We start from the raw sequence: 115,343 nt of genomic DNA, 5'->3' as shown, positions 1-115,343 counted from the left end.
ACTTCTTAAATTTTGCTGGATTTTTGGTGGTAATATCAGCTTCACACAAAGTCATTAAATCTTCCACATCTTCGCCGGCATCAAAAACCAAACGACGAACGGCACTATCCGTTACAATATCCTGTGCTAATACAATTGGACGCGAACTCATAACCACCATTTTTTGCACAAATTTCATTTTGTGGTTTAATGGCATATGTAGGCGTTCAAAGATTTTTTTAGCCATTTTTCCACCCAAAAATTCATGACCGTGAAAAGTCCAGCCTTGTTTTTTGTTGAAACGTTTTGTTGGCGCTTTTCCAATATCGTGCAATAAAGCAGACCAGCGTAACCAGACATCATCGGTATTCGGGCAAATATTATCTACAACTTCCAGTGTGTGATAAAAGTTGTTTTTATGGGTATGACCTTCAATTTCTTCAACCTGATTTAGCGCTGTTAATTCAGGAAGAATAATATCTAAAAGTCCTGTTTGATATAAAAGTAAAAATCCGATTGATGGTTTATCAGTTGAAAGAATTTTATTTAATTCATCGACAATTCTTTCTCCCGAAATGATTTTAATTCTCTCCGCGTTTTTAGTAATCGCATCAAGGGAATTTTTCTCAATTTCAAAGCCTAACTGATTCGCAAAACGAATGGCACGCAACATTCGCAATGGATCATCAGAATAGGTAATACTTGGATCCAAAGGTGTTTTAATTGTTTTATTCTCCAAATCAGCCAACCCATCGAAAGGATCAGAAAGATCTCCGAATGTTTTTTCGTTTAATGATAGTGCCAAAGCATTAATCGTAAAATCACGGCGATTTTGATCATCTTCAAGCGTTCCGTTTTCTACAATTGGGTTTCGGCTGTCGAAGTTATAAGACTCTTTTCGGGCACCAACAAATTCTATATCAGTATCTTCAAAACGAAGCATTGCAGTTCCGTATGTTTTAAAAACCTGCACTTTTGGTTTTTTGGGAAGTAATTCTGACACTTTCAAAGCCAATTCGATTCCGCTACCAACAGCAACAACATCGATGTCTTTTTTAGAGCCCCGGTTTAAAAGCAAATCACGAACAAAACCACCAATAACGTAACTGTCAACGTTTAGTTCCTGAGAGGCCTGCGAAATAATTCCGAAGATTTTATGTTGTAAAGCTGTTTTATAGTTTGTTTGTATAGCCACGAATTCACGAATTTTTAAGTATTACATTTCTTTTCCTGAAGAGAATGGAATGTGTGCAAATTTACAACATAGAAAATGCCTTTTATAATCTGCGGCTCACTTTTTTGTAGAAATTCATAGTTTATGATGCCGAATTTTGTCAAAAAAGAAAAGGTTGTCACGAATTTCACGAATTTACACTAATGCTTTGCGAAAGATTTGAAAAAATAATTTGTGTAAATTCGTGCAATTCGTGGCAAAAAACATTTATAGCACTATCAAACAAATCAATTTAGATAGCTCATTTTTAAAAATTCAATTTGTATTTTTGAATCATAGAAAAACGTACAAATGAAAATTGTTATATCGCCAGCGAAGTCACTGAATTTCGAAAAAGAATTGCCAACCACTCAATATACTGAACCTTCATTTTTAAAGGAAGCGCGTCAGGTTCATAAAATTTTAAAGACTAAAAAACCAGCGGAATTATCTGAATTAATGTCGATTTCAGAAAAATTATCCGATTTAAACTGGGAACGCAATCAAAAATGGAAAACACCTTTTTCTCCAGAAAATGCGCGTCCGGCAGTTTATACTTTTGACGGTGATGTGTATACCGGTTTGGATGCTTATACAATTCCGCTGGAAAAATTAGAAGAATTACAAGATAAACTTAGAATTCTATCAGGACTTTATGGTGTGTTAAAACCATTGGATTTAATGCAGGCCTATCGCTTAGAAATGGGAACAAAAATGTCTGTTGGAGAATATAAAAACCTGCATGAGTTTTGGAAACCAACTGTTACAAAAGCGTTGAATAAGGAATTGAAAAAAGGGGAGTTGTTTGTGAATTTAGCCAGTAACGAATATTTTTCAGCCGTTGATGTAAAAGCATTAAAAGTTCCGGTTATTACTCCGGATTTTAAAGATTATAAAGACGGAAAATTAAAGATGATCAGTTTCTTCGCGAAAAAAGCAAGAGGAATGATGGTTCGTTATATCATCGATACGAATGCCAAAACTATTGACGACTTAAAAGGTTTCAATTATGAAGGATATCAGTTTGATGCGAATCTTTCTAAAGGAAATCATTTGGTTTTTACAAGATAATTTTTGAGGTCCTAAGATGCTAAGTTGCTAAGGTTCTAAGATTTTTTGCGAAGGAGTCGGAGACTCTATTCATATTATAGGCCGGTCCCGAGGCTTCGGGATAATCCCTGTAATCTATGCGAGAAGATAAATTAAAATGATATTAATTCCAAAAAATAAAAAAGCCGGGTTAAATAAATTACCCGGCTTTTTCGTATTATAAATTATAAATCAATTATTATATTAACGCTATTAATGCATTGCATCAGCAGGATTAATCTTGTTTTTACCTCTTTTGATAAAGAAGATAATTGGAATACAACATAAGAACATAATTCCTAAATACATAAAGATGTCGATATAGGACATTACAGTACTTTGTTTCAAAATTGAATAATCTATAGCCTGATAGGCTTTTTTAAGGGCAACATCGGCAGTATATCCTTTCGACATAAAAGCTCTTTGCATTCCCTGAATACGTTGCTGTACATCGAATTTTGCAGGATCTAAGTTTGTCAATAGATCTACTCTGTGTTCCTGACTGAAACGAGTAATAAAAGTGGTAATAATCGCAATACCAAATGAACCTCCTAATTGTCTCATCATACCGGTAAAAGCAGCTCCTTCACCAATATGTTTTCCTTTTAAGGTCGAAAGTGAAAGGGTTGTAATAGGTACAAAAAGCAATCCTAAACCAATTCCCCTTAAAATTAAAGGCCAGAACATATGCTCTACACCAGTATCAGGTGTCATACGGGTCTGCATCATAAAGGTAAAGAAGAAGAAGACTAAAAATCCAACTCCAACCATGTAGCCCTGAGGAACTCCTTTCTGAATCATGTTACCCACAAAAGGCATCATGATTGCTGTAGTAATAGAACCAGGAATCAATAACAATCCGGCATCCATTGCAGTCCATCCTAAAATTGACTGCGTGTAAATCGGAATAATTAAAGTCGATCCGTAAAGTCCAAAGCCAAGAATAAAACACATTACAGTTCCTATTCTTAAATTTCCGTCTTTTAAAACACTTAAATTTACAATAGGATGTTTATAGGTGAGTTCTCTCCAAATAAATAATATTAATCCAAGAACCGAAACGACGCTTAAGGTTACAATAAGCGAATCGTTAAACCAATCATCCTGCTGCCCGTGTTCTAAAACGAATTGTAATGAACCAATAAAAGCCGTTAATAATATAATTCCCCACCAGTCAACCTGATTTGCTTTTAATTTCTCTCCATATTTTGGACTTCTCACAAAGCTTATTGCTAAAATAGTGGCAATAATTCCAAGTGGAATATTAATATAAAAGATGTACGGCCAGGAATAAGTATCTACTAAATATCCTCCCAATGGCGGACCTAATGTAGGCCCAACAATTACACCCATTCCGTAAATGGCCTGTGCCATACCTCGTTTTGCTACTGGGTAACTTTCTGTAATAATAGTTTGTGCGGTTACCAAAAGGGCTCCTCCTCCCATACCCTGCACAAATCTAAAAGCTACTAATTCCCATATATTAGTGGCGTTACCGCACAAAAAGGAGCAGACTGTAAAAATTATGATAGAAGCCACAAAATAATTACGTCTTCCAAATTGCTGCGACAGCCAGCTCGTCATTGGTATTACAATAACATTTGCAATTGCATATGCCGTAATAACCCACGCCACATCGGTCAGGGTAGCTCCAAGGCTCCCTCGCATATGCGTCAGTGCTACGTTTACAATCGTGGTATCTACAATTTCCAGCAAGGCACAAAGCACTGCGGTAATGGTAATAATCACACGTCTGAAACCGTATTCTACTAAATCGTCGTCTCCTTGAACTGCTGTTGCCATTTATTTATTTTAAATGTACATCTACATCAACATTCATTCCTGGTCTCAATAATTTTACTTTCTCAGGGTCATTCGATGGATCTAAACTAATTTTTACCGGTAATCTCTGAATTGTTTTTACGAAGTTTCCTGTAGCATTATCAGGAGGTAATAATGAAAAACGAGATCCTGTAGCAGGAGAGAATGAAGTTACAACTCCTTTAAACTCATAGTTAGGGTAAGCATCCACTTTTAAACTTACTTTTTGTCCCACAATCATTTTGTTTAATTGTGTTTCTTTAAAGTTAGCTACAACCCAGGCTTCATTGTTATTGATGATATAAAATAAAGATTGTCCTGGCTGAACCAATTGTCCTGGTTGAATATCAACTTTAGAAACCTGCCCGTCAATTGCAGCTGTTACAACTGTATAAGTAAGGTTTAAGTGAGCAACATCCAGCATTGTTTTAGCTCTTTTGATGTTTGCTGCAGCAACTTCTGTTTGTTTGTCAGAGGCTTTTGATTTAGATTCAATTACCGTTTTTTGGTAAGAACTGGCTCTTTGTTGTTGCTCTAAAACACGTACCTGATTTTCAGCCTCTTCTTTTGCAGTCTGAGCCTGCTCAAATTGTTGTTTTGTAATAGTATGTGTTTTGTATAAATTATTGTAACGGTTAAAATCGTTTGTAAGTTGTCTCAATCTGATTTTTGCACTTTCGATAGAACCACTTGCAGATCTCATATTCGCATCAGAAACTGAGATACTTGCGTATGCACTTCCAATATCCGCTTTAGCAGCTTCGTATTGACCTTCAGCTCCTAATAAAGCAGCCGTAGCTTCATCAATTTTCAATTGGTAATCTCTCTTATCGATAGTAAACAGAGTGTCTCCTTTTTTTACAAAGTCATTATCTTTTACATACACTTTACTAATGTATCCGGATACTCTCGGAATAATTGGATTCATTTTTTTCTCAATCTGAGCATCATCCGTTTCTTCGTGAGCCTGTCCGTGTAAGTATTTTGATATTCCGTAAGTTCCCCCCAATAAAACCAAAACGGTTAGTATAATGATGAATTTAGTATTTGTTTTTTTCTTTTCCATGAGAGCTATCGATTATATTTTAGAAAGATTGAATGATTGTGATAATTGTCCTGATACTGATAATAATTCGTAATATTTTTGAATTATAGTCGCTTTTGATAATGCAGTGTTGATTTTAGCGCTTAAGTGCTCAACATCAGCTTCAACTAAATCATTAGTATCTGATAGGCCGTTGTCGAATTTATCTTTTACAAGTCTGTAATTTTCAGAGGCTTGCTGAAGTGCTTCATCATAAACTACACTTTGATTGATCGCTAAGTCATAATCTTCAATAGATTTCTGAACTTCAATTTTAATACGATCTGTCATGATAGCTTCTGTATTTTTTACTTCTAAAGCTCTGCTTTCAGCTTCTTTAACATGTGCATTGTTTTTGTAGATTCCAGATAAATCATAAGATAAACCAACTCCAAAATTCATAGCATATTTCACCGTAATAAAATCCTTAAGATCTAAAGCAGTATAGCCGCCTAATAAGGCAAGAGAAGGGTAGTAACCCGCTTTTGCAATTTTGATATTGGCTTCACTTGCTTTTTGTTGGAAACGAATAGCCTCTAAATCTTTTCTGTTTTCAAGTGCTAACACATCAGATGTTGGTGCATTGCTTGTTTTTAAATTAAAAAAGTCAGCTTCATTAACGCTCAGTTTTACGCTTGGGTCTAATTTTAGCAAAGTCGTCAGATAATAATTAATATTGTTGATGTTGTTATTGGCTTCATCAATATTTAATTGTGTTTTCGATACTAACAATTGTGCTTTCAATAAATCATTTCTTGGAATGATGCCGTTTTTCTCTAATTCAGTAAAATCAGTAACACGCTGTTTTGCCTGTTTTTGATTCTCATTTAAAAGATCCAACGTTTTTTGGGCTTTGTATAAAGCAGTGTAATAGGTTATCACGCGTAAAGCAACATCTTCTTTTGTTTTAGCTGCATAAGCATTTTCGGCTTCATATAAATTATCTGATGCTTTGATGCTATTTTGGATTTTAAATCCTGCAAATAGAGGCAAGCTAAGACTTGCCTGACCAAACATTGCCTGATCCGGAGATGGCATTGGTTCAGCACTGGCCTCGTCACCGTTATTGTGCATATCAATCGAGGCTTTTGTCAATCTTTGGTATTGGCCGGAAATTTTTAAATCAGGTAACTGATTATTTTTAACGTCTTGTAATTCGTATTTTTTCGTGTTTACCTTAGTGTTGGCAAGTGTAACTTCGTTACTTTTTTCCCAAGCCAGTTTAACGGCTTCGTCTAAGGTTAAACTTGTTTTTTCTTGTGCTTCTATTGATGAGATTCCGATGAAGAAAATACCAAAGAGCAATAATGGATTAATTTTCATAAACAAGTAGCGCTTTTATAGTTTGTTGAATGTGCTTTGTAAGACTGGTTTTAATGTAATTATTATACATTTCTTCGGTTTTTAAATTCAGTAATTCGACAAAAAAAGATTTATTCATGTGAAAGTGAAAAAAGGTTCCGATTATGGTCGGTGTGAGAAGCGGAATTATAACATCTTTTCTGAATACGCCTTTTGCCTGGCCTTGAGCTATAATAGTTTCTACAGATTTTAGATTTCCTTTTTTTAATTCGGTAAAGGCAATCATGCTTTTTTCTCTCTTTTCTGAATTAAGTTCAAAGTGTAAAACTCTGAAAATCCCTTTGTTACAACTAATTCTATTAATGTAAATTTCGATTAATTTATTGACTTTTTCAATCGGTTCCAGATTTTCCTGTAATAAATTTTCGAGTTGTAATTTTAAATCAGAAGTTTTGTAAAGAATTAAAGCTTCCAGTAGTCTTTCTTTTGAACCAAAATAATACGAGACCATTGCAATATTAATTTTTGCATGTTTTGAGATATCCCGTATTGATGTACCCTCAAATCCTTTCTCTGAAAATAGCTTTTCAGCGACCTCCAAAATCTGAATTTTTTTATCGTTTAATTCGATGTTCGACATAGTAGTGTTTCTAATCGAATACAAAATTAAACAAGTGTTTAAATTAAACGACTGTTTAATTTTTGTTTAACAAAATATTAACATAAAACGGTGTAGTGGTTTTTGAGCAAAAAAAAGCTGAAATATAATATTTCAGCTTAGAATTTCCGCAATCTTGTCATTTCTCCCTTTGGGAGAAATGACATACTATGTCTTTTTCTCTTTAATTAAAAAAATGTTTTTATCGAATCCCTCCAACAAACTCCTTAATTTTTCCGGAACCACTTTCACTCAAATGCTTTATAAAGGCACTTCCAATAATTGCACCTTTTGCAAATTTCGTTGCCTGATTAAAAGTTTCTTTATTCGAAATTCCAAAACCTACAATTTGAGGGTTTTTCAAATTCATATTTCCGATTCTTTCGAAATAACTTTCCTGAATATTTCCAAAACCAGATTGAGAACCTGTAACACTCGCCGAACTTACCATATAAATAAACCCGTTTGAAACACTGTCGATAAAACGAATGCGTTCGTCTGAAGTTTGAGGTGTAATCAAGAACACATTTATTAATCCATATTTTTCAAAAATAGCTTTGTATTCGTCTGCATAAACATCAACCGGTAAATCCGGAATAATTAATCCGTCGATACCAATTTCGGCGCATTTTTTACAGAATGCCTCAACTCCGTATTGTAACATCGGATTAAAATAGCCCATGATAATCAAAGGAATTTTTACGCTTTCGCGGATGTTCTTCAGCTGATCAAAAAGGATTTGAGTTGTCATTCCGTTATGAAGAGCCGCTGTTGAACTCGCCTGAATTGTTGGTCCATCTGCCAAAGGATCACTGAAAGGCAAACCAATTTCAATTAAGTCAACGCCATTTTTTTCTAAATCCTGAATAATCTGAACGGTATCGTTTAAGTTAGGATATCCAGCAGAAAAATAAATAGAAAGTATCTTTTTATCTTCTTGTAATTTTTGAGTTATTCTGTTCATTTGTTTCTGTATTTTAATCCTGTAAGGTTTCCAAAACCTTGTAGCTATTTATTAAATTATTTTTTGCCACAGATTTCACAGATTAAAAAAATTTTTAATGATCTGTGAGAATCTGTAAAATCTGTGGCATTATTTTTTAAATTTTTAAAACCCGACTCGTACAATTATCATCTTTATTCTCCACTAATAAAAGTCCAGAATCCGAATCACTCATTTGACCAACCAATTCTCCTTTATTATTCCAAAAAGCACTTTGTCCGGCTGAGGGATAACCCCAAGATTCTCCAACGAAGTTTGACATTAAAACATTCATTTTATGTTTTTCGGCATAATTTTGCAAGTCTCGATACGCATTCGGAATCCCGTTAGGTGTAAAGAAAATACTGGCGATATAAATATCAGTGGCTCTTTTGCAGGCATTTTCCGGATGCAGCGGATTATCAATATCAGCACAAATGGCAAATGAAATCTTTTGATCTTCAATGGTTATCATCGGATTATAATCAAATGACGATTGAAAAAATTCATCTTCGCCTTCATGCAAAAACTGCTTCGTATAAATGGAAACTGAATTATCCGGAGCAATAACAAACTCTCCAATAAACAATTCAGATCCTATTTGAATTGGTGCACCGGCAATAATGATAATATTATTTTCAGAAGCCAGTTGTTTTAAATAATCCAGTCGCGAATCGTCTTTTTTGAAAGCTAATTTTTGAGCATTTTCTCTTTCATAACCTGTAATTGACATTTCGGGAAATGCTATTAATTGTGCTCCATTTTTTACTGCCAATTCGATAAGATGATAATGATCTGCTAAATTAGCATCAATATCTCCTCGCGTTGGTTTTGTTTGTGCTGCTGCTAGAATCATTGCTTACTTTTATTAGTTTTCCATATAAATCCAGGCAACTGTTCCGGAATTCAGGGTAACCTCAACTCTTTTATAGGCATTAGATTCGAATAAATCTACTTTAGCTAAATCTGTTGTAGAAACATCAAAGACTACACCATGTATGATGTCTGACGGATCCGGGCTTGGTATTACTACAACATAGTCTGCCATTCCAAATTCTTCTTCTATTTGCAGGCTTTTTAATTTATGCCCCAAAAGCTGGTCTGGAGTTCCGGTTAAGATTCTATTAAAAACTTGCCTTTGAATTTCTTTCGACCGTAATGTTCCGTAAGAGAATAACTTTTCCATAATTATTATTTTTCTCGTTTTATTTTACAACTTAAAATAATCAATATAATTGTCTAAATCTTTGTCGCCACGTCCAGACAGACTTATTACAACAATATCAGTTGGCTTAAATTTCTTTTGATCTAAAACAGCAAATGCATGCGCGCTCTCGATCGCCGGAATAATTCCTTCTAATTTTGTTAGTTGTAAACCTGCGTTCATCGCATCGTCATCTGTTACCGAGAAAAACTCGCCACGTCCGGTTTGTGCCAAATGCGCGTGCATAGGGCCAACTCCTGGATAATCTAAACCTGCAGAAATCGAATACGGTTCCGTAATTTGTCCGTCTGGTGTTTGCATCAAAAGGGTTTTGCAACCGTGAATGACACCTACCTTTCCTAATTTGCTTGTTGCGGCGCTATGACCACTGTCAACACCTTTTCCGGCTGCTTCAACGGCAATAATTCCAACTTCAGGCTCATGCAAAAAGTGGTAATACGTTCCGGCTGCGTTACTTCCCCCACCGATACAAGCAACAACATAGTCAGGATTTTCACGACCTTCTTTTTCTTTTAACTGCCATTTGATTTCTTCTGAAATAACACTTTGAAAACGCGTCACCATATCCGGATAAGGATGCGGGCCAATTGCAGATCCAATAATATAATGCGTGTCAACCGGATTGTTAATCCAATCTCTAATCGCTTCGTTTGTCGCATCTTTCAACGTTCTTGAACCTGAAAGTGCCGGACGAACCTCAGCTCCTAGCATTTTCATACGAGCCACGTTTGGTGCCTGACGCGCAATGTCGATTTCTCCCATATAAACGATACATTCCAAGCCCATTAATGCACAAACTGTAGCAGTTGCAACACCGTGCTGACCTGCACCGGTTTCGGCAATAATTCGTTTTTTACCTAAACGTTTTGCAACCAAAATTTGTCCGATGGTATTGTTGACTTTGTGAGCTCCGGTATGATTTAAATCTTCTCTTTTTAGATAGATTTTAGTATTGTATTTCTCAGATAAACGTTTTGCAAAATAAAGCGGGCTAGGGCGCCCAACGTAATCTTTCAGCAATTGATCGAATTCAGCCTTAAAATCAGGCTCGCTTGTTATTTTTAAATAATTCTGACGTAATTCTTCTACATTCGGATACAACATTTCGGGAATGTAAGCTCCTCCAAATTCTCCGTAATATCCTTTTTCGTTAACGTTAAAGTTCATTTCGTTTAAAGTTTAAAAGTTGGCAACATCAAATTTTCGTTTGAAATTGCTAAATAGATTTTTGTTTTTCAGCCCCGCTTCGATTTCAAATTTACTATTTACATCGATAGCATAAATAGGTAAATTGCTTTTTGAAATTTCTTCGATAGCTTTTAATTCATTTATTCCAATGCCACCACTCAAAAAGAAGGGTTTATCAGACTTATATTTTTTTAATATAGTCCAGTCAAATGTGGTTCCGTTACCGCCCGGCAGTTTTCCTTTTGTATCAAACATAAAATAATCGCAGACACTTTCATAAGGTTTTAAAATCTCAAAATCAAAGTCATTATCCGCAGAAAATGCTTTTATGATTTCGATCTTTTTTGGTAATTGTTTTTTTAATTCTGATAAAAATTCAACAGACTCATTTCCATGAAGCTGAACGGCTTGTAAATTGTATTTTTGAACTTTTTCCAGAATTTCTTCCTGAGTCTGATTGACAAAAACACCTGTTTTTTTGATCGTTTCTATCAGTTCCGGAATTTCTCCGTTAAAATATCGAGCGGATTTCTCCCAGAAAATAAATCCCATATAATCGGGTAGGAGTGCACCTACTTCGAGTATGTTTTCAGGATATTTCATTCCGCATATTTTGAGTTTCATTTTTTTTGATGCTTTAAGCTTTAAGCAATAAGCTTTAGGCTTTTTTGCTTTGTGCTGATTTTTTTACGCTTTAAGCTTTAGGCAATAGGCTTTAAGCTTTTTATTTTTACTAATTTTTTATTTTAACTTTTTGCTAAAAGCTTACAGCCTATAGCTTATTGCCTACAGCTGACTTATAAAGTCAACCGCTGCTTGTCCTGCGTTATCTGTTTTCATGAAGTTTTCACCAATTAAGAAACCGCTGTAACCGTAGGGTCTTAATTCTGAGATGGCTTCGGTTGATGAGATTCCGCTTTCAGAAACTTTTACAAAATCATTTGGGATTTTTGATGCCAATTGTTTGCTGAAATCTAAACTAACTTCGAAGGTTTTCAGGTTTCTGTTGTTTACGCCAATCATATCTAAACTCGGCATAATTGATTTTTCTAATTCTTCCTGATTGTGAACTTCCAATAGAACTTCCAAACCTAACTTCTTTGCAAATTCTGATAATGATTTGATTTCTTCACGAGTTAAAACCGCAGCGATCAATAAAATTAAATCGGCTCCAAAAGCTTTGGCTTCCAGGATTTGGTATTCGTCAACAATAAATTCTTTTCGAAGAAGCGGAATATTTACACTCGCTCTTGCCAATAGTAAATCGTCTAAAGAACCTCCAAAATATTTTCCATCGGTTAAAACTGAAATCCCACAAGCACCTGCGTTTTCATAACCTTTAACCACTTCTTCAACCGTAAAGTTATGATTGATTACTGATTTTGAAGGCGAACGACGTTTGTGTTCTGCAATTATTCCTGTTGAACTTGTTCTCAATTTTTGAGTTAAAGAAATTGCTTCTCTTCCAAAAAACACAGAACTTTCTAATTGCGAAACCGGAATGATCGATTTTTTAAGAACGACTTCTCGTTGTTTATCGAATATTATTTTATCTAAGATATTCATGGCTATTGTTTTGCCACAAAGACACAAAGGCGCAAATCTATTAGTGCAAATTCGTGAAATTTGTGTTTGTTTTATTTACTTAATTCTTGTAATGTCTGTAATGCCTTTAAGCCTTTTCCTGAAAAAAGACTTTCTTTCGCCAATTCAAATCCTTCTAATGGCGAACATTTTGTAACTGTTGCGATTGCCATTGCGGCGTTTGCAAGAACCACATTATTTTGAGCTTCTGTTCCCTTTCCTGAAATGATGTTAGTGAACATTTCTGCCGATTCTTCGATTGTTTTTCCACCTTCAATTTCAGTTTGAGATAAAAGACGAACGCCAAAATCTTCGGGTTTCAACATACCTTCCATATGATTGGAGATCGTTTTGGTTGGACCAGTTAAAGAGATTTCATCATAGCCGTCCAGCGAATGCAGTATCGTGAAATTCACATCGGTGCTTTGATACAAATAGGCATAAATTCTCGCTAATTCTAAATTGAAAACGCCCACTAATTGATTTTGTGGAAATGACGGATTTACCATTGGTCCCAACATATTAAAGAACGTTTTTACCGCCAATTCTTTTCTGATTGGTCCCACATTTTTCATTGCAGGGTGAAATAGGGGAGCATGTAAAACGCAAATTCCGGCTTTGTCAATGCATTTTTCTAAAAATGAAGGGTCATTGCTGAATTTTATTCCCATTTTTTCCATCACGTTGCTTGATCCTGAAATTGATGAAACCCCGTAATTTCCGTGTTTCGCCACTTTTATTCCGGCTCCGGCTGATATAAATGATGCTAGAGTTGAGATGTTGAAAGTGTCTTTTCCGTCGCCACCTGTTCCGCACAAATCGATCGTGTTATAAGCTGATAAATCAACGCGAACACATAATTCCAATAAAGCTTCACGAAAACCCGAAAGCTCTTCAATAGTAATGCTTCGCATCATAAACACGGTCAAAAATGCCGAAATCTGACTTGGATTATAATTTCCGCTTGAGATATTAATCAAAACGTCTTTGGCTTCTTGTTTAGAAAGCACTTCGTGGTTGATTAATTTATTTAATATATATTTCATCTTTTAAGTTGCTAAGATTCTAAGTTATTGAGGTTCTAAGTTTTTTTGAAAACTGAGACTGTCTACTTTTTAATGTTCATTTCCCTGATAAATCCACATGGGTTCTGTTTTTCCGGCTCTTTCAAATCCGTTTTTTTTATAAAAGTCAACTGCTTTTCCGTCAGCGGTTAACATTTGCATGTGAAAATGACTGTATTTCTCCTGCATTTTATCCACGATCATTTTCCCAATTCCTTTTCCCTGATAATCCGGAAGAACCAATAAATGCGGATAATAAACCGTTAAAAATCCATCAGAAATCGCATTTCCAAGTCCAACTAATTTTTTCCCTTCCCAAGCCGTAATTAAGGTCTCCGAGTTTAAAAGAGCATTATATAATTCATTTGGTTTGTTGGCTGAACTCCATTCGTTGGCTTTGTATAAAATCAAAATGTCTTCAATGTTGATTTCTTTTGTATCTGAAATTTTTATTTCCATTTTTTAAGGTTCTAAGTTGCTAAGGGACTAAGGTTCTGAGTTTTTTGTGTCAAGTTTCAGGTTTCAAGTTTCGCTAACCTGAAACCTGAAACTTGACACAAAAGAAACTAGCTCTTTATCCAGTTCTCTAAAATTAATTTTCCTTTTGGAGTTAAAACACTTTCAGGGTGAAACTGAACGCCTCTTACGTCAAAAGTTTTGTGTCTTAGTGACATAATTTGACCGTTTTCGTCTATTGAAGTAGCTTCTAAAACGTCTGGCAAATTTGCGTCAACAACCCATGAATGGTATCTTCCTACTTCGAATTCGTTTCCTAAACCTTCGAATAGAATTTCATCAGAAACTACCGTTTTTACATTTGTTGCAACACCGTGATATACTTTGTCAAGGTTTGAAAGCGTACCTCCAAAAACTTCTCCAATCGCTTGCTGACCCAAACAAACACCTAAAATGCTTTTTGTTGGTCCGTATTTTTGAATGACTTCTTTTAATAATCCTGCTTCATCCGGAATTCCAGGACCAGGCGATAATAATATTTTATCAAAAGTTGCGATTTCATCAATATCAAATTCGTCGTTTCTGTAAACGGTAACTTCGCAATTTAAATCTTCCAGATAGTGCACTAAATTATAAGTGAAACTATCGTAATTGTCTATAACTAATATTTTTTTCATTTTTTTGAGGTGCTAAGTTGCTAAGGTTCTGTCCCGAAGCTTCGGGACTAAGTTTTTAATCTGTGACCGAAAACTGCGACTGAAAACTTTTTTTATTTTTCCCGAACGTATTTTTCTGTAATAATTCGATTGATTCCTAATTTTTCTACTTTTTCAATTCCTTTTTGAGTCAACGTATCATTTTTAATTTTTACTACGAACTCAAATTTGCCATTTTCCCATTGACGGTTATTGAAATATTCCAGATTTTCGGTGTAAACACTATCATTCAAAGTATATTTTCCGCCTCCGCCAAAGAAGACTGCTGCTGTACTGTCTTTTCCATTATTCAAATCATGATTGAAAAAAGCAAAATGGGTATCATTTATAATTTTAATCATTTTTGTTTTTGGATTGAAAGTCGAGAAAGTCGAATCTTTTTCTGTCGTTTCAGCTGATATAAGACGCCAGGTTCCTTCAATTGGATTCTCTTTTTTTTCCGAATTGCAAGAAGTTATAGTAATGATTAAAAATAAAATTGAAATTGCTTTTTTCATGATTATTTATGGTTTGTTTGTTAATTGTTTCTGGTTTTATCAATCTTTGTCTCCAACGGTTTCAACCTCGGGGAGACATCGCAGATCATTCTATGTCCTTGTGATTCTGACTGGAAAACTGCGACTGAAAACTATATTTTTTCTGCCATTTCCAAGGCTGTATTCAGTGCTCTTAATTTATTATAAACTTCCTGCATTTCACTTTCTTCGTCTGAGCTGGCAACAATTCCGGCTCCGGCCTGACAATGCAGTTGATGATTTTTACTTAAAAAAGTTCGAATCATGATTGCGTGATTAAAGTTTCCTTCAAAATCCATAAAGCCGATCGCGCCTCCGTAGAAATTACGATTTGTTTTTTCGTAATCTTCGATTAATTGCATTGCTCTGTGTTTTGGTGCTCCGCTTAAAGTTCCGGCAGGAAAGGTATCGGCAACTACTTGCATTGTTGTAGCTTTGTCGTGCAAATGTCCCGTAACTTTAGAAACCAGGTGAATTACGTGAGAAAAAAACTGAACTTCTCTGTATTTTTCCACATTTACATCGTGGCCATTTCGGCTCAAATCGTTTCTGGCCAAATCGACAAGCATAACGTGCTCGCTGTTTTCTTTTTTGTCTTCAGAAAGTTGTTTGGCTAAAACGGCATCATGTTCATCATTTCCGGTTCTTTTGAAAGTTCCTGCAATTGGGTGAATTTCAGCTTTTCTGTCTTTTACGATAATTTGTGCTTCGGGCGACGACCCAAAAATTTTGAAATCTCCATAATCAAAAAAGAATAAATAAGGAGATGGATTTATACTGCGTAAAGCTCTGTAAACATTAAACTCGTCGCCTTTGAAACCTTGTGTAAAACGACGCGATAAAACCAATTGAAAAACGTCTCCACGGAAACAATGTTTTTTGGCTAAAGCTACATTGTGTTTGAATTCTTCATCGGTTAAGTTTGAGAAACCTTCACCTTCTTTGGTAAATTTATAAGAAGCAATGTTTCTTGATTGTAATAATTGTTCAATTTCTGAAATGTTGTTTTTCCCATCAACACTATGACAAAAAATGTAAGCTTCATTTTTAAAGTGATTGATCGCAATGATGTTTTGGTAAACTGCATAAAAAACATCCGGAATTAAAGTAGCGTTATCTTTTTTGGCAATCGAAACTTTTTCAAAATAACGAACAGCATCATAAGAAATGTATCCAAATAAACCATTATTAATGAATTTAAAATCATTTTTCTCCGATTTAAACTGGCTTGAAAATTCCTGAATTACTTGTGGAATATTCGTTGAAGCATCAATAGCAATTTGCTCTGTTGATCCGTCAGGGAAAGTTTTTGAAATAATTTCGTTTTCGATTTTAATCGTTGCAATTGGGTTGCAGCAGATGTACGAGAAACTGTTATCATTTCCGTGATAATCACTACTTTCCAATAATAGACTATTTGGGAACTTATCTCTGATTTTAAAATAAATACTTACCGGCGTGATGGTGTCTGCCAGAATTTGTTTGTAGTGTGTGTTGAGTATAAAAGGTTTCAATGTATATAGTTTTTAATTTTTAGAATATTTTCGCTTTAGTTTTGACCAAAAAAAAAGGCTTGTCGTGATGACAAGCCTTTTATATTTATAGTTTTACAATACCATAGGAAGCTTTGTTCACGACATTCGACGTAAATTCTTCCACCACCAAGTATTGTTCATTAATGTTTTCATTTTCTTATTTTGATATGGCAAATATATAAATGTAATTTGGAATTGGAGACATAAAATTTCAAAAAAATCTTTTCTTAATTTATAAATTTGTTAAATTTCAACAGAAATGATCGTTTTTAAATCCTTAATTTCCAATAGCAAGGGTGTTGTTTACATTCATTCTGAAGTCCGGATTCCCTTTGATATTAGGCATTGTGAACAGTTCGCTGTTTTTAAGTCTGGTGTAATCTAAAAAGAATATCGGATTTCCATAAAATTTTTGAATTGATGGATTTCCGCTTCCGGATTCGCTTGTAATTCCTCCATTACAATTGTTAATTACAAGGTTTTTGAATGTTATTTTAGATAAATTAACATCGCCATCTCCAATATTTCCTTCTAATAAAACAAAAGGAGTAAAGCCTGAAATGATACTATTTGATAAATTAAAATAAGTATTCTCTCTAACATAAACAGACTCTCTAACCAATCCCTGATTGTTTTCTTCCAGATTAACCAAAGTAATATTGGTCGCGTCAATTTTAGTTAATTTTTTAGACATATCCGTATTTCCGATTTTATCATACGAATCAACTTCAAAACATCTTGATCCTGAAACGTCAGATGAGAAGGGGTGACGAATGGCAATACTATTACTAATATTGCATTGAACACCTTGCGTAAAATCGAAATCATCATCTGTAGTTCGGTATGAAATCAAGTTATTCATAACTAAATCTCCACCATAACTTTCAAAAGAATCATCATTTGAATAACTAACCTGAATATTGCTCAAAACGGTTTTTCTTCCAACTCCCGCTAACGAGATTCCGTTAAGTTCTTTTAACGAACTTAGTTTTCGACCTGCATATTCAACTCTAACATATTTTAAAATTCCGGAATTGTCTTCAGGATCCTGACCTCCATAATGATTTAACATGGGTTCCAGGTCAAAAGGCAACGTGTGTAAACCGCCAAGTGTGTTTATAGGCGCTTTTCCAAGGATAATAATTCCGCCCCAATCTCCGGGTTTTCTTTCCACTGTTTCTTTGTTTGATGTAAAAACGATAGGATCAGTTTCTAAACCTTCTGCCATAATTTTGGCGCCATTTGTGATCACAAGAGTTCCACAAGTTTTATCGTCGCCGCGAATTACAGTTCCGGGTTCAATGGTTAAAGTAGCATTATTGGTTACATAAACGACACCAACCAATTGATAAGTATTACGTTTTGTTAATCGGGTATCTTTATCAATATTTCCTGCAATAATATTGGTGGCTTCACTATATTCTACATTGGCTGGTTTGAAATTAGTCCAGTTGTTCAGCCAGTTGGTATTGCCAATAATTCCTTTTGGTTGTTGTTGGGCTTGTAGAAAAAAGCTACTCAGAAGAGTTAGAATTGCAATTTGTATTTTTGTTTTCATAACTATGATTTGTATTTCTAGTTTCTTTTTTTTAGTTCCCCAAAATTAGAAGCCGAATGTTAATCAAAGTCTTGCCTGTTGTTATGAAAGTGTTATCTCAATATTAAGAATGTTATCTTTTAGAAATAATGTAAAAAAAACCTCAATAGTTTTGAGCTATTGAGGTTTCCTTATAATATTAAGATTTAAAGTTCTAAAATATTAGAATTTTAAAGCTACTGTTAATTCGAAATCGTCATTAATAGTTTTGTCTCCTAAGTTTTCGAAGAAGTTACCAGAGTTGTATTTGATATCGTATTTAGTTCTGTCAACTTTGAATGCAGTTGTAGCACTGTTTGGGTTTACAGTTAAATCAAAAGTTACCGGTTTAGTAATTCCTTTGATAGTTAAATCTGCAGTAACTGCATAAACATTAGCCGTTTTAGTAGTTCCAATTTTTTTGAAAACTAATTTAGCAGTTGGATATTTGTCAGTTCCAAAGAAATCATCAGCTTTTAAGTGACCGTTTAATTTTCCTTGGTATTCACCAGTTAAATCAGTAGATGTTAATGAAGTCATATCTACTACAAAACTTCCACCAGTTAATTTTTTTCCTTTGAAAATTACAGATCCGTCTTTGAAATTTACAGTTCCTGAATGCTCTCCAGTTACTTTTTTACCTACCCATTTGATAGTACTTGATGATACGTCGATCTTTTTAGTTTGAGCATTTACTGAAATACTAGCCGCTGCTACGAATAATGCTATTGCAATTGTTTTTAAATTTTTCATGTTGTTAAATTGATTTTGGATTAATAATAATTATATAGTGATAAATAATTCCTCGTGAGATTTTCTAACTTTTTTGTAATGTTGAGCGTCGTCCTCATTATGTCTGTAACCAACAGTTGCAATAACTGAAGCATTTAAGCCTAATTTGTCAAAACCTAGGATTTCATTAAATTGGGCTGCATTGAAACCTTCCATTGGAGTTGCATCGATTTTTAATTCAGAAGCAGCACTTAACAAAGTTCCTAAAGCAATATAAGTTTGTTTTGCTGACCAAATATTTTTAGCATCGTCAGATAAGTTTGCAATAGTACCTTTCATCATATCGCTGAAACCACCCAAGGCTTCCACAGGAACACCTCTTGTTTCGCTGATATTTTTGATATAATTATCTACAGAAACCGCGCCAAGATTTAAATCGTTCGCAAAAACAAACAATTGTGAAGCGTCTGTAATTTGAGTTTGCCCGTAAGCAGCTGCTTTCAATTTTTCTCTGATTTCTGGATTTTCTACGATTATAACTTTGTAAGGTTGTAATCCGTATGAAGAAGCGCTTAGTCTAACAGCTTCTTTTAAAGTATTTAAATCTGAAGCAGAGATCTTTTTAGTTGCATCAAATTTTTTGGTTGCGTATCTCCAATTTAGATTTTCTAACAGTGTACTCATAATATTAATTTTGTTGGGTTCGGTATTTTTCTAATAACTGATTTAATAATTCTAATTCTTCCGGACTTATATTTCTGGCAAACAAACGCTCATGTTCATCTACCTTCGGATCTAATTCTTTTAGAACATCTAAGCCTTTTTGAGTTATCGAAACTTCAATTTTTCTTCGATTTCCCGGGCAGACATTTCTTGTTACATAATCTTTCAATAAAAGTTTGTCAACTAATCGGGTTGTATTACTGGTTTTAGCCAACATACGTTCCTGTATGACACACATATTAGCAGGATTTCCTTTTTGTCCTCTTAATATACGTAGCACATTATATTGTTCTCCGGATAAATCATACGGTTTCATTAACTCGCTGAAATGATCCTGAATTACGTTTTGCGTGTACATGATATTCAGAATAACTTTTTTCGCATTATCCATCTTAACTGTACTTTTTATAACCTCTTCAATTGTCATAGTCGTAAGTGTATAATTTGTATATACAAATGTACAGCTTTTAATAGTTGTATATACAAATGTTGTGTTAATTTTTCGTTAATTCGATTAAAGCGAAATTTATAACTATACTTAGTCTATAAAGTTAAAGTAAATGTACTATAAAATTTTAATTTAAAATAGGGTTTATATAATGTTTGCTACTGAATTTTCTGAAATATTTTTCGTTAAGTATCGTAATACACAAGATCTTCTTAAGGATTTTGGTCGCGTGAGGGATAGGAGGAATCCGCCGCGGCGGACTAGATAGCCCGACACTATTTAAAAAAAGGCCTAATGAGCGCAAACTGCATTAGGCCTTTTTTTAAATAGTGGCACGCCCTAACTTAGTATATTTTTCAAGTTTCAGGTTTCAGCATAACGTGAAACCTGAAACATAAACCCGACAGGTTTAGAAAACCTGTCGAGTTTAGAAAATCTAAAATCTAAAATCTAAAATCTAAAATCTAAAATCTATAGGGGCGTGCCACCATCCCGATGAGAGGGCAAATTTACTTTGCGCTTATACGCCCTATCACCGGGATGCTGTCGGGCTATCCATGCTACTTTGGTAGCTTACTCCTATCCCTCACGCGAGCATAGAATACAAGAAACCCGACAGGTTTTCAAAACATGTCGGGTTTAATTTATAATTTGAAATTGTAATTTTTAATTTAACTGTTTCTCGTACGCTCTTCGCGCTCCGCCTCTAAAATAGACTTCTCCACAATAAGTATAATTTAACTTGTCTAAAATTTTTAACATTGGAATGTTATCAAAGTTAGTATCTACTTTAATACTATAAACATTATTTTCAATGCTTAAACCTTCAATGTGTTCAAAAAGTTTGGTAGCAATACCTTTTTCTTTTGCTAATTTTGAAACTGCTACACGATGTACCACAACATAATCGCCGTTAGTCAGCCATTTGCCTTCGATTTCTTCGTAAGCGGGTTCTGTATCGAAAATAATGGCAGCATAACATAAAATAGTTTCGTTTTCTGTAAGCACGTAGCCAAAACCATTATTTATATCGTTTGTGATTGAAAGTTCATTAGGATAACCGTCTTGCCATTGTTTGCTTCCTTCTAATCTTCTTTGTTCAATAGCATCCTGTATAATTTCCCAAATTTGAGGAACTTCTGCAAGAGTTGCTTTTCTTAATTGTAATTCTGATAAACTCATTTTAATCTAACTATATAAGGTATTAGTGAGGCAATTTGTCTTTAATCAAACCATAAAACCAGGTTCCTGCAATCGCACTTAATAAAGTAACGACAATTACAGTAACTCCAGTCCCAATCTGCGCGAACAAAGGTCCTGGACAAGCTCCGGTAATAGCCCAGCCAAATCCGAACATCAATCCGCCATAGATTTGTCCTTTGCTGAAAACCTTTGGCTGAATTTCGATTTTTTCGCCCTGAATCGTTTTGATGTTGAATTTTTTAATGATCTGAACGGAGATTATTCCAACCACAACAGCGCTTCCAATTACACCATACATAAAGAATGATTGCAACTGAAACATTTCCTGAATACGGAACCAGCTAATGATTTCAGCTTTTACGAATACAATTCCGAAAAAGATGCCGACCAAAAGATATTTAAGATTTGATAATCCAGAATCTTTTATTTGACTTGCGTTGATTCCTTCTGTATCTGTATTTTTATTTTCTAAATTATTCATTGTTGAAATTTTAAAGTGAAAGAATATTCTAAAGAGCAAGAATATAAGGTAAAATCAGATTAGCCATAATAAAACCGCCAATCATAAAACAGATTGTCGCTACCAATGAAGGCCATTGCAAATTTGAAATTCCCATAATCGCATGTCCGCTCGTGCATCCGCCGGCGTAACGTGTTCCGAAGCCCACTAAGAATCCGCCAACTACAATCATGATAAAGCCACGAAGCGTAAATAAACTTTCCCACGAAAAAAGCTCTTTTGGCAATAATCCGGAATGATCCGTAATACCGTAAGAAGCCAATTGCTCAGAAAGCTGTGGTGTAATTTCAACTGGATTTGGATTGGCTAAAAGATAAGCGGCGATAATACCGCCAAGGAAAATTCCGAAAACGAAAAATAAATTCCAGCTTTCTTTTTTCCAGTCGTATTTAAAAAAGGAAATATTCGCCGGAATACAAGCCGCGCAAATATGTCGCAAAGACGAACTAATCCCGAAAGATTTATTTCCGATAATTAACAAAATAGGAACAGTCAATCCAATTAGCGGCCCCGCAACGTACCAAGGCCAAGGTTCTTTTATAATTTCTAGTAGATTCATAGTTTATTTTAAAAATTAGAATGGTTTTTTCCACCATATAAGTGATATAAGCAATTATAAATTGGGGTTTAAATCGCACTGAACTTATATGAGCTCATATAAGTTTTACCGGCTCAGAGTTGCAACGCACCGAAATTAAATGAACTTATATAACTTATATGGTGAAAAATTTATGTTTACGCTTTCAAAATCTTGCTTTGGCAAACGAAATCTGATTTTGGAATATTGGTTTTTGCAATAGCTCCAAAACCGCCGTCAATTTCGGTAAAATTTCTGAAACCGCGCGCTTGTAAAATGGACGCTGCAATCATACTTCTGTAACCGCCAGCACAATGCAGATAAAAATGTTCGTTTGGATTAATGTCTTTTACCCAGTCATTAATATAAGCTAAAGGTTTACTATAAGCATCTTCGATGTGTTCTGCTTCGTATTCCGTTTCTTTACGAACATCAACAACTTTATCTTCTTTGATATTAAATTGACCGGCAAATTCTTCTGCTGAAATTCGGTTAACCGTATCCACTTCAAAACCAGCTTTTTGCCAGGCTTCAAAACCGCCATCCAAATGTCCGATAATCGAATCAAAACCTACACGGCTTAAACGTGTTACAGTTTCTTCTTCCAGACCATTTTCGGTTACTAATATGATAGGTTGTTTTACATTGGCAATCAAAGTTCCAACCCACGGCGCAAAATCGCCGTTGATTCCGATATTAATAGACTGCGGAATAAATCCTTTATAAAAATCACCGCTTTTTCTGGTATCTAAAATCAATGCTCCGGTTTCCTCGGCCACAGCTTCAAAATCTTTAACATCAATCGCTTTCATTCCGTTATGCAAAACCGATTCGAAGCTTTCGTAACCGCCTTTATTCATGGCTACGTTCATGCTGAAATAGGCTGGCGGAGGCAATAAGCCGTCGGTAACTTCGGCAATAAATTCGGCTTCGGTCATATCGGTACGCAAAGCATAATTCATTGCTTTTTGATTCCCGATTGTCGAAACGGTTTCTTTACTCATGTTTTTCCCGCAAGCGCTACCCGCACCGTGCGCCGGATACACAATTACGTCATCGGCCAAAGTCATGATTTTATCTCTCAAAGAATGAAATAAAATTCCAGCCAATTGATCCTGCGTCATTCCGGCTGCTTTTTGAGCTAAATCCGGACGGCCAACATCGCCAATAAATAAAGTATCTCCAGAAAAAATTGCGTGATCTTTTCCGTTTTCGTCAATCAATAAATAAGTCGTGCTTTCCATGGTGTGTCCCGGAGTATGCAGCGCTTTGATTGTGATTTTTCCGATTTTAAATTCTTGTCCGTCTTCTGCAGAAATACAATCGAATTCGCAGGCTGCGTTTGGTCCGTAAACGATTGGCGCAGCAGTTTCTTTGCTTAAATCAATATGGCCCGAAACAAAATCGGCGTGGAAATGTGTTTCAAAAATATATTTCAATTTTACCTGATCGCGTTCCAAACGATCCAGGTAAGGCTGAATTTCCCTTAACGGATCAATAATTGCCGCTTCTCCGTTTGACGTTATATAGTATGCACCCTGCGCAAGGCATCCGGTGTAAATTTGTTCAATTTTCATGATATGAAATCTAAAATAAGTTCCACAAAGGTAACTTTGTTTTTTCGGAAAATAAGTGACTAATGTTACAGAAATTCGACTTTTTCTAAAAAAGCTTTGGCGGGTTTTACCATATAAGTCATATAAGCAATTATAAGTTGGATTGTCAATCGTTATGTTTTTTTTACCATATAAGTTATATAAGCAATTATAAGTTGGAGTTTAATTGCGTTGAACTTGTATGAGCTCATATAAGTTTAAACAGTTTTGACTTAAAACGTACCGCATTAAATGAACTTATATAACTTATATGGTGGAAAAAAAATGTTTGGCGGGTTTTACCATATAAGTTTAACCAATTTAGAGTTATAGCGCACCGCATTAAATGAACTTATATGCCTTATATGGTAAAAAAACGTTTGATTGTTTCACCATATAAGGCATATAAGTAAATTAAGTAAGGATTCTAGAGAATTAAACTTATATGATCTAATTATCAGCTGAGATATATGCGCAAAGATTAAAATGAACTTACATCACTTATATGGTGGAAAAAAAAATCTACGTAATTTTACAACTCTACACTAAACATTATGAATACTACAGACTTATTGGATCAAATTGCTTTTATAAAAGAGATTGATAAAGTAAAATACATTCAGCGAAAAACGAAGCTCTTTAACAGCGACCGATGCGAAAATGATGCAGAACACAGCTGGCATTTGGCTTTGATGGCGATCGTTTTAGCAGAACATTCAGATCAGCCGATCGATGTTTTGAAAGTGGTAAAAATGGTGCTGATTCATGATATTGTAGAAATCGACGCCGGCGATATTTTTATTTATGATACAATAAAAAGTCACGATAATACCGATGAAGAACGCTTGGCAGCGAATCGTATTTTTGGTTTGCTTCCAAAAAAACAAGCCGAGGAAATGATCGCTATTTGGGAAGAATTTGAAGCCGGCGAAACCAACGAAGCCAAGTTTGCAAAATCGATGGATAGGTTAGAACCTTTATTACAAAACACATCCAACGACGGAGGAACCTGGAAGGAATTTGATGTGCCCTATAAAAAGGTTTACGAAAAGAAGAGTGTCATAAAAGAAGGCTCAAAAACGTTGTGGAATTACGCTGAAGGTTTAATAAACGAAAGCGTTGAAAATGGTATTTTGAAGAAATAGATTAAAACATAGCCCAAGGTTTCAACCTTGGGAATGGGAGAAACGGATACAAAGATTGTGTTCCCAAGGTTGAAACCTTGGGCTATGTTTTACATAAGCACATTTATGTGCAGAACCCCATTTCTTTGTCTTAAAAGACGTTTTTATGGCAAACTTTGGTAAAGAAGCCACAAACGATAAGTGTAAATTTTACTTTTACAATTGTTGAAAAGTTTAACAAATACCAACGGATAAACTTTTTTTTAAGCAGGGAATTTCGGGTTTTAATGGGTAAATTTGTGGAACTTCATAAAACCAAATACCACTATAATGGAAGAAATGCTTTTTTATGACCGAATGCAATTCGCCTTCACAATTACCTTTCACTATCTTTTTCCGCAACTTACAATGGGTCTCTCTTTGATCATTGTTTATTTCAAATGGAAATATTTAAAAACTCAAAACGAACAATACAATCACGCCACACATTTCTGGATGAAAATTTTCGCCCTGAATTTTGCAATGGGCGTCGTAACCGGAATCCCGATGGAGTTTCAGTTCGGAACCAATTGGGCTAAATTCTCTGAATTAACCGGTGGCATTATCGGTCAGACATTGGCGATGGAAGGGATGTTTTCCTTCTTTTTAGAATCCTCATTTCTCGGCATATTTTTATTTGGAGAAAAACTCCTCGGACATAAATGGCATTTTGTAACTGGAGTGCTAATCATGATTGGTTCCTGGGCCAGCGGTTACTTGATTATTGCTACGCATTCATGGATGCAGAATCCGGTGGGATATGAAATTTTGGAGAACGGAAAATTTGTATTAACGAATTTCAAGGCTTTATTTTTAAATCCGTGGCTATGGCCTTCTTATTTACACAATCAGGCGGCTTCTTTGGTGACGAGTTCTTTTGTCGTAGCTGGAATTGGTGCTTTTTATATTCTGAGTCAGAAGAATGTTTCTTTTGGGAGATTGTTTCTTAAAACGGGCGTTATTTTCGGATTGATTTCGAGTATAATTGTGGCTGTTCCAACGGGAGATTTACTTGCAAAAAACGTTGTAAAATATCAACCCGTAACTTTTGCCGGAATGGAAGGAATTTTTCATACCGAGAAAAAAGGCTCTGAAATTGTTTTAATCGGTCAGCCCGATGTTAAAGACAAAAAGCTGGACAATAAAATCGCGGTTCCTAATATTTTAAGCTTCCTTACCTATGGAAATTGGGACCAGGAAATTAAAGGTTTGGATCAATTTGAAGAAGATTTGCACCCAACCAATATTTCAGGATTGTATTATGCCTATCATATTATGGTAGGACTCGGAACTGTATTTATTGGTTTGATGGTCCTTTCCCTTTTTCAATTAATAAGAGGCAAATTGTTCGAGACCAAATGGATTTTATGGTCGCTCATGTTTATGATGCCGTTTCCGTATATCGCAAACACTACAGGCTGGTATACTGCAGAATTAGGAAGACAACCGTGGCTCGTTTATAATTTAATGCGAACTGCAGCCGGCGCTTCGCCAACGGTTTCTTCCGGAAATACCTTATTTACTTTATTAGGTTTTATAGGATTGTATTTGTTGCTCGGAATGTTGTTTTTGCTTTTGATTGGAAAAATTATCAATAAAGGACCTCATCATGTGGAACTTTCAACAGAAAAAATATAAGTATGGAATTTTTTTGGTACGTCGTTTTAATGGGAATTTTAGCCGTGTATATTGTATTGGACGGTTATGATTTTGGAGCAGGAATTATTCATTTGTTTTTGGCTAAAGATGAACAGCAAAAAAAAGCAATTACAAATTCGATTGGCCCGTTTTGGGATGCCAACGAGGTTTGGATTATCGCTGCAGGAGGTGTTTTGTTTTTTGCTTTCCCAACTTTATATGCTTCTTCTTTCAGCGGCTTCTATTTGCCTTTGATTATGATTTTATGGCTGTTGATTTTCCGTGCCATCGGATTAGAGATGCGTGGGCAAGTACATCATCCAATGTGGGAATCGATTTGGGATAAAGCTTTCGGAATTGCGAGTTTGCTTCTGGCTTTGTTCTTCGGAATTGCTTTGGGGAATATCGTTCGCGGTGTCAATCTCGGAATGGTGCAAAACGGTGTTTCAACGCAGGAACCGCATTTTTTCTTTTTGCCTTTATGGAATCCAACTTTCAGCCCGCAGGCAAATGAATTAGGAATTATAGATTGGTTTACGCTTTTCTTGGGAATTGTGAGTGTTGTCGCTTTAACGATTCATGGTGCCAATTGGATTATCTTTAAAACCAATTCGTCTTTAAATGAACAACTTAAAAATATCGTTTTTAAACTGAATATTGTATTGTTGATATTGGTTTTTATTTCCTTGGGAATCTGGCATTTTATCGAGCCTCAGCCGTTTCATAATTTCATCGAAAACCCAATTCTTTGGTTTTTCCCTATTATGACTTTTGTTGGTCTTTTAGGATTGTTCAAAGTCCGTTCGTTCAAAAAAGACGGTCAGGCATTTATATTCTCCACTTTGTTTTTAGTAGGAGGATTTGCGTCAACAGCGGTTTCGATTTTTCCGAATGTTTTACCTTCGACTAATAATGTGAATCCGTCTTTGACGATTTACAACACTGCTGCAGGAGAATATGGTTTGAACGCTGGTTTGAGCTGGTTTTTTGTTGCTTTGTTTTTAGTGATTGTTTATTTTGTTATTCAGTATCGTGTTTTTAGCGGGAAGATGGATGATGTTGGGTATGGAGAGCATTAATATGTTTTTTATTCGCCACGAATTACACAAATTTTCGCAATCAATTATATGAATAGCCGTTGGTTTTAACCAGCGGTTTTTTGTATAAATAGTACTACTGAGGTTGCTTCGTTCCTCGCAATGACATAGCGTGTGTCTTTGCGAGGAACGAAGCAATCTCATTATGTTATTGATCAAATTTGAAAAAAAGACAAAACGTTAATTTACCCTAGTCTGCGTTAGGGATACGAACGGTATCCTTTTTTTGTAGCTTCTGCCACAAAAAAGATATAAATAATCTTTCTTAATTAGGAATCAGTTGTATTTTCAGAAAAACTTTATTAGAGCCTTAAAAGTAATGGCAGAGCGAATAAAATAGTTCCAATTAAAAAAATAAAAGTTAGAAGATGTATTTGGTAGTAATTTGCTCTTAAGAAAACAAATTGCTGTAGGGTACGAATGAGCCAAAAAAGAGAAGTTCCTGCTAGAAACCAATTTCCTAATGGAGTGTTTACAAGTTCAGTTGGAAAAACAAAGCAAATAACGGCCGTAAAAAGAAAATAATAAATAATTTGAATGTTTAAGATTTGCATGATTGCCTTGTTTGCAAAACTTATTTTTTTCAATTCTTTATCCCAATGAAATATTTTCCAAAAACCGGTGTGGAAAATCGCAAATCCAATGTTATAAACTCCGCATAAAAAGATTATGGTTTTCATTGTGTCTGATTTTACATTTAGCGTTTTTGTAAACTTATTTTTCTTTGCAAAAAAACTCAAATACAAGCGTTTAAAAATACTTAAATATTTCTTCACTTTTAGTTTTCATCTTTGTCAAAGCTCAAAACTTTGACAAAGATTACTCTACAAGTAAAACTAAATTAAAATATTTAAATAAAAATTTGCCAAATCTGCGAGAAACCAAAATCCCTAAAACAAAACCTCCTTAGTAATGATATAAAACCCCATTACCAAAACAAACCAGCCAAAAATAGGTTTCAGTTTAGTTCCGTCGATATTTTTAGAAAGCTGACTTCCTAATAGCATACCTAGAAGAGCCATTGCAGAAATACCTAATAAAAACGGATAATTGATGGGAGTTCCGATGTACAGATCGCCGGCAAAACCTATGGAGGAATTGATTGAGATAATTAATAACGAAGTTCCAACAGCTTGTTTCATGGGTAATTTGGCGAAAAAGAGCAGGGCAGGAATAATTAAAAATCCGCCGCCGGCACCCAGAAATCCAGTTATGATTCCGACAATGAAACCTATAAAACTAAGTTGAATGTAATTTGTTTCGGCACCTTTTATTTCAGGTTGATTTTTTCGAATCATCGAAATCGCTGCCGTAATCATCAGTACTGAAAAGATAATCATAATCAGAAAATCTTTCGAAACAGAATAGGAGGCAATTGAAAAAAGGGTAGAAGCAATCTGCGGAAAAATAACTTCACGAATAATCAAAATCGAAATCACAGACGGAATCGCAAAATATAATGCCGATTTGAGTTTGAGATTTCCCATTTTATAATGGCTGTAACTGCCAGACATTGCAGTTAATCCCACAATAAATAAAGAATAAGAAGTTGCCTGCTCCGGATTTACTTTAAACAAATACACTAAAATTGGAATGGTCAGAATGGATCCGCCCCCGCCAATTAGGCCAAGTGAAATTCCGATAATGATCGAAGCAAAATAACCCAGATATTCCATTGCATTTGTTTTTATGCAAAGGTGGTTTGATAAAAAGAAATCTACAGTAACATTTATCACATAGAAGTTATTAAACACGAATTATCACGAATTTTTTTTATTGTCACATTGAGCGGAGTCGAGATACTTTGCGGGTTCTCGACTCCGCTCGAACTGACAATTCCTTCGTGTTAATTCGTGAAATTCGTGTTCTTATACCTTTTTTAATAATTCAATTTGGTTGCGGTTGAGTTTGACCAAACCTCTTTGTTCCATTTTTTTGAGTAATCTGGAAACAACTTCTCTCGAAGTATTTAATTCGGTTGCGATTTCCTGATGGGAGAGATTTACTTCAGAGCAGCCACAGGCATCCGAATGCCTTTTTAGATAAAACTCCAGACGCTCGTCCATCGAACGGAAAGCGATATTATCAACAACTTCGAGTACTTCTTCAAAACGGCTTCGATAGGTTTCGATTACAAATTCGTACCAGGATCTGTGTTCCATCATCCATTTGTCCATCATTTGCAATGGAATCATCATAACCGAAACATCTTCGACCACTTTGGCCATGATCTGGCTTTTTTCGCTTTTGGCTGTGCAGATCATTGAAATGGCGCAGGCTTGTCCGGGTTGTAAATAATACATTAAAAATTCGCCGCCATCTTCGCCTTCGCGATAGATTTTAATTTTTCCTTTAGTAATTAAAACAGTGTTTTTGATGTATTGTCCGGTTCGCATTAAAATGGTTCCGGCTTTAAAATCCTGCGCGCTTCCGTTTTCTTCGATGGTCGAAAGAAGTTCATTGGAGAAATTCGGGAATATGTCTTTTAATGTATTTTGCATTGGTCTGTTTGTAGAATTAATAGCCCACGGATTTTACCGATTGAACTGGTTTACACAGATTAAGTCTCATCTAATCTGTGACTATATTTTTTACCACAAATTACACAAATTTCCACTAATTACTTTTGTGCCTAACTATTTATAAAAATCATTTTATCCATTAATCTGTGGCTATTTTTTTTCAGCAAGACCAAAGCGAGATGGTAGGGAATTTGTGAAATTTGTGAAATTTGCGGTTGAACTTTAATTGTCAAAATGAAATTAAAACATCTCATTTGATACAAAGATAGCAGATTGAAATGGTATAAATTATCAGAAAACCATATTTGGCTGCATTTTATGAAAATGAAAAAATCCTATTTTCGATCGACTTTATAGACTATATTTTTAAAAATAGTAAGTAAATTTGTGTTTCACTGATTATAATACTTTCTCTAAAACGTTTTCTGAGAATAATAATCGAAATCGCATTTGGTACGTTTTTAATTAATCGAAACGTCGTAATTTTACAAAAACACATTTATTATGAATTTATCACAAGAAGATTGGGTTAATCAGCTTGCTGCTGACGAGAATGCAGTTATACTGGACGTAAGAACTGAGGACGAATTTAATGACGGTTATATCGAGAATGCCGTAAACATTGACATCAATAAAGGACAAGGTTTTATTTATGAAATCGAAGAGTTAGATAAAAACAAAAATTATTACGTGTATTGCCGTTCTGGAGCAAGAAGTGCCAAAGCATGTCAGATTATGAATGAGTTAGGCATAGATAATGCCTATAATCTGCTTGGTGGAATTCTGGACTGGGAAGGTGAAACCGTAAATCCATAAGATAGAAGAAGAGGCACGAAAAGCCTCTTTTTTTCGTTTAAAATGCTATTAATAACCAAACTATAAAGTACCAGATTATGAGTTTAATACCAGAAGAATATCAGATTACAAACCTGATAAATCAAGATACCTATCTTGTAAATGGAGAATTAAAAAAATGGACAGGGCAAACCACACCTGTGTTTTCGACTATTTCTTCTACAGAAAAATATACACCGACATTATTAGGATCGATTCCGTTCATGGCAGAAAAAGAAGCTGCGGAAGTGGTTGAAGCTGCAAATGCCGCTTATAATAAAGGACAAGGTTTATGGCCAACTATGAAAGTGGTTGACCGTATTAAATGCATGGAAAATTTCGTAAGACAGATGAAAGAAACCCGCGAAGAAGTGGTTAAACTTTTGATGTGGGAAATTGGAAAAAACCTTGGCGATTCGCAAAAAGAATTCGACAGAACCGTTGAATATATTCAGGATACTATTGACAGTTATAAGGAATTAAACGGACGCAGTTCACACTTTTCTAAAGTACAGGGTGTAAACGCGATGATTCGCCGTGGACCTCTTGGTGTTGTTTTGTGTCTTGGACCTTACAATTACCCTCTTAACGAGACTTTCTCGTTATTGATTCCAGCTTTGATTATGGGTAACGCTGTAATCTTTAAACCGGCTAAACATGGTGTTTTATGTATTTCGCCATTGTTGGAAGCTTTTAGAAGCAGTTTTCCGAAAGGAGTTATCAATATCGTATACGGAAGAGGCCGTGAAGTTGCTTCCCCGATTATGAAATCTGGAAAAATTGATGTTTTGGCCTTAATTGGAAACAGTAAATCGGCGATTGCTTTGCAGGATCAGCATCCAAACAAAAACAGATTGCGTTTGATTTTAGGTTTGGAAGCTAAAAACCCGGCGATTATTTTACCGGATGCCGATTTAGATTTGGCTATTCAGGAATGTATTGCAGGAAGTTTGTCTTTCAATGGTCAGCGTTGTACTGCTTTAAAAGTATTATATGTTCATGAATCTATTGCAGAAGAATTCAACAGACGTTTTTCTGAAAAAGTAGATGCATTAGGATTTGGAAATCCGTGGGATAAAGGTGCTTCTTTGACACCGCTTCCGGAAACGGACAAACCAGCTTATATTCAGGGATTAATTGATGATGCGGTTCATAAAGGCGCAAAAATTCTGAACGAAAAAGGTGGAAAACATACTGAGAACTTTATTTTTCCGGCTGTTTTATATCCTGTAAATAAAGAAATGAGAGTGTATCATGAAGAACAATTTGGACCAGTTGTGCCAATTATTTCTTTCAAAGATATTAACGAACCTCTTGAAGATATGGCCGAATCAAATTACGGTCAGCAAGTAAGTTTGTTCGGAAAAGATATTAAAACTTTGGCACCGCTTATCGATGCTTTAGTAAATTTAGTTTGCAGGGTAAACCTCAACAGTTCTTGCCAAAGAGGACCGGATGCGTTCCCGTTTACAGGTCGTAAAGATTCTGCTGTAGGAACCTTAAGTATTCCGGATGCTTTGCGTTCGTTCTCAATCCGTACGTTCGTGGCTTCAAAAGATATCGCTTATAATAATGAAATTCTGCAGGAATTGCTAAACAGCAAAGAATCGAATTTTATTAATACCGATTATATTTTGTAGTTATTAAGGTTATATATTAATTGTAGATACCGTCTTTTTTCGCCAGAGAAAGACGGTTTTTTTTTGCCTAAGTTGCTAAGATTCTGAGATACTAAGGTTCTAAGGTTTTGTCACAAAGGCAGGACACTAAGTTTTTCTTTTTAATCTCGCAAAGCCGCCAAGTCGCCAAGTTTTTTTGAAGCTTTTAAATTTTTTAAACTTGGCGGCTTTGCGACTTTGCGTGAAATTCTCGCCAGTGAGTAAATAAAAATAAACTTTGCGACCCTTGCGTAATTCTTAGCGACCTTTGCGGTTAAGTGCCCCCCAACATAACAAAAAGCATAATTTTAAAAAGAAATGTAACATTAAGTTGAAAAAATCCACTAATATTATATCAATATTAAATCATCAAAATCTTAAAACTAGTTATGAGAAAAAATGTACTTCAATTAGTGGTAATTGCATTTATTTTTCTTGCACAAAACAGCTTTGCACAAGAGCTTTATATGCCTAGAAATATAAAAGAAGCTTACGCAAAAGGAACTCGTTCTATGGACGGGAAACCGGGAAAAAATTATTGGCAGAATCATGGTAAATACACCATGGAAATAGCGGTAGATCCTAAAACTAAAATCGTTAGCGGAACTGAATCTATCGTTTACGAAAATAATAGTCAGGATACTTTAAAAAACTTACTTATTAGGTTTGTTAATAATCTTCATAAGCCCTCCTCACCACGAGGCGGTAGTGTAACGGATGATTTTTTAAGTGACGGACTTACGATTACCTCCTTAAAAGTGGAGGGAGATGTTTATAAAGAAGACGCAAGAAAATGGGGAACGGTAGGGAATGTTAAATTGAAAAAAGCAATTCTTCCTCATTCTAAAATTACTATAAATATCGACTGGAATTATCCTTTGTCTAAAGATAGCGGGAGAGAAGGACAAATAGACGAAACGACCTTTTTTGTCGCCTACAGTTATCCGCGTGTAACCGTTTATGATGATTACAATAAATGGGATAGATTAGCTCATACAGATCGTCAGGAGTTTTACAACGACTTTAATGATTATACTTATGCTGTAAAAGCTCCAAAAAATTACGTAGTGTATGCAACAGGAGATTTATTAAATCCGGATGAGGTTTTACAACCTGAATTTTCAACACGTTTAAAAAAATCTTATGTTACCGACGAAGTATTACATATCGCCAATGAACAAGAAATGAAAAGAGGTGTCGTAACCAAACAAAACGATTGGAATATCTGGAAATTTGAGGCGAAACATATTTCAGATGTTTGTTTTGGATTAAGTGATCATTATTTATGGGATGCGAGCAGCGTTTTGGTTGATAAAAAAACAAATCGTCGCGCCAGTGTGCAGGCAGCTTATGACGTAAAAGGAAGTGATTTTACGGTTTCTGTAAAAAATAATCAATATGCTCTGGATTGGTTTTCAAATAATTGGCCGGGAATTCCTTATCCGTTTTCAAAAATGACGGCTTTCCAGGGATTTGCAGATATGGAATATCCAATGATGTGCAACGATTCTCAAATGGGAGATCCTAAATTTGCTCAATTGGTTCAGGATCATGAAGTGGCACACACTTATTTTCCTTTTTATATGGGAATCAATGAAACCCGTTATGCTTTTATGGATGAAGGCTGGGCAACCACTTTCGAATATTTAATCGGAATTGCTGAACATGGTAAAGAAGCTGCAGATAAATTCTATAAGAGCTTTAGAGTTGAGCAATACATCAAAGATGCTTCTACAGAAGAAGATCAGCCTATTATATCGATGTCCTCTCAACTTTCGGGAGCAGGTTATGGAAATAATTCGTATGGAAAAGCTTCTCTTTCTTATATCGCTTTAAAAGATTTGTTGGGGGATGATTTGTTCAAAAAATCATTGCATGCCTATATGGAGAATTGGAATGGAAAACACCCAATTCCGTGGGATTATTTCAACTCTATGAATACGGCTTCAGGAAAAAATTTGAACTGGTTTTTTAACAACTGGTTTTTTACTAATAATTATATTGATATTTCGGTTAAAGAGGTTTCTAAAAATAGTATTTCAGTAGAAAACACGGGAGGTTTTGCAATTCCGTTTGATGTGAAAATTGTTTACTCTGATGATTCAAAAGAAATAGTTCATCAAACTCCGGCAGTTTGGGAAAGCAATCAAAAACTGGCGACCATTATTTTGAACAGCAAAAAGCAAATCAAAAGTATTGCGCTTGATGGAGGTATTTTTATGGACGCCACTCCGGCGAATAATAATTTTATTGTAAAATAAAATAAGCGAATTTCTAAACCGTCTTTTTCATTTAGAAAGGCGGTTTTTTAATAATCAACTTAATAAAATTCAAAATGTCTGGAGAAAAAGATTTGCAAATATTGCTAAAGAGCATGAAGCCGGAACATAACTCTGGAGATTATGTTTTTTGTAAAGTCGAAAAATTAGGAAATCTTAATTTGGATGAAGTTGAAATGTTCTTTAAAGAAAAAGAAGCAACAACATTAATTCTTAAAAGAGAAATTGCGGAGAAATTGAATTTAGACTATTCGATGACAATGTCGTGGATAACGCTTTCGGTACATTCTTCTTTGGAAGCTGTCGGATTAACAGCGGCGTTTTCAAAAGCACTTTCAGATAAGGGAATTAGCTGTAATGTTGTGGCAGGATTTTATCATGATCATATTTTTGTTGGTAAAAGTGACACGGAAAAAGCAATGCAGATTTTAAAAGCATTTTAAAATTCAGTTGACATTGTTGTTCGGCATATGTTCTATTCTACTAATTTATTTAAGATAGATTATGTAACTTTTTAAGAATGATTGCGAATAATTCATTGAAATAATCAATAATAAGCTTATTTTTTTTGTTTTAATATGTTAAAAATTAAGTATTCGCAACATAAATGAGGAAAGACGTAAAATAGTTAGGTGCTAACCGTGTATTTTTGCAAAAAATAAAAAATAATAACACAAATGAAAAAGCCCCTAATTTTTCTTGTTCTACTATTCTCCTGTACAATTATTGCTCAGAATGATCCAAAAGTTGCATTTCAAAAAACAAGATATGAATTGGCGGTTTCCTGCTACAAGAAAGCTGATTTTGTAAAAGCACTTGATTTATTTTCTATCGCTTCTAAAATTAAGCCCGAAAACGAATTAGGAAAAGAGTCTATCAAAAAAGTAGATAGCCTAAAAATCATGTTAAGAAAAAGCATCATGGATAAAGTTATCGGAACCTGGAAAATGAATGGCGACAAACCACTTTGGGCTGTAAATGCTGCTAATAATACCAACTCTAAGACAGTAGAAGAATTGGTAGAAATTAATCAAAAACAGATTTTGTTTTATGAATTAGATACTAAAACAAAAGCGAAAAAATTGATCAAGTCTGAAGATTTAGCCTATTACAACAAAGATCAATCCGATGCTTTATTTTCAGCTATTATTCTATCTGATGGAACTATTTGGAATTGTTCATTAAACGAAGATTCAGATATATTGCATGTAATCAATATTGCCAAACAAACGGAAAATGGTGTTGAGAAAATAAAAGCTGATAATTTGGAACGATTTTACAGCAAGGTAAAATAACAAAAAAGGGAATCAAATTGATTCCCTTTTTTATGCTCTATTTTAAGTTTACAAGAATTTAAATCCTACGGAGAAATTAGAGATCCCTGTTTTGACACTTCGTCCGGAAGGGTCAAGATCAGTAACACCGGCCAGGTAGCGATAGTCTACCGTAAATCTCCATAAATCGACTCCGGCACCACCAAGAAAACTGCTGTTGTTTTTCTCAAATGCAATATAATTAAGGCTATTGCTCGCTTTTATATCAGAATAATTTTTCCAGTTGTAGCCAACAAAAACCCTAATGTTTCCTAGTTTTCCTAAGGGAACAATTTTGAAACCTGCAATTAAGGTCGCGTCTGTTCCTCCTAATGTATATTCGGTTTCTCCAATTCCGGTTTGTGAAACACTAAATTTTGAAGATGCATACCCAAATTCTCCCTGACCATAAAAAAGTAATAAATTCACTCTTACAAAACCTGCAAAACCAATGTCGGTACCAGAGCTTTTGGAACTGAAATCATCCGTAATAACCGAAGTTATATTAGAAGAAAATTGAGGTCCAAATTGTATCAATTGTGCAAAGCCATTTACACTAATACATAATAATGCTGCTAAAATGAATTTTTTCATAATTGGATTTATTTGTATTTACATAGCATAAAAATAATTATTATTAATCAGAATAGTATCATATTTTAGAATTTATTTTAATGTATTATTTTGAATATGAGTAAATTAAGAAAACTCTTTGTTTTGATTAAAATGCTTTTAAAGTCCCGTAAATTTGTTTTATATGATAAACAACAATAGCAAAGTGAAAATTGCATCAATTAAAGCTTCAGAAACCTGGGAAATTAGGCATAAAGTAATGTGGCCAGATCAGCCTTTTGAATTTGTTCAGTTGGAAGAGGATAATTCAGGACTACATTTTGGAGTGTTTGATCAGGATAAATTAGTTTCAATTGTTTCTTGTTTTATTGCTGATGATGAAATGCAGTTTAGAAAATTAGCAACACTGGAAAACTATCAGGGAAAGGGAATAGCTTCATTATTGTTAAATCATATTTTGAAACTTGCAAAAGATAAAGGTTTGCGAAAAGTATGGTGTAATGCAAGAACCAATAAAAAGTCATTTTACGAGAAATTTAGCATGACAGATATTGGTAAAACGTTTGTTAAATCAGGTCAGGAATTTTCAATAATGGAAATTTTGCTTTCCTAGTTAAACTATTTTTACGGAATAAAATTGTAGCCGTCAAATATTTGCGATTTTGATTTTATTTGGAAAATCAACCACTTTTGTTAGTAAGTTTTTGTTTACAAAATGATATTTTTATGAGATTTTGCAAGAAATTATTAAGGTTTTATTATAATTTCTGAGTAAAAAAATAATGAAAACGTTTTCGTGTTTTTTTAAATGTTAAAGCTTATAAAATTTTCTTTTTTTGTATAAATACTTTACTTACTTTCGCACCCAAATGAGAAAGTTAATAGTATTTTTAGTGTTTATGAATTTCCTTCTGCTAGGCGGAGGGCAATATCTTAATGCTGAAACGCACCAAAGTTCTCATCACTATCTGGAGAAAAGACATCGCGTTAAATACACTACTCAGGATCAGGGCAGTTCTATCATAGAAGATGCCGATGTAGATCTTGATGAAGAATGTCTTGGTAATGATAATCTTAAAGATAGTTTAAGTAATAAGTTTTTTGCAACAAATTATAGCTTATTAGATGGCTGGTATCTGACAATCTCACGTCAGATCGTTGTGAATTCATTTAATCGTTTTGAAATTTTCGGCTCATCTTGTGGCCAGTCAAATCCTATTTATATTACTCAACGAGTATTAAGAATATGATTTAGAATATACATCAGTCACCTTTGTTGTGATCGTGCATATCTTTTGATGTATATTTTTTCTACTTCTTCTTATATGAAATTTAAGATCTGACTTAGGCTTGCTGATGCATTTTTTCATCTAAAGGAATCACTGCATTCCAAGCATTCAATCGCTTAAATTTCCATTAAAATCATGAAAAGAATTATCGTGTTAACAGGCATGCTTGCCTTGTTGTGCCTAACCAGTTGTACATCAAAAAAAGAAGAAAAAGAAGAAGTTGAAAAATTTACAGTGACAAACCCTGTAAAAATTGACACTTCATTTACCAAAGAGTATGTTTCGCAGATTAAATCTGTACGGAATATCGAACTCCGCGCCCAGGAAAAAGGGTTTCTACAAAACATTTATGTTGATGAAGGCCAGTTTGTAAAAAAGGGCCAGTTGTTGTTTAAAATTATGCCAAACATGTATCAGGCTGAATTGCTTAAGGCTCAGGCGGAACAAAAATCTGTAGAAATTGAATTGCAAAATTCGAAGTTACTGGCAGATAAAAATATCGTTTCTAAAAACGAATTAAGCGTGGCTCAGGCAAAATTGCAATCTGCAAAAGCCGAGGTTGCATTGGCAAAACTTCATTTATCATTTACTGAAATCAGAGCTCCGTTTGACGGAACAATTGATCGTATTCCATTAAAATTAGGAAGTCTTATTGACGAAGGTGAATTGTTAACCAGTCTTTCAGACAACAGCCAAATGTTTGCTTACTTCAATGTATCTGAGCCGGAATATCTTCAATACCAAACGGATGTAAAAGACCGTGCAGAAACTAAAGTGAATTTGCTTTTAGCTAATGGAGAGTCTTTTAAATACAAAGGAAATGTAGAGGTTATCGAAAGTGAATTTAATAATGAAACCGGAAATATTGCTTTCAGAGCGAGATTCCCTAATTCAGAAAAATTGCTAAGAAACGGAGAAACCGGAAAAGTTCAAATGCTTGTTCCTCTTAAAAACGCTATTGTGATTCCGCAAAAAGCTACTTACGAAATTCAGGATAAAAAATATGTTTTTATTGTAGATAAAAACAATAAAGTAAGTTCAAGAGAAATCACCATTACAGGTGAAGTACCTGATTTATATGTAGTAAAAACGGGACTTGCTGAAAATGACAAAATTTTACTTGAAGGAGTTCAGAAAGTAAAAGAGAACGACAAAATTAAATATGAATTCCAATCTCCTCAAACGGTAATCAATCATTTACGCGTAAAAGCGGAGTAAGCAAGTGTTCAGTCGCAGTTTTCAGTTTTCAGCGGATTGTATTGAAACCTGAAACCTGAAACAATTGTAATTTTCGTTTTGGTTTAATCATTAAAAAATAAATAAATGTTTAATAAATTTATACAAAGACCTGTACTGTCGATAGTAATATCGCTGGTTATTGTCTTTTTAGGAATATTATCGGTGATGAATTTACCTATCACCCAGTTTCCTTCCATCTCTCCGCCGATGGTAAATGTTACCGCAGATTATCCTGGATCTAATGGTGAATTGATGATCAAATCGGTTGTTATTCCGTTAGAAAGAGCTTTAAATGGAGTTCCGGGAATGAAATATATGACTTCTGATGCCGGAAATGATGGTGAAGCAAGTATTCAGGTTGTATTTAACTTAGGTACCGATCCTAACCAGGCTGCGATTAACGTGCAGAACCGTGTGGCTTCGGTGACTAATAAACTACCTCCATTAGTAGTAAGAGAGGGAGTAAAGATTACCCGTGAGGTTCCGAGTATGTTGATGTATGTGAATCTTTACAGTACGGATAAAAATACCGACATGAAGTTCTTATACAATTATGCTGATATCAACGTATTATCAGAATTGAAAAGGGTAAATGGAGTTGGTTCCGGAGATATATTAGGAACACGTGAATATGCGATGCGTATTTGGTTAAAACCAGATCGTATGTTAGCTTATAAAATATCTGCTGATGAGGTAATGGAAGCGTTATCAAGTCAGAGTTTGGAGGCATCTCCAGGTAAAACGGGTGAAAGTTCTGGTAAACGTTCTCAGGCATTTGAATATGTATTGAAATATTCAGGGCGTTTTACAAGCAAAGAGCAATATGAGAACATTATAGTAAAATCAAATAGCAACGGGGAACTTTTGCGTTTGAAAGATATTGCTAAAATTGAATTCGGTAGCTCGATGTATGACATTTACTCTAATTTGAATGGAAGACCATCTGCAGCTATTGTATTGAAACAATCTTTTGGAAGTAACGCGAATCAGGTTATTGAAGACGTCAAAGCCAAACTGGAAAAAATCAAACAAAAATTCCCAAAGGGAATGGATTACGAAATCTCTTATGACGTTTCTAAATTCTTAGATGCTTCTATTGAGAAAGTAATTCACACTTTAATCGAAGCTTTTATTTTGGTTGGTTTAGTTGTGTTTCTTTTCTTAGGAGACTGGAGATCTACGGTTATTCCGGCAATTGCTGTACCGGTTTCGTTGGTGGGAACCTTTGTGTTTATGACCTTCTTTGATATTTCATTGAACTTAATTACGTTGTTTGCTCTGGTTTTGGCGATTGGGGTCGTCGTCGATGATGCGATTGTGGTTATTGAAGCAGTTCACGCCAAGATGGAGGAAGAACATCTTTCGCCATTGAAAGCGACTAAAAAAGCGATGCACGAGATTGCAGGAGCAATTGTGGCGATTACATTCTTAATGGCAGCGGTATTTATTCCGGTTGCGTTTATGTCAGGTCCTGTTGGAGTATTTTACAGACAGTTCTCGATTACGATGGCAACGGCGATTATCCTTTCCGGTATTGTGGCTTTGACTCTGACACCGGCACTTTGTGCGATGATGTTAAAAAATAATCACGGTACGCCTAAAAAGAAAACACCTGTAAACAGATTTATAGATGGTTTTAACAACAAGTTTAACCTTGCTCAGGGCAAATACCAAAATGTATTAGCGAAAATCGTAAACAGAAGAGCCGTTACTATTATCGCACTTCTTGGATTTTGTGCCGGAACATGGTTGATTAGTAGCACTGTGCCTTCAGGGTTTATTCCGAATGAGGATCAGGGAATGTTTTATGCTATTATCCAGACACCTCCGGGTTCATCATTAGAAAGAACAAATAATATTGCGGAGAAACTGCAAAAAATAGCCGAAACGGTAGAGGGAGTTAAATCGGTTTCTTCATTGGCAGGTTACGAAATTTTGACGGAAGGTACCGGATCTAACGCCGGAACTTGTTTGATCAACTTGAAAGACTGGAACGATCGTAAACAATCGGTACAGGAAATTATGATTGAACTGGAAGAAAAATCGAAAGATATTCCCGGTGCAAATATCGAATTTTTCCAACCGCCAGCAGTACCAGGATATGGAGCAGCAGGAGGATTTGAACTTCGTTTGCTGGACAAAACAGGTGCAGGTGATTTCAAAAAAGTAGAAGAAGTCAATAAAGAGTTTGTTGAAGAATTGAATAAACGTCCAGAGCTATCTAACGTGTTTAGTTTCTTTAGTGCGAGCTTCCCTCAATATATGATGAAAGTCGACAATGATTTGGCACAACAAAAAGGAGTTTCTATCGAAAATGCGATGAATACCTTGTCAACTCTTGTGGGTAGTAACTACGAAATCAGTTTCATTAAATACGGAATTAACTATAAAGTAATCGTTCAGGCTGCACCAGAATATCGTGCACAGCCAGATGACATTTTGAAATTGTATGTGAAAAATGACCGTGATGAAATGGTTCCTTTTTCTGCCTTTATGAAATTGGAAAAAGTATACGGTCTTTCAGAGATTACGAGACACAATATGTATACCTCAACCGAGATTAGTGGTGGTCCTGCTCCGGGATATAGTTCCGGAACAGCGATTAAAGTAATTCAGGAAGTTGCGGCTAAAAAATTACCGAGAGGATTTGATATTGACTGGGCAGGTATTTCAGCCGATGAGGTTGCACAAGGAAATCAGGCAATTTGGGTATTCCTTATTTGTTTAGGGTTCGTGTACCTGGTATTAGCGGCACAATACGAAAGTTTTATTCTGCCATTATCTGTAATTCTTTCTTTACCAGCAGGTATTTTTGGAGCTTTCCTTTTATTGAAAGTAACAGGATTAGAAAACAATATTTATGCTCAGGTTGCGATGGTAATGCTTATTGGTTTACTAGGTAAAAATGCCGTGTTGATTGTAGAGTTTGCGATACAGCGACATGCTGCCGGTAAAACAGTTCTTGAAGCTGCAATGGAAGGAGCGAAAGCGAGGTTCCGTCCTATTTTGATGACTTCATTTGCTTTTATTGCGGGATTATTACCGCTTGCTTTTGCTTCTGGTCCGGGTAAAATTGGTAACAGAACCATTGGAACAGCAGCTGCGGGAGGTATGCTTATCGGAACTATTTGCGGAGTATTTGTAATTCCGGGATTGTATTACATTTTCGGAAGAATTGCAGAGAAACACAAATTGGTTAAAAATGAAGAAGAGAATCCATTAACTGAAGAAATTGATAACAATCATGTCTAAATTCAAATTATATCAATATAGTGTTGCGGTAGGTTTATGCCTTGCTGTTGCGGGCTGTAAAGCTCCAGCGGCAGAGACGGCAACGACCAGCACACCTGTTCCTGAAGCATTTGGTATTGCAAAAGCTCAGGATACAACCAATACGTCTACTGTAAAATGGAATGAGTTCTTTAAGGATCAAAACCTTGTTGATTTGATTGATGTGGCCCTGAAAAACAATCAGGAGTTAAACATGACGCTACAGGAAATCGAAATAGCAAAAAATGATATTAGGGTTCGCAAAGGCCTTTTATTACCAACTGTCGGAGTACGCGCCGGAGCTGGAGTAGAGAAAGTAGGTAGGTACACCAGCCAAGGGGCTGGTGATGCCACTACAGAAATAAAACCAGGTATTGAAACGCCTGATCCGCTTGGAGATTTTACCATTGCAGCTTATGCAAATTGGGAAGTAGATATCTGGAAAAAACTGCGTAATTCTAAAAAAGCAGCAGTAAACAGATATTTGGCTACAGTTGAAGGGAAGAACTTTGTAGTGACCAATCTTATTGCTGAAATAGCCGATTCTTACTATGAATTATTGGCTTTAGATACTCAATTGGATATTGTAAAACAAACGATCACATTGCAATCCAATGCATTGGAAATTGTAAAAATTCAAAAACAGGCGGCGAGAGCTACAGAATTGGGCGTTAAGAAATTTGAGGCCGAAGTTTTAACTTCAAAAAGTCTGGAGTTTGACATTTTACAACAAATAAAAGAAAATGAGAACAAAATTAATTTCTTGTTAGGACGTTATCCGCAGGAAATTAAAAGAACAAACAGCAACTTCTTAACGTTATTGCCAGCTTCCGTTAGTGCCGGTATGCCATCTCAATTGTTGATGAACCGTCCTGATGTAAAACAGGCAGAATTAGAATTGGTTGCTGCTAAATTGGATGTGAAAGTAGCCCGTGCCGAATTTTATCCGTCACTTGATATTTCTGCAGCGTTTGGGGTTCAGGCTTTCAAACCTTCTTATTTGTTCACCTTCCCGGAATCTATTTTATATTCTTTGGCAGGAGATCTTGCTGCGCCTTTGATCAATAGAAATGCCATTAAAGCCGAGTTTTCAAGTGCCAATGCGAGACAGCTTCAGGCTTTATATAATTATGATAAAACTATTTTAAACGCTTATTTAGAAGTATCTAATCAGCTTTCTAAAATCGATAACCTTCAAAAGAGTTATGATCTAAAATCACAACAGGTTGATGCGTTAAACACTTCGATTGATGTCTCTAATGATTTATTTAAATCGGCCAGAGTGGATTATTTTGAAGTTTTAATGACACAGCGTGACGCATTAGAATCGAAATTAGAACTGATCGATACTAAAAAAGAACAACTCAACGCGGCAGTTCATGTTTACAGAGACTTAGGCGGGGGTTGGAAGTAGGTTACCATTTTAATTAGTTATTAGTAGAGGCCTCTCAGAAGTAAAATTCTGAGAGGTTTTTTTTGGGGAAAGAAGAAAGAATAAAGAGGAAAGAAAATAGATTGATTCGTTTTATGAGAAGTTAAAAGTTCTTATGGAAATGAGTGTTCTGGCTCGGACAGGAATAGGATTCTTTTGAAATGTTATTGTTAATCTATATTAGTTTGTAATTTGGAAAAAGAAAATAATATATTTGAAAGAAAAATATATGTGATTAACATTATACCTATCTGCCTTGATTCGGGTGGCTTTGTATGATTTCATTATACATATATAGAAGTTACCAACTATATTTAAAAAAAAACTCATGGATAAAAAACGAATATTAGAACTACACAGCAAAATGATAGATGATGGTCAAATACCATCAATACTTTATAAACATACTTCGATTTCTAGCAATCTAAAAAAAACACTTAAAGATGCAGAACTTTACTTTGCAGACCCAACGTCATTCAATGACCCTTTTGATTGTCAAATTAACGACCAAACAAAATGGACAGACGAATTAATAAAAGATTATGTCAGTTACACAACAAAATTAACCGGAGAAAAAATAAAACCAGAAGATGTTGTTAAAGCCAACAGACAAAATCCTGGCAGTTTTTCAAAACATTTTACTACAACCTTTAAAAAGACCCTTGCCAAAATTGGAGTAACTTGTTTCTTGCCAAATCCTAAAAATTTATTGTTATGGGCTCACTACTCTTCTTCACATAAAGGAATTTGCTTAAAATTTGACATTACTAAGGACCCTGATTTTTTTTCTTTAACATTTCCAGTAAAATATTCAACGGAATATCCTGTGTTCGACTACTTGACCGAAAGAGAGAAACTTGTAAATAAGGCAGTATTGACAAAATCAGACCATTGGAAATACGAAGGAGAAATAAGAACTCTTCAAAAGACATTTGGTAAATACTCTTTTAAAAAGGAATGTTTAACTGAAATTATTTTTGGTTGCAAATCTGACCCAAAAGAGATAGCAGAGATTCGTCAAATTATTGAAGAAGCTAAATATCCTAATCTAAAATTTAAACAAGTAAAACTAAAGAATGACAAATATGATATTGACATTGTTGATATCTAAAAAATACGGTTGGTAACAACTAGTACAACGAATTTGGACAATAGGTTAAATGAAAAGTTGGTTTTGTATTTGAGATGATTTGGCAAGTTCGATTAATGAGATTAATTTAGTCTCAAATCTAATGTAGTCTCAGAACATTGCACCTAATTTTAAAAACAAAAAAACGAATGAACATATTTCCAAAAAACGATTATACTTTCAAAATAATTGGAGAACAAACAGAAACTCTTGAACGTTTAAAAAGAAGAACTGAACTGTCTGAAAGTTTGACTTCAAAAATAACCGACAAATCATTTCGTGGCATAATTAAAGACAATACGTTTAGGATAATATCCTCAGAAATTGGAAAAGGGGCATTTTGCGTTTTAACAGGCAAAATTGTTAACAAAAATGGACAAGTTGAAGTGGAAATAAATAAAGCCTTCCGAATTTTGCTAAGTGTTTTATTGTGCTTTCCTTTCATAGGTTTAGTTGCTCAATTTTTTTCTAGCAAAGAAGAGTTTTCAATAATCTTTATACTTGTGGCAATACTACAATTATTACTAATTAGATATGTATTTATTGAATTTGCATTCAGGCGATTCTCAAAATCTAGCTTAAGTAAATTGAGTGACGTATTGGACATAGATTGCCTTGAAAAAAACTAAGTACAACAGCTACTAAAATGGATTATCGTAGTAGGACGTTATAAATCATGGAAGTAATTAGTTATCAGTACAAGCCTCCCAGAAATAAAATTCTGGAAGGTTTTTAAATATACTTGAACTTCGGATAATTGTAAAATCATCTGATGCTATAATTGATTATTCGTTTTAGCTTCGTTTATTAATTGTATAATCTTTAAAGCTACATCGCTTGACGATTGAAAATTTTGCCCAGTGACGATTCTTCCATCGGTTTCTACATGTGAGATGTCACCTTTAGAAAACTTAAAATTACCTCCTCTTTCTTCAATTGTCTTTTGAATCAAGAATGGGAAATGCTTAAAATATTCTCCATCTTGTTTTTCAAATGACTCTGGGTAACCACTGATTTTTTTCCCCGCTACTAAATACTTGCCATCATTTGTTTTTAAGTTTACAATTCCTGCAGTTCCGTGACAAACAGAAGAGATAATACCCTTGTTTTCTTCGTATACTTTTAATGCAATAGTTTGAATTTGCTTATTTTCCGGTACATTATACATAGCAGATCCGCCACCAACGTAATAAACAGCTTTATAATTTTTGGAATCAATTTCTTCGGGTTTTTTAGTATTTTTTATAGCGTACATAAAATCCGGATCAAACAAATATTGTTTTTGCAAAGAGTCAGATGTGTTGATATAGGCTAATGGAATACTTCCTCCTTCCGGACTTACAAAATCGACTGTGTATCCAGATATTTTAAAAGTATTGTAGGCGTTTACTATTTCCGCAAAACTATTGCCAGTGGCTATGGTCGATTTGCCATAATAATGGGCATTCGAAACAATAAACAAGATTTGCTGTCCTGATTTATTACTGCTTAAACTGCTTGCCGATTTACTGATTATTTTCCATTCGCCCTGAATCTTTTTGAGTAAAAACAGATCAATAAATTCCATTTTTTTGTCAGGTATTAGTATTTCTGCCTTAGCCGACGCTATGTTGTTATAGAGATCAATAGAAATAATTCTGCCTATGCGACCATTAAATTGCCCCTGCTTGTCATTTTTAAACCATGTTGTGTATTCGCTAATGGGTACAATCCATAAGTCTTTGTCTTTGTGGCTTAAAAATAGATTGGCTTCGGAATAAAATGCTTTTTCGATGTTGTCAGGGTTGTTGTATGAGGTACCATCTAGGTAATTCTGAATACATTTTTTAACAGCCGCCTCTTCTCCTGTTTGTGCCAATAGACAAGTTGGCAAAATTACTAGTGCGATAAAACAGATCATTTTTTTCATAAGCTTTTAGAATTAAATTTTTCACAAAGCTATGATTGGTGGAATTTGAATCGGAATAAATTTATAATTCAGGACTCCTGATTTATAAATTAGGACAAAGGAAGAAGTTTTTACGGTGTTTACAGGTGTTGTTCTGGTAACTTTTTTATCGTTATGAAATCTGATTTTTGTATGGGAAAATTAGTGGTGAGTTGTCAAATTTGGGATTAAGTTTAAGATTTGGAATTTGGAATTTGAGATTTGGGAATTTTCGTTATTTCGATATGGCTATTTTTGCTTTAAACCCTTTATCAGGTTCTGTATCAAAATCAAAAGTTCCTTTAACAGCCTCAATACGGCTTTCCATGTTTAGAAGACCATTTTTTATCATCTTAGTTTTTTCGCACCCGATACCATTATCAGTATAGTGTATTAAAATAGATTTGTGATCATTTTCAAATTTTATAAGAACTAGACTTGCTTTACTGTGTTTCTTCATATTCACCATTAATTCCTGTAAAATTCGACTAATGGTAATCTTTTTTGTTTCATCAATAATTTCCCAGTTGATATCTTCTAAATTGTTCACAATAATATTTCTTTCGTTGGTATCATAAGCCAAAAGCATTTCTTTTATGCTGTTGGTAAAGTCTACTCCCGTCTCAATTCTATTGTTTTCTTTTGAAATTCCTCTCACACGTCCGTAAATATCATCTAATTTTTGGAGTAGATTTTCTTTGGTACTTTCCGTTGATAAGGGCTGAGATTCGGCAAAGGCAATTACATGATAGACATCGTTTGCTAATTCATCGTGGATTTTTTTAGCAATTCGGGTTTCGGTGTTATATGAAGTTTTAAATTCTATGGTTTTGCTTTTGTTTTTATAGTAACGAATTAAAATGGCTATTAAAATGGTTAAAAAAACAAGAACGATTGCAAATACAATTCGAAGATACTTGGCTCTTTGAAGTGATAATAGGTTTTCTGCTTTTTCTAAACGAAGTTTTGCATTTTCGTCTTTTTCTTTTTTTGCATCGTATTTAATCTTCGCAAACTTATTTTTAAAGTTATTTCTAATCTTAATAATGCTGTCGTTTAGTGTAAAATACTTTTGTACGTATTTGTTATGATCTGCACTGTGATTATTCGAAATTATGATTTGTAGTGCTTCTAATCTTTCGTCAACACTATTTAGTTTTGTAGCAACATTGTATGCTGTAAAAGCATTTTTATCTGATTTTTGAATGTCCTTTTTAGCATAATAATCAGCCAGGTGCAGATAACTTTCAATACTTCCATAAGTATCCTTGATTTCATTTCTTATTTGTAGTGCTTTATTCATTAAAGAGAATCCTTTTTCATGCATTCCATTTTTAAAGTAAGCATAACCCAAATTATCTTGCATTCTCGATAAAGATTCGTCTGACCTCTTTAATTTTTTATTTAAAATAGATTCTAGAAGTATAATGGCTTTATCGTATTTTTTTTGTTGGATATAGATTGGTGCAATATTACATAAGGGAATTTGTTTATCTATAGGATCTGTTACTTGATTTGATGCTTTCTTATAATAAAGAATAGCGTCGTTATAAAGAGAAAGTTCTTTGTCTGCAATCCCTAACCTATTGTTAATATTACTTAAATACTCTTTTTTATTTTTAACATAAGGTAATGCTTCGGTCACTGTTTCCTTACTCCCATAGTAGTCTCCATTGACTTGTTGGATAGCGGCCATTTGAACAAGTATATAGCCAATATTAGCACTGTCTTTTAATGTTTCATAAAGCTGCTTTGATTTATTAAACTGGTAAAAAGCAGTATTAAAGTTTTGTTTATCAATATTTTCAATTGCTTTATTTCGCAAAGTAGACGCCTCTTTTCGGATAGGATCAATATTAATAGTGACAGGCTTTTTTTCCTGACAGGAAAAAAAGAAAAGAAGAATAATAAAATAAAAAAACGGGGGCCGTAACATATAAATTTACTTTCCCCGAAAATAGTAATTAATTAAATACTAAAAATATATATTATTGATCAGTTGGAGGTGGTGGAGGTGGTGGTTTAGGACCGTCATCACCAGGACCATCAGCCTGAGTTGATTTTGAGTGATCAATAATTTTCTCTGTTTTCTTTTTTGGCTGAGTTTCGTATTCGTCAGCAGTACAAGAAAATATGGTAAATATTAACGCAAAGGCGATTAAAAGTAATAGTTTTTTCATTTTAATTTAATTTAGAAATTAGACATGAGTATGGCCGTCCGGAGTATATCTGGAGCTTGTTAATGGCAATACCAAATTGACTTTTTGGGAAGTAAACTGTGTAGAACTATAAGACGTTATTTATACTTCCCGAATAAACCCGGTCTTACGTTTTCCACACTGTTTATTTGAACTAGTTTTATATTTTGTTAAATCTGCAGATAAAACGTGAACTAATTTCTATGGCAAAGTAAAGGCGCTTTGAAGCCTTTGTAGATAAGGGATTCCCGGAATTCCCGCGTTTTCCTGAGATTCCCAGGAAATCCTTAAAACAAAATAGAATGGACAATAAATTTAGGTTTGTTAGAACATGTTACCTGAATGTAAAATCAACCTGGGCTTTATTATAATAGATGCAAAAAATCATAAAAAGGTTGTCGTGGACTATTAAAAAATAGATGAAATTGCTGTCCAGAGTTTATCCGGAGCTTGTTTATGGCAATACCAAATTGATTTTTGGGAAGTAAATTGTGTAGAACTGTAAGAAGTTATTTATACTTCCCGAATAAATTCGTTCTTACGGTTTTCCACACTGTTAATTTGAACTAGTTTTCTATTTTTGTTAAATCTGCAGATAAAACGTGAACTAATTTCTATGGTAAAGTAAAGGCGCTTTTAAGCCATTGTAAATAGGGAATTCCCAGAATTCCCGCGTTTCCTGAGATTCCCAAAAAATGCTAAAACAAAAAAAGATATCATGCACAGTCATACTTTAGAAGAATATAAAAAAGCGATTAAAATTAAATATGAGACAGAAAAAGAAGGAGAGTACTTTGATTACTTGTATAGCCCTTCTCGTGGTAAACTCCGCGATTTGTGCTGGCTTATTTTTGAGAATAACCCAACTCAGGATGATTTAAATGTTTTCAGAAATTTATTTTGTTTAGATTTTGATCATACCAAAAAGAATAAGTTTAAGGAACAAAAAGATAAGTTCAGGCCTATTGAAACCTTTTTTAAAGGTGAAACAGATCCATTGAATATTGATGCAATAAATCTGGCGGCAGTCATAGTTGATTTTCAACCGCGCCCTTTTAAAAAGTTTGATAAAAAATGTAGAATTGAAGAAGCAAAACAGATTGAAATTGCTGATAAAGCAAATGCAGTTGTTGAAATTGAGGAGAAAATCATAGTGGTAGAGCGTTTAGTGAAAAATGAAAATGAAGAGTCGAAAGAACATCCTGAAAAAGGAAATACTTTTTTTAATCTTGCGTCTATATTTTCTAAAAAAATAGGTCAGAAACTATATCCGAGAAAAATAATTACGATAGGAATTGGAGCTGTCGCTTTGGTGTCTTCTGCGCTTTTATATTTTGTGCAGAAAAAAGATTAGAAAGCAAAGTTTCTAAATGGAAGTGGGAAGCATTTCGAAAAATAAAATGCAGGAAAGAATAAATTTTGGAGTAGAAAAAGTTTGTTTTTTGGCATATAGTATCTGTTTATTTATATAATAAAGATAAGCAAAATAAACCAATAAACCTAGTAAATATACGGGAAATGACGTTTTTTTTTGCTCTAAATACGTATTTTTTTGGAATTTTTTGACTGTAGATTAATGATTTTTAAAGACGATAAAAACTCGCTTTTTTATAGATAATTGACTTGTAATAAAATTATTTATATTTATAAAACATTACAATAGATTTTGATGTCTGTTAACTAAAAACATCTTTTATGAAAAAGCTCCTAACACTATTAATTGTTTTCTGTATTTTCGGTTGTAAAAAATATGTTGTCTCGTTTGAACAGCCAACGAATATGAAACTTGATAATTTAAAACTGGAAGTACTTCTGGATAAAAAGAAAGTTCAGGAAATTAACCTTAAAGCAACAAATGCAATGCCTTCGTATGAAACAGTAGCATTGTCAACATCAGGTGAGGGAAAACATCTGCTTCAGGTTAAAGTAAAAGATACGATCTTTAGTTATGATATAAAGTATCCCGAAGAAAGATATATTCTTTTGACAGCGCACTTAAAAGAGAATGGCAAGATTCATATTGGCATTTTAAAACAGCAATATAAATTTAGATTTCAGTGAGAGATGATTTATTTCAAATATAAAGAAACATATAGGTGTTAAACAGTTTAAATAAAAACCAACTTTACATAGTAATATCAATATCTACTGTATTATTCGTTATTTTGAATTTTATAATAGGACCAACTTCTGTTTTTGGACTTGCTGAATTTATACAAAACAAAACAGGATACTTTTTTGTAATTGATATAAATACTCTTGATTATTTTTTAATTTCATCAATTTCATTTATAGGAATACTAATAAAATCTAAAAGAAAAATAAATAGTTTGACAGAAATATTAAAAGTTGACTTTACTATATTATTAAGTTGTATTGGAACTTTTAGTATTGGATTATGCTTATTAATTACGAAAATAGGAAGCCCAAGTGAAAATCCGTTAATTCCAGAATATTTGCGTGTTGAACCATTTAAAGAATACTCTTCATTTTTAATTGCTTTAGGAATTATTTTAACCTTTTTAGTGGTTAAAAATGATGTCAAAGAAACGGAAAACAGAATTGAGGAAATTGGTATGGAAAATGAATAAAACCGAACGTGCAACAACTTCTAGAATACATGACAAGAATAATATTTGACAATAGCTGTTTTGCTTTTCAACTGCGTCACTTTTTCTCAGACGACAAAAAAAGAGAATTATACATTGAAAATCATAAAAGCAAAAGTTGTAAAAGGGGACAAACAAACATTTTTGATAACTCCTTCAACTCTCACCAACAATACTAAAGATACATTAAGATATTACAGTATGTCTTGTTCGTGGCAAGACTTTTATTCGGTTGATAGTAATAAATTGCAAGTTGAAGGAAACGAATGTGACAAAAATATCCCAACAATTTTAACACTTGCACCAGGACAATCAAGAACAGTTGAAATTAAACTATTAATAAGTCAGACAATTGATGCTTCTGAAATAAAATTCAAAATCGGCTTCAACTTAATGAAAGTATCTGGTACTAAAAATGAATTTGATTTTAGAGAACTGCAGAAAAAGGAAAATATAATTTGGTCAAATATAATTCCAAGATAAATCATGAAACAACTCTTTATATATTTTACATTTTTATTACTATTAATTTCCTGCAGCCAAAAAGGAAAAGAAAGTAAAGATTCTTCGGAACAGAAAAATCCCGTTAAGAAAATTGAAAAAGAAGTTATTCAGGAGCAATATATTGAAAACGATACTTTATTAGCCAAAATGGAATCTGATTTAAATGTGCTTGTCAAAGACCCAAAATTCACAATTGAAAAAGAGTTGGTTAATAATAGACATGTAGACAATGTAATAGATACAATTAAAACTTTTAAATTTGATAAAATCAATATTAAATCATACAAAGCGGTAAGTGAAGAATGGATATTTGAAGCAAAAATTCTCAATTCAGAATTTGAACTGGCAAAGTCTATAAAAATTGGAATCCATAAAAAAGATTTTGAAAAAATAGTAAAGACAAAATTGAATTCTAATATAGTAAAAGTTGGAGATTCAGAAGAAACATCAGTATTCATTTTTAAATTTGAGAATTATAGTCTTAAAGAAATAGGTTATGAAGGTTATGTAGATTAGAAAACAATAGGCTTAATTTAGTCCCAAACCCGCTGTGGTGCCAGAACGTTGTTCGACATATTAGAAAAAACTAAACGGAAATAATAGAAATCTAGATTTTAAATGAACAAAATACTATACTTAACATTAGGCTTGTTTCTTGGAATAACCTTTAACTCAAAAGCTCAAAATGTATCACAAACCAAAGCCGACTTGAACAAAGTTTTGTGTAAAACTTGGAAAGCAGATTATGCAATGATGAATGGAATCAGAATAAATCAATTGCCTAATAATATTGCATTTGAATTCGAGTTTAATCCTGATAATTCCTATTTAGTAATCAAAGAAAAAACTAAACAAAAAGGAAAATGGACTTTTAATGAAAAGAAAAAATGCATTGACCTTTCAATTAATAACAAAACAAATTCACGCATAACTAAAATTAATGAAAATGAACTTATTTTGGTTTTAGTTTCTGACGGAAAAAGTAATCCTCCAGGTTTACCAAATATGGAAGTATATTGCAAAACTAAATAGAAAATACGTTGCATAACAGCTACTAAAACGTATTTGGGAATTAGGCTTAATGAAAAGTTGGTTTTGTATTTCGCATGATTTTGAAAATCCGAAGAATGTACTTAGTCCCAAATCCGCTGCAGTGCCAGAACGTTGGCGGTCATTTTAGCAGGCAGTTTCTCTAATTTTAATGTTTATTATTAGTAACTTAAATTATGGACAAGGAAACATCTAAAGACGCTCTATTTATCGAAACCATAATTCATACTTCGGTTGAAAAAGTGTGGGAAGCATGGACCGAACCTAGTGTCATAATGAAGTGGTTTGGATCTGATCCAGAAGGAAAAGTATTAAGTGCAAAACTAGATGTTGGGCCAGGCGGTAGTTTTGAAGTAGTATTTAAAGATACCGACCAGACCGAACATACTTGTCATGGCATTTATATCGAGATTGAAAAATTAAGTAAGCTAACATTTACCTGGCATTGGAAAAGCGAACCCAGTGTAGAATCTTTTATTATTTTGTTGCTAACTGAAGAGGGTAAATCAACGAAAATGCAGTTTGAACATATGAATTTTGGAAACGGTTCAAAACATGACTATGTAAAAGGGTGGCAAAGTACTTTCTTAAAACTTAAACAACTATTAGGGCATAACCCTTAAAAGTATTGAAGGAAAAAGAATAACGAACCGTTAACTGCTACTACAATGGATTTGGACATTAGGTTTAATAGGGAAAAAAACAAAAAATGAACAGGAACTTGCAAACTTCCCTAATATTGGTTTCTGAAAGGTTGACGCTTCGGAGGCTTTCAAAAAAAGATTCTGACGAAATATTGCAATTACGCTCGGACAAAGAAATAAATAAATTCCTTGACCGAAAACCTAGCAAAACAGTAGATGATGCCCTAAATTTCATTAACAATATAATTGAAAATGAAAGCGGGGAACTTTTTTATTGGGCCATTACAAAGACTGGCGAAGATAAACTAATAGGTACAATTTGTCTATTTGACATCTTAGATGATGTAAAGAAATGTGAAATTGGATATGAGCTTCTTTCCGAATACCATGGTGAGGGAATTATGATCGAAGCTGCAAAGAAGGTTATAGAATACGCAATTAAAACTCTTGAGCTAAAAACGATAGATGCACTAACACACAAGAACAATCAAACCTCAACTAAACTTCTTCATAAATTAAATTTTAAGAAATTGGATGATATAGTCGAAGATAATCCAAATCTTATTCTATTTAGATTGACAACAGCTTAATTTAATATAAAACGTGCTGTAGTAACAGGGCGTCAGTGGCAATATTAGAAATCCTCCTATGAAAAACACATTCATCATTATTGTTTCAATTATGTTTATATTGGCTAGCTGTAAAAATCAAACTAACTATTTTAAACCAAAAGGAATAATAGATCGAACAAAAGAACTTAAGGGCAAATTAGAATGGACAGTGCTCGGTAATAAGGAAAGTGTTGATGAATATACTAAAATTGGAGATTCAATTTTTGGAGGAGAAATAGCCTGTAATGTAAAACCTTTGAGTGGCATTGACGTAAAATCATTTAAAGTTTTGGCTGGTACTAAATACGCAAAAGATAATAATCATGTGTATTATCCAATAGAAATTTCATGTATAGATTATGAAGATTGTGAAGTTTGTTACTATCGAAAAACAATAGTGGAAAATGCTAACCCAAAAAGATTCAAATATTTAGGAAAAGATTATGCAACAGACAGTATAAATGTTTTTTTTCGTGGAAAATTAATTAAAAATGCTGATGGAACAAGTTTTAAAGTAATTGATGGACCTGAATATTTCTATTTTGCTGTTGACCAAAATAATGTCTATAAGCATTCCGAAGTTTTTAAATCTGCTGATGCCAACACGTTCTACTACAAAAAAGATGATAAAAGAAATATTGGAGATGTATTTATAATTGGAGATAAAAATAAAGAATGGGAATTTATTCCACCAGACTCAATAAAAGAAATAGAAAAGAAATAAATACTGCCAATAATAGCTACTACAATGGATTTAGGTAATTGACTTTAATGGGAAGTTAGTTTTGTATTAGGTATGTTTGGCAAATCCGAATAATGGGCTTAATTTAGTCCCAAACCCAATGTAGTAACAGAACGTTGGCGTATTTTAACCAATCATTCACTAAATAAGAAACAATGAAAAAAATTCTACTTTTACTTTTATTACTTTCAACTAAAACCTTTTGTCAGACTTTTAAAAACGAAAGTAAACTCAATCAAGCCGAAACTGAAGCTTTTATTTTGAAAGAAACCAAAGAAGGTGGAAAATTAGATTTTTTTACCCCGATAAAAGGTAAAGAATATAATGGCTCACAAATTAAACCTGGTATTTATGCTTCAAATATTGAAATTGCATTGTATAAATGGGGAAAAACAAACTATGAGCTTGGAATTGAAAAACTCGATGATGTCCTTGAAATTTTCGTAAAATATAAAGGCAGAGAATTGAATGAAAAAGAAAAGTCATTAATTAAAATGGGATTTGAAAGAGAATTAGAAAAGTAAAGTAACACCAACAGCTACTAACTAAAATGTATTTGGGCACCCGCTTAATTGAAAGTAAGTTTTGTATTTGGGATGATTTGGATAACTAAAATGTAAGTCAATTTAACGCAAAACCACATGTAGCAATAAACAGTGGATGAGTGATTAGCTCCTAAAAACCCTTATAAATTAAGATCATTATTAATCTCTACTTCTTCAGATTCTTTAGTATAGTTTAACTCTTCTTCGATCTTTTTACGGTCTTTTTTATTTTGTTTGATTAGAAAATAAACTAATACAGCGACTCCGATTACTATTGCTGAAATGATAAGCCAATTGATTTCCATAATGATGGTATTTAAGTTCTAAATCTTTATTTTGGGGATAAGAATTCGCCAAACCATAAACCAGATTGTTTGATGGTTCTTTTTTGTGTTTCAAAATCAACGTGAATTAATCCGAATCGGGCGTTGTAACCTTCGGCCCATTCAAAATTATCAGTAAGGCTCCAGACAAAATAACCATCGACATTCAGGCCTTCTTCTTTGGCTTTCAGAATTTGTTCTAAATGATCCTGAATGAAATGTGTACGTTTGATATCGTAAACTTTTCCATTCGTAACCGTGTCAGGAAAAGCGGCACCATTCTCCGTAATTATAATTTTTCGGATGCCTTCGTAACTATTAAATCTTTTTAGAATATGATACAAGGCAGGAGGATAGACTTCCCAACCCATGTCAGTGGCGATGACATTTCTTTTTTCTGCACTGATTAATTCGGCACCAATGTAGGGAGTCAGTAAAGAAGCTTTTACGACTTCTCGCGTATAACATTGCAATCCGATGAAATCAAAATCGAAAGCCAGATTGTTTAGATCATCTTCTTTAATATAATTATTCAGTTTTTTAAGAACGGGCAAATCTTCCTGCGGATAACCCAAACCTAAAAGCGGTTCTATAAAAGTTCGGTTCAGTAAAGTATCAACACGATTTGCGGCATCAATATCTTTTTGGTTTTGAGAAAAAGGCTCAATATGGGTGCAGGAGAAAGTGGTTCCGATATTAGCATCGGGAACATTATTTCGAAGGATTTTTGCACCGGCAACCGTAGCCAATGTTACATGATGCATGGCTTTTAGATAATTGGTAATCCCCTTTTTTCCGGGAGCGTGAATTCCCAGAAAATAACCAGCTCCGGTAAAAACAGAAGGTTCATTAATGACCATCCAGTTTTTAACGCGATCACCAAAATGTTTGGCGCAAACTTCAACATATTCTGAAAACCAGGAAACTGATTCACGATTGGTCCATCCGCCTTTTACTTCAAGCGCATGCGGTAAATCCCAATGATAAAGTGTTACCCAGGGTTCAATACCTTGCTCGAGCAATGAATCGATGATTTTGTTGTAGTAGTCAATTCCAGCCTGATTTACAGGATGAATTCCGGTTGGCATAATTCGGGGCCAACTAATAGAAAACCTGAAATTCGGAATATTTAATTGGCTTATAAGATCAATATCGTTTTGGTACGAATTATAAAAATCACAAGCTGTTAGGGCATGATGGCCATTTTTGACTCTTCCTTTTTGAGACGTAAAAACATCCCAGATCGAAGAACCTTTTCCGTCGGCATCATGAGCTCCTTCAATTTGGAAAGCGGCGGTAGAAACACCCCACAAGAAATCGTCTCCAAATTGGTTTTTGTGCAAAAATGAGTTCTCAACTTTATTCATTCAATTGACTTTCCTTATTTTAAAACTAAAAATTTATTTAAAACTAATAAATTTATTAGTGAAGGAAAGTAGAATGCATTGCTCTTAGAAAAAGCCATTCTTTGAATGAAACCAGAAAATTTAGATTGAAGAATTTCATGACGTTTAGTTTTATTCAAATTAATAAAACTAATATGAATTGAGTGTAATGTTAAGATTATGAAAATGTTAAGAGATTTAAAAACAGATTAAAAAGATATTAGTCTTCCCAACCGCAGAGTGTTAATCCGTAGCCTTGCGCCTGCGAAAGGGGTACTTTGGTTAAGACGTGACGACATGCGGTGAGTCCGCGGCAGTTTTCGTTATAATGGTATTTTTTTGCACCCGTTGGACCGCAGATATACACTTTGGTCTCAACAGGGTGAAAAGAGGTCAGGAAAATAAATAAAAAGAGTAGGTTATATTTCATTTGGGGAGCTTTATTTATTTGACAATTAATTGGTATTCATTTCCTTTTTTATCAGTCGCTTTTAATTTTCCAAAAGCAATCCATTCGGTATTAATTTCAAGATCAGCAATGGAATCATTTTTCAATATTCCGGCACCATATTTTCCTGAAACGTTTATGTTTCCGAAAACAGAATCATTAGTGCAGTTTATTCCTTTTACATCATAATTATACTCATAATGTCCAGAATTCCCCGTTCTGTATTTGTATTGATAAATATTGTCTACATGGTAGGTTTTGGCTTCTTCCGGAGTAATAGTTTTGCGGTCATCAGCCGTAATCACCTCCTTATAAAATGTGTTTATTTTTTGAGGAGGCGGAGCAGCTGCTTTTTCGCAGGAAACTATAACTAATAGGAAAAATGTGAGTAAGTAGTTTTTTAGCATAGACGTTGTGTAAAGTATTTAATGCCCGATAAAAGTAATTGGAACTGATGTTTTCTAAATGCGTAGTTATACGGGATTATTTACTCCGCTTTCTTTAATATAAAATCCTCGATAATTTTTCCCATGTTAGAAGGCAGGTCAGCATTTTTAATTTCAAAATGTTTTATATTCATTTCGGTAAACCATTTAGTCCAGTATGCTTTAATTACTTTTTCTTCGTAGGGATTGCTTTTACTCGGATTTATTCCTAAAACTAAAACTTCGAGATTAGATAAATCAGTATTTATTTTAATGAATCCAAAATCCTGATCTTTTATTTTCTTTTCCCAATCTTGGGTATTCAATCCATTTTTGCGGATAAGTTCCGGAGTAATATAAGTACTCCTGTTTTTTTCTTTTATCAAAGTGCCATCATAAAATAGATAACCGTCAGTAAGTACAATAAGTATATTTCGATATCCATTTTCAATACATTGGTCTTTTACTTTATTGTCGAAAAAACTCCAAATATCAGATCCTATATAATTATCATCTTTTATGGCAGAGTTATAAATTTTTGAAGTTTGGGCAGCATAATTTGCATTTATAGAATTTAGAAAATCTTTTGATGCATTATTTTTATCAATTGAAATTCTTAGATCTTTTGAGATTGAATTAATTTTTGGATCTAAAGGTTCCGGATTGAAAAACAATTGCATTTTGTCATCAATTTGCCGTATCCTTTTTTCTTTTAAATGCTGTGTAAAAGTTTCAGAAACAGATTTTATATAACCTAAATCTCTTTGATAATATTCCATCGTTGGATTTGGATTCTTTTTAAGGCTAATTCTATCTGATAAATCGATTAGGATGCTGAGGTTAAAATTTTCTGCACCAGGTTTTTTAATGGAAACTTCGTTCTCTTCTTTATCAGATTCTTGTTTGCATGAAAAAACAGAAACTAATAGTATAACCATTAAAATGGTTTTAAAAATGCTTTTCATAATATCAGTTTTTAGAATATACTAAATGTTGAAAATCGGGATCAACTAAATTTAATTTCCCAAGATGTTCTTCGGATAAGTTTTCGCAACCTTCCAACAACTCAACTTTCTCTTTGTGCGGTAAAGCTATTTCCGTATTAATGGCCTGGAACCAACCTTCTTTATATTGGTGGTGATAATGCAGATATTCTTTTACAGGAAAAACAAAGCCATCAATTTTAGATTGCAATTCTGAATTTTTTCCGTTGAGTGTAACTACCTGTTGTTTAAAATCATTGACTTTAGCAATAACATCAACTTTCAATTTATCTAAATCTATTTGTTTTTCTTTTTTGCCTCTGATGAAAGCCCTGATTTTATCAATGTTTTCAAATTCTTTCATTACAAAATCGAAAACAAGTCCCCAAATAATATAAACTACAAATCCTGCGAATATGATCATCCAGAATTCAGCTTCGCCTAATGCAATATTTAAGTTATAAGGAGAAGAATCTGTTGTTTTGTTAAACTCGTAAATCTTCTTTTCAATTTGATAAGCTAAAAGAGCATCAAATAAAAAGGTTGTAATAAATAAGCCTATCATTCTTATGATGTTTTTGATACCTTTTTCTTTTTGAACCATATGAATTACATAACCCAATCCCATAAATACAAACGGAATCGTAATGACCAAAACCCCTTCAAGCCAGCTTGCTTTAAAAGAATTGGTTAAGGCATTTGCATCAAAAATGGCGGCCGTTAAACTATCATTGGCAAACTCTTTGAAAAAAGCAGAGTAAGATGCCGAGATATAAAAGACTAATAGATAAAGTGTTATCGGTAATAAGAGAAATAAACCAATATAAAATTGGGCTTTTAAGCCTTTACCGTCTTCGATTCCGTATTTATCAGGATTGCGTTTGACTTCAATAATATCACTCTTTATTTGATCGATTTCATCATTAATATCCTGTTCCTTCTTTTCAAAGATTCCTATTGCAGCTTCAGATTTTTTAAGCTCCGTTCTGTTTTTTTCCTGTTCTTCCCTGTACGGTTGTTTTAACCTGTCCTGTTCTAGTTTTTGTTTGCGGCATTGATCTTCAAAACTCATATAGAGATTTTGCAGACATGCTTTTAAAACAATAGGTTTTCCGGTTGCTTTTACTGATGCTACAAACCCGCTTTGATAATACGTTATTCTTATTTGCTCTCTGTCTTCTTCATTGTCATCAAAAGTTTTGACAGGAGAATCTTCAGTTTTTTTTATGCTGAATAATTGTGTAAGTGATTTCATAACTTAAGAATTTAGTTGACTAATAATTTCTTCCTTCTGTATGTTTTTCTGAACACAATCAATGAGATAAGAAGAAAGCTCGTTAATGTTTTCATCCAAAAAATTAAATTTCCTGCAATACTTTTTAAGCATATTTAATTCATCATCAGTAATTTTTTCATCCGCCCAAATGATTCTTGTAAAATCATATAAGTATTCGATTCGGGTATTCAAATCTTCAGGAATAATTAGCTCTGTATTAATTGGATTTAGAAAAAGTTTATCCAATTCTTCTCTTGGAATTCCTCTTTCGTCGGCAAAATGATACATCATTTGCAATTCTAATACATCAAATCGATCATCTGATAATGCCATTTGATATAATCTTAGAAAATGACTTTTTAGTTCTAGTGTTATCATTGTTTAAATTGTTTATTTTAAATTTTCGCATGCTTTTCCATCGCCATCAGAATCTAAGTTTTTATAACAGGTTTTATTGCTGTTATAAGCAGATTGTGCTGCAGCTTGAGATGAAAAATCACCGCAAGTTTTGGTTGGACAATTAGAGCTTGGACTATCTGAGGTATCCGATGATTCTGAGCAAGAAATTACAGATCCTATTAAGACTGATAGTAAAAAAATAAGTATGCATCCGCTATTTTTCTTTGTATAAGATTTGGATCTTGTATTAGCGAAATGCCCTTGAACATACGTTCCGTCTTTTTTATAATATCCTTTTCTATATCCCATGATTATAAATGTTTTAGTGTGAAAATTAAAAATGTTATGATTCCTGTAAATGCAATTAATACGATACAGCCACTATTTTGGTATCTCACTCCAGATATACCTGTTTTTACAGAATAACCGTTTCTACTAAATGTTCCCATCTTAGTTCTTAAACTTGGAGAAATTCCGGATTTACTAATGTTTAATCCGAGTCCTCCTCCAAGTCTGATTCTTTTTTGAAATCGAAAGCCCATGAGATAATTATCTTTTATGGCATTCAGAGCAGCAATATGCACATCCATCAGATTGTGGATAAGTTTTTTTTGCTTCGTCAACTGCAGGTTTACAGCTCGAAAAAAGACCTAAGTACTTTTTACTAACAATAACTTTAAAATATGGACATTCATCGGTGTGAACTTCATGATCTCCATTTTTTTGTTCGGTGTTATTTACATAATAATTTTTCATAATTTTTGATTTTAATTGATTAATCTTTCAGCAATTTCTTCCTTTTCAATTATTATTTGAGAAGGAAGAATCATTAGTATTTTGTTATCTATTGGATTTTTGAAAATTTGAAAGTTTCCTCTGCAATTTTGAAATCGAAAACGAAATGCTTTCAATCCGTTGATGAAACCTTCTTTCTGAGTTACTTCAAAAACATAATTGGAACAGGATTTTTTAAAAATGCATTTTTTCCTTTTAGAAGGAGGGATGCAATTCCAATACATTTTAATAGCAAATAATATTAAATGTTTCATCTATTTTTGAAAGACAACCAAATGGGTAAAAAGTGTTTGAGCGGGTCTTGCTCCAATTCCAAAACATCCTAGTTCTGCGTGAACAAAAGTTGTTATGTTTTCTACGCGGACAATATTGCCAGTCTTTTTCAGTATAATGTTTAATCAAACTTTCTAATTGTTCTGCGATTTGTGTTGACGAATTTTTCTTTAGATCGATTGAAGCTGCGAATGGTACTACTTTATATTCCATGATTTTTTGATTTTAGTTAATGTTTAATTAATTTATAATTCAAACTTAAACCTATTTAAAATCAGTATTTTACGGAAATCCATAATCGTAAAATTAGTTTTCAGAAATAAAAAAAGCTCCCGAAGGAGCTTTGAAAATTGTGCAGTAATGAGATTTTAAATAATCCCCATATCTTTTGCAATAGAAATCAATTGTATGGTATTATTTGCCTTGAAAAAATCTTTCAATTTAGAAAGTCTTTTTTCCATGGCACTTTTGCTGTTTGGTTTTATACCCAAGTCCTTAAAGAGTTGTATGATTTCATCTTGTGGAGTTCCGGATGCTAAATGTTTTAAAATTTTAATGTCTAAATCATCTATTTCAAAATTGTTCTTTTCCTGAAGTGCAGAAGCAACTTCAGGTGATATAAATTTTTGATCTGAAGTTGAAGTAATATGAATTGCTTTTTTCAATTCTTCAATACTGTTAAGACCTTTTAATACAAAAGCATCAATTTCAGCATGGTCAAAAAGCGATTTAATACGGTAATTTTTATCTTCAACCGAATAAGCAATAATTTTTATATCAGGTTGTAATTCCCGTACTTTTTGAACCAGTTCGTCACCATTAGTAATTTTTACTTCACGATGATCTGTCTTGAAGGAAAGATCGCTAATTAATAAATCATACGGTTCATTTTTATTTATAGCCGCGCGTATTTTCAGAAAAGCTTCATCACAATATTTTGAATGTTGAAAATCGACAATATCTAAATCTTTTAAGACTTGTTCGATTCCTAAACTGATGGCATCCAGATCTTCGGCTATTATTACTTTTTTAAACATAGGCATTTATTTAGGCATGGATATTTTTACTTTGAATCCTTTTTCTGGTTCAGAGTCAAAAGTAATAGTTCCTTTTATAGCCAGAATACGGTTTTCCATATTTTGTAAGCCATTTTTTATAATTTGATCTTTTTCGCAGCCTTTTCCGTTGTCTGTATAATTGATTTCGATAGCATTTGCAGTACTTTCAAACTTTAAAACCACTACCTGAGCTTCGCTGTGTTTTTTCATATTTACCATCAATTCCTGCAACACTCTATGAGTGGTGATTTTTTTAATATCATCAATGGTGTCCCAATTTACTTTTTCGATACTATTTATAATAACATTTGTATTGTTGCTATTATAGGTCGAAAGCATTTCTTTTAACTGAACTGAATAATTTGTTCCGGTTTCAATAGTATTATTTTCTCTTGAAATGCCACGAACACGTGTATAGATATGATTAAGTTTTTGTAGTAAAGTTTCTTTTATATCTTCTTTTGTTAAGGATTGCGTTTGTGCAAAAGTGATGGCATAAAAAACATCATTAGCGAGTTCGTCATGAATATCCTTTGCAATTCGGGTTTCAGTATCGTACGACGTTTTTATTTTTTCGATTCTGCTTTTGTTTCTGTAATATCTTATCAGAATTACTATTACAATAATCAAAAAGATAATCCCGATTCCAGCCACTATCCTTTGATATTTTGCTTCCTGAAGTGATAATAAATTCTCCGCTTTTTCTAAACGAAGTTTTTGATTCTCATCTTTCTCTTTTTTCGAATCGTATTTAATTTTGGCAAACTTATTTTTGAAGTTGTTCCTGATTTTGATGATACTGTCATTCAAAAAAACATATTTTTGAGCGTATACTGTATTGTTACCAGAATTGTTTGTCATTAAAAACGATAAGGCTTCTAATCGTTCATCAACACTATTAAGTTTTGTAGCATTTTGATAAGCCAATTGGGCATATTCATTCGATTTTTTGGCATCGGTTTTTGAATAGTATTCGGCTAAATGTAAACAACTTTCAATACTTCCGTAAGAATCCCCAAGTTGATTTCTTAGAGTAAGACTTTCTAGCATTAACAAAAGTCCTTTTTGATTCATTGCTTTTTTAAAATAAGCGAACCCGAGATTGTCTAAAATTCTAAGTTTTCTTTTTGTTGGTGATTTAGCGGGTGATGAATTTTTGTTTAGGAGTGATTCTAAGATTTTTATTGCCTTGTCATATTTTTTCTGCTGAATATAAACGACTGCAATATTATTTAAAGGAGCTTGCTTTGATGATTCTTCTTTCACACCTTTTAATGCTTCATTGTAATAATAAATTGCATCGTCATAAAGAGAAAGCTCCTTATCAGCAATGCCGAAAAAATTGTTTACAGCTGCAAGATAATTTTTATCTTTTCGGATATACGGCAAAGCATCAGTCAACGTTTCCTTACTTCCATAATAATCTCCATTCATTTGTTGAATGTATGCCATCTGAATTAGATTAAAAGCAATATTACTACTGTCTTTTAATTTCTCAAAAGCTATTTTTGATTTATTAAAATAAAAAAAAGAAGTATTAAAATTACTTTTTTGGAAATGAGTTATTCCTTTTTCCTGTAAAAGAAAGGCCTCTTTTTTGTTTGGATTTGTGGTAGTGCTTATAGGAGTTTTGTCCTTACAAGAAATAAAGAAGACAAAAATAAGCAAACAAAAAATCGGGGATCGTAACATTTAATTTACTTTCCCCGAAATTACTGATTTATTGTGGACTAAAGATTTTTAATTAATCTTTTTTTGGTGGTTGAATAATGATTGGATCATCTCCAGGGCCATCAGCATAGGATGGCGTTTCTGGATTTAACTCTTTTTTTACCTCAGTTGCAGACTTGTTATCTGATGTTTCTTCATCAGCTGTGCAAGAAAATAATGTAGCACTCAATAGCGCAAATGTTCCCATTAAAAATAATTTTTTCATGTTTTCTATGATTTAAAAATTAGGCATGGGTATGGCCGTTCGGAACTAGAACTTTTCCGAATGTTGTTAAATGGCAATACCAAATTTTGTTTAGGAAGTGAAGTATGTAGAACAGTAAGATTTTATCTATACTTCCCGGATAAACTCCGTCTTACGGTTTTCCATACTTTTTAAGTGAACTAGTTTTGTACATTTGTTCTTATCGCGATATCGAACAATAACTAATTTTGATGTAGCAAAGATCCGACGCTTACAAACCTGTATTGCTAAGTGTTTCCGGTTTTTCGGATCATTCCGATATTTCGAATAATTCCGTATAGCTTATGAGTAACTTTACTATTGAAGATTATAAAACAGCGATTAGAGCTAATTATAAATTGGCAATTGAAGAAGACATGTCTGGTGTTTTATCTGATCCAACACCTGCCCAATTAAGAGATTTTTATCTTAGACTTTTGGAAAAAGGTTTGAGTAAAATTGATGAAGAGATTATAAAAATGTTTTTAAGGGCTAATGAAAATTCATCATTAAAAAAAGCAATTGAAAACTGCAATATTGAGAAGTTAAAACCTATAATTTCTTTTTTACAAGGAGGTAATACAGAAAATAGACAGAGAATTGAAATGGCGGCTATTTTAATTAATTTTCAGTTTCGTCCTTTTAGAAAATTTCAAGACGGAGAAATAGTTGAAGAGAAAAAATCAATTCAAGATTTTAATAAATCTAAAACAGTTATTGTTGAAAATGAAAATGAGATTGAAGTGGAAGAGACTGGAAACAAAAACGAGCTTACTTTTGAAAATGTTCCAACAGATAAAAAACCTTCTGTTGTTAAATTTACAAATCGATTTAATAAAAAATTAAAGTTGACTGCAGCTGGCATTTTAATTGTTTTTTGTTTGGGATTTGGAATCAGTTATTATATTTTTCCAAAAGAACAATGCATGCAATGGACGAATGATCATTATGATAAAGTTGATTGTGATCTAAAAATTGAAGGAATTGGAAAGTTAGGAAAAGTAGAACCCTATGATGAAAGTAAGTTTGGACTTAAAAAAATAAAAGTCTGCGATACGACAACCTGCTTTATAAATGGAGATGCAATTGTTTGGTATGCAAAAACAAGTAGTGATAAAGCAGATTTCTTTAACACACACGGAAGGCATCCTGAAAACAATAAGCCATTAAGACCCGTAACTGATTATATCAAAAAAAAATACGGCGAAAAAAGTGCTTCCAAAAAATAAAAAAACCTCCAAAAATCGTGTTTTTGGAGGTTTCTGTGCTCTTCAATCTTTATTCTATACTCTTTACTCTATTTTCTAAAAAAAAATCTAATTATTCGCTGTCTTAAACCCAGTATCCTGAGGAAAGAGTAAACTATTTAATTTAACATCTCGCTCATAAACATCAGGAAAGAATCCAATGTCACCTTCTTTGCTAACCCAGGCGGTAAAGTAACCAATGTAGATTGGGATCTTTTTTGTTAGTTTGAAGGGCGTTTCTTTAACTCCGCTCATAGCCGAATTAATCTTATCGAGAGTCCAATCCGGATAATCCTTCATCATTGAAATGGCAAGATCTTTTGCTTTTTCAACATTGATGCAACCGTGACTGAAAATACGTTTCTCAAAACCAAACAAACTCTTAGACGGCGAGTCGTGCATATAAATATCGTTTGGATTCGGGAACATAAATTTTACAAGTCCCAAAGCATTATCAGGACCTGGTTTTTGCCTTACGTTTCCGCCATTCCATTCCATATTATGATCGGCCAGATAGTTTTTCTCTTCTGCCATTTTCAATTTTAATTCATTTTTAATGATGCTGCTCGGCACATACCAATACGGACTAAAAACAATACGATCTATCTGTCCGCTAAAAATGACAGTTTGGGTTAAAGGTGTTCCGATAAAAACATTGGAGACAATATCATAATTTCCATTTCGGACAAAATAGAGCCTAAACGACGGAATGTTAACCATCACATATTCTTCCTGATTTTCTAATGTTGGCGGAATCCATCTGCAGCGTTCCATATTCAGCATCAAAGTTTTGATACGGTCACTAATAGGTTCGTTCATTTGAGCGATATGTTCTTTTGTAATAATATAATTTGGAGTCAGCACATGGCGGAGTTTATATTTCATTACACCATCCATTAATTCCCGGTCATAAAAATTGCTTTTAGAATCCTGTGCCAAATCGCCAATCACAAAAAGTCTTGTTCTGACATCCTGAATCGTAACCCCCGTATCATCCGGTCTCAAATCTTTGTATGGATTCGGTAGGGTTATGGTTTTCCAGGTATTATTTTTTTCAATTTCTCTGTATTTTTTTAAAACATCCTGAAGTTTGTAATATTGACTAAACAGAACATGATTATTTCGATCTAATAAATTTGGATTGATAACAAGGGAATCCAGTAAAGTTTGATAAGAAAGTTTTTTCTTTGGTAAATACCATTCAATTTTATTTTGTGTAGCTGCATCCATTCCCTGAAAAACATGTTTTGCATAAAGAATGTACATCGAACTTAATAAAAGTTCAGTATCAGAATCAGAAACTTTATCAGTTGAATCTTCATCAAAAACCTCGTCTATTTTATCTTTATACGGAATCCTGACCTGAACCCCTTCTTCATAAGTGGAATTCAGTTTATGATACATCAAATGGCCAAATTCATTTATGTCATTGCCGTCATACCAAATTGATTTATAAGCCCTCTCTTTGTATAAAGATGAGACATCGTTTTGGTAATCTTTTAATTGAGAATATTTTTTAAAAAAGGCTAATACGGTTGCATCGTTAATAGTAGGAGCGGCATATTTAGCACCAGCACTATTCGGAATAAAAAAAGCAAATTTGTTTTCAGAAAAAAGTTTATCCTTTGAATACCCGAAGGAAGAAATAAGAAAACAAGAAATTAAAAAGATTTTCAGAGTAAAATTTTTCATTTTTTTTCATTTTACGTTACTACTATTTACCAAAAGGTCAATGCAGGTTGAGGTAATAAAAAAAATGATTTGGGGGAAATCGTATTGAATGCCAATTTGTACAATCAAATTTAGAAAAAAAATCTTATTATTTTTTTTATTTTTTAGCAAAAACATTTGATTTTAATTTCTAGTGATAAGAAAAAAAAATAATTGTAATAATTTGAAAATCAGTAGTTTTTGTTTGTGGAATAAAGATTATATTTGATAGTCAGATTTACTATCTAATACGAAAGAACAATGATAAATGTAAGTTTTTTTGAGATTGCAGGAATGTTTATTATTCCTTTCTTCAGCATTTTAATCCCCATTCTTGCCGGTCAGTATTACGGTTTATTTATAAAGAATAAATCCGGAAAAGTAAACGATTCTCCGGTAGGATCGGTAGTTGGAGCTGCACTTGGACTTTTGGCTTTTATGCTGGCGTTTACATTTCAAATTGTAGACAATCGTTATAATAACAGAAAAGAACTTTTGCTTGAAGAAGTTACTACAATCAGAACTGCCTATCTACAATCCGGATTAATACCTGAACCATATCGTTCTTCTTCCCGAAAACTTTTAAAAGAATATACAGATATGCGGGTAAGCCTTTTTAAAGATCTTTCCGTTAAAAAAATAGAAAATCTAAAGGAAAGATCACAAAGTATTCTTGATTCGCTTTGGGGTTATTCTGAAGCTCTGGCAGCGCAAGATCGCAGTTCTGAAGCTTATTCACTTTATACGGGTTCAATAAACGAACTCGTTGATACTTATAACAAACGCGTAACTTTTACATTCGAATATCGACTGCCTGTTACAATTTTATGGGTGCTGTTTATCATAACTTTATTTACGATGCTTATTCTCGGTTATCAATTTGGAATTTCAGGTAAAACAAATCATGTTTTGGCCGTTTTTATTTCCATTATTTTTTCTTCGGTAATGTTTCTTATTTTAGCTTTAGATCGCCCGGAGACAGGAATAATGCAATTAAATCAGGCTCCAATGGAAACGCTTCATAAACAGCTTCATAGTAAAAACTAGTTTTATTTATTGAATCAAAATATTTTTAGCTAAAATGTTACTGTTCGATTTATTAGGTTCGTCCGGCTGATGACCGCCAATGGCAATTTTAACTTCGCCATTGTATTGCTGCGAAACACCTTCGGCAGTAATATGCGATAAATCATCGGGAGAAAGTGTAAAAGAAATAGTTTTGCTTTCGCCCGCTTTAAGGCTAATTCGTTCAAATCCTTTCAAAGTTTTCAAAGGAGCTTTTATAGCTGCATTTTGATTGATTACATACAATTGTGCTACTTCTTCACCGGCCATTTTACCAGTATTGGTGATGCGTACAGAAACGGAAATACTTTTTCCTTTCGCTATTTTTGCCGGCAGTTTTAAGTCGTCATATTTAAAAGTTGTATAACTCAAACCATACCCAAAACCATAAAGTGGCGTTCCCTCAAAATAACGATACGTTCTGTTGTCCATTTTATAATCGACAAATTCAGGTAAGTCCGAATCGCCTTTGTAAAAAGTAATCGGCAATCTTCCGGCCGGATTATAATCTCCAAAAAGAATATCGGCTACGGCTGTTCCTGCTGCTTGTCCGCCATACCACGCATTTACAATGGCAGAAACATTTTGAGCTTCCCACGGAATAGCGATTGCACTTCCGGTCATCATAACGAAAACAACTGGTTTTCCACTTGTTTTTAAAGCTTTCATTAAATCCGTTTGTACTGCTGGCAATAAAATTGAAGTACGGTCTCCGCCTTTAAAGCCCGGAAAATTTACTTTCATTTCTTCGCCTTCCAGTTGAGGTGAAATTCCGCCGGTGAAAACAAAGGCATCCACATCTTTTAAGCGATTAACAAGAGCCGTAAAATCGGTTTTTTTATAATTTCCTGCATTCAGGGCAACGTTGCCTTTTCCTTCTCCCTGCCAATATTCGACTACTAAATTATAAACGGTTCCCTTAGTTGTTTTTAATTCAAAAGTTTGTCCGCCCCATCTGTTTTTTGTCCATGCATTTAGTTCTTCTTTTCCGTTTACCAGAAAACGATAACCATCGTCTGCAGTCAGTTCAAAAGTAACACTTCCATTTTCAGCTGCCGTAAAGTTGGTGGTGTAACGGGCAGAAAAATTATTGGCTTTTATGTTTTGAACCACTGCCTGACCTTCCTGCCAAAAATGATTCAATTCTGTTTCTGTTCGTGTAATCTCCGGCTTCCCCGTAAGATCCTTGTTATTGAAATATTCTGCTTTAAAACCTTGTTTGCCTTCAAAAGCATATTGCTTTTTAAGATCGGCATACACTAATAAAGTATCATTTGTAAAGTTGATGGCCTGCTCATAAATAACTTCGGTATTGCTGCCTAATTTATCTTTAATACCTTGTAAAACCGTTGATAGTTTAGAAGGAGTTCCATTGTAATTTCCCAAAATAGAAATCGAATTGTCTGCATTAGGCCCCAGAACAGCAATCTTTTTTATTTTTTTGCTAAGAGGCAACGTATTGTTTTCGTTTTTAAGTAAAACCATCGATTGATGCGCCATTTTAAGCGCATGTTCCTGATGTGTCGGACTTTCTAGTACAGAAGCAGGAGTTTGAGCATATTTTACCATTTCAACCGGATCAAACATTCCTAATCGGAAACGGATCATGTAAAGACGTTTTACCGAAATATCAATTTGTGATTCTGGTATTTTTCCTGTTTTTACTGCTTCTACCAAAGCTTTATAGGCGTCTGTTCCGCAGTCAATATCAGTTCCGTGAAAAACCGCATCTGCAGAAGCAGAAGCTGCATCCGGATGTGTTTTATGATTTTTAAAAAAATCGTCAATAGCCCAGCAATCAGAAGTTACATAACCATCAAATTTCCATTGCTTGCGCAAAATATCCGTCATCAAAATATCGCTGGCACAACAAGGCTGCGTTCTGAAAGCATTGTATGCACACATTACGCCGGCAACCTTAGATTCTGTTACCAATTTTTGAAAAGCAGGCAAATAAGTATCCCAAAGTTCATAAGGAGTTACATCAACATCAAAAGTATGACGTAAAGGTTCAGGGCCACTGTGCACGGCATAATGTTTGGCACAGGCTGCTGCTTTTAAATATTTTGGATCATCTCCCTGAAGCCCTTTAACAAAGAAATCTCCTAAAACGGCAGTCAGAAACGGATCTTCTCCATACGTTTCCTGTCCGCGTCCCCAACGAGGATCGCGAAAAATATTAATATTGGGAGTCCAGTAGGTAAGTCCCAGATAACGTTCGTTGGTTCGGCCTAATTCAACCGCTTTATTGTAAATCGCCCTTCCTTCCAAAGCGGAATAATCGGCCATTTTAAAAAGCGAATTTTTATCAAAAGTAGCCGCCATAGCAATAGCCTGTGGATATACAGTGGTTTTAAAAGGAGTTCTCGCAACACCATGAAGTGTTTCATTCCACCAGTCGTAGGCTGGAATTTCCAATCTCGGAATTGCCGGTGAGGAATTCAGCATTTGTGACACTTTTTCTTCCAGAGTCAGACGGCTTACAAGATCATTTACCCTTGCTTCAAAACTTAAAGAGGTATTTTGAAATTGGAATTTTTCTTTTTTAAGCTGTGCATTAGAAGAAATGGCAAGAAAAGAAAATAGGATGATTTGATAAAGTGCGATTGATTTTTTCATAGGATATCTTTTTTAATCCATTTCCCATAATTTTTAAAGCCTATTCATACTGCTTAAAAGTTATCGACAATGGAGTGTTTTTTTTTGTAGAACTTTATTGCAACCGATTGTGTAAAGAAAGAAAAAATAATTTAATTTTACTGAAATTTTTTTAGGAATTTATTTCTCGAAAATAATAGAAATATAAAATCAGTCTCATTTTTAGTATTGATTTAAAATGTAAAATACCCATTATTTTTTGATAAAATTTTTATGGAAGAAAGTAGAGATGTTACCATTTATGATATTGCGCAACGAATGAATCTGGCGACTTCGACGATTTCACGTGCCTTAAAAGATCATCATACTATAAGTGATAAAACCATAAAAAAAGTAAAAAAAGTGGCTGAAGAAATGGGTTTTCGTCCCAATATTTTAGCAGCTGGTTTACGTGGTAATTCGACCCGTATAATTGGAGTTCTGGTGACCCGAATCAACAGGCCTTTTATTTCATCGCTTATTAGCGGTATTGAAGAGGTCGCACAAAAGGCAGGTTACAGCGTTATGATTACCCAAAGCCATGATTCTTATGAAGATGAGGTCAATTTATCAAAAGCACTTTACGACAGCCGCGTTTGTGGTTTGATTTGTTCCCTGGCAATGGCAACACGCGATACTGGTCATTTTCAGAAATTTATAGATAAAAACATTCCTTTGGTATTTGTTGACAGGGTACCTAAAGATTTTAGCACCTATCGTGTTATGATCGACAATTATTCTGCAGGTTATAAAGCGACAAAACATTTGATCGAACAAGGCTGTACCAGAATAGCGCACATTACAGGTTCGCAGCACAGAAATACCTACAGTGAACGAAAAAGAGGTTATATTGATGCTTTGTTAGAAGCTGATCTCGTTGTAGATGAGAGTCTTATAACAGAAACCAATTTATCTTTTGAAGAAGGCGAAGCTGTAGCTAATACTTTATTTGACTTACCAAATCCGCCTGATGGCATTTTTGCATCAAATGATACTGCTGCAGTCGGTGCTATTCAGGTAGCAAAAAGAAGAGGCCTTAAAATTCCGCAGGATATTGCAATTATTGGTTTCAATGATGATCCAATCGCATCTATTATTGATCCGGGATTGACCACTATTTCGCATCCTGCTGTAAAGATGGGACAGACATCGGCCAAGAAAATATTAAACCATTTAAAGACGGCTAAAAAGAGTCCCGACGGTCCTAAAAAAGATAGTATTACAGAAGTTACTTTTTTAAATACACAAGTTTTAGTTCGTGCTTCTTCCAACAGAGGTAAATAATTTCTACTACCATCATTGATAATTTCGGATCAGTCCTTTCCTTTTTTTAACAAAAGAATTGTTGTTGTGTGAAAAATTTTGCAGTAAAATTTTTTTCTTAAAACACAATGCTATATTTTTACGCAACCGATTGCAGGTTTTGAAAATTAATCCCAAAAAAAAACAGCTAATGCGTTATCCAAAGAAACATTTGTTTATACTTCCTATTTTTCTGCTTTTATTTTCCTTTAAAACAATGGCGCAAAAAGATTATAAATTATGGCTTCAATATGATAAGAAAACGAATACCGAATTGGTGTCAAAATACCTTTCTGATAGTAATGGAATCGTTTCTTTAGGAAATTCAGAAACGTCAAGAATTGCTTCAAAAGAATTAGAAGCCGGATTAAACGAAATGTTCGGAAAAACAATCTCTGTCCAATCAAAAATTGAAGGCGACAAAAATATTATTATTGGATCTAAGGAAGTATTAAGTTCAGATATTCAAAAAGAAATTGGAAGTTTTGACCCGATTAGTGAAGAAGGTTTTATTATTAAATCAATTTCATTAAAAGGTAAAAATCAAATTATCATTACGGGTAAAAAAGATATTGGCGTTTTGTATGGCGTTTATAGTTTTCTAAGATTGGTGCAGACGAATAAATCCATCAAAAACCTAAATATTGTTGATGCTCCAAAAACAAATATCCGAATCTTAAATCACTGGGATAATTTAGACCGGACTGTTGAACGTGGTTACGCTGGTTTTTCTTTATGGAATTGGCAAAAACTTCCTGATTTTATTGATCAGCGTTATATCGATTATGCAAGAGCAAATGCATCAATCGGAATTAACGGAACGGTTTTGACCAATGTTAATGCAAATGCTTTAATCTTAACGCCTCAATATTTGGAAAAAGTGGAAGCGTTAGCAAACGTATTCAGACCCTACGGAATAAAGGTATATCTAACAGCCCGTTTTTCGGCACCAATTGAAATTGGCGGTTTAAAAACAGCCGATCCAAAAGATGCGGATGTGGCGAATTGGTGGAAAAATAAAGCCAAAGAAATTTATAAAAGAATTCCCGATTTTGGAGGGTTTCTGGTAAAAGCAAACTCTGAAGGGCAACCGGGTCCACAGAACTACGGAAGAGATCATGTGGACGGAGCTAATATGTTAGCTGATGCCGTGGCACCTTTTGGAGGGGTCATTATGTGGCGCGCTTTTGTGTACTCAGAACACGATGCCAATGACAGAGCCAAACAAGCGTATGCCGAATTTGTGCTGTACGATGGAAAATTTAAAGACAATGTAATTGTTCAGGTAAAAAATGGAGCGATCGATTTTCAGCCTCGTGAGCCTTTTCATCCCATGTTTGGTGCCATGCCCAAAACGCCCTTAATGATGGAGTTTCAAATTACTCAGGAATATTTAGGTTTTAGTACCCATTTGGTTTTTCTGCCGAAACTATTTCAGGAAGTTTTAGAATCCGATACCTGGCAAAAAGGAAAAGGTACTACCGTTGCAAAAGTGATCGACGGTTCTATAACGAAAACAAAACTGACCGGAATTGCCGGAGTTTCCAATATCGGAAATGATTTAAACTGGACCGGACACCCTTTTGCGCAGGCAAATTGGTACGGCTTCGGGAGATTGGCGTGGAATCCCAATTTAGATTCAGAAGTGATTGCCGATGAATGGTTGAGATCTACCTTCTCTAATGATGAAAACTTCATTAAGCCAGTAAAAGAAATGCTTTTGGATTCCCGTGAAGCAGTTGTTAATTATATGACGCCTCTTGGTTTACATCATATTATGGATACCGGCCACCATTACGGTCCGGGACCATGGGTCTCCAATTTATCACGACCAGAATGGAATCCGGTATATTACCATAAAGCCGATAAAAACGGAATTGGTTTTGACCGTTCTAAAACCGGTACCAATGCCACAGCGCAATATGCTCCTGAAGTGGAGAAAATTTTTGATAATCTGGAAACCTGTCCGGAAAAAGATTTGTTATGGTTTCATCATGTTGCCTGGGATTATAAATTGAAAAACGGTCAGACGCTTTGGAATGGTTTAGCGTTAAAATACCAGGAAGGCGTGAATCAGGTGAAAAACATGCAGAACGTTTGGAATAAAACCGAGAAATTTGTGGATGCAGAGCGTTTCAAAGAAGTACAAATGTTATTAGAAATTCAGTATAAAGAAGCAAAATGGTGGCGAGATGCGTGTTTGCTTTATTTCCAACAATATTCAGGTAAAGAATTGCCAACTGGAGTAGAGAAACCAACGCAGTCTTTAGATTATTTTCAATCCTTAAAATTCCCATTTGCACCGGGAAATTAAATATTCAAATTAAAAAATATGAGCACAAAAACAGCAATTGTAACCGGAGGAAATTCGGGTTTGGGTTTTGCAACAGCAAAGAAATTATGTGATAACGGAATCAAAACCTATATAATTGGAAGATCAAAAGAGAAAACAGAAGACGCGTGTAAAGAAATAGGACCTAATGCAATTCCGGTGATTTACGATCTAAATGATCTGGCGGGAATTCCGGCCATGATTGAAAATATAACAAAAGAAAATCCGATTGATATTTTGGTAAACAACGCCGGAATTAATCTTAAAAAAGAGTTTTTGGATGTAACCGATGAGGATTTTTTATCAGTAATCCATACTAACCTTTTAAGTGTTTTTGCGGTTAGCAAAGCGGTTGTAAAAAACATGAAAGAAAAGGGGACAGGAAGCATTATCAACATCAGTTCGATGGCATCACAATATGGTATTCCGAAAGTAATAGCATACTCAGCAAGTAAAGGAGCAATCGAATCGATGACCAGAGCAATGGCGGTAGAATTGGCTCCCTTTGGTGTTCGTGTAAACTGTATCGCTCCGGGATTTATCAAAACAAAAATGTCTTCTACGGCGCTTGATAACGATCCGGAAAGAAAAAATAAGGTACTCGGAAGAACGCCAATGGGATTTTTGGGAGAACCATCAGACATTGCAGATGCCGTTTATTATTTTGCTCTAAGCGAATCAAAATATACAACCGGAACCGTTTTGCCAGTTGATGGCGGAAACAGTATTGGGTTTTAAAAAATATATTTTAAACACATAGAAACATAGATTGGTTTGGCGGTAAAGGCGTTTCACTAGTTTTGAAAACACATAGGCTGTGAGTTGAAATCTAGATTTTTAAGTGAAAGCAATATTTCTGTGTTTAAAATTTTATTCGGATAATATATAAAGACATTGAGTTCTTTAAAAGGCACACAAGCCCACATAGCCTGCTAGGTGTTTTTAAACAAATGAAATGCCTTTTTTCAACACAATGTTAAGCTATGTTTTTATGTGTTTAAAAATCAAGGTGTTAAAAATAAAGTTAGTATTATGATAAAAATGCAACAAACCATGCGTTGGTTTGGCCCTCAGGATGGTGTGACGTTAGTAGATATCAGACAGGCTGGCGCAACTGGAATCGTAACAGCTTTGCACCAAATTCCTGTTGGAGAGATCTGGTCAATTGAGGCTATTAAAGAAAGACAGCAAATCATTAAAGAAGCCGGATTAGAATGGTCTGTTGTCGAAAGTCTGCCGGTGCACGAAGAAATAAAACGTGCCTCAGGAAATTATCTGCAATACATCGAAAATTATAAAATCAGTTTAAAAAATCTGGCGGATTGCGGACTTAAAATTATCACGTATAATTTTATGCCGATATTGGACTGGGTACGTACAGAACATAATTTTATCAACGAAGATGGAAGTAAAGCGTTGTTATATAATCAGCTGGCGTTTACTTATTTTGATGTGTTTTTGCTGAAAAGACCCAATGCTGAAAATGATTACTCGGCGGAAGAAAAAGCAAAGGCACTGGAATTCGGAAATAAACTTTCTGAAGACGAGAAAGCTTTACTTTTTAAAAATGTTTTACTAGGATTGCCGGGCAGTAAAATCAATTTTACGGCTGAACAAATTCTTTCGCTTTTAGATAATTACGCTCAAATTGATAATAATAAACTAAGGGAAAATCTGATTTACTTTTTATCAGAAGTAACTCCGGTTGCAGATGAATGTGGTTCAAAATTAGCGATTCATCCAGACGATCCACCGTTTTCGGTTTTAGGTTTACCCCGAATTGTTTCAACAGAAAAAGATATCAAAGCGATTTTCGAAGCCGTTCCTTCCAATGCAAACGGACTTTGTTATTGTACAGGTTCTTTGGGAGCAGATCCAAAAAATAATCTGGAGAAAATTATAGATGATTTCGGGGATAGAATTCACTTTTTACACCTTCGAAATACCATCCGCGAAAGCGAAAACATCTTTAGGGAATCAGAACATTTAAACGGTGATTCAAAAATGGAAGTCATTGTTGAAAAGCTTCTTTTATTAATGAATAAAAGAAAAGTGAGTTTACCCATGCGTCCGGATCACGGCTTTTTGCATGCGGTGGATGAAAAAACAGAAACGTATCCTGGGTACTCTTTAGTAGGTAGATTGAAAGGTTTGGCTGAATTAAGAGGACTGGAAATGGGAATTGCTTATAAACTGAATTTATAATCTAAATATCCTAACAGGTTTTAAAAACCTGTTAGGTATCAGATGAAGCTAAGTTTGTATGCGCATTTTTTTGATCCCTTGTTCCTCGGGATGACAAGATTGTCTTCAAAACTGTTAGAATTAATATCAATAAAAAATATCATGCGTTTACTAAAATCTCCACTACTGCCAATAATCCTACTGCTTTTTCTCTTCGGAATCAGCACAAAATCGTATGCTATAAACGGAGAAAAATATATAGTAAACAAAGCTTCGTCTGAAACTTTCCCTTTGGCATCAAAAGGAAATGTTGCCTCTATCTTAATAAGCAAAAATGATTTTCCAGGAGTTTTAAAAGTTAAAGAACATTTAGAAAATGATCTTTTTAAAGTCACCAATATTCATCCAAAACAAATCAATACAATTTCAGAAGCAACTGAATATGTAGTTATTATTGGGACAATTGGAAAAAGTGAAATCATAGATCAATTGGTGCGTGACGGAAAAATTGATACCGGTCAACTAAAAGGAAAATGGGAAAAATTCACCACTCAAATTGTCGATAATCCATCAAAAGGAATTAAAAAAGCATTGGTTATTGCAGGTTCAGATAAAAGAGGAACGATCTACGGAATGTATGATTTGTCGAATCAGATTGGCATTTCTCCCTGGTATTTCTGGGCTGACGTTCCGGTGAAAAAACAATCAGAATTACATGTTTTACCCGGAATTCATTCTAATGGAGAACCAAAAGTAAAATACCGTGGAATTTTCATCAACGATGAAGCTCCGGCATTATCATGCTGGGCGTTTGAGAACTATGGCGGATTTAATGCGAAGTTCTACGACAAGGTTTTTGAATTGATTTTGAGAATGAAAGGCAATTATTTGTGGCCTTCGATGTGGGGAAGAATGTTTTATGTGGATGATCCTCAGAATGCTGTTTTGGCTGATGAATACGGAATCGTAATGGGAACTTCGCATCACGAACCGTTGACAAGAGCACACGCGGAATGGGCAAAATTAGGCAAAGGAAAATGGGATTTTAGTACCAATTCTGAAAATCTGATTTCGTTTTGGAAAGACGGAATGAAAAGAATGGGCAATACAGAAACGATTGTAACGGTGGGAATGCGTGGCGATGGAGATGAACCGATGACGCAGGGAACGGCAATTGATTTATTAGAAAATATCGTAAAAATCCAACGAGAAATCATAAAAGAAACCACTAAAAAACCAATTGAAGAAACGCCACAAATGTGGGCGCTTTACAAAGAAGTTCAGGATTATTACGACAAAGGAATGCGTGTTCCCGATGATATAACACTTTTATTGTGCGATGACAATTGGGGAAATATCAGGAAGTTACCGGAACTAAACGCCAAACCAAGAAAAGGCGGTTACGGTATTTATTACCATTTTGACTATGTAGGCGGTCCGCGAAATTACAAATGGATCAACACCAATCAAATTGAGCGTACCTGGGAACAAATGGATTTGGCGTACCAACACGGTGTCGATAAAATTTGGATTGTCAATGTGGGAGATATTAAGCCAATGGAGTTTCCAACGGAGTTTTTCCTTGACATGGCCTGGAATCCAGAAAAATGGAACGCAGGGAATTTAGATCAATATTACACAAAATGGGCGAAAGAAAATTTCGATGACCAGCACACAGAAGAAATCGCTCAAATCATAAAATTGTACACTAAATACAATTCCAGAAGAAAACCGGAATTGCTCAATGACAAAACGTATAGTATTACGAATTACAACGAAGCAGAAACCGTTTTAGCCGATTATAAAAAATTGGTTGATAAAGCGAATTCGATTAATGAAAAAATAAAACCGGAGTACAAGGATGCTTTTTATCAGTTGATTTTGTTTCCTGTTTTGGCAAGTGCGAATTTGAATGAATTGTATGTTGCAACCGCTAAAAATAAGCTTTACGCCAATCAGGGAAGGGCATCTGCAAATACGTATGCGAAACAGGTAAAAGAATTATTTCAAAAAGACAGTTTGCTGACAAATTACTATCATACCAAACTGGCAAATGGCAAGTGGAATCATATGATGGCGCAAACCCACATTGGATATACTTCGTGGCAGGAACCAAAAAACAATGTTATTCCGGAAACAAAAACTATTGAATTACCAAATAAATCTGAAGCCGGAATTGCAATTGAAGGTTCTGAAAATTGGTGGCCAAATAGTAAATCTGAAATTGTTTTACCAACTTTCAATTCAGCTGAAAACCAATCTTATTTTGTAGACATCTTCAACAGGGGAACTGTTCCTTTTGACTTCAAAATAACGTCTAAAGAGAACTGGATTAAAATCTCAAAAGTAAAAGGAAAAATTAATTCCGAAGAAAGAGTATTAGTTTCTATTGATTGGGAGAAAGCCCCGAAAAACGATGCCAAAAGTCAGTTTACAATTGTAGCCAATAATCAAAATTTCACGATAATTGTCAATACTAAAAATCTTGATTTAAACGGAAGCAAAGGTTTTGTTGAAAGCAATGGATTTGTATCGATTGAAGCTTCAAATTATGCTAAAGCAATTAATGCAGATGTCAAGTGGACTGTAATCCCGAATATTGGAAAAACCGACTCAGGAGTTACTTTAAAACCTTCTAATGTTAAGCCAATTGAAATTTCTGAGAAATCACCACGATTAGAATATGAGGTGTATTTACAGAGCAAAGGAGAAGTAAAAGTGCACGCTTATTTTTCGCCGACTATTAATTTTACAGTTCGTGATGGTTTGAAATACGGAATTGGTTTCGATGAAGACCTTCCACAAATAATGAACCTGAACGCAGACAGTTCGGATAAAAACTGGAATATGTCGGTTGCCAACAATATTAAAATTATTACCTCTTCACATAGTATTATAAATGCCGGAAATCATACTTTAAAATTTTACGGAATTGATCCCGCTTTAGTGCTTCAGAAGATTGTAATTGAGACAGCGTCAGGTGAAATGGTAAAAACCTATTTAGGACCACCGGAAAGTTTTCAAAAGAAATGATACAGACCAGACCTAACAGAAAGCAATGTATATTTAAAAATTAACTATCAACCACTAAAATATAAATATGAAATTAATTAAACCCTGTTTACTGGCAATAACCACTTTGCTGTTTGTAAATTGTACAGCACAAAAAAAGGTCAGTTCTCTGAAAGACGCTTATAAAAAAGATTTTTATATTGGAACGGCTTTGAGTGCCAGTCAAATTGAAGAAAAAGATGCTAAAGTAGATGCATTAATTCGCAAAGAATATAATGCGATTACGGCAGAAAATCTCATGAAGTCGATGTTTGTACATCCACAAAAAGACAAATACGACTTTGCCATGTCTGATAAATTTGTGTCCTATGGTGAAAAAAATAAAATGTTTATTCACGGTCATACTTTGATATGGCACAGTCAGTTAGCGCCGTGGATGCAGAAAATCAAAGACAGCACAGAAATGAAAGCTTTCATGAAAGATCATATTACGACAATTGTTTCGAAATATAAAGGACGAATTGGTTCCTGGGACGTTGTCAACGAAGCTTTAAATGAAGACGGAACATTGAGAAAATCTGTTTTTTTGAGTACACTTGGTGAACAATACCTTACTGACGCTTTTAAACTGGCAGCAGCAGCTGATCCAAAGGTCGACTTGTATTACAATGATTATAATAATGAAGCCCCAGCTAAAAGACAAGGTACAATTGATTTAATCAAAAAAGTAAAAGCAGGCGGCGGTAAAGTAGATGGTGTTGGTATTCAGGCGCATTGGCGATTGGAAAGTCCTTCTTTACAGGAAATTGAAGAAAGTATTTTGGCTTATTCTGCCTTAGGTCTGAAAGTAGCTTTTACCGAATTAGACATAACAGTATTACCAAATCCTTGGGATTTGCAGGGTGCTGATGTAAATCAGAATTTTGAAGGAAGTGCTAAAATGAATCCGTACCCGGATAAACTTCCGGATGCAGTTCAGACACAGCTCGCACAACGTTATGAGGATATCTTTAAATTATTTCTCAAACACAAAGACAAAATCAGCCGTGTCACTTTTTGGGGTGTGCATGACGGACAATCATGGTTAAATGACTGGCCTATAAAGGGTCGTACCAATTATCCTCTATTATTCGATACACAGCTTCAGCCAAAAAAAGCGTATGATAGTTTAATGAAATTAAAGAATTACAAGAATACCAGTATTGGCAAGGCTTTGAAGAATTAGGACATCAGGTCGTTTCTAAAAAAAAAGGTAATAAAGCAAAGTAAATTTGGACGGTATGTTTTTTTTGCTAATTTTACACAACCGATTGCTTAATGAAAAGCCTTTTGAAATCAGTACAAGAGCTAATAAAATAATCCGATTTTAATGAAATTGGATTATAAAACTAACCCAAAATAACCACAAAAGAAGAATGAATTTTAATACTCAAAAACTATCCATAAAAGAAAAAATTGGATACAGCTTAGGCGACCTTGCAGCCAATTTGGTTTTTCAGACCCTGATGACTTATCTGGCTTATTTTTATACCGATATTTACGGATTATCGCCTACAGATTCTTCTATTATTATGTTGGTTGTTGGTTTGATTGCGGCTTTTATATTTAATCCAATTATTGGCGTTCTGGCAGACAGAACCAGTACAAAATGGGGAAAATTCAGACCCTGGATATTATGGACAGCAGTGCCGTTGGGCGTAATTGCTTTGTTGGCTTTTACAACTCCTAATTTCGCTTATCATGGTAAAGTAATTTACGCTGTTGTAACGTATACTTTTTTGCTTTTGTTTTATGCGAGTAACAATTTACCTTATTCGGCTTTAAGTGGTGTCATTACAGGCGATATGGGCGAGCGCAATAGCTTGTCTTCGTATCGTTTTGTTGCGGTAATGTTTGCACAGTTTTTTGTGCAGGTATTTATGCTCGGAATTATAAAAAGTGCCGGAAATGGTGATAAGGCAATTGGTATCGAAAAAGTTATGACCGTTTTGGCAATTATTGGAACAATCATGCTTTTGATTACTTTTTTTACGACAAAAGAACGTATCGTTCCAAAACCGGAACAAAAGTCAAGTATCAAGGAAGATTTAAGTGACTTAGTAAAAAACAAACCATGGGTAATCATGCTTGTTTTAACTACTTTGGTTTTTGTTACTTTGGCAATGAAAGGTGGTGCGTATGTATATTATTTTGAAAATTATGTAGACAAACAACAACTGGCTATTTTCATTCAGCCTATTCTCGACGGTTTAGCCGGAATTGGACTGAATCAATTTGGGAATGATCCTATTGCGGCAGGTTTTGGTTTGTTTAACGCCGGTGGAATTATTTTCATGATCGTCGGAATCACTTTATCAAAAGGGCTGGCAGATAAATATGGTAAACGAAATATTTTTGGTTCCTTTTTATTTGTATCGACCTTATTTATTTTGGCTTTCTATTTCTTCTCTTCAAAATCAATCAGCCTGATTTTTTTCTCACAAATCCTGCACGGATTCTTTTACGGAATCACAATCCCGATTCTTTGGGCGATGATCGCAGACGTTGCCGATTATTCAGAATGGCTGAATAATCGTCGTGCCACTGCCATTATATTTTCGGCTATGATGGTGGGTTTAAAAGCCGGTTTGAGTATTGGAGGAGCTTTAACAACTTCATTGTTAGGACATTTTGATTATGTTCCGAATTCATTAACCCAATCTGATATTGCGATTAACGGAATAAAACTGCTGGTGAGCGTTTTTCCTGCGATTCCTTTTCTGATTGGTGTTGCCTTATTGTTTTTCTATAAAATAGATAAGAAAATGGAAATCCAGATCGAATCGGATTTAAAAGAAAGAAGAGCCTAGCTTATTTAAAAATTAAAAAAAAACTTAAAAAAAAATGCCTGAAGATAGTATTGAAAATATTGACTTTTTAGAGTTAGATAAACGAGCAATCTCGAATCCATTAGTAAATCATATGTATACTGCTGATCCATCAGCACACGTTTTTAATGGAAAAATATACATTTATCCGTCACACGATATTGATGCCGGTATTCCTTTTAACGATAACGGAGATCATTTCGGAATGGAGGATTATCATGTTATTTCGATGGAAAACGTAAATGCAGAAGCGGTAGACAATGGACTTGCTTTGCATGTCAATGATGTGCCATGGGCAGAGCGACAAATGTGGGCACCGGATGCAGCATGCAAAAACGGAAAATACTATTTGTACTTTCCGGCGAAACGTGCCAACGGAATTTTCCAGATTGGAGTAGCGATCAGTGATTCGCCAACAGGTCCTTTTATACCGGAACCGGAAGCAATCAAAGGAAGTTATACTATTGATCCTGCCGTTTTTGAAGACAAAGACGGAAAATATTATATGTATTTTGGGGGTATTTGGGGAGGTCAGCTTCAAAAGTACCGAAACAATAAATATGATGAAGCAAATGAAGAGCCGTCTTCAAATGAACCTGCATTAGGGCCGATTGTGGCTTTATTGTCGGATGACATGAAAGAGTTTGCTGAAGAGCCAAAAGAAATTAAAATTCTGGATGAGAATGGAGAAGTTTTGTTAGCAGGCGATAATGACCGTCGCTTTTTTGAAGCTTCCTGGGTTCACAAATATGATGGTAAATATTATTTTTCTTATTCAACAGGAGATACTCATTTTATTTGTTATGCAATAGGAGATAGCCCTTACGGACCATTTACCTATAAAGGCAGAATCCTTAATCCGGTAATTGGATGGACTTCGCACCATTCTATTTGTGAGATTGAAAACGAATGGTATTTGTTTTATCATGATTCAAGTTTGTCTAAAGGAGTTACACATTTAAGATCAATAAAAGTCACCAAAATTGAATACAATGCTGATGGTTCGATTGTTACGATTGATCCTTATGATAAAAAAGAAAAATAAACATTAAAAAAATTTCAAAAAAACCACAACCGGTTGCTCCTTAAATTTTTTGATTAAATCACCAATAAAAGCATCAAAATCGGATTTATAGAAAAATAACAATTTCTGTGTAAAAATATTTTTTTTATAAAATCCGATTAGCTACTTTAGCAGACCAGAACAGAACGGAACAGTATGTTAAACGAAGCGCAGGAAAAATTTGTATTTGTAATCAATCACGACAGTGATATTCCGAAATACCAGCAGTTGGTCAACGGAATAAATAATGCCATTGCAGAGAATATTCTGCAAAAAGGAGATTTGCTTCCGTCTGTAAATGCGATTTGTAAAGAAAATCAGTTGTCGAGAGATACTGTTTTTAAAGCGTATTCGATTTTAAAAGAGCAGAATGTAATTGATTCTGTTCCGAATAAAGGCTATTACGTTTCAGGTGAAACCAGAAAAGTACTTTTGGTATTAGATACTTTCAAGGCATATAAAGAGGTTTTGTATCACTCGTTTGTAAACAATTTACCGGACAATGTAATTACCGATGTACAGTTTCATCATTATAATATTGATGTTTTTAAAACAATCATCAATAACAGCGTTGGTAAATATTACAAATATGTAGTAATGAATTTTGATGATAGGGAAGTAGCGCCAACATTATCGGCAATTTCGAATGATAAATTGCTTTTGATTGATTGGAATATACATTCAAAAAAAGAGAATAATTATATTTTTCAGGATTTCGGAAAATCATTTTATAACGCACTGAAGGAAGCTGTTGATTTGTTTAAAAAGTATAAAAGCATTCATTTTATTTATCCCGATTATACGAATCATCCAAAAGAAACAGCAGTGTTTTTTAAGAAATTTTGTACCGATTTTAATTTTAAAAATGAAATTATTACCGATGCAAAAAAGTTCAATATTGAAAAAGGAATTGCTTACATCAGTATCAGTGATAGGATTTTAGGGCATTTTTTAGAGCAATGTAAGGAGAAGGATTTAGAACCCGGAGAAGATGTTGGCTTTTTGTCTTATAATGAAACGCCAATGAAGAAATTTATATACAAGGGAATTTCAGTTGTTTCGACTGATTTTAAGGAACTAGGAACAAAAGCTGCGGCATTTATCACGCATGATGAAGTTATGCAGTGTTATATACCAACAAATTTAATTTTAAGAGAATCATTATAGTTATGTATTATATAGGATATGATATTGGAAGCTCGTCTGTAAAAGTGGCTATCGTAGAGGCTGAAACAGGCAAAAAAATAATTGTTTTGAATGAGCCGCAAAACGAAATGGAAATTGTGTCTTTGCACTCCGATTGGGCAGAACAAGATCCTGAAATGTGGTGGGAACATATTTGTACCGCTACCAAAAGAGCTATTCGTGAAGCTAATATAGATGCCTCTAAAATTCAGGGCGTTGGTATCTCCTATCAGATGCACGGATTGGTTATTGTGGATAAGGAATGCAACCCTTTGCGTAACTCTATTATCTGGTGCGACAGCCGAGCGGTGGAAATTGGAAATAAGGCTTACGCCGAAATCGGGGCAGAAAAATGTTCAGAACATTTATTGAATTCTCCGGGAAATTTCACGGCTTCAAAATTAAAATGGGTGAAAGAAAATGAACCTGAAATCTATAGTAAGGTTTATAAATATATGTTGCCGGGCGATTATATTGCTTACAAACTGACCGGAAAAGTAACCACGACAAAAAATGGTTTGTCTGAAGGAATGCTTTGGGATTATAAAGAAAACAAAGTGGCTAATTGGTTATTAGATTATTACGGAATCGATCAGTCACTGACTCCGGATATCGTTGAAAATTTTACCAATCAGGGAACCTTAAACGAAAAAGCTTCAAAAGAAGCAGGACTTCCTGTTGGAATTCCGGTGGTTTACAGAGCAGGAGATCAGCCGAATAATGCCTTGGCATTAAATGTTTTAAATCCGGGTGAAGTAGCGGCTACAGGAGGAACTTCGGGAGTTTTTTATGCTGTAAGCGAAATGGCTACGGGAAATAAAACAAACAGAGTTAACAATTTTGTGCACGTTAATTACGAAGTAGAAACACCCCGAATTGGTAAATTATTGAACATAAATGGTGCCGGAATTCAGTATCGCTGGCTGCGCAATAATATGGGAGATGAAACTTACGAATCGATGAACCGAAAAGCTTCTAAAATCGCGATTGGTTCTGATGGCGTTGTCGTAATTCCGTTTGGAAATGGTGCCGAGCGTATGTTCAACAACAAAAACATCGGAACGCACTTTTTAAATCTGAATTTAAATATTCACAATAGCGCGCATTTATTCAGAGCTTCTCTGGAAGGAATTGCATTTTCATTTGTATATGGAATGGAATGTCTAAAAGACGATAATGCTACCATTAATGTGATCAGAGCCGGAAATGACAATTTATTCCGTTCAGAGATTTTCTCTAATACCGTTGCTACCTTAATTGGTCACGAAATCGAAATTTACAATACAACGGGAGCAGTTGGGGCAGCAAGAGCAGTGGGTTTAAAAGATGGTGATTACAATAAATTTGGTTCAAGTATTACAACTAACGATCACGTAATGACTTTTTTACCGTTGAAAAATAAAGAACCATATGAAAAGGCGTATCAAAAATGGAAACAAGAATTAGAATTAATATTAACAAATAAATAAAAGAACAAATGATAGTTTTAGGAAATAAAGAATACTACAAAGGTATAGGTCAAATTAAATTTGAGGGAAAGGAATCAGATAATCCGTTGGCATTTAAATATTACAATCCAGACCAGATTGTAGCCGGAAAAACAATGCGTGAGCATTTTAGATTTGCGATTGCTTACTGGCATACTTTCTGCGGACAAGGAAGCGATCCATTCGGACCAGGAACACAACATTTTCCTTGGGATCAGCCTACAGATGCTATCGCTGCCGCAAAAGAAAAAGCAGATGCAGCATTCGAATTCATTACCAAAATGGGATTTGACTATTACTGTTTTCACGATTATGACTTGGTTAATGAAGGAGCTACTTTCGCAGAATCAGAAAGCAGATTGGCTACCATTACAGAATATTTGAAAGAAAAACAAGCCGCTTCCGGAGTGAAATTACTTTGGGGAACTGCAAACTGTTTTTCTAATCCAAGATATATGAACGGTGCCGCTACTAATCCAGATTTTAATGTATTGGCAAGAGCTGGAGGTCAAATAAAATTGGCATTGGATGCTACCATTGCTTTAGGAGGAGAAAATTATGTTTTTTGGGGAGGTCGTGAAGGTTATATGACTTTGTTGAACACCGATATGGGAAGAGAATTGGATCATATGGGACAATTCCTGGCTCAGGCAAGAGATTATGCGAGAGCACAAGGATTCAAAGGAAATTTCTTCATTGAGCCAAAACCTATGGAGCCAATGAAACACCAATATGATTTTGACTCAGCTACAGCTATCGGATTTTTGCATAAATACGGCTTAGAGAAAGATTTCAAGATGAACATCGAGGTGAATCACGCTACATTAGCGCAACACACTTTTCAACACGAAATGGAAGTAGCTGCCAAAGCTGGAATGTTAGGAAGTTTAGATGCCAATAGAGGTGATTACCAAAACGGATGGGATACGGATCAATTCCCAAATAACATCCAGGAAGTTACAGAAGCAATGTTGGTTTTCTTAAAAGCAGGTGGACTACAAGGTGGAGGCGTTAATTTTGATGCCAAAATTAGAAGAAACTCTACTGATATGGAAGATGTATTCTTAGCTCACATTGGTGGAGCCGATACTTTTGCAAGAGCATTATTGACTGCTGATAAAATTATAACATCATCTCCTTATGATAAATTAAGAACACAACGTTATAGTTCTTTTGATTCTGGAAACGGAAAAGCTTTTGAAGAAGGAAAATTAAGTTTGACTGATTTGTATAAAATTGCCCAGGAAAATGGGGAATTAAATTTACAAAGTGGCAAACAAGAATTGTTCGAAAATATCATCAATCAGTATATTTAATTGATTGAAGAAAGAAAAATAATTTTCGGTTTTAATGAACCGAAATCAAGATTGTTTTTTTGTAGTTTTTTATCTCTGGCAACTATTTAGGTTAGTGTATTTGTCAGGGGAATGAATTGAATTATTTAGTAATTTATGGCCGTTGGATTGAAGAGTCAGCGGCCATATCATTAAATTTTTCTTCAAAATAAATAGTTTTTCAAACTGTTTTTACAGTGATTTCTTTACTGTTCAATTTCAAATTATATAACTCATATTACTTGTTTGTAATTTATTTTATTGAATTGGAATACAGAACTATTAGTTAATCAAAAATAAATTTAAACCACAAACCAATGAAATTTTTTATAGACACTGCCAATTTAGAAGATATTAAAGAAGCTCAGGCTTTAGGCGTTTTAGATGGGGTTACGACAAATCCGTCCTTAATGGCCAAAGAAGGAATTACAGGAAAAGATAATATTTTGAAACATTATCTTGCGATCTGCAATATTGTAGACGGCGATGTTTCTGCAGAAGTTATTTCTACAGATTTTGACGGAATGATTAGAGAAGGGGAAGAACTTGCAGCTTTGCATGAGCAAATCGTAGTGAAGTTGCCAATGATCGCTGACGGAATCAAAGCTTGTAAATACTTTTCGGATAAAGGAATCAGAACGAATGTTACTTTAGTTTTTTCACCAGGACAAGCTTTATTGGCTGCAAAAGCTGGTGCAACTTACGTTTCTCCCTTTTTAGGAAGACTAGATGATATTTCCACTGACGGAATGCACCTGATTTCAGAAATAAGAGAAATTTATGATAATTACGCTTTCAATACGCAAATACTTTCAGCTTCTATCAGACATACGATGCACGTAGTGAATTGTGCCAAGGTAGGATCTGATGTAATGACCGGACCATTATCATCTATTAAGGGATTGTTGAAACATCCTTTGACAGATATTGGATTAAATCAATTTATTGAAGATGCTAAAAAGATGCAGCTTTAAATAAAAAAAACTATTCTTTGGGATAAAATCTTTTTTATTTTTTTTAAGAACTCCTTTACTTTTTAGTAGGAGTTTTTTTGTTTTAAAACAAACGATTGTGTGAAAACCAAATTACAGATAAAGAAATATTCAAAATTATATCTTTCACCTATTTTTATTGGTAAATAAGCGTATTGTCTCTGTTTACTAAGGCTTAAAGTTGTTAATTAGTAAAAATAAACTTTCTTTTTTCAGGCCAGAGGTATTGCTGTTACTGCCATGACAATTTTTGCTTTTTTCTTATTAAATTTCATAATAGGTTAATTTACTTTTAAAATTTAGATTCTTAATGCTTTGTTCGTTATGATATGAACAAACTTTTATCTTAAAAATTATACTTACCCTATTTTATTCTGGCTTTTTTTTCGATATAAATAAAAAAATATTACGCAACCGATTGTGTGTTTTGTATTTTTATTTATATTTGTTAAATGAATAATAAAAAAAGAGTCTTAATCTGACTTCTCAGACAATTCTCATTTTAATCTTTCATACAGTAAAAAAAACTAACTCAAACCATTCTATTAATTATCTAAATCAATTTTTTATGACTAACTTTTTTACAGTTAAAAGTAAATCAAAGCTCTTAAAGTGCTTAGGTTTTTTATCACTGATGTTTCTGTTTTCTTTGAGTGCCAGCGCTCAAAATACAGTTACAGGAGTTGTTTCTGACGCTAATGGACCTATTCCGGGTGCCAATGTGAATATTAAAGGTACCAAAACAGGTGTTGTTACCGGTTTTGATGGAAATTATACTATTACAAATGTTCCTGCTAATGGAGTATTGGTATTTAGTTTTCTAGGTTTAACAACTAAAGAAGTACCTGTTGCTGGTAAAACTAAGATTGATGCAGTATTACAGGAAAATTCTAATGCGCTGCAGGAAGTTGTTGTTATTGGTTACGGTACGCAGCGAAAAGAAGCGGTGACCGGTTCTGTTTCTTCCATTAAAGGAGATATCGTTCGCGAAGTGCCCTCAGCTAATATTACACAGGCTTTGCAAGGACGTTTAGCAGGGGTTCAGATGACGCAAACCTCCTCTAAGCCAGGTGCTGACATGCAGATCCGTATTAGAGGTACACGTTCCCTATCTAAAGGCATGAACGATCCGTTGGTTGTATTGGATGGAATTCCTTTTGCAGGATCTATTGGAGATATTAGCCCGGACAATATTAAAAGTATAGACATCTTAAAAGATGCTTCAGCAACCGCTATTTACGGATCGCGTGGTGCCAATGGTGTTATTTTGATCTCAACAAATAAAGGTCAAAAGGGACAAAAAGCCACCTTTACCTATAATACCTATAGCGGTTTAAAAAATATTTTTGCCAAATTCCCAATGATGAACAATTCAGAATTTGTGGCTTTGCGTAAAATAGCGACTCTGCCGGGTTCGACTGCGCCACTTTATGCAAATGGTCCGGACGAAGCTGATAACGTAAATACGGATTGGCAGGATCTGATGTTTAGATCTGGTATCGTAACAAATCATGATATAGGCGTTGCAAGTGGTACTGAGACGGGTAACTATAACTTTGGAGCTAGTTATTATAAAGAAGAAGCGGTATTACCTGGACAGGATTATGCACGTTTAACTTTAAGAGGTGCTGTAGATCAGGCAGTTGGAAAATATTTCAAATTTGGTTTTACTACAAATAACAATTACTCCATTACCAACGGAGGTAATTTAGGTCTGTACAGTACTTTAAGTACAACACCAATTGCTAATCCATATAATGCGGATGGTTCTTTGAAAAGAACGGTTAAGATGCCATTAGATGAAAACTGGGTATATACAAGAGAAACTATAGAAAATTTGGATGATAAGTGGATTGATCAGACTAAAGCCTATAGTTCTTACAACAATTTATATGCTGAGTTAAAAATACCTGGTGTTGAAGGTTTGAAATATCATATCGATTTAGGTGGTAATTTCCGTACTACTAATGGAGGTCAATATACAGGAGAAGGCGTATTTAGTGTCAATCCAACAACAGTTTCAACAGCTCAAGTTGTTAACACGCTTAGTACAAACTGGGCAATCCAAAACTTGCTTACTTATGATCGTACCTTTGGAAAGCATCAGGTAAATGCAGTTGCTATGTTCTCTTCAGAACAAACCAGATACAACAAATCACAAGTTAATGCAAAGGATATTCCTTCTGACTCTTTCCAATTTTACAACTTAGGACGAGCAGCAGGTGAAATTTCTATTAACCCTGAAAATCAGGAATATCAGGTTAGCGGATTGATATCTTACATGGCACGTGCAATGTATTCTTATGATAATCGATATATGCTTACAGCTACTATAAGATCGGACGCTTCTTCAAGACTTGCCGAAGGACACCAGTGGAATACTTATCCTGCTGTATCAGCTGGTTGGAATGTGAAGAATGAATCTTTTATGCAAAATGTAAACTGGCTGGATCAATTAAAGTTACGTGCGGGTTATGGAGAAACTTCTAATCAGGCTGTGGCTCCTTATTCTACATTGGGGCTTCTGGCTTCGAGACCCTACAATTTCGGAGATGTGAATACAACAGGATACTATGTATCTAAACTTCCTAATGCTGATTTAGGTTGGGAGTATTCAAGCACAATAAATTACGGAATAGATTTTTCGTTATTTAGAAATCGTTTAACTGCGACCGCAGAGTACTATGTTACAGATACAAAAGATATTCTTCTGGAAAAAAACCTTGCTCCGACAACGGGTGTAGGCAGCTATACGGCAAATATTGGACAAACTCAAAATAAAGGTTACGAAATTACCCTTAACGGGACCATATTTGACAATCCAAATGGATGGTCATGGGATGTAGGTGTTAACTATTATTCTAACAAAAACAAACTGGTAGCACTTACTGAAGGACAGCTAAGAGATGAAAACAACTGGTGGTTTGTAGGACACCCAATTGATGTAATCTATGATTATAAGAAAATAGGACTTTGGCAGGAAGGAGATGCAAATCTTACTAAATATGAGCCAGGAGGAAATGTAGGTATGATTAAGGTTCTATATGCGGGTGACTTTAATGCAGATGGTACACCTACAAGACAAATTGGACCGGCAGACAGACAAATAATAAATGTAAATCCTGATTTTCAGGGAGGTTTTAATACTCGCGTTGCCTACAAAAATTTAGATTTAAGTGTAGTAGGGGCTTTTCAAAGTGGCGGGGTTCTTATTAGTACGTTATATTCTTCATCAGGTTACCTTAATATGCTTAGTGGACGTAGAGGAAACGTAAAAGTGGATTACTGGACACCTGAAAACACAGATGCAAAATATCCAAGACCAGGAGGTGCTACAAGTAATGACAATCCAAAATACGGATCTACTTTAGGTTATTTTGATGCTTCATACGTTAAAATACGTACGATTACCCTTGGTTATAATGTTACTGAAAAATTTATTAAGGATTTAGGAGTAGATAGATTTCGCCTTTATTGTACCATACAAAATCCATTTGTGATCTATTCACCTTACCACAAAGAAACAGGTATGGATCCGGAAACGAACTCGTTTGGTGACGAAAATGCAGCAACAACAGATTTTTATAAACAACGCTTGCTAACATTGGGAACAAATACGCCTTCAACGCGTACTGTCTTGCTTGGCCTTAATTTAACATTTTAAAAAAAATCACGATGAAACCTATACAAATAAAAACTTTTATGGTAACAGCGATTATAACGCTGTTTCTGGGAGCCTGTTCTAATGTTTTAGAAGAAGAGCCTCGCAGTATTTACACCCCTGATTATTTTAAAACTGAAAAGGGGGTTGTTGGAGGAGTAACATCAATGTATGCTCACCTTCGCTATATCTATGGACAGGGTTATTATTACAATACGACCGAAACCGGTACTGATGAAGCTACTTATGCACAAAGTGCAGATGGCAATTTTAAGGATATGGATCTTTCAGGAGTAGGAACAATTACGCCATCTTCAAGCCGTGCAGATGCTATCTGGGCCCCCGCATTTTTTAACATTAATACGGCCAATGGCGTTATTGAAAATGCAGCAGCAATCGGAACGATCTCAAATGCAATGATTGCCGAAGCAAGATTCTTTCGCGCATTTGATTATTTTCTGCTAGTTCAGACTTTTGGTGGAGTTCCATTAGATTTAGGGGCAGGAGAACTTAAATTCAACGTATCCCCGTCAAGTAGTTCTGTTAGAAATACGGTACCTGAAGTCTATACCAAAGCTATTTTTCCTGATTTAGTGACAGCAGTAAATGATTTGCCGGATGCTGGAAGAGTAAAAGGCGGAGTAACAAAAACAGCGGCAAGACTTTATTTGGCAAAAGCTTATTTAACGTATGCATGGTGGTTGAAAAATCCAAACAATATTCCAACTTATCCTGAAACTACCCGAGTTGATCCTGATGGACATGATGCGACATGGTATTTTCAAAAAGCGTATGACGTGGCAGCAGCCGGAATTGATTCTCACGGTTCATTTGCATTACAACCAACTTATTATGATGTACACTTAGGTAGCAACGATCGCAATAGTGAAATTTTGTTATATGCTGACCACACCGAAAAAAGTGAGTTTTATAATGCCAGCAGTCTTACTTATTCTAATGGTGCTGCACCTGAAAATTTTGCTGTTTGGATGATGACTCCAAATTACACTAACATCAGAAGTTCAGGAGTAAGTTCTGTACAACGTGAAGCAGAACAACACTTAGGACGACCTTATGTTCGTATGTGTCCAACTATTGGCGCTATTACAAACACTTTTGCAGACAAAACAAATGATTCTCGTTATGATGGTACATTTACATCAGTGTATCGTGGTAACTGGAATAAAGCAGGAAATACTTCCCCAACATTAAATAATGCTAACGGCTTACCGGTTGCTCCGGGAGGTGCCATACTTTCATTCCTGAATAATGATGATCCGGCTGTTACTTATAATACTGCAAACGGAGCTGTTGGCGCAGGAGTGTTGCCAGGAAGAGCAGATTTTGTTATAGCACCAAGTGGAATAAGCAGAATTTTATTCCCTGGATTATGGAAACTGGGAGTTTACCGTACAGATGGTGCAGGAGGTTTAGGTCAGCCTAATGCAGCAAGTACCCGTCCTTTCAATATTGCTAAATTTTCAGAACTGTATTTAATTGCAGCAGAAGCAGCTGTAATGGGTGCAGCTCCTCAAGGTGGAAAAAGTGCCAGAGAATTAGTAAATGTTTTACGTGCACGTGCAGGAAAATGGAGATTTGACAACAATGGAAATGTAGTAAAAACAGTAGATAACAGTGCTGCAATGACTGCAGCGACTCCTGCAACTATTGATATTAATTACATTTTGGCAGAACGCTCACGTGAGTATTATGGTGAAGGTTATCGTTGGTACGATTTAATACGTACTCAAAAATGGACAGAACTTTCAGGCTCATACAGAATTTGCGGTACCTCTTATGGAGACCATACACCAGCAACCGTAGCCAGAGATATTAAACCTTATCACTATTTACGCCCAATTCCTCAGGCTCAATTTGATGCAATGGTAATGTCTCCTGCAGAAGAAGCTGCTTATCAGAATCCGGGTTACTAAATAAAAGTACATATTGAAACAAATTTGGTTAGATCTAAAAGTAGTTAGTTAGTCGTTATAATTTTTTTACAGAATTAATTTATAACATAATGTAAGTTTGTTTCCAAAAAAGCCGGAAGTTTATTTCTTTCGGCTTTTTGTTGTTGAACTAATGAAATGTCTTATTGTAAATATTTCGGCGTAAATTCAACAGCAAAACAATGATCATCTGGATATTAAAAGAAAAAATAAATGAAAAGAACAATCCTCTTTATAACATTGTTTATTTGCAGCGGTATTTATGCTCAGATAAAATTGCCGAGATTAATTAGCGATGGAATGGTTTTACAGCGCGATATTCCGCTGAAAATCTGGGGCTGGGCAGCGCCGAATGAAAAGATCGAAATAAACTTCAATCAAAAAAAGTTTAAAACGACAGCTGCGAAGGATGGGAACTGGATCGTTACACTGCCGTCTCAAAAAGCAGGAGGGCCGTACGAAATGACTTTATTGGCAAGTAATACTATTGTACTGAAAAATATCCTGATTGGTGATGTCTGGCTTTGTTCGGGACAATCTAACATGGAACTTCCAATGGAACGTGTTAAGGGTAAATACAAAGACGTAATTGCAAAGATTGATAATAACAATATCAGACAATTTTTGGTTCCTGATCAATACGAATTTGCAAAAGAAAATACAGATTTTTCATCAGGAGAATGGCTTTCTGCAAATCCGGAAAATATTTTAAAATTCTCTGCTGTAGCTTACTTTTTTGCCGATGAAATCTATCAAAAATATAACATCCCAATTGGATTAATTAATAGCGCTTTGGGAGGCTCTCCAGCCGAATCATGGATCAGTGCAGAAGCGGTCAAAAAGTTTCCGGAATATGATGCTGAGTATCAGAAATTCAAAGATGGAACATTAGGTGCTCAAATTGAAGCAAGTGATAAAAAGATTAATTCGACCTGGTATTCGACTGTAAATAATGAAGATGAAGGTTTGAAGAATAGATGGTCAAATCCCGAGTTAGAAGATTCGGATTGGAAAAGCATGAATATTCCGGGTTATTGGGCAGATAACGAATTGGGAAATATAAATGGTGTTGTTTGGTTCCGAAAAGAATTTACAGTTTCAAATTTAAAAGAAAGCAATGCAAAACTTATTTTAGGGAGAATTGTCGATGCTGATTCGGTTTATGTAAACGGACATTTTGTTGGGACAACCTCTTATATGTATCCGCCAAGAATTTATCCTTTTGATGCGAAGTTTTTAAAAGAAGGAAAAAATGAAATTGCCATTCGTGTGATTAACAATACAGGACGAGGCGGTTTTGTTGAAGACAAACCCTATGAATTGATTTTGGGTAATGAAGTTATCGATTTGAAAGGTTCATGGAAATATAAATTAGGTGTAAAAATGTTGCCTTTGCCACCACAAACTTTTATAAGATGGAAACCAGTCGGATTGTATAATGCGATGATTGCGCCTTTGAAAAATTATGCAATAAAAGGCGTGCTTTGGTATCAGGGTGAATCGAGCACTAAAAAACCGGAAGAATATTCGGCATTGATGGAAACCTTAATCACAAACTGGAGAGCAGAGTGGAAGCAGGGTTCTTTTCCGTTTTTATATGTGCAGCTTACTAATTTTATGGCCCCAAAAACAGAGCCGGGCGAAAGTAACTGGGCTGCATTACGACAACAGCAAAAAAATACTTTAGCTGTTCCCAATACCGGAATGGCAGTAACAATCGACATTGGAGAGTGGAATGATATTCATCCTTTAAACAAATACGATGTTGGAAGAAGACTTTCGTTATTAGCCAGAAAAATGGTTTATGGAGAAAAAAATCTTGTTGCTTCAGGACCACTTTTTAAATCTTTGGCACAAAAAGGAAATCAACTTGTTTTGAGTTTTACAGATATCGGAACAGGTTTAGTAACCAAAGACAATCAACCTCTGAAAGCATTTGAAATCGCTGGTCAGGATGGTAAATTTGTTTGGGCCGATGCGGTAATTGAAGGAGATAAAATTATAGTTTCAAATGCAAGTGTTTTAAATCCAACTAAAGTTCGATATGCCTGGGCAGATAATCCGGATCAGGCGAATTTATATAATAAAGAAAATTTACCGGCTTCTCCTTTTGAAGGAAGTCTAGAAAAATAATACGATTCAAATAAAACCTAAATTAAAAAGCAGGAATCCCATTTGGAATTCCTGCTTTTTTTATTCTTTTTCAGTAGGGAGATAAATATCAAAAGTAGCTCCTTTATTCTTTTCACCGGTTGCAGTGATTATTCCGTTATGATTATCTACAATTTTTTTCACAATGGCGAGCCCAATACCAGTTCCGTTATATTCTAGTTTTCCATGTAAACGCTGAAAAACCTCAAAAATTTTGGAGCTGTATTGCTGCTCAAAACCAATTCCATTGTCAGAAATTTTAATATGACAATAGTGAGTGTTTTGCTCTAGTTTTTTATTGTTAAGAAGTGATCCTTTCACAATTTCACTTTGAATCTTTATAACAATTGGTACTTCAGGATTTGAGAATTTAAGTGAATTACTCACTAAGTTATATAAAAGCTGTCTAAACTGAAACGGAATAATATTAGCCTCACAGTTCTCACAGTTTTCAATTGTGGCATTTTTTTGCTCAATTTCTTCTTTTAAATCGTCTTTTACTTCGTCAATAATTTTAGAAAGATCTGTTTTTTCATAAATACGTTCCTGAATATTCGTTCTGGAGTATGAGAGTAAATCATTGATTAATGTTTGCATACGTTGTGCAGCATTTTGCATTCGCTGAAATTTATCCTTTCCATTGTCAGATAAGTTTTCAAACTCTTTTTCCAAAATTAATGTAGCAAAAGTTTGAATTTTCCTTAAAGGTTCCTGCAAATCATGACTCGATATATAAGCAAAAGATTGTAGCTCCTGATTCATTTTCTCCAGCTCTGCATTTTTTTGTTCCAGTTCTAAAGCATTTAATCTTAATTTATCATCCGCTTTCTTTTTCTCTGTTAAATCATGCGTTACTTTTGAAAAACCAATCACTTCGCCTTTTTTGTTATGAACAGCGGTAATGACAACACTTGCCCAAAAAAGGCTTCCGTCTTTACGAATGCGCCAGCCTTCCTGTGTTGCTTTTCCTTTTTCGATGGCAATGTTGAGTAATTTTTGAGGGAGATTGCTCTTTCGATCTGATTCGGTATAAAAATTAGAGAAATTTTTCCCTATAATTTCTTGGGCTTTATAGCCCTTAATTTTTTCAGCACCTAAATTCCAATTTTCAACAATTCCTTCGTGATTTAAATACAGAATAGCATAATCCTGAACTTCTTCAACCATTAAATGATAACGTTCTTCACTTTTTTGAAGTGATTCATTCATCAAACTCAATTCTTTGGTTCTGGCAGTTACCTGTTGCTCCAATTCATGCGTAAACGCTTTTTCGGTATGAATGTCGGTAAAGGCACCAACCCATTTTATGATTTTATTGTCTATATCTAAAACGGGTTCTCCAATAACGGCATGCCATCTGTAATTTCCATCTTTTCTTTTTACACGAACATCGCAGCGGTAAGGTTCTCCGGTGGCTAAACTATGACTCCATATATTGGCATTTTCATCAAAATCATCAGGATGAATCATAGCCCTCCACTCAGCTTCTCCATTAGGTTCAATTCCGGTATATTCGAACCATTTGCCCGAAGCAAATAATGAATTGCCTTTTTCATCTGTTTCCCAAATTAATTGCGGAATACTTTCGGTTAAAGAGCGGAATCGTTTTTCGCTTTCTTCTATTTTTTTTCTGGCCTCTACTTTTTCAGTAACATCAATCAACGTGATTTTTATTCCGGAAATAGTGTTGTCGGATTCACGTTGTGGAGCATATTCAAAATCAATATAATACTCATGGTTTTTACCGTTTCTATTGATGTACAAAAGAGATTCTGATTCTGAGTATACATTCCCTGTTTCGTATACCTCTTCTAATAACTGAGCATATTTTTGTTTTCTAAGTTCCGGAAATATTTCGAAAAGTTTTTTGCCTTGTACGTCGCTTTCCTTTTTCTTCCAAATGTTTTTCAAAAGAGCAGAATTGGCAATTTCTATCACCATACCTTTTCCTTTAACAATTGCTTTGGGCACAGGGGATTCCATCACCAGCGTACGAAATCTTTTTTCGCTTACTTCCAGTTCTTGCTGATGCTTTTTTTCGTCGGTAATATCTCTTATTGTTCCTATTAATTTTTCTGGATTATTATCTTCATCATAGAAAAGTTTTCCTTTTCCTTCTACCCAATGAATTGAACCGTCGATCCAAACCGTTCTGGCTTCATAATTTAGATATCCTGAAGCAAGAGCATTTTTAAAAGCCTTATTGCGAATGGGCATATCATCCTGATGAATATGTTTGAGAAGTTGTTCGTGAGTTAATTTTATATTCTCTTTATACCCACCAACAATTTCGAGATATCTTTGAGAGTAAATTGGTTCTCTTGTTTTTACGTTCAATTCCCATGTTCCTAATTCACTGGCTTCAACAATAATTTTAAGCCTTTCTTCGTTTTGTTCTATTTCTTTTCTGGCGTCTACTTTTTCGCTGACTTCCGTAACAGTTACGATGATGCCTGAAATAGTTCCATCTTCTTCTTTAAGGGGATGATAAAGAAAATCAAAATAAGAAATTTCTAATTTTCCATAACGGTTTAACGGAATCGGAACTTCATATCCATGAAAAGGAATACCTGTGGTAAATACGCCGTTTAAAAGGGAACTTACACTTTCTTCGACCTCGGGTAGGGAATCAAATAAAGGTCTTCCAATAAAAGTAGTTTCTTCTCTGTCAACTAATTTTAAATAGGCTTCATTGGCCATTTCGACCATATAGTCAGGGCCGCGTAGAATGGTAATTCCAACTGGAGCTTGTTTTACCGTATTCCTAAAACGCTTATCAGCTGCTTCAATTTCTTTTCGGGCTTTTACCTGCGGTGTATTATCAAGTACCCAGACAGTCACTTTGGCTACTTCTCCTTCCATGTTTTTTAGCGGTGCATAAACAAAAGTGACATATATATGTTCTTCTTTGCTATGTCTAATGAGCATCATCTCTACTTCATTAGCATAAAAAGGAACTCCTTTGTCTATAACTTTTTGTAGTGCTTCTTCGTAATATGGTTTTGCTTCCGCGAAAGAATCCCAATAATGTTTGCCAGCGATTTCTTCATATTTTTTACCGGCAACTTCTATAAAGCTGTCATTCACGATTTCACATACTAAAGTTTTGGCATCCAACAGGCATACTCCAATTGGAGCCTCCAGTACCATACTTCGTAAATTTTGTTCGTTTTCTTCTATTTTTTTCTTCGCGACATTCAAATCAGTAAGGTCAACCCCCGTATTCATTACTCCGTATACATTGCCATTTACGTCATATAAAGGCGTCAGGCTGTAATTAAAATAATAAGTACCGGATTTTCCGTCAACTGTTAAATCAAGGGGAGTGTTTTTTGTATGGAAAGATTGACCGGTTTCGAAAACGGTCTTAATTTGCTCAAAAACCAACTGATTATCAAGTTCAGGAAGTACATTTTTAAATGATCTTCCTATAACATCATTGCCTTTTCCCCATATTTTAATAATGGAATCATTAGCCAATTCGACAATCATTTCTTTCCCTACATAAACGGCAATAGGGAAAGGGGCATTTTCTACGAGCTGTCTTACTTTTTGTTCGCCTTCTTCAACTCTTTCTCTGGATAAAACTTGTGTGGTTACATCGATAGCAATTGCAACAACACCTGAGATAGTTCCATCACTTTCTTTGAGAGCATCGTAAACAAAATTTAAATAAAGAGTTTCAATTTTTCCGTTACGGGGTAATTGAACCGGGCGTTCATTTGCAATAAATTTTTCGCCCGTACTATAAACTCTATTGATTAAATTTTCTAAACCCTGATCTTTTGCCTCTGGTAACCCCTCAAAAATAGGTTTATTCAATACCTTTTCTGCAGTTGTTCCCCATAATTGAATCATTTGCTCATTTGCAATTTCCACAATATGCTCTTTTCCTCTAAAAACACACATTGCAACAGGAGCCTGCATAATATTGTTTATAAAGCGTGCATTGCTTTCCTTTAAGGCGTCGGTGGCCCGTTTTTTTTCTGTAGTTTCAATGACAGTAACCAGAACACCGCCAACGGTACCATCTTCTTTTCTAATAGGACTGTATGAAAAGTCAAAGTAGCATTCTTCCACAAATCCATTTCTGTTTAAAGGCAGCATAAAGTCTGGAAAACCAATAGGTTTGCCTTCCATAACGCCATAAAACATAGGACCAATAATGTCCCAGATTTCAGAAAATGTTTGTCTTGTACTAATACCTAAGGCATCCGGATGTTTGGTAGAACCTAAAATAGGACGATATCCATCGTTATACAATTGTGTATAATTGTCACCCCAGGCAATATACATTCCGAAAGGGTTTTCCAGCATAACTGCCACCATTGTACAAAGACTTTGTGGCCAGGTTGATGGATCGCCTAATGCTGTTTTACTCCAGTCTTTGGCGCGTATCAATTCGCCCATTGCTCCACCACCGGCTAGAAAATAATGTTCCTTATTTGTACGGTTCATTCCAAAAACTATTTAAGGTTGAAGAACAAAATGCTCTCGTACAGGTTGTTTTAATTTGTTTTCAGAAGCTACATTCAGGGCATTGCCGATCACTTTTTTTAACTTAGAGAATTCACCGGGTTTACGAATATAGTAAGTCGCACCTTTTTGATACATCAAATCAACAATCTCGGTATCCAGAGATGTTGAGAAAATAATTATTGGCAGCGTATGGAGTTCTTCAATTTCTTTTATTTCTTTCAGGCATTCATGGCCATTTTTACGGGGCATATTAAGATCAAGAAATAAAATATCCGGCAAATTATTGGAAGAATTGGCAGCCAGATAATCCATAAGCTGAACGCCATCATTAACAACAACAAGAGATACCGGAAGCGATAATTCATCAAGAGCTTCTTTAAAAAAAGCGCAATCGTCTTCATCATCGTCCGCTAGTAAAAGATTGTAATGCTGTTTATTCATTTTATAGTAAGGTAAAATTTGTTTGGATTATGTTTTCTAATTCAAATATCTCATTTTGTTTGTATTTAATGAAATTCTGAATCTAAAAATGTTTTTATTTCTGCTAAGATACGGCTAATTAAAATAGCAAGAATTCATAATAAACCAATAAATTTAACGATTTAAAGTAAAATTTCATAATCTTTTTTTTGTTTTTAGGTTTTTTTAGGGTTGAAAGTAAACCTTCAAAAGATTGTTTTGATTTTAAAACGTAAACTTAATTTACTAAAAAGATAAAACCTCCAAATAGACTGGAGGTTTTAAGATTTTACTTTTTATGAGAAAATATAATAAAAGAAAAAAAGTTTGAAATTAGACTTGCTACCATCCAGGAACGTATCCAAAAAAACAGAAAATTAGATTTGTCTGTACAATTAATAGCAGCCAATGTCAAAGTGATAAAAAATGTTGTGGTAAAATTCTTTAAAAGTACAATTGAGTTTTTCTTCCTGTAAAATTGAACAACTTTCACTTTAATTCAAATTAATCAATTGAGGGCCAAATTCTTCATAAAAGATGTTTTCCTGATTGATATTCAAATTAATTAAGGCTTCATATTGTGTTTTGATGAACATTTCAGGTCCGCAGATATAAAATTTAGCGTCTTCTAATAAAATAGCATCCTTACATTTATGAAGATCGACTCGTCCTTCAATTATCTGATTTGAAGTATGGTCATCGTTTTGTACTGAATCATAAAAAGTAAAGGTCTCCAACCATTCTGCTTCGTCTTTTAAAGTTGAAATCTGTTCTTTAAAAGCATGAACCGATTCATTTCGACAGCCGTGAATCCAGACTGTTTTTTTATTTTGAAGAGCATTTAAATTGGTTTCCAGCATGCTTAACATCGGCGTAAGCCCAACACCGCCACTGATTAAAACCAATGGATCTTGAGAATCTTTTTCTAAATGAAATAGTCCGGCCGGAGCTGAAATAGAAATAACATCACCTTCTGATTTCGAATGTAAAGTTTGAGAAACCATTCCGGATGGATTTGGTGCAATTCCGCTGTCTTTTTTTACTGAAATTCGATAATATTCGGGATTGAAAGCGCTGGATAAACTATATTGTCTTGGTTGTAAAAGCCCTAATTCAGGAACGAAAACCTGAACGCTGATGAATTGACCCGCGTGAAAATTAGTAATTTTTTTTTCATCTTCAGGATAGAGATAAAAGGATTTAATTTCTGTTGATTCTTCAATAATTTTTTTAATGATAAATTTTCTCCAGCCGTTCCAGCTTCCGGGTTTGGCAGCGTTTTCTTCATATAAACCCTTTTCCAGATCGATCATGATTTTTGCCAATTGATAAAAAGCAACCGTCCAGGCTTCTAATATTTCAGGAGTAGCGGCTTCTCCTACAACTTCTCCAATAGAAGCGATTAACTGTGTGCCGACGATTTTATACTGTTCAGGTTGAATATTAAGACTTCTGTGTTTGGTTCCGATTCCTTTCAGAACCCCGATTAAAACGCTTGGATCTTCTATATTTTCGGCGTAGGCCAAAACGGCATTTGCCAAAGCTGATTTTTGTCTTCCGTTAGCCTGATTGCCCATATTGAACATATTTCGCAATTCTGGATGTTCTCTAAACATTCTGGCATAAAAATAATTGGTAAGGTCTTCGCCGTTGGCTCTTAAAATAGGAATAGTTGCTTTGATCAGCTCTTTTTGATGTGAATTCATTTTGTGATATTTAAATTTGATTTAGATAAATGGCTTTATCGAAATATTTATAGTCACAAATTTAATTATCACTTGAGGCTACCTTTTATGACTCAAATCATAAGAAGTAAAATTGATTATATTTTTTAATGAAAATTTTCAAAAACGACTAGACATACGGAAAGAAAGAATCCAAATACAGTAAAGACTCCAGCCAATTTTCCTCCGTGTTCATAAGCTTCCGGAATCATCGAGTTGGCTAACATCATTAAGATTGCCCCGCCGGCGAAAGCCTGAATAAAAGAAAGCCATTTCTGCGATGCGCTGCTAAAAATGGAGAAACCTGCCAGAGTTGCCAACGCACAAAGCAACGCAATTCCAGTCCAGAGTATTATTATTTTTGCCGAACTCCAACCTCCGGATTTCATTCCTGAAGATCCGGCAATGGCTTCAGGTAAATTGGAAATAAAAACGGCGACTAACATGGTTAGGTTTCCTGAAGTTCCTTCAAAAAGACCTAATCCAATAATAATGGATTCCGGTACACCATCAAGTATAATAGCCAATACCATCGGAATTATTAAACTGGAGCTTTTGCTTTTTCCTAATTTCAGGCGATTTTTGGCTCCAAAATTGGCAATGAGTTTATCAGAAAAATAAAATATTGATGCGCCGGCAAAAAAGCCAAAAGCAGGAAACATAGTGCCTCTCCCTAGTTTTACGGCTTCAAAGATTAACTCGTAAGAAATGGCCGAAATTAATGTTCCGGCACCAAAACCCATAATAACACCAATAGCACGATTGCTTAAGGAATAACGAATTGCCAGTATCCCGCCAATAATGAGGGAGGAAGTAGCTAATAATCCTGTAATAAAAGCGTGTAACATGATGTTAAATTTTAAATCTGATAACTATTCTCTGCTGTTTTGCAATTACTGCTTTTAACTATTTTAAAAGTATCCAATAAGCCGCATCCATAATCCGCCAATTACCATATAAATAAGTAACATAACAAGTCCGGTTACAAGTCCTTTAACCCACCAGCTTTTTAAGTCAACATATCCGCTCCCAAAGAAAACAGGTGCAGGGCCGTGACCATAATGTGTCAGGGTTCCGTATATTGAGCCTACAAATCCAAGCATGAAAGCAAGTAGTAAACCCGGAACTCCAATAGATATACCAACACCTAACAATGCTGCATACATGGCGGCCACATGCGCTGTTGCACTGGCAAAAAGATAATGACTGAAAAAATATACCAAAATAATGATCGGAAAAGCCATTTGCCAGCTTAAGCCTCCAATCTCCGCTTTAACCAGATCACTAAACCAGCCAATAAAACCTAATTCATTGAGCGAACTGGCCATCATTACTAAGACAGAAAACCAAACTATTGTATCCCAGGCTCCTTTTTCGGATTTAACATCTTCCCAGGTTAATACTGAAGTTAATAATAAGACAACCAAACCGATAAAGGCTGTTGTTGTAGCATCGATAGAGAATAAATCGCCCGTGATCCAAAGAAATAACAAGATGAAGAAGGTCAACAACATCAACCATTCATTTCTGGAGATTGGCCCCATTTCTTTAAGTTTCTGACTCGCGATTTGTGGAGCATCTCCGGTACTTTTGAGTTCAGGCGGATAAATTTTATACAACACAAACGGAATTACAAAAAAGGAAACGATACCGGGAACAATTGCCGCAGTTGCCCAGGACATCCATGAAATTTTGATTCCTAAATTAAAGGCAAATTTTTGACACATTGGGTTACTTGCCGTTCCTGTTAAAAACATGGAAGAGGCGATAAGGTTCATGTTATAACTATTCAATGTTAAAAAAGCACCCAATTTTCGATGTGTTTCCGGCTGATCCGGCATGGAGCCGAAACTCATTGACATCGCCTTCATAATGGGGTAAATAATTCCGCCACCTCTTGCCGTATTACTTGGTACAGCTGGTGCCAAAACAACATCTGCAAGTCCTAAACCATACGCTAATCCGAGCGAACTTTTACCGAATACTCTAATGAATAAAAAAGCAATTCTGTTTCCCAATCCCGTTTTAATGAAACCTCTTGCAATGAAAAAGGAAATCCCGATAAGCCAGATTACTTTATCTCCAAAACCTTTTAAAGCCAATGTGATAGATTTTCCGGCTTCTCCAGGTGCAAGTACTTGCGTAAAGGCAGTTACCGCAATGGCGATCATACACATGGTTCCCATTGGAGCTGCTTTCAGGATGATTCCGAGGATAGTTGCCACAAAAATGGCAAACAAATGCCAGGCTTCAATTATAACACCTTGCGGAGCCGGAATAAACCAAATTAATAAACCAACTACCAGTGTAATAATGGTTTGAGTAATTTTTACTTCTTTCATAAGCAACGAGAATTAAGTTAAACTAAAGCTGGCGTTGTAACTGAATTAAAATAGATTACTAAAAGTATTTATTTCTTTTTTAGTTTCTGTTTGAAAAAATCAATAGTTCGTGTCCACGATAAAGTTGCGGCAGCTTCATCATATCTTGGCGTTGTATTATTATGAAAACCATGATTCACTCCGGGATAAAAATAAGCTGTGTTTTCAACTTTATTCTTTTTCAATATTTCTTCAAAAGCGGGCCAGCCTTCGTTTACACGTGTATCTAAACCGGCATAATGCAGCATAAGCGGAGTTGTTATTTTTTCAGCTTCTTCTTTGGTAGGCTGACCTCCGTAGTAAGGAACGGCGGCAGATAAAGTCGGTATTTTTACGGCCATCATATTAGAAATCCATCCACCAAAACAAAATCCGACAACACCTACATAACCATTACAATCTTTGTGGGCTTTTAAGTATTCATACGCTGCAATAAAATCTTCCAGCATTTCTTCTCGCGTACGTTTTTTTTGCAGTTCGCGACCTGCATCGTCATTTCCAGGATAACCGCCTAATGGTGTTAAGGCATCTGGCGCCAATGTGATAAAACCTTCGACAGCAGCTCTTCGTCCAACATCTTCAATATACGGATTGAGGCCCCGGTTTTCATGCACGACAATAATTCCGGGTAATTTTTTTTTGGTTTCAACAGACTGCGATAAAAGTCCTTTAATAGCTCCGCCACCTTTAGGAGACTGATACGTTATGTAATCTGATTTTATTCTTGGATCTCCCGGTTTAATTAAGATGCTGTCTTCATAATTTGGCATCATAAAACTTAAAAGCGACGGAAGGGTCAGTGTGCCTACTGCGAAAATGGAAAGTTTTTCGATAAATTGTCTCCTTTCGATTTTATTGTGGGCATAATCATCATATAAATCGAATACTTCTTGTGAAATATCTTCTTTGGTTAATTTCTGCATAGCGTTTGTTTTTTGAAAAACTAATTTAGAAAATAAAATGATTTGTATTAAAAATAGTTTTAATTGTTTGATATTCAGTTATTATGGATAAATCCAATTCTTTTTACAGCATCAACGATTTCAGATACCAAATCTTCTGAAAGAATCACACCTGAAAGCATCAGTTCGATTTTTGTTGGTGTTTTAGGCTCTGTATGCAAAAGCTTTAAAAGATATTTTTTTGCTTTAATGTCTTCACCAATTAAAGATAGTGTGGCACATTTAAGAAGGGGATCCCAAAAAGTTTCTTCAGAGTCCATTTTTTCAGCCCACTGAAAAGCATTTTTATATTCTTTTTTAGCTAAATAATAGCAACAAAAACCAATATTAATCCACCAGGGATAATAAGGATTTTTTTTAATCGCGTCTTGCATAATCTGAAAACCTTTGTCAAAATATCCTGATAAAACAAGCATGCAGCCAACTCCGGAAACGATGCCTGAAGCATTAGGATTTATTTTAATGCATTGTTCAGCAGAGTATAGACAGGCTTCCGGATCTTTTTTTAATAAATTAACCCCTGCCAAAGTATGCCAGGCATGCTGACAATGTGGATCAATTTTAAGTGATTTCATTACACATCGGTATCCTTCTTCAATAGTGTTTTCGTCACTGTCAATGGCAAAGACAATTCCGTTAAGATAAAATTCACCTAGCATGGCCCATGTAACAGCATGATTGGGATGTAATTTGGTTGCTTCATGAAGATTTCTAAATGCAGACCAATAATTCTCAAAGGAACATTCGCATTGATATTTGTAATAACAATAAAGACCTTTCCAAATACTTAAATTATTTGATATTCGGGATGGAGATGTTTTGATAATTTCTTTAAAAATACTGCCATAATAACCACCAATTTCGCTGACAATACTGTGTACAATTTCACTCTGAACTTTAGCAATATCAATGATATCAATATGATCGAATGATTTTGTCATAACAAATTCACCCGTAATGGAGTTTAAAAGGTTAACTCTTATCTGTAATTTTTTATCGATGCACTGCAGATTTCCGGTAATTATAAAATCGGCATTAAGCATTTTTGCGGCTTCGAGTATATTTTGATTAATTTTTGAAATCATTTCAGAAGAAAAATGACCTATAACCGCAATATCTTCAAAAAGAGAAAGTTCGGCACTTAACTCTTCACAAAGCATCAATGAAAAAATATCTAAATTTTGTTTTGTGGTGATTGATTTAAAGGGGAATATGGCAATGATTGGATTTGTATTATCATGGGGATGCACAATGGGTCGTGCATTTTCCTTCCGGATAAATCGGGGAACATAACAACCTATTGGAATGTCGATCATTAAAGCATTGTTTTGCCCCTCTGTCAAATAATATTCGTTCAAAATTCTTCGTAATCTTCCTGCATGAATGCGGACAACGGCATCATCGTTAGAATTGAAATCAGCTGATCTGTTTAATACATTTATTGCTATCGAATATTCTTTAATAAAATGTTGGTTTTCATTAAGGGTTTCCTCAACAATATATCTTAAAAATTTAGTTAAGATGGGAGAATTTTTTAATGAGTTAAATTTTAAAACAGATTCTAGTTCGGTAAAGATTTCTTCATGTGTTTGTTTTTTTATAGCCTCCATATAAGTTGCATTAAATGAGAACAATAGGGCAGAAAATAATGACTATAAAGTTAATTTTTTTCTTTTCATATTATGATAAAATTTTCTTTTTTGTAAGAAAATAGCCAATAAAATAAGATTTTTCCTTCATTTAACGGTTAAATTTAACGGTTTTTAACTCTTTTTCGATTAGATGGTTTTTTATATTTGGTTGATTATCAGTGTTTAATAGAGGATAAAAATGTCAATTCCAGAGAAATTATATAGTGAAAAGCTTTCCAATTATCAAGAATCAATCAAGGTTTTGTATTTGGTCGATGATGATTTCAAAAGTATGTGTGATGATTATTGTTGCAGTAAAATTAATGTTGAAAAGTACCAAAAAAAAATACAGGACAATTTTCACATGAAGGTCGAATATGAAAATTTGACAAAAGAACTTGAAGCCGAAATTGTACAATATATAATAAAAAACATGAAATAAATTTTACCCGGAATCTTGAAAACCCATTAAGGTAAGTGGTTAGGTATTAGTAAGGAATCAAACAATTATAAACCATAATCATTATGAAAAAAAAGTTTTTACAAATGGTTCAGATTCGATATCTGACCATTACAATTTGTTTTTTTGTAGTAAACCTAATGCAGGGTCAGGACGGTGATGCTAAAAAAAGTATGGAAATTTATGGGTTTATCATGACCGATATTGGTTATAATTTTAATCAGATACAACCAGATTGGTATGATGCCGTGAGACCAACCAAATTACCCTCTTATGAAAATGAATATGGACCAGACGGAAGCTATTATGCTTCAGTACGTCAGACAAGATTTGGCATAAAGAACTATTTTGATACCGGAATTGGAGAATTGAAAACACAATTCGAATTTGAATTGTACGGAACCGGTGTCGATGCAGGTCAGACTACTTTTCGTTTGCGTCATGCTTATGCCGAGTTAGGAAAATTCGGAGCTGGTCAGACCTGGAGCCCTTTCATGGATATTGACGTATTTCCGAATACCTTAGAATATTGGGGACCGACCGGAATGGTGTTTTTCCGTAATGTGCAAATTCGCTATATGCCAATTCAGGGCGATACCCGTTTAACTATTGCGCTGGAAAGACCAGGAGCAAGTGCTGATCAGGGTATATATGCCAATCGTATCGAACTTGAAGGCGTTAATGCCAGATTTCCGTTACCGGATCTTTCGGCAGAATATCGCTATGGTGCGAAATGGGGTTATGTGGAGTTAGCCGGTATATTAAGAAAAATCGAATGGAAAGATCAAAATAATGATCAGTTTAATTTATCCGGAGATGCGCTTGGATGGGGATTAAATTTAAGTACCAATATTAAATTTGGACAAAGTACGGTTTTCAAGGGACAGGTTGTTTATGGGGAAGGAATTCAGAACTACATGAATGATGCTCCGGTGGATGTCGGAATTGAAAATAATCCCGGGAACATAACAGAACCTGTAAAAGGTGTTGCGCTTCCGTTGCTTGGTTTTGTGGCTTTCATTGATCATAGCTGGACTGAAAAATTTACCAGTTCATTTGGTTATTCTATGATTGATATTGACAATTCTAATGGACAAACGAATGATGCCTTCAAAAAAGGGCAATACGTAATAGCGAATTTACTTTATTCTCCGGCAAAAAATTGTTTGGTCGGAGGTGAATTTCAATGGGGTGATCGTGATAATTTCAGAGATGGATGGAGCACTTCTATAAGCAAAGTACAATTCTCTTTTAAATATAACTTCTCAGAAGCATTCTACAGAAAAAATTAATAAAAGCATCTTTTAAAAGTTACCAAAAACTTAAAAAACAAAACACCATGTGCAAAAAAATACATTATGTAATCCTCTTTGGATTATACATCAGTTTCCTTAATGCCCAAACCCGAACTGAAAAAGATCTTTTGGGTGAAAAGCAAATTCCAAACAATGCGTACTACGGAGTTCAGACTGCCCGTGCTCTTGAAAATTTTCAGATCAGCGGAATGACGACACAATTTTACCCTGATTATGTAAAAGCTTTTGCTATGGTAAAATTGGCAGCAGCACGCGCCAATGCAGCTGATGGCCGACTTAAAAAAGACAGGCTGGCGGCAATAGAAAAAGCCTGTCAGGCGGTAATAGACGGAAAATATCATGATCAGTTTCTTGTTGATTTGTATCAGGGAGGTGCAGGTACCTCAGCCAATATGAATGTCAATGAAGTACTCGCTAACATCGCCCTCGAAATGAGCGGTCATAAAAAAGGGGAGTATCAATTTATAGAACCGCATGATGATCTTAATATGGGTCAATCTACCAATGATGTTTATCCGACAGCTATTAAAGTCGCTTTATTACTTCATAATGATAAACTGATAAAAGAAGCCGATTTGCTTGCCAAAGCATTTCATAAAAAAGGTGATGAGTTTAAAGACATTCTAAAAATGGGTCGAACTGAGGGACAGGATGCTGTCCCGATGACTCTGGGACAGGAATTTCATGCCTTTGGAAATCAGTTGGATGCTGAAATTGCTGCGTTGCGTAAAGTAGAAGTTTATTTATACGAACAAAATATGGGAGCGACAGCAATAGGAACGGGAATTACAGCGTCACCAGGTTATGCTGAAAAGGTGGCCACACATCTTGCGAAAATTACAGGAAAGCCAATTGTGATGAGCAAGGATCTTATTGCTGCCACTTCTAGCCAGCAAGGGTTTGTCATGTATTCATCGGCACTAAAAAGTATGGCTGTAGCCATGTCAAAAATAAGCAGCGATCTTATTTTTCTGGCTTCCGGACCACGCGCGGGGATTTTCGAAATCAACTTGCCGGCATTACAACCGGGATCTTCCATTATGCCGGGTAAAGTAAATCCTGTAATGCCGGAGTTAATGAATGAAGTTTGTTTTAAAGTAATAGGAAATGATTTAACCGTGACGCTTGCTGCTCATTCCGGTTTACTGCAATTGAATGCTTTTGAACCAGTCGAGGCTATCGCCATGATGGAATCACAAGGATTGTTTTTTAAAACATTTCCCTTATTCAGAAAAAATTGCATCGAAGGTATTACGGCAAATAAATCTGTGTTAGATCATTATATGGAAAGAAGTGTTGGTATCGTTACCGCGCTTAATCCGGTACTGGGCTACGAAAAAACCACAGAGCTGGCCAAAGAAGCTCTTGAAACCAACAAAGGAATTCTGGAGCTTATACGCGAAAAGAAATTACTTACGGAAGATCAAATTAAAAAATTACTTGACCCTGCCAGTTTAACAGGACAAAAATAACCATCAACTAAAAAATCTATATCATGAAATTAAATGCAATCATATATAAAAAACTACTTATTGTAGCCTTATTATTAGTAAGTACCGGGATAATTGCCCAAGCAAAACCTAAAATTCTTATTCTGGCAACGGGAGGTACCATCGCCGGATCTGCCGCAAGTGGTGTACAATCTGGTTATACTTCGGGACAAGTAACAATTGATGCGATGGTGAATTCAGTGCCGGATGCACTCAAACTTGCGGATATTAAAGGCGAACAAATCTCAAATGTAGGCTCTCAGGATATGTCATTTGAAATAATGCTGAAAGTAGCCAACAGAATCAATGAACTAGCAGGAAGCAAAGATGTTGACGGTTTTGTAATCACACATGGAACCGACACTATGGAAGAAACGGCTTATTTTCTGAATCTGGTTGTAAAAACAGAGAAACCGGTAGTGCTTGTCGGATCTATGCGTCCGTCAACTGCAATAAGTGCTGATGGACCTTTGAATCTCTATAATGGTATTGCCGTGGCTGCAGATCCTAAAGCAAAAGGGCATGGCGTACTGTTAGTTATGAACGACTGGATTCATTCTGCACAATCATTGACCAAAGTGAGTACAACTGCTGTTCAGACTTTTATGTCTCCAATACGCGGACTTATAGGAACCACTTCTTATGGAGTAAACGATTTTTACCACTATCCTGATCAAAAGTTTGGAAAAAGTTCTGAATTCGACGTAAAAGGAGCGACCACTTTTCCACGTGTAGATATCATTTATGCGGATGCCGACATGAAACCGGATTTAATTGATGCTTCTATTGAAAAAGGTGCCAAAGGAATTGTAATCGCAGGTGTTGGAAACGGAAATATGAATAAAGCTTCTCTTGATGCCTGCGCGAGAGCAAGTAAAAAAGGAATTATTGTGGTAAGAAGTACTCGTGTTGCAACTGGTATTGTAGGACGTAACGTAGAATGCAATGATGACGAATTGGGACTTATAGCTTCTTACGGATTGAATCCGCAAAAATCAAGAATTCTGTTGACTGTGGCGTTACTTAAACCAAGAAAACTGGACGAACTGCAAAAAATATTCCTGGAATATTAATCTATAAATAACGGTATTTTGAAAGCAAAACGAATCATAGCAAATTGTTCCTTTCTGTCGCAATTGCGGGTTGGTTTCATTGTTTTTATAATGTTGATTTTACCTTCCCGCTCATTATGTCAGGAATTGCCAAAAACAGTACCTGACGGAACCGAAGGTGAAGTATTGCAGGCTGTAGACAGTACGAAGGCTGAAAAATTGCCTTGGAACATGTTTGACACCAGTTTTACAACGATCAAACTGGGTGCTGGTTTTTTATATGAATATGCAGGATATGTGGCAGATGCAACTACCAAAAGACAAATGGATTCGATTGGCGAAGAACTTAAATACGATTTTGATGTTCGTGACTTTAGGATTTTAATTGGCGGTCAGCTTAAAACAAAAAGAACCATAACCTGGAAAGCCGGTTTTATGTACGATGGAGACGCAAAAGCCTGGTATGTACGTGAATCCGGAGTTATGATTGCCACACCGGAAATATGGGGGAGCATTTTTATAGGCCGTACTAAAGAAGGTTTTTCGCTCAGTAAAGTCATGAACGGTTACTCCGGAGAATCTTTGGAACGACACATGGCAATTGATGCGATACCCATTCTGGGTGATGGTATAAAATGGCTTGGCTATCTTCCAAAACAAGGAATTGTTTGGAATATGGGGATTTTTGCAGACTGGCTTTCTAAAGATCAGGGATTTAGTACCTATAGCTGGCAATTTATAACAAGAGCTGCCTGGCTTCCAATACATTCTGAAGAAAAACAAACGACGCTGCACATTGGGGGAAATTTCAGAATAGGACAGCCGGAAGATAATAAGATCAGACTTAAATCGAGACCCGAATCAAATTCAGCTCCCATTTTTATAGACACCGGTACTTTTTCAGCCAATCAGGGAACTTTTGTGGGTTGGGAAATCTACTATAGCAAAGGACCATGGTTATTTGGAACTGAATATAACTGGCAAATGTTTAATTCAAAAGAAAAAAACGATCCGGTTTTTCATGGTGGAGAAGTAATGATGAGTTACATTTTTACAGGAGCAAGCCGGCCTTATACGACAACAAGTGGTATTTATACTTTCATTCCGGTTAAAAAATCTGTTTTTGAAGGAGGATTAGGCGAAATCGAGGCCGCATTAAGGTATTCTACCAACGAATTGAATGGCGGACTAATTGAGGGCGGACGTTTCTGGAGAATAACGCCAACGGTAAATTGGTATCTTTCTAAAAATTTTAGATTTGAATTCGCTTATGGTTATGGAGTATTGGACCGATTTAGCTTAAAAGGGGCGACCCAGTTTTTTCAATCCCGAATTCAGATTTTGTTATAATAATTTGACATGTAATTTAAAAATAAAGAACATTTAAATTGTTTCATTTTTAAAATTGTTTTTAGTTGATATAGCGAAATGGGTTTTATTATAATGATGATAATAAAGCCTGTTACGCTATATGTTTATTAGGGTATTTGGGGATATCCTAAAACCTGTAAAGTTTGCTTTGCAGGTTTTTTTTTTTGAATTTCCTAATCAAAATTAAAAGATGTTTCTGTTATAATTTTGAAACTATTCCCTTTTTTAGTAGTGGAAAAACTTTAACAGAATTCAGGTTTAAAAAAACATATTTATAACAATGGCAGTAGATAAAATGGCCACCTTTTCTTCATTATTGCTATAGTTGGTTGTAATACTTACATTATAACTTTTGTCTGATCTGACAACATTTTTCATGGCTCCTTTCCATTGATTATCAATTGTACCTATTTGATTTTCCAACGGATCATTAATAATAAAATTAGATTTTTTCCAGACATCGCCTA

General features: G+C 34.7%; 102 protein-coding genes (2 of these 102 cut by a window edge). 48 read left to right on the top strand and 54 right to left on the bottom strand.

The window, feature by feature from the left end; genetic code table 11:
• On the bottom strand, nt 1–1,174 hold the 5' portion of the coding sequence (locus AC6CH4_RS16375; RefSeq protein WP_498104804.1) for a CCA tRNA nucleotidyltransferase. 254 nt of this gene lie to the left of the window's left edge; only the first 1,174 of its 1,428 coding nucleotides appear in the window; the start codon lies at nt 1,172–1,174; its stop codon lies off the left edge, out of view.
• A 330-nt stretch (nt 1,175–1,504) separates the two neighbouring features.
• On the opposite strand from AC6CH4_RS16375, the gene yaaA reads away from it, so the two are divergent.
• Nucleotides 1,505–2,263, top strand: coding sequence for a peroxide stress protein YaaA (gene yaaA, locus AC6CH4_RS16370; protein WP_498104802.1), 759 nt, complete (start codon nt 1,505–1,507; stop codon nt 2,261–2,263).
• Nucleotides 2,264–2,494: 231 nt separating this feature from the next.
• Here yaaA and AC6CH4_RS16365 read toward each other — a convergent pair whose 3' ends face one another.
• The 23 genes from AC6CH4_RS16365 to AC6CH4_RS16255 all read right to left on the bottom strand — a co-directional run bounded on the left by AC6CH4_RS16365 (nt 2,495) and on the right by AC6CH4_RS16255 (nt 23,767).
• Nucleotides 2,495–4,084 carry an MDR family MFS transporter gene (locus tag AC6CH4_RS16365; protein WP_498104800.1) on the bottom strand — a complete coding sequence of 530 codons (1,590 nt, stop codon included), beginning with the start codon at nt 4,082–4,084 and terminating at the stop codon, nt 2,495–2,497.
• Nucleotides 4,085–4,088: 4 nt separating this feature from the next.
• Nucleotides 4,089–5,168 (bottom strand): HlyD family secretion protein, encoded by a 1,080-nt coding sequence (locus tag AC6CH4_RS16360; protein ID WP_498104798.1) that lies wholly within the window; start codon nt 5,166–5,168, stop codon nt 4,089–4,091.
• Nucleotides 5,169–5,180: 12 nt separating this feature from the next.
• Nucleotides 5,181–6,509 (bottom strand): TolC family protein, encoded by a 1,329-nt coding sequence (locus AC6CH4_RS16355; RefSeq protein ID WP_498104796.1) that lies wholly within the window; start codon nt 6,507–6,509, stop codon nt 5,181–5,183.
• On the bottom strand, nt 6,499–7,128 hold the full coding sequence (locus tag AC6CH4_RS16350; protein ID WP_072972904.1) for a TetR/AcrR family transcriptional regulator: 630 nt from the start codon (nt 7,126–7,128) through the stop codon (nt 6,499–6,501). Before AC6CH4_RS16350 ends, AC6CH4_RS16355 begins: the two co-directional genes overlap by 11 nt.
• A gap of 220 nt (nt 7,129–7,348) precedes the next feature.
• Complete coding sequence (trpA, locus tag AC6CH4_RS16345; RefSeq protein ID WP_498104794.1) at nt 7,349–8,110, bottom strand: tryptophan synthase subunit alpha; 762 nt, start codon at nt 8,108–8,110, stop codon at nt 7,349–7,351.
• A gap of 136 nt (nt 8,111–8,246) precedes the next feature.
• Nucleotides 8,247–8,984 (bottom strand): carbon-nitrogen hydrolase family protein, encoded by a 738-nt coding sequence (locus AC6CH4_RS16340; protein WP_498104792.1) that lies wholly within the window; start codon nt 8,982–8,984, stop codon nt 8,247–8,249.
• A gap of 12 nt (nt 8,985–8,996) precedes the next feature.
• Nucleotides 8,997–9,314: a gamma-glutamylcyclotransferase family protein gene (locus AC6CH4_RS16335; RefSeq protein ID WP_498104790.1), complete on the bottom strand. Its 318-nt coding sequence runs from the start codon at nt 9,312–9,314 to the stop codon at nt 8,997–8,999.
• A 24-nt stretch (nt 9,315–9,338) separates the two neighbouring features.
• On the bottom strand, nt 9,339–10,520 hold the full coding sequence (gene trpB, locus AC6CH4_RS16330; protein ID WP_498104788.1) for a tryptophan synthase subunit beta: 1,182 nt from the start codon (nt 10,518–10,520) through the stop codon (nt 9,339–9,341).
• Between the two features lie 12 nt (nt 10,521–10,532).
• Nucleotides 10,533–11,165, bottom strand: coding sequence for a phosphoribosylanthranilate isomerase (locus tag AC6CH4_RS16325; protein ID WP_498104786.1), 633 nt, complete (start codon nt 11,163–11,165; stop codon nt 10,533–10,535).
• A 162-nt stretch (nt 11,166–11,327) separates the two neighbouring features.
• The gene (gene trpC, locus AC6CH4_RS16320) at nt 11,328–12,107 is read right to left on the bottom strand and encodes an indole-3-glycerol phosphate synthase TrpC (protein ID WP_498104784.1); all 780 of its coding nucleotides are present in this window, start codon (nt 12,105–12,107) and stop codon (nt 11,328–11,330) included.
• Nucleotides 12,108–12,178: 71 nt separating this feature from the next.
• A complete protein-coding gene (gene trpD, locus AC6CH4_RS16315; RefSeq protein ID WP_498104782.1) occupies nt 12,179–13,171 on the bottom strand; it encodes an anthranilate phosphoribosyltransferase in 993 nt (330 codons plus the stop codon).
• Nucleotides 13,172–13,240: 69 nt separating this feature from the next.
• Nucleotides 13,241–13,648 carry a GNAT family N-acetyltransferase gene (locus AC6CH4_RS16310; RefSeq protein ID WP_498104780.1) on the bottom strand — a complete coding sequence of 136 codons (408 nt, stop codon included), beginning with the start codon at nt 13,646–13,648 and terminating at the stop codon, nt 13,241–13,243.
• Nucleotides 13,649–13,755: 107 nt separating this feature from the next.
• Entirely contained in the window at nt 13,756–14,322 is a 567-nt protein-coding gene (locus tag AC6CH4_RS16305; RefSeq protein WP_056195974.1) for an anthranilate synthase component II, read from the bottom strand.
• A 92-nt stretch (nt 14,323–14,414) separates the two neighbouring features.
• Nucleotides 14,415–14,858, bottom strand: a complete 444-nt coding sequence (locus AC6CH4_RS16300) for a hypothetical protein (RefSeq protein WP_498104778.1) — start codon at nt 14,856–14,858, stop codon at nt 14,415–14,417.
• Nucleotides 14,859–14,989: 131 nt separating this feature from the next.
• Nucleotides 14,990–16,390, bottom strand: coding sequence for an anthranilate synthase component I family protein (locus AC6CH4_RS16295; RefSeq protein ID WP_498104776.1), 1,401 nt, complete (start codon nt 16,388–16,390; stop codon nt 14,990–14,992).
• A 298-nt stretch (nt 16,391–16,688) separates the two neighbouring features.
• The gene (locus AC6CH4_RS16290; protein ID WP_498104774.1) at nt 16,689–17,969 is read right to left on the bottom strand and encodes a beta-helix domain-containing protein; all 1,281 of its coding nucleotides are present in this window, start codon (nt 17,967–17,969) and stop codon (nt 16,689–16,691) included.
• Between the two features lie 201 nt (nt 17,970–18,170).
• Nucleotides 18,171–18,740 carry a YceI family protein gene (locus AC6CH4_RS16285; protein WP_498104772.1) on the bottom strand — a complete coding sequence of 190 codons (570 nt, stop codon included), beginning with the start codon at nt 18,738–18,740 and terminating at the stop codon, nt 18,171–18,173.
• 30 nt (nt 18,741–18,770) lie between these two features.
• Nucleotides 18,771–19,403: an NAD(P)H-dependent oxidoreductase gene (locus AC6CH4_RS16280; protein WP_498104770.1), complete on the bottom strand. Its 633-nt coding sequence runs from the start codon at nt 19,401–19,403 to the stop codon at nt 18,771–18,773.
• 4 nt (nt 19,404–19,407) lie between these two features.
• A complete protein-coding gene (locus tag AC6CH4_RS16275; protein WP_498104768.1) occupies nt 19,408–19,869 on the bottom strand; it encodes a MarR family winged helix-turn-helix transcriptional regulator in 462 nt (153 codons plus the stop codon).
• Nucleotides 19,870–20,556: 687 nt separating this feature from the next.
• Nucleotides 20,557–21,072, bottom strand: a complete 516-nt coding sequence (locus AC6CH4_RS16270; RefSeq protein ID WP_498104766.1) for a GNAT family N-acetyltransferase — start codon at nt 21,070–21,072, stop codon at nt 20,557–20,559.
• Between the two features lie 22 nt (nt 21,073–21,094).
• On the bottom strand, nt 21,095–21,574 hold the full coding sequence (locus tag AC6CH4_RS16265; RefSeq protein WP_498104764.1) for a DUF6691 family protein: 480 nt from the start codon (nt 21,572–21,574) through the stop codon (nt 21,095–21,097).
• A 28-nt stretch (nt 21,575–21,602) separates the two neighbouring features.
• A complete protein-coding gene (locus AC6CH4_RS16260; protein ID WP_072972870.1) occupies nt 21,603–22,172 on the bottom strand; it encodes a YeeE/YedE family protein in 570 nt (189 codons plus the stop codon).
• A gap of 176 nt (nt 22,173–22,348) precedes the next feature.
• Nucleotides 22,349–23,767, bottom strand: coding sequence for an MBL fold metallo-hydrolase (locus AC6CH4_RS16255; RefSeq protein WP_498104762.1), 1,419 nt, complete (start codon nt 23,765–23,767; stop codon nt 22,349–22,351).
• A gap of 572 nt (nt 23,768–24,339) precedes the next feature.
• Between AC6CH4_RS16255 and AC6CH4_RS16250 the strand changes: the two genes are divergently transcribed.
• The 3 genes from AC6CH4_RS16250 to cydB all read left to right on the top strand — a co-directional run bounded on the left by AC6CH4_RS16250 (nt 24,340) and on the right by cydB (nt 27,665).
• The gene (locus AC6CH4_RS16250) at nt 24,340–24,930 is read left to right on the top strand and encodes an HD domain-containing protein (protein WP_498104760.1); all 591 of its coding nucleotides are present in this window, start codon (nt 24,340–24,342) and stop codon (nt 24,928–24,930) included.
• 309 nt (nt 24,931–25,239) lie between these two features.
• A complete protein-coding gene (locus tag AC6CH4_RS16245; RefSeq protein WP_492966223.1) occupies nt 25,240–26,586 on the top strand; it encodes a cytochrome ubiquinol oxidase subunit I in 1,347 nt (448 codons plus the stop codon).
• 2 nt (nt 26,587–26,588) lie between these two features.
• Entirely contained in the window at nt 26,589–27,665 is a 1,077-nt protein-coding gene (gene cydB / locus AC6CH4_RS16240; RefSeq protein ID WP_498104758.1) for a cytochrome d ubiquinol oxidase subunit II, read from the top strand.
• A gap of 320 nt (nt 27,666–27,985) precedes the next feature.
• On the opposite strand, the gene AC6CH4_RS16235 is transcribed toward cydB, so the two are convergent.
• From AC6CH4_RS16235 to AC6CH4_RS16225, 3 genes are all read right to left on the bottom strand, one after another.
• On the bottom strand, nt 27,986–28,363 hold the full coding sequence (locus tag AC6CH4_RS16235; RefSeq protein ID WP_498104756.1) for a hypothetical protein: 378 nt from the start codon (nt 28,361–28,363) through the stop codon (nt 27,986–27,988).
• Between the two features lie 210 nt (nt 28,364–28,573).
• On the bottom strand, nt 28,574–29,359 hold the full coding sequence (locus tag AC6CH4_RS16230) for a sulfite exporter TauE/SafE family protein (RefSeq protein ID WP_498104754.1): 786 nt from the start codon (nt 29,357–29,359) through the stop codon (nt 28,574–28,576).
• 192 nt (nt 29,360–29,551) lie between these two features.
• A complete protein-coding gene (locus tag AC6CH4_RS16225; protein WP_498104752.1) occupies nt 29,552–30,184 on the bottom strand; it encodes a Crp/Fnr family transcriptional regulator in 633 nt (210 codons plus the stop codon).
• A gap of 525 nt (nt 30,185–30,709) precedes the next feature.
• Here AC6CH4_RS16225 and AC6CH4_RS16220 point away from each other — a divergent pair.
• From AC6CH4_RS16220 to AC6CH4_RS16200, 5 genes are all read left to right on the top strand, one after another.
• The gene (locus tag AC6CH4_RS16220) at nt 30,710–31,021 is read left to right on the top strand and encodes a rhodanese-like domain-containing protein (RefSeq protein WP_089350670.1); all 312 of its coding nucleotides are present in this window, start codon (nt 30,710–30,712) and stop codon (nt 31,019–31,021) included.
• A 77-nt stretch (nt 31,022–31,098) separates the two neighbouring features.
• Nucleotides 31,099–32,679 carry an NADP-dependent glyceraldehyde-3-phosphate dehydrogenase gene (locus AC6CH4_RS16215; protein WP_498104750.1) on the top strand — a complete coding sequence of 527 codons (1,581 nt, stop codon included), beginning with the start codon at nt 31,099–31,101 and terminating at the stop codon, nt 32,677–32,679.
• A 407-nt stretch (nt 32,680–33,086) separates the two neighbouring features.
• Nucleotides 33,087–34,958 carry a M1 family metallopeptidase gene (locus tag AC6CH4_RS16210; RefSeq protein WP_498104748.1) on the top strand — a complete coding sequence of 624 codons (1,872 nt, stop codon included), beginning with the start codon at nt 33,087–33,089 and terminating at the stop codon, nt 34,956–34,958.
• A 74-nt stretch (nt 34,959–35,032) separates the two neighbouring features.
• Nucleotides 35,033–35,419: an ACT domain-containing protein gene (locus tag AC6CH4_RS16205; RefSeq protein ID WP_498104746.1), complete on the top strand. Its 387-nt coding sequence runs from the start codon at nt 35,033–35,035 to the stop codon at nt 35,417–35,419.
• A gap of 234 nt (nt 35,420–35,653) precedes the next feature.
• A complete protein-coding gene (locus tag AC6CH4_RS16200; RefSeq protein ID WP_498104744.1) occupies nt 35,654–36,271 on the top strand; it encodes a hypothetical protein in 618 nt (205 codons plus the stop codon).
• A 48-nt stretch (nt 36,272–36,319) separates the two neighbouring features.
• Here the strand turns inward: AC6CH4_RS16200 and AC6CH4_RS16195 are convergent, their stop codons facing one another.
• Nucleotides 36,320–36,883: a putative outer membrane beta-barrel protein gene (locus AC6CH4_RS16195; RefSeq protein WP_498104742.1), complete on the bottom strand. Its 564-nt coding sequence runs from the start codon at nt 36,881–36,883 to the stop codon at nt 36,320–36,322.
• Nucleotides 36,884–37,046: 163 nt separating this feature from the next.
• On the opposite strand from AC6CH4_RS16195, the gene AC6CH4_RS16190 reads away from it, so the two are divergent.
• The 7 genes from AC6CH4_RS16190 (at nt 37,047) to AC6CH4_RS16160 (ending at nt 45,850) form a co-directional block, all read left to right on the top strand.
• Nucleotides 37,047–37,475 carry a GNAT family N-acetyltransferase gene (locus AC6CH4_RS16190; protein WP_498104740.1) on the top strand — a complete coding sequence of 143 codons (429 nt, stop codon included), beginning with the start codon at nt 37,047–37,049 and terminating at the stop codon, nt 37,473–37,475.
• 286 nt (nt 37,476–37,761) lie between these two features.
• Nucleotides 37,762–38,112: a hypothetical protein gene (locus tag AC6CH4_RS16185; RefSeq protein ID WP_498104738.1), complete on the top strand. Its 351-nt coding sequence runs from the start codon at nt 37,762–37,764 to the stop codon at nt 38,110–38,112.
• 174 nt (nt 38,113–38,286) lie between these two features.
• Nucleotides 38,287–39,369, top strand: coding sequence for an efflux RND transporter periplasmic adaptor subunit (locus AC6CH4_RS16180; RefSeq protein ID WP_498104736.1), 1,083 nt, complete (start codon nt 38,287–38,289; stop codon nt 39,367–39,369).
• Between the two features lie 105 nt (nt 39,370–39,474).
• Entirely contained in the window at nt 39,475–42,642 is a 3,168-nt protein-coding gene (locus AC6CH4_RS16175) for an efflux RND transporter permease subunit (protein ID WP_498104734.1), read from the top strand.
• Nucleotides 42,635–44,074: a TolC family protein gene (locus AC6CH4_RS16170; RefSeq protein WP_498104732.1), complete on the top strand. Its 1,440-nt coding sequence runs from the start codon at nt 42,635–42,637 to the stop codon at nt 44,072–44,074. The genes AC6CH4_RS16175 and AC6CH4_RS16170 overlap by 8 nt, the downstream gene beginning before the upstream one ends.
• A 346-nt stretch (nt 44,075–44,420) precedes the next feature.
• Entirely contained in the window at nt 44,421–45,203 is a 783-nt protein-coding gene (locus tag AC6CH4_RS16165; protein ID WP_498104730.1) for a DUF2971 domain-containing protein, read from the top strand.
• A gap of 167 nt (nt 45,204–45,370) precedes the next feature.
• Nucleotides 45,371–45,850 carry a hypothetical protein gene (locus AC6CH4_RS16160; protein WP_498104728.1) on the top strand — a complete coding sequence of 160 codons (480 nt, stop codon included), beginning with the start codon at nt 45,371–45,373 and terminating at the stop codon, nt 45,848–45,850.
• 146 nt (nt 45,851–45,996) lie between these two features.
• On the opposite strand, the gene AC6CH4_RS16155 is transcribed toward AC6CH4_RS16160, so the two are convergent.
• From AC6CH4_RS16155 to AC6CH4_RS16145, 3 genes are all read right to left on the bottom strand, one after another.
• Complete coding sequence (locus AC6CH4_RS16155) at nt 45,997–47,130, bottom strand: nuclear transport factor 2 family protein (protein WP_498104726.1); 1,134 nt, start codon at nt 47,128–47,130, stop codon at nt 45,997–45,999.
• A gap of 253 nt (nt 47,131–47,383) precedes the next feature.
• On the bottom strand, nt 47,384–48,973 hold the full coding sequence (locus AC6CH4_RS16150; RefSeq protein ID WP_498104724.1) for a tetratricopeptide repeat-containing sensor histidine kinase: 1,590 nt from the start codon (nt 48,971–48,973) through the stop codon (nt 47,384–47,386).
• Nucleotides 48,974–49,136: 163 nt separating this feature from the next.
• Nucleotides 49,137–49,328 (bottom strand): hypothetical protein, encoded by a 192-nt coding sequence (locus tag AC6CH4_RS16145; protein WP_498104722.1) that lies wholly within the window; start codon nt 49,326–49,328, stop codon nt 49,137–49,139.
• A 736-nt stretch (nt 49,329–50,064) separates the two neighbouring features.
• Here AC6CH4_RS16145 and AC6CH4_RS16140 point away from each other — a divergent pair.
• From AC6CH4_RS16140 to AC6CH4_RS16095, 10 genes are all read left to right on the top strand, one after another.
• The gene (locus AC6CH4_RS16140; RefSeq protein WP_498104720.1) at nt 50,065–50,700 is read left to right on the top strand and encodes a hypothetical protein; all 636 of its coding nucleotides are present in this window, start codon (nt 50,065–50,067) and stop codon (nt 50,698–50,700) included.
• Nucleotides 50,701–51,041: 341 nt separating this feature from the next.
• Complete coding sequence (locus AC6CH4_RS16135; RefSeq protein WP_498104718.1) at nt 51,042–51,407, top strand: hypothetical protein; 366 nt, start codon at nt 51,042–51,044, stop codon at nt 51,405–51,407.
• Nucleotides 51,408–51,511: 104 nt separating this feature from the next.
• Nucleotides 51,512–51,937: a hypothetical protein gene (locus AC6CH4_RS16130; protein ID WP_498104716.1), complete on the top strand. Its 426-nt coding sequence runs from the start codon at nt 51,512–51,514 to the stop codon at nt 51,935–51,937.
• 114 nt (nt 51,938–52,051) lie between these two features.
• Nucleotides 52,052–52,438 carry a hypothetical protein gene (locus tag AC6CH4_RS16125; RefSeq protein ID WP_498104714.1) on the top strand — a complete coding sequence of 129 codons (387 nt, stop codon included), beginning with the start codon at nt 52,052–52,054 and terminating at the stop codon, nt 52,436–52,438.
• Between the two features lie 3 nt (nt 52,439–52,441).
• Nucleotides 52,442–52,975 carry a hypothetical protein gene (locus AC6CH4_RS16120; RefSeq protein ID WP_498104712.1) on the top strand — a complete coding sequence of 178 codons (534 nt, stop codon included), beginning with the start codon at nt 52,442–52,444 and terminating at the stop codon, nt 52,973–52,975.
• 102 nt (nt 52,976–53,077) lie between these two features.
• Nucleotides 53,078–53,491, top strand: a complete 414-nt coding sequence (locus tag AC6CH4_RS16115; protein ID WP_498104710.1) for a hypothetical protein — start codon at nt 53,078–53,080, stop codon at nt 53,489–53,491.
• A 194-nt stretch (nt 53,492–53,685) separates the two neighbouring features.
• Nucleotides 53,686–54,132, top strand: coding sequence for an SRPBCC family protein (locus tag AC6CH4_RS16110; RefSeq protein WP_498104708.1), 447 nt, complete (start codon nt 53,686–53,688; stop codon nt 54,130–54,132).
• An 86-nt stretch (nt 54,133–54,218) separates the two neighbouring features.
• Nucleotides 54,219–54,743: a GNAT family N-acetyltransferase gene (locus tag AC6CH4_RS16105; RefSeq protein ID WP_498104706.1), complete on the top strand. Its 525-nt coding sequence runs from the start codon at nt 54,219–54,221 to the stop codon at nt 54,741–54,743.
• Between the two features lie 58 nt (nt 54,744–54,801).
• Complete coding sequence (locus AC6CH4_RS16100; RefSeq protein ID WP_498104704.1) at nt 54,802–55,488, top strand: DKNYY domain-containing protein; 687 nt, start codon at nt 54,802–54,804, stop codon at nt 55,486–55,488.
• Between the two features lie 173 nt (nt 55,489–55,661).
• Nucleotides 55,662–56,030 carry a hypothetical protein gene (locus AC6CH4_RS16095; RefSeq protein ID WP_498104702.1) on the top strand — a complete coding sequence of 123 codons (369 nt, stop codon included), beginning with the start codon at nt 55,662–55,664 and terminating at the stop codon, nt 56,028–56,030.
• 161 nt (nt 56,031–56,191) lie between these two features.
• Here AC6CH4_RS16095 and AC6CH4_RS16090 read toward each other — a convergent pair whose 3' ends face one another.
• The 13 genes from AC6CH4_RS16090 to AC6CH4_RS16030 all read right to left on the bottom strand — a co-directional run bounded on the left by AC6CH4_RS16090 (nt 56,192) and on the right by AC6CH4_RS16030 (nt 65,352).
• A complete protein-coding gene (locus AC6CH4_RS16090; RefSeq protein WP_498104700.1) occupies nt 56,192–56,356 on the bottom strand; it encodes a hypothetical protein in 165 nt (54 codons plus the stop codon).
• Nucleotides 56,357–56,382: 26 nt separating this feature from the next.
• The gene (locus AC6CH4_RS16085; RefSeq protein ID WP_498104698.1) at nt 56,383–57,741 is read right to left on the bottom strand and encodes a GH1 family beta-glucosidase; all 1,359 of its coding nucleotides are present in this window, start codon (nt 57,739–57,741) and stop codon (nt 56,383–56,385) included.
• Between the two features lie 462 nt (nt 57,742–58,203).
• The gene (locus tag AC6CH4_RS16080) at nt 58,204–58,614 is read right to left on the bottom strand and encodes a hypothetical protein (RefSeq protein ID WP_498104696.1); all 411 of its coding nucleotides are present in this window, start codon (nt 58,612–58,614) and stop codon (nt 58,204–58,206) included.
• A gap of 80 nt (nt 58,615–58,694) precedes the next feature.
• The gene (locus AC6CH4_RS16075; RefSeq protein WP_498104694.1) at nt 58,695–59,597 is read right to left on the bottom strand and encodes a hypothetical protein; all 903 of its coding nucleotides are present in this window, start codon (nt 59,595–59,597) and stop codon (nt 58,695–58,697) included.
• Between the two features lie 4 nt (nt 59,598–59,601).
• Nucleotides 59,602–60,870, bottom strand: coding sequence for an ABC transporter permease (locus AC6CH4_RS16070; protein ID WP_498104692.1), 1,269 nt, complete (start codon nt 60,868–60,870; stop codon nt 59,602–59,604).
• Nucleotides 60,871–60,873: 3 nt separating this feature from the next.
• Nucleotides 60,874–61,269 (bottom strand): hypothetical protein, encoded by a 396-nt coding sequence (locus tag AC6CH4_RS16065; protein WP_498104690.1) that lies wholly within the window; start codon nt 61,267–61,269, stop codon nt 60,874–60,876.
• A gap of 12 nt (nt 61,270–61,281) precedes the next feature.
• Nucleotides 61,282–61,599, bottom strand: coding sequence for an excalibur calcium-binding domain-containing protein (locus AC6CH4_RS16060; RefSeq protein ID WP_498104688.1), 318 nt, complete (start codon nt 61,597–61,599; stop codon nt 61,282–61,284).
• A gap of 2 nt (nt 61,600–61,601) precedes the next feature.
• A complete protein-coding gene (locus AC6CH4_RS16055) occupies nt 61,602–61,913 on the bottom strand; it encodes a DUF4236 domain-containing protein (RefSeq protein WP_498104686.1) in 312 nt (103 codons plus the stop codon).
• A 144-nt stretch (nt 61,914–62,057) separates the two neighbouring features.
• Nucleotides 62,058–62,339 carry a membrane protein insertion efficiency factor YidD gene (gene yidD / locus AC6CH4_RS16050; protein ID WP_498104684.1) on the bottom strand — a complete coding sequence of 94 codons (282 nt, stop codon included), beginning with the start codon at nt 62,337–62,339 and terminating at the stop codon, nt 62,058–62,060.
• Nucleotides 62,311–62,571: a hypothetical protein gene (locus AC6CH4_RS16045; protein WP_498104682.1), complete on the bottom strand. Its 261-nt coding sequence runs from the start codon at nt 62,569–62,571 to the stop codon at nt 62,311–62,313. The genes yidD and AC6CH4_RS16045 overlap by 29 nt, the downstream gene beginning before the upstream one ends.
• Nucleotides 62,572–62,726: 155 nt before the next feature.
• Nucleotides 62,727–63,395 (bottom strand): response regulator, encoded by a 669-nt coding sequence (locus tag AC6CH4_RS16040; RefSeq protein ID WP_498104680.1) that lies wholly within the window; start codon nt 63,393–63,395, stop codon nt 62,727–62,729.
• A gap of 6 nt (nt 63,396–63,401) precedes the next feature.
• Nucleotides 63,402–64,868 (bottom strand): tetratricopeptide repeat-containing sensor histidine kinase, encoded by a 1,467-nt coding sequence (locus AC6CH4_RS16035; RefSeq protein WP_498104678.1) that lies wholly within the window; start codon nt 64,866–64,868, stop codon nt 63,402–63,404.
• Nucleotides 64,869–65,160: 292 nt separating this feature from the next.
• Complete coding sequence (locus AC6CH4_RS16030) at nt 65,161–65,352, bottom strand: hypothetical protein (RefSeq protein WP_498104676.1); 192 nt, start codon at nt 65,350–65,352, stop codon at nt 65,161–65,163.
• Between the two features lie 323 nt (nt 65,353–65,675).
• Between AC6CH4_RS16030 and AC6CH4_RS16025 the strand changes: the two genes are divergently transcribed.
• Nucleotides 65,676–66,599, top strand: coding sequence for a hypothetical protein (locus AC6CH4_RS16025; protein WP_498104674.1), 924 nt, complete (start codon nt 65,676–65,678; stop codon nt 66,597–66,599).
• Nucleotides 66,600–66,686: 87 nt separating this feature from the next.
• Here the strand turns inward: AC6CH4_RS16025 and AC6CH4_RS16020 are convergent, their stop codons facing one another.
• On the bottom strand, nt 66,687–68,309 hold the full coding sequence (locus tag AC6CH4_RS16020) for a L,D-transpeptidase family protein (protein ID WP_498104672.1): 1,623 nt from the start codon (nt 68,307–68,309) through the stop codon (nt 66,687–66,689).
• Nucleotides 68,310–68,588: 279 nt separating this feature from the next.
• Between AC6CH4_RS16020 and AC6CH4_RS16015 the strand changes: the two genes are divergently transcribed.
• Entirely contained in the window at nt 68,589–69,374 is a 786-nt protein-coding gene (locus AC6CH4_RS16015) for a bestrophin-like domain (protein WP_498104670.1), read from the top strand.
• Between the two features lie 6 nt (nt 69,375–69,380).
• Here AC6CH4_RS16015 and AC6CH4_RS16010 read toward each other — a convergent pair whose 3' ends face one another.
• Entirely contained in the window at nt 69,381–72,011 is a 2,631-nt protein-coding gene (locus AC6CH4_RS16010) for a glycoside hydrolase family 3 C-terminal domain-containing protein (RefSeq protein ID WP_498104668.1), read from the bottom strand.
• A gap of 252 nt (nt 72,012–72,263) precedes the next feature.
• On the opposite strand from AC6CH4_RS16010, the gene AC6CH4_RS16005 reads away from it, so the two are divergent.
• The 15 genes from AC6CH4_RS16005 to AC6CH4_RS15935 all read left to right on the top strand — a co-directional run bounded on the left by AC6CH4_RS16005 (nt 72,264) and on the right by AC6CH4_RS15935 (nt 97,533).
• A complete protein-coding gene (locus tag AC6CH4_RS16005; RefSeq protein WP_498104666.1) occupies nt 72,264–73,313 on the top strand; it encodes a LacI family DNA-binding transcriptional regulator in 1,050 nt (349 codons plus the stop codon).
• Between the two features lie 169 nt (nt 73,314–73,482).
• Complete coding sequence (locus AC6CH4_RS16000; RefSeq protein ID WP_498104664.1) at nt 73,483–75,645, top strand: alpha-glucuronidase family glycosyl hydrolase; 2,163 nt, start codon at nt 73,483–73,485, stop codon at nt 75,643–75,645.
• Between the two features lie 18 nt (nt 75,646–75,663).
• A complete protein-coding gene (locus AC6CH4_RS15995; protein WP_498104662.1) occupies nt 75,664–76,401 on the top strand; it encodes an SDR family NAD(P)-dependent oxidoreductase in 738 nt (245 codons plus the stop codon).
• 303 nt (nt 76,402–76,704) lie between these two features.
• A complete protein-coding gene (gene uxuA, locus AC6CH4_RS15990; RefSeq protein WP_498105030.1) occupies nt 76,705–77,868 on the top strand; it encodes a mannonate dehydratase in 1,164 nt (387 codons plus the stop codon).
• A 141-nt stretch (nt 77,869–78,009) separates the two neighbouring features.
• The gene (locus AC6CH4_RS15985; protein ID WP_498104660.1) at nt 78,010–80,880 is read left to right on the top strand and encodes a glycosyl hydrolase 115 family protein; all 2,871 of its coding nucleotides are present in this window, start codon (nt 78,010–78,012) and stop codon (nt 80,878–80,880) included.
• A gap of 67 nt (nt 80,881–80,947) precedes the next feature.
• Entirely contained in the window at nt 80,948–82,084 is a 1,137-nt protein-coding gene (locus AC6CH4_RS15980) for an endo-1,4-beta-xylanase (RefSeq protein ID WP_498104658.1), read from the top strand.
• 190 nt (nt 82,085–82,274) lie between these two features.
• Nucleotides 82,275–83,708, top strand: coding sequence for an MFS transporter (locus AC6CH4_RS15975; RefSeq protein WP_498104656.1), 1,434 nt, complete (start codon nt 82,275–82,277; stop codon nt 83,706–83,708).
• 34 nt (nt 83,709–83,742) lie between these two features.
• Nucleotides 83,743–84,771: a glycoside hydrolase family 43 protein gene (locus AC6CH4_RS15970; RefSeq protein WP_498104654.1), complete on the top strand. Its 1,029-nt coding sequence runs from the start codon at nt 83,743–83,745 to the stop codon at nt 84,769–84,771.
• Nucleotides 84,772–84,945: 174 nt separating this feature from the next.
• Nucleotides 84,946–85,956: a GntR family transcriptional regulator gene (locus AC6CH4_RS15965; RefSeq protein ID WP_498104652.1), complete on the top strand. Its 1,011-nt coding sequence runs from the start codon at nt 84,946–84,948 to the stop codon at nt 85,954–85,956.
• A 2-nt stretch (nt 85,957–85,958) separates the two neighbouring features.
• Nucleotides 85,959–87,443 carry a xylulokinase gene (locus tag AC6CH4_RS15960; RefSeq protein WP_498104650.1) on the top strand — a complete coding sequence of 495 codons (1,485 nt, stop codon included), beginning with the start codon at nt 85,959–85,961 and terminating at the stop codon, nt 87,441–87,443.
• A gap of 8 nt (nt 87,444–87,451) precedes the next feature.
• Nucleotides 87,452–88,777, top strand: a complete 1,326-nt coding sequence (xylA, locus tag AC6CH4_RS15955) for a xylose isomerase (protein WP_498104648.1) — start codon at nt 87,452–87,454, stop codon at nt 88,775–88,777.
• 335 nt (nt 88,778–89,112) lie between these two features.
• Nucleotides 89,113–89,769 carry a fructose-6-phosphate aldolase gene (fsa, locus tag AC6CH4_RS15950; RefSeq protein ID WP_194656965.1) on the top strand — a complete coding sequence of 219 codons (657 nt, stop codon included), beginning with the start codon at nt 89,113–89,115 and terminating at the stop codon, nt 89,767–89,769.
• A gap of 586 nt (nt 89,770–90,355) precedes the next feature.
• Complete coding sequence (locus tag AC6CH4_RS15945) at nt 90,356–93,451, top strand: SusC/RagA family TonB-linked outer membrane protein (RefSeq protein ID WP_498104646.1); 3,096 nt, start codon at nt 90,356–90,358, stop codon at nt 93,449–93,451.
• A gap of 11 nt (nt 93,452–93,462) precedes the next feature.
• Nucleotides 93,463–95,382: a RagB/SusD family nutrient uptake outer membrane protein gene (locus AC6CH4_RS15940; protein ID WP_498104644.1), complete on the top strand. Its 1,920-nt coding sequence runs from the start codon at nt 93,463–93,465 to the stop codon at nt 95,380–95,382.
• A 231-nt stretch (nt 95,383–95,613) separates the two neighbouring features.
• Nucleotides 95,614–97,533 carry a sialate O-acetylesterase gene (locus tag AC6CH4_RS15935; protein WP_498104642.1) on the top strand — a complete coding sequence of 640 codons (1,920 nt, stop codon included), beginning with the start codon at nt 95,614–95,616 and terminating at the stop codon, nt 97,531–97,533.
• Between the two features lie 60 nt (nt 97,534–97,593).
• Here AC6CH4_RS15935 and AC6CH4_RS15930 read toward each other — a convergent pair whose 3' ends face one another.
• The 7 genes from AC6CH4_RS15930 to AC6CH4_RS15900 form a co-directional block, all read right to left on the bottom strand.
• The gene (locus tag AC6CH4_RS15930) at nt 97,594–102,009 is read right to left on the bottom strand and encodes a PAS domain-containing sensor histidine kinase (RefSeq protein ID WP_498104640.1); all 4,416 of its coding nucleotides are present in this window, start codon (nt 102,007–102,009) and stop codon (nt 97,594–97,596) included.
• Nucleotides 102,010–102,021: 12 nt separating this feature from the next.
• On the bottom strand, nt 102,022–102,471 hold the full coding sequence (locus tag AC6CH4_RS15925; protein WP_498104638.1) for a response regulator: 450 nt from the start codon (nt 102,469–102,471) through the stop codon (nt 102,022–102,024).
• Between the two features lie 512 nt (nt 102,472–102,983).
• Entirely contained in the window at nt 102,984–104,195 is a 1,212-nt protein-coding gene (hmpA, locus tag AC6CH4_RS15920) for an NO-inducible flavohemoprotein (protein ID WP_498104636.1), read from the bottom strand.
• 125 nt (nt 104,196–104,320) lie between these two features.
• Nucleotides 104,321–105,061, bottom strand: coding sequence for a ZIP family metal transporter (locus AC6CH4_RS15915; protein ID WP_498104634.1), 741 nt, complete (start codon nt 105,059–105,061; stop codon nt 104,321–104,323).
• A gap of 63 nt (nt 105,062–105,124) precedes the next feature.
• Nucleotides 105,125–106,555 carry an anion permease gene (locus AC6CH4_RS15910; RefSeq protein WP_498104632.1) on the bottom strand — a complete coding sequence of 477 codons (1,431 nt, stop codon included), beginning with the start codon at nt 106,553–106,555 and terminating at the stop codon, nt 105,125–105,127.
• Nucleotides 106,556–106,623: 68 nt separating this feature from the next.
• Nucleotides 106,624–107,517 (bottom strand): dienelactone hydrolase family protein, encoded by an 894-nt coding sequence (locus AC6CH4_RS15905; protein WP_498104630.1) that lies wholly within the window; start codon nt 107,515–107,517, stop codon nt 106,624–106,626.
• 74 nt (nt 107,518–107,591) lie between these two features.
• Nucleotides 107,592–109,166 (bottom strand): tetratricopeptide repeat protein, encoded by a 1,575-nt coding sequence (locus tag AC6CH4_RS15900; protein WP_498104628.1) that lies wholly within the window; start codon nt 109,164–109,166, stop codon nt 107,592–107,594.
• Between the two features lie 220 nt (nt 109,167–109,386).
• Here AC6CH4_RS15900 and AC6CH4_RS15895 point away from each other — a divergent pair, with 220 nt between their 5' ends.
• The 5 genes from AC6CH4_RS15895 to AC6CH4_RS15875 all read left to right on the top strand — a co-directional run bounded on the left by AC6CH4_RS15895 (nt 109,387) and on the right by AC6CH4_RS15875 (nt 114,855).
• Nucleotides 109,387–109,629: a hypothetical protein gene (locus tag AC6CH4_RS15895; RefSeq protein WP_498104626.1), complete on the top strand. Its 243-nt coding sequence runs from the start codon at nt 109,387–109,389 to the stop codon at nt 109,627–109,629.
• Nucleotides 109,630–109,712: 83 nt separating this feature from the next.
• Nucleotides 109,713–110,939, top strand: a complete 1,227-nt coding sequence (locus AC6CH4_RS15890; RefSeq protein WP_498104624.1) for a DcaP family trimeric outer membrane transporter — start codon at nt 109,713–109,715, stop codon at nt 110,937–110,939.
• A 47-nt stretch (nt 110,940–110,986) separates the two neighbouring features.
• Complete coding sequence (locus AC6CH4_RS15885) at nt 110,987–112,435, top strand: aspartate ammonia-lyase (RefSeq protein WP_498104622.1); 1,449 nt, start codon at nt 110,987–110,989, stop codon at nt 112,433–112,435.
• Between the two features lie 23 nt (nt 112,436–112,458).
• Nucleotides 112,459–113,526: a type II asparaginase gene (locus AC6CH4_RS15880; protein WP_498104620.1), complete on the top strand. Its 1,068-nt coding sequence runs from the start codon at nt 112,459–112,461 to the stop codon at nt 113,524–113,526.
• A gap of 18 nt (nt 113,527–113,544) precedes the next feature.
• Nucleotides 113,545–114,855 carry an OprO/OprP family phosphate-selective porin gene (locus AC6CH4_RS15875; RefSeq protein WP_498104618.1) on the top strand — a complete coding sequence of 437 codons (1,311 nt, stop codon included), beginning with the start codon at nt 113,545–113,547 and terminating at the stop codon, nt 114,853–114,855.
• Nucleotides 114,856–115,134: 279 nt separating this feature from the next.
• Here AC6CH4_RS15875 and AC6CH4_RS15870 read toward each other — a convergent pair whose 3' ends face one another.
• A protein-coding gene (locus AC6CH4_RS15870; protein WP_498104616.1) for a phospholipid scramblase-related protein crosses the window boundary here: on the bottom strand, nt 115,135–115,343 show its 3' portion. Its footprint extends 361 nt past the window's final position; the window shows 209 of its 570 coding nt (coding positions 362–570); the start codon falls outside the window, past its right edge; the stop codon is at nt 115,135–115,137.

The organism is Flavobacterium sp. GQ95, from assembly GCF_059758655.1.
The sequence above is the reverse complement of the archived record's forward strand: the minus strand, read 5'-3'. Positions and strand labels throughout refer to the sequence as shown.

What these genes read in the sequence shown, in the direction of transcription:
- AC6CH4_RS15925 (WP_498104638.1), bottom strand. Translation starts at nt 102,471, where the DNA reads ATGAATAAACAGCATTACAATCTTTTACTAGCGGACGATGATGAAGAC.
- AC6CH4_RS16180 (WP_498104736.1), top strand. Translation starts at nt 38,287, where the DNA reads ATGAAAAGAATTATCGTGTTAACAGGCATGCTTGCCTTGTTGTGCCTA.
- AC6CH4_RS16030 (WP_498104676.1), bottom strand. Translation starts at nt 65,352, where the DNA reads ATGAAAAAATTATTTTTAATGGGAACATTTGCGCTATTGAGTGCTACA.
- AC6CH4_RS16260 (WP_072972870.1), bottom strand. Translation starts at nt 22,172, where the DNA reads ATGAATCTACTAGAAATTATAAAAGAACCTTGGCCTTGGTACGTTGCG.
- yaaA (WP_498104802.1), top strand. Translation starts at nt 1,505, where the DNA reads ATGAAAATTGTTATATCGCCAGCGAAGTCACTGAATTTCGAAAAAGAA.
- AC6CH4_RS16155 (WP_498104726.1), bottom strand. Translation starts at nt 47,130, where the DNA reads ATGAAAAAAATGATCTGTTTTATCGCACTAGTAATTTTGCCAACTTGT.
- AC6CH4_RS16135 (WP_498104718.1), top strand. Translation starts at nt 51,042, where the DNA reads ATGAAAAAGCTCCTAACACTATTAATTGTTTTCTGTATTTTCGGTTGT.
- AC6CH4_RS16100 (WP_498104704.1), top strand. Translation starts at nt 54,802, where the DNA reads ATGAAAAACACATTCATCATTATTGTTTCAATTATGTTTATATTGGCT.
- AC6CH4_RS16075 (WP_498104694.1), bottom strand. Translation starts at nt 59,597, where the DNA reads ATGAAAAGCATTTTTAAAACCATTTTAATGGTTATACTATTAGTTTCT.
- AC6CH4_RS15965 (WP_498104652.1), top strand. Translation starts at nt 84,946, where the DNA reads ATGTTAAACGAAGCGCAGGAAAAATTTGTATTTGTAATCAATCACGAC.
- AC6CH4_RS15915 (WP_498104634.1), bottom strand. Translation starts at nt 105,061, where the DNA reads ATGTTACACGCTTTTATTACAGGATTATTAGCTACTTCCTCCCTCATT.
- AC6CH4_RS16310 (WP_498104780.1), bottom strand. Translation starts at nt 13,648, where the DNA reads ATGGAAATAAAAATTTCAGATACAAAAGAAATCAACATTGAAGACATT.
- AC6CH4_RS16025 (WP_498104674.1), top strand. Translation starts at nt 65,676, where the DNA reads ATGAGTAACTTTACTATTGAAGATTATAAAACAGCGATTAGAGCTAAT.
- AC6CH4_RS16355 (WP_498104796.1), bottom strand. Translation starts at nt 6,509, where the DNA reads ATGAAAATTAATCCATTATTGCTCTTTGGTATTTTCTTCATCGGAATC.
- AC6CH4_RS16210 (WP_498104748.1), top strand. Translation starts at nt 33,087, where the DNA reads ATGAGAAAAAATGTACTTCAATTAGTGGTAATTGCATTTATTTTTCTT.
- AC6CH4_RS15930 (WP_498104640.1), bottom strand. Translation starts at nt 102,009, where the DNA reads ATGAACCGTACAAATAAGGAACATTATTTTCTAGCCGGTGGTGGAGCA.
- AC6CH4_RS16185 (WP_498104738.1), top strand. Translation starts at nt 37,762, where the DNA reads ATGAATTTCCTTCTGCTAGGCGGAGGGCAATATCTTAATGCTGAAACG.
- trpD (WP_498104782.1), bottom strand. Translation starts at nt 13,171, where the DNA reads ATGAAATATATATTAAATAAATTAATCAACCACGAAGTGCTTTCTAAA.
- AC6CH4_RS16230 (WP_498104754.1), bottom strand. Translation starts at nt 29,359, where the DNA reads ATGGAATATCTGGGTTATTTTGCTTCGATCATTATCGGAATTTCACTT.
- AC6CH4_RS15970 (WP_498104654.1), top strand. Translation starts at nt 83,743, where the DNA reads ATGCCTGAAGATAGTATTGAAAATATTGACTTTTTAGAGTTAGATAAA.
- AC6CH4_RS15885 (WP_498104622.1), top strand. Translation starts at nt 110,987, where the DNA reads ATGTGCAAAAAAATACATTATGTAATCCTCTTTGGATTATACATCAGT.
- AC6CH4_RS15975 (WP_498104656.1), top strand. Translation starts at nt 82,275, where the DNA reads ATGAATTTTAATACTCAAAAACTATCCATAAAAGAAAAAATTGGATAC.
- yidD (WP_498104684.1), bottom strand. Translation starts at nt 62,339, where the DNA reads ATGAAACATTTAATATTATTTGCTATTAAAATGTATTGGAATTGCATC.
- AC6CH4_RS15980 (WP_498104658.1), top strand. Translation starts at nt 80,948, where the DNA reads ATGAAATTAATTAAACCCTGTTTACTGGCAATAACCACTTTGCTGTTT.
- AC6CH4_RS16325 (WP_498104786.1), bottom strand. Translation starts at nt 11,165, where the DNA reads ATGAAACTCAAAATATGCGGAATGAAATATCCTGAAAACATACTCGAA.
- AC6CH4_RS16250 (WP_498104760.1), top strand. Translation starts at nt 24,340, where the DNA reads ATGAATACTACAGACTTATTGGATCAAATTGCTTTTATAAAAGAGATT.
- AC6CH4_RS15895 (WP_498104626.1), top strand. Translation starts at nt 109,387, where the DNA reads ATGTCAATTCCAGAGAAATTATATAGTGAAAAGCTTTCCAATTATCAA.
- AC6CH4_RS15940 (WP_498104644.1), top strand. Translation starts at nt 93,463, where the DNA reads ATGAAACCTATACAAATAAAAACTTTTATGGTAACAGCGATTATAACG.
- AC6CH4_RS16215 (WP_498104750.1), top strand. Translation starts at nt 31,099, where the DNA reads ATGAGTTTAATACCAGAAGAATATCAGATTACAAACCTGATAAATCAA.
- AC6CH4_RS16095 (WP_498104702.1), top strand. Translation starts at nt 55,662, where the DNA reads ATGAAAAAAATTCTACTTTTACTTTTATTACTTTCAACTAAAACCTTT.
- AC6CH4_RS16245 (WP_492966223.1), top strand. Translation starts at nt 25,240, where the DNA reads ATGGAAGAAATGCTTTTTTATGACCGAATGCAATTCGCCTTCACAATT.
- AC6CH4_RS16175 (WP_498104734.1), top strand. Translation starts at nt 39,475, where the DNA reads ATGTTTAATAAATTTATACAAAGACCTGTACTGTCGATAGTAATATCG.
- AC6CH4_RS16205 (WP_498104746.1), top strand. Translation starts at nt 35,033, where the DNA reads ATGTCTGGAGAAAAAGATTTGCAAATATTGCTAAAGAGCATGAAGCCG.
- AC6CH4_RS16145 (WP_498104722.1), bottom strand. Translation starts at nt 49,328, where the DNA reads ATGAAAAAACTATTACTTTTAATCGCCTTTGCGTTAATATTTACCATA.
- AC6CH4_RS16285 (WP_498104772.1), bottom strand. Translation starts at nt 18,740, where the DNA reads ATGAAAAATTTAAAAACAATTGCAATAGCATTATTCGTAGCAGCGGCT.
- uxuA (WP_498105030.1), top strand. Translation starts at nt 76,705, where the DNA reads ATGCAACAAACCATGCGTTGGTTTGGCCCTCAGGATGGTGTGACGTTA.
- AC6CH4_RS16335 (WP_498104790.1), bottom strand. Translation starts at nt 9,314, where the DNA reads ATGGAAAAGTTATTCTCTTACGGAACATTACGGTCGAAAGAAATTCAA.
- AC6CH4_RS16290 (WP_498104774.1), bottom strand. Translation starts at nt 17,969, where the DNA reads ATGAAAACAAAAATACAAATTGCAATTCTAACTCTTCTGAGTAGCTTT.
- cydB (WP_498104758.1), top strand. Translation starts at nt 26,589, where the DNA reads ATGGAATTTTTTTGGTACGTCGTTTTAATGGGAATTTTAGCCGTGTAT.
- fsa (WP_194656965.1), top strand. Translation starts at nt 89,113, where the DNA reads ATGAAATTTTTTATAGACACTGCCAATTTAGAAGATATTAAAGAAGCT.
- AC6CH4_RS16035 (WP_498104678.1), bottom strand. Translation starts at nt 64,868, where the DNA reads ATGGCATACATTCAACAAATGAATGGAGATTATTATGGAAGTAAGGAA.
- trpC (WP_498104784.1), bottom strand. Translation starts at nt 12,107, where the DNA reads ATGAATATCTTAGATAAAATAATATTCGATAAACAACGAGAAGTCGTT.
- AC6CH4_RS16365 (WP_498104800.1), bottom strand. Translation starts at nt 4,084, where the DNA reads ATGGCAACAGCAGTTCAAGGAGACGACGATTTAGTAGAATACGGTTTC.
- AC6CH4_RS16005 (WP_498104666.1), top strand. Translation starts at nt 72,264, where the DNA reads ATGGAAGAAAGTAGAGATGTTACCATTTATGATATTGCGCAACGAATG.
- AC6CH4_RS16000 (WP_498104664.1), top strand. Translation starts at nt 73,483, where the DNA reads ATGCGTTATCCAAAGAAACATTTGTTTATACTTCCTATTTTTCTGCTT.
- AC6CH4_RS16265 (WP_498104764.1), bottom strand. Translation starts at nt 21,574, where the DNA reads ATGAATAATTTAGAAAATAAAAATACAGATACAGAAGGAATCAACGCA.
- AC6CH4_RS16020 (WP_498104672.1), bottom strand. Translation starts at nt 68,309, where the DNA reads ATGAAAAATTTTACTCTGAAAATCTTTTTAATTTCTTGTTTTCTTATT.
- AC6CH4_RS15905 (WP_498104630.1), bottom strand. Translation starts at nt 107,517, where the DNA reads ATGCAGAAATTAACCAAAGAAGATATTTCACAAGAAGTATTCGATTTA.
- AC6CH4_RS16010 (WP_498104668.1), bottom strand. Translation starts at nt 72,011, where the DNA reads ATGAAAAAATCAATCGCACTTTATCAAATCATCCTATTTTCTTTTCTT.
- AC6CH4_RS16090 (WP_498104700.1), bottom strand. Translation starts at nt 56,356, where the DNA reads ATGGAAATCAATTGGCTTATCATTTCAGCAATAGTAATCGGAGTCGCT.
- AC6CH4_RS16115 (WP_498104710.1), top strand. Translation starts at nt 53,078, where the DNA reads ATGAACAAAATACTATACTTAACATTAGGCTTGTTTCTTGGAATAACC.
- AC6CH4_RS16060 (WP_498104688.1), bottom strand. Translation starts at nt 61,599, where the DNA reads ATGGGATATAGAAAAGGATATTATAAAAAAGACGGAACGTATGTTCAA.
- AC6CH4_RS15880 (WP_498104620.1), top strand. Translation starts at nt 112,459, where the DNA reads ATGAAATTAAATGCAATCATATATAAAAAACTACTTATTGTAGCCTTA.
- AC6CH4_RS16070 (WP_498104692.1), bottom strand. Translation starts at nt 60,870, where the DNA reads ATGAAATCACTTACACAATTATTCAGCATAAAAAAAACTGAAGATTCT.
- AC6CH4_RS16110 (WP_498104708.1), top strand. Translation starts at nt 53,686, where the DNA reads ATGGACAAGGAAACATCTAAAGACGCTCTATTTATCGAAACCATAATT.
- AC6CH4_RS16340 (WP_498104792.1), bottom strand. Translation starts at nt 8,984, where the DNA reads ATGATTCTAGCAGCAGCACAAACAAAACCAACGCGAGGAGATATTGAT.
- AC6CH4_RS16350 (WP_072972904.1), bottom strand. Translation starts at nt 7,128, where the DNA reads ATGTCGAACATCGAATTAAACGATAAAAAAATTCAGATTTTGGAGGTC.
- AC6CH4_RS16085 (WP_498104698.1), bottom strand. Translation starts at nt 57,741, where the DNA reads ATGAATAAAGTTGAGAACTCATTTTTGCACAAAAACCAATTTGGAGAC.
- AC6CH4_RS16220 (WP_089350670.1), top strand. Translation starts at nt 30,710, where the DNA reads ATGAATTTATCACAAGAAGATTGGGTTAATCAGCTTGCTGCTGACGAG.
- AC6CH4_RS16255 (WP_498104762.1), bottom strand. Translation starts at nt 23,767, where the DNA reads ATGAAAATTGAACAAATTTACACCGGATGCCTTGCGCAGGGTGCATAC.
- AC6CH4_RS16200 (WP_498104744.1), top strand. Translation starts at nt 35,654, where the DNA reads ATGAAAAAGCCCCTAATTTTTCTTGTTCTACTATTCTCCTGTACAATT.
- hmpA (WP_498104636.1), bottom strand. Translation starts at nt 104,195, where the DNA reads ATGAATTCACATCAAAAAGAGCTGATCAAAGCAACTATTCCTATTTTA.
- AC6CH4_RS16360 (WP_498104798.1), bottom strand. Translation starts at nt 5,168, where the DNA reads ATGGAAAAGAAAAAAACAAATACTAAATTCATCATTATACTAACCGTT.
- AC6CH4_RS16195 (WP_498104742.1), bottom strand. Translation starts at nt 36,883, where the DNA reads ATGAAAAAATTCATTTTAGCAGCATTATTATGTATTAGTGTAAATGGC.
- AC6CH4_RS16120 (WP_498104712.1), top strand. Translation starts at nt 52,442, where the DNA reads ATGAAACAACTCTTTATATATTTTACATTTTTATTACTATTAATTTCC.
- AC6CH4_RS16225 (WP_498104752.1), bottom strand. Translation starts at nt 30,184, where the DNA reads ATGCAAAATACATTAAAAGACATATTCCCGAATTTCTCCAATGAACTT.
- AC6CH4_RS16165 (WP_498104730.1), top strand. Translation starts at nt 44,421, where the DNA reads ATGGATAAAAAACGAATATTAGAACTACACAGCAAAATGATAGATGAT.
- AC6CH4_RS15945 (WP_498104646.1), top strand. Translation starts at nt 90,356, where the DNA reads ATGACTAACTTTTTTACAGTTAAAAGTAAATCAAAGCTCTTAAAGTGC.
- AC6CH4_RS16280 (WP_498104770.1), bottom strand. Translation starts at nt 19,403, where the DNA reads ATGAGTACACTGTTAGAAAATCTAAATTGGAGATACGCAACCAAAAAA.
- AC6CH4_RS15995 (WP_498104662.1), top strand. Translation starts at nt 75,664, where the DNA reads ATGAGCACAAAAACAGCAATTGTAACCGGAGGAAATTCGGGTTTGGGT.
- AC6CH4_RS16080 (WP_498104696.1), bottom strand. Translation starts at nt 58,614, where the DNA reads ATGCTAAAAAACTACTTACTCACATTTTTCCTATTAGTTATAGTTTCC.
- trpA (WP_498104794.1), bottom strand. Translation starts at nt 8,110, where the DNA reads ATGAACAGAATAACTCAAAAATTACAAGAAGATAAAAAGATACTTTCT.
- AC6CH4_RS16105 (WP_498104706.1), top strand. Translation starts at nt 54,219, where the DNA reads ATGAACAGGAACTTGCAAACTTCCCTAATATTGGTTTCTGAAAGGTTG.
- AC6CH4_RS15890 (WP_498104624.1), top strand. Translation starts at nt 109,713, where the DNA reads ATGAAAAAAAAGTTTTTACAAATGGTTCAGATTCGATATCTGACCATT.
- AC6CH4_RS16140 (WP_498104720.1), top strand. Translation starts at nt 50,065, where the DNA reads ATGCACAGTCATACTTTAGAAGAATATAAAAAAGCGATTAAAATTAAA.
- AC6CH4_RS15910 (WP_498104632.1), bottom strand. Translation starts at nt 106,555, where the DNA reads ATGAAAGAAGTAAAAATTACTCAAACCATTATTACACTGGTAGTTGGT.
- AC6CH4_RS16275 (WP_498104768.1), bottom strand. Translation starts at nt 19,869, where the DNA reads ATGACAATTGAAGAGGTTATAAAAAGTACAGTTAAGATGGATAATGCG.
- AC6CH4_RS16045 (WP_498104682.1), bottom strand. Translation starts at nt 62,571, where the DNA reads ATGGAATATAAAGTAGTACCATTCGCAGCTTCAATCGATCTAAAGAAA.
- AC6CH4_RS16170 (WP_498104732.1), top strand. Translation starts at nt 42,635, where the DNA reads ATGTCTAAATTCAAATTATATCAATATAGTGTTGCGGTAGGTTTATGC.
- AC6CH4_RS16300 (WP_498104778.1), bottom strand. Translation starts at nt 14,858, where the DNA reads ATGAAAAAAGCAATTTCAATTTTATTTTTAATCATTACTATAACTTCT.
- AC6CH4_RS15900 (WP_498104628.1), bottom strand. Translation starts at nt 109,166, where the DNA reads ATGGAGGCTATAAAAAAACAAACACATGAAGAAATCTTTACCGAACTA.
- xylA (WP_498104648.1), top strand. Translation starts at nt 87,452, where the DNA reads ATGATAGTTTTAGGAAATAAAGAATACTACAAAGGTATAGGTCAAATT.
- AC6CH4_RS15960 (WP_498104650.1), top strand. Translation starts at nt 85,959, where the DNA reads ATGTATTATATAGGATATGATATTGGAAGCTCGTCTGTAAAAGTGGCT.
- AC6CH4_RS15985 (WP_498104660.1), top strand. Translation starts at nt 78,010, where the DNA reads ATGCGTTTACTAAAATCTCCACTACTGCCAATAATCCTACTGCTTTTT.
- AC6CH4_RS16235 (WP_498104756.1), bottom strand. Translation starts at nt 28,363, where the DNA reads ATGAAAACCATAATCTTTTTATGCGGAGTTTATAACATTGGATTTGCG.
- AC6CH4_RS16305 (WP_056195974.1), bottom strand. Translation starts at nt 14,322, where the DNA reads ATGAAAAAAATATTAGTTATAGACAATTACGATAGTTTCACTTATAAT.
- AC6CH4_RS16065 (WP_498104690.1), bottom strand. Translation starts at nt 61,269, where the DNA reads ATGATAACACTAGAACTAAAAAGTCATTTTCTAAGATTATATCAAATG.
- AC6CH4_RS16160 (WP_498104728.1), top strand. Translation starts at nt 45,371, where the DNA reads ATGAACATATTTCCAAAAAACGATTATACTTTCAAAATAATTGGAGAA.
- AC6CH4_RS15935 (WP_498104642.1), top strand. Translation starts at nt 95,614, where the DNA reads ATGAAAAGAACAATCCTCTTTATAACATTGTTTATTTGCAGCGGTATT.
- AC6CH4_RS16270 (WP_498104766.1), bottom strand. Translation starts at nt 21,072, where the DNA reads ATGAGTTTATCAGAATTACAATTAAGAAAAGCAACTCTTGCAGAAGTT.
- AC6CH4_RS16190 (WP_498104740.1), top strand. Translation starts at nt 37,047, where the DNA reads ATGATAAACAACAATAGCAAAGTGAAAATTGCATCAATTAAAGCTTCA.
- AC6CH4_RS16040 (WP_498104680.1), bottom strand. Translation starts at nt 63,395, where the DNA reads ATGTTTAAAAAAGTAATAATAGCCGAAGATCTGGATGCCATCAGTTTA.
- AC6CH4_RS16015 (WP_498104670.1), top strand. Translation starts at nt 68,589, where the DNA reads ATGATAAATGTAAGTTTTTTTGAGATTGCAGGAATGTTTATTATTCCT.
- trpB (WP_498104788.1), bottom strand. Translation starts at nt 10,520, where the DNA reads ATGAACTTTAACGTTAACGAAAAAGGATATTACGGAGAATTTGGAGGA.